The sequence below is a fragment of the Streptomyces sp. NPDC059957 genome, from assembly GCF_042730015.1.
Classification (GTDB): domain Bacteria; phylum Actinomycetota; class Actinomycetes; order Streptomycetales; family Streptomycetaceae; genus Streptomyces.
In genome coordinates this window covers 89,808-200,166 of record NZ_JBHWMB010000003.1, presented here as the reverse complement: position 1 = coordinate 200,166, position 110,359 = coordinate 89,808, and the positions used below count along the sequence as shown (strand labels likewise).

Annotated in this window: 103 protein-coding genes, 1 tRNA gene and 7 pseudogenes (1 of these 111 running past the window's edge); 55 read left to right on the top strand and 56 right to left on the bottom strand. The window is 69.9% G+C overall.

Annotated features, from left to right (window positions below; all coding sequences use genetic code 11):
• On the bottom strand, nt 1–720 hold the 5' portion of the coding sequence (locus ACFWBW_RS03720) for an extracellular solute-binding protein (protein ID WP_385368080.1). It extends 534 nt beyond the left edge of the window; 720 of the gene's 1,254 nt are visible here — the first part of the coding sequence; its start codon is at nt 718–720; the stop codon falls past the left edge of the window.
• A 329-nt stretch (nt 721–1,049) separates the two neighbouring features.
• Between ACFWBW_RS03720 and ACFWBW_RS03715 the strand changes: the two genes are divergently transcribed.
• Entirely contained in the window at nt 1,050–1,913 is an 864-nt protein-coding gene (locus ACFWBW_RS03715; protein ID WP_385368004.1) for a GntR family transcriptional regulator, read from the top strand.
• Between the two features lie 79 nt (nt 1,914–1,992).
• Here the strand turns inward: ACFWBW_RS03715 and ACFWBW_RS03710 are convergent, their stop codons facing one another.
• Nucleotides 1,993–3,333 carry a DUF2252 domain-containing protein gene (locus ACFWBW_RS03710; protein WP_385368002.1) on the bottom strand — a complete coding sequence of 447 codons (1,341 nt, stop codon included), beginning with the start codon at nt 3,331–3,333 and terminating at the stop codon, nt 1,993–1,995.
• Nucleotides 3,334–3,512: 179 nt separating this feature from the next.
• Between ACFWBW_RS03710 and ACFWBW_RS03705 the strand changes: the two genes are divergently transcribed.
• The 5 genes from ACFWBW_RS03705 (at nt 3,513) to ACFWBW_RS03685 (ending at nt 10,461) form a co-directional block, all read left to right on the top strand.
• Nucleotides 3,513–5,135 carry an MFS transporter gene (locus tag ACFWBW_RS03705; protein ID WP_385368000.1) on the top strand — a complete coding sequence of 541 codons (1,623 nt, stop codon included), beginning with the start codon at nt 3,513–3,515 and terminating at the stop codon, nt 5,133–5,135.
• Nucleotides 5,136–5,319: 184 nt separating this feature from the next.
• Nucleotides 5,320–5,943 (top strand): HdeD family acid-resistance protein, encoded by a 624-nt coding sequence (locus ACFWBW_RS03700; RefSeq protein ID WP_385367999.1) that lies wholly within the window; start codon nt 5,320–5,322, stop codon nt 5,941–5,943.
• Between the two features lie 153 nt (nt 5,944–6,096).
• A complete protein-coding gene (gene nhaC / locus ACFWBW_RS03695; RefSeq protein WP_385367997.1) occupies nt 6,097–7,629 on the top strand; it encodes a Na+/H+ antiporter NhaC in 1,533 nt (510 codons plus the stop codon).
• Between the two features lie 41 nt (nt 7,630–7,670).
• Nucleotides 7,671–9,131, top strand: coding sequence for a basic amino acid/polyamine antiporter (locus ACFWBW_RS03690; RefSeq protein WP_385367995.1), 1,461 nt, complete (start codon nt 7,671–7,673; stop codon nt 9,129–9,131).
• 70 nt (nt 9,132–9,201) lie between these two features.
• Nucleotides 9,202–10,461, top strand: a complete 1,260-nt coding sequence (locus ACFWBW_RS03685; RefSeq protein ID WP_385367993.1) for an arginine deiminase — start codon at nt 9,202–9,204, stop codon at nt 10,459–10,461.
• 99 nt (nt 10,462–10,560) lie between these two features.
• On the opposite strand, the gene ACFWBW_RS03680 is transcribed toward ACFWBW_RS03685, so the two are convergent.
• On the bottom strand, nt 10,561–11,007 hold the full coding sequence (locus ACFWBW_RS03680; protein WP_385367991.1) for a hypothetical protein: 447 nt from the start codon (nt 11,005–11,007) through the stop codon (nt 10,561–10,563).
• A gap of 251 nt (nt 11,008–11,258) precedes the next feature.
• Here ACFWBW_RS03680 and ACFWBW_RS03675 point away from each other — a divergent pair, with 251 nt between their 5' ends.
• From ACFWBW_RS03675 to ACFWBW_RS03665, 3 genes are all read left to right on the top strand, one after another.
• Nucleotides 11,259–11,750, top strand: a complete 492-nt coding sequence (locus ACFWBW_RS03675; RefSeq protein WP_385367989.1) for a DUF1269 domain-containing protein — start codon at nt 11,259–11,261, stop codon at nt 11,748–11,750.
• A 193-nt stretch (nt 11,751–11,943) separates the two neighbouring features.
• Nucleotides 11,944–12,567, top strand: coding sequence for a hypothetical protein (locus tag ACFWBW_RS03670; RefSeq protein WP_385367987.1), 624 nt, complete (start codon nt 11,944–11,946; stop codon nt 12,565–12,567).
• Between the two features lie 94 nt (nt 12,568–12,661).
• Nucleotides 12,662–12,862: a 4-oxalocrotonate tautomerase family protein gene (locus ACFWBW_RS03665; protein ID WP_385367985.1), complete on the top strand. Its 201-nt coding sequence runs from the start codon at nt 12,662–12,664 to the stop codon at nt 12,860–12,862.
• Between the two features lie 92 nt (nt 12,863–12,954).
• On the opposite strand, the gene ACFWBW_RS03660 is transcribed toward ACFWBW_RS03665, so the two are convergent.
• From ACFWBW_RS03660 to ACFWBW_RS03645, 4 genes are all read right to left on the bottom strand, one after another.
• Complete coding sequence (locus ACFWBW_RS03660) at nt 12,955–14,286, bottom strand: Dyp-type peroxidase (RefSeq protein ID WP_385367984.1); 1,332 nt, start codon at nt 14,284–14,286, stop codon at nt 12,955–12,957.
• Nucleotides 14,283–15,431, bottom strand: a complete 1,149-nt coding sequence (locus tag ACFWBW_RS03655; protein ID WP_385367982.1) for a DUF4331 family protein — start codon at nt 15,429–15,431, stop codon at nt 14,283–14,285. Before ACFWBW_RS03655 ends, ACFWBW_RS03660 begins: the two co-directional genes overlap by 4 nt.
• A gap of 7 nt (nt 15,432–15,438) precedes the next feature.
• Nucleotides 15,439–16,023, bottom strand: coding sequence for a hypothetical protein (locus ACFWBW_RS03650; protein ID WP_385367981.1), 585 nt, complete (start codon nt 16,021–16,023; stop codon nt 15,439–15,441).
• Between the two features lie 69 nt (nt 16,024–16,092).
• Nucleotides 16,093–16,905 carry an SDR family oxidoreductase gene (locus ACFWBW_RS03645; RefSeq protein ID WP_385367979.1) on the bottom strand — a complete coding sequence of 271 codons (813 nt, stop codon included), beginning with the start codon at nt 16,903–16,905 and terminating at the stop codon, nt 16,093–16,095.
• Between the two features lie 196 nt (nt 16,906–17,101).
• Here ACFWBW_RS03645 and ACFWBW_RS03640 point away from each other — a divergent pair, with 196 nt between their 5' ends.
• Genes ACFWBW_RS03640 through ACFWBW_RS03630 form a run of 3 tightly spaced genes read left to right on the top strand, consistent with a single transcriptional unit; the run spans nt 17,102 to nt 19,375 of the window.
• Entirely contained in the window at nt 17,102–17,548 is a 447-nt protein-coding gene (locus ACFWBW_RS03640; protein ID WP_385367977.1) for a heme-binding protein, read from the top strand.
• On the top strand, nt 17,488–18,945 hold the full coding sequence (locus ACFWBW_RS03635) for a dihydrolipoyl dehydrogenase family protein (protein WP_385367975.1): 1,458 nt from the start codon (nt 17,488–17,490) through the stop codon (nt 18,943–18,945). Before ACFWBW_RS03640 ends, ACFWBW_RS03635 begins: the two co-directional genes overlap by 61 nt.
• A 28-nt stretch (nt 18,946–18,973) precedes the next feature.
• A complete protein-coding gene (locus ACFWBW_RS03630; protein ID WP_385367973.1) occupies nt 18,974–19,375 on the top strand; it encodes a hypothetical protein in 402 nt (133 codons plus the stop codon).
• Here the strand turns inward: ACFWBW_RS03630 and ACFWBW_RS03625 are convergent.
• The 4 genes and pseudogenes from ACFWBW_RS03625 to ACFWBW_RS03610 all read right to left on the bottom strand — a co-directional run.
• Nucleotides 19,356–19,469, bottom strand: a pseudogene (locus ACFWBW_RS03625) (pirin family protein); the annotation flags it as partial. The gene ACFWBW_RS03630 and the pseudogene ACFWBW_RS03625 sit on opposite strands and share 20 nt — an antisense overlap.
• Nucleotides 19,470–19,869: 400 nt before the next feature.
• Nucleotides 19,870–20,445 (bottom strand): annotated as a pseudogene (locus ACFWBW_RS03620) (universal stress protein); the annotation flags it as partial.
• A gap of 134 nt (nt 20,446–20,579) precedes the next feature.
• On the bottom strand, nt 20,580–21,512 hold the full coding sequence (locus ACFWBW_RS03615) for a M56 family metallopeptidase (RefSeq protein WP_385367971.1): 933 nt from the start codon (nt 21,510–21,512) through the stop codon (nt 20,580–20,582).
• A gap of 6 nt (nt 21,513–21,518) precedes the next feature.
• Nucleotides 21,519–21,920 carry a BlaI/MecI/CopY family transcriptional regulator gene (locus ACFWBW_RS03610; RefSeq protein WP_385367970.1) on the bottom strand — a complete coding sequence of 134 codons (402 nt, stop codon included), beginning with the start codon at nt 21,918–21,920 and terminating at the stop codon, nt 21,519–21,521.
• An 872-nt stretch (nt 21,921–22,792) separates the two neighbouring features.
• Between ACFWBW_RS03610 and ACFWBW_RS03605 the strand changes: the two genes are divergently transcribed.
• The 4 genes from ACFWBW_RS03605 (at nt 22,793) to ACFWBW_RS03590 (ending at nt 28,512) form a co-directional block, all read left to right on the top strand.
• Nucleotides 22,793–23,368, top strand: a complete 576-nt coding sequence (locus ACFWBW_RS03605) for a TerD family protein (protein ID WP_385367968.1) — start codon at nt 22,793–22,795, stop codon at nt 23,366–23,368.
• Nucleotides 23,369–24,001: 633 nt separating this feature from the next.
• The gene (locus tag ACFWBW_RS03600) at nt 24,002–24,583 is read left to right on the top strand and encodes a TerD family protein (protein WP_385367966.1); all 582 of its coding nucleotides are present in this window, start codon (nt 24,002–24,004) and stop codon (nt 24,581–24,583) included.
• Between the two features lie 1,146 nt (nt 24,584–25,729).
• Complete coding sequence (locus tag ACFWBW_RS03595; protein WP_385367965.1) at nt 25,730–26,815, top strand: TerC family protein; 1,086 nt, start codon at nt 25,730–25,732, stop codon at nt 26,813–26,815.
• 1,151 nt (nt 26,816–27,966) lie between these two features.
• The gene (locus tag ACFWBW_RS03590; protein WP_385367963.1) at nt 27,967–28,512 is read left to right on the top strand and encodes an EF-hand domain-containing protein; all 546 of its coding nucleotides are present in this window, start codon (nt 27,967–27,969) and stop codon (nt 28,510–28,512) included.
• A 122-nt stretch (nt 28,513–28,634) separates the two neighbouring features.
• On the opposite strand, the pseudogene ACFWBW_RS03585 reads toward ACFWBW_RS03590, so the two are convergent.
• Nucleotides 28,635–28,880, bottom strand: a pseudogene (locus tag ACFWBW_RS03585) (transporter associated domain-containing protein); the annotation flags it as partial.
• Between the two features lies 1 nt (nt 28,881).
• Here ACFWBW_RS03585 and ACFWBW_RS03580 point away from each other — a divergent pair.
• Both ACFWBW_RS03580 and ACFWBW_RS03575 read left to right on the top strand, forming a co-directional pair.
• Nucleotides 28,882–29,348, top strand: a pseudogene (locus tag ACFWBW_RS03580) (diaminopimelate decarboxylase); the annotation flags it as partial.
• A 6-nt stretch (nt 29,349–29,354) separates the two neighbouring features.
• Nucleotides 29,355–30,002: pseudogene (locus tag ACFWBW_RS03575) on the top strand (transposase); the annotation flags it as partial.
• Between the two features lie 103 nt (nt 30,003–30,105).
• On the opposite strand, the gene ACFWBW_RS03570 reads toward ACFWBW_RS03575, so the two are convergent.
• Complete coding sequence (locus ACFWBW_RS03570) at nt 30,106–30,537, bottom strand: Fur family transcriptional regulator (RefSeq protein WP_385368078.1); 432 nt, start codon at nt 30,535–30,537, stop codon at nt 30,106–30,108.
• A 635-nt stretch (nt 30,538–31,172) separates the two neighbouring features.
• Between ACFWBW_RS03570 and rpmF the strand changes: the two genes are divergently transcribed.
• From rpmF to rpsR, 6 genes are all read left to right on the top strand, one after another.
• Nucleotides 31,173–31,343: a 50S ribosomal protein L32 gene (rpmF, locus tag ACFWBW_RS03565; protein WP_243338867.1), complete on the top strand. Its 171-nt coding sequence runs from the start codon at nt 31,173–31,175 to the stop codon at nt 31,341–31,343.
• Nucleotides 31,344–31,348: 5 nt separating this feature from the next.
• Entirely contained in the window at nt 31,349–32,527 is a 1,179-nt protein-coding gene (locus tag ACFWBW_RS03560) for a GTP-binding protein (protein ID WP_385367961.1), read from the top strand.
• A gap of 109 nt (nt 32,528–32,636) precedes the next feature.
• Nucleotides 32,637–32,801 (top strand): 50S ribosomal protein L33, encoded by a 165-nt coding sequence (gene rpmG, locus ACFWBW_RS03555; RefSeq protein ID WP_385367959.1) that lies wholly within the window; start codon nt 32,637–32,639, stop codon nt 32,799–32,801.
• 30 nt (nt 32,802–32,831) lie between these two features.
• Nucleotides 32,832–33,080 (top strand): type B 50S ribosomal protein L31, encoded by a 249-nt coding sequence (locus tag ACFWBW_RS03550; protein WP_031149134.1) that lies wholly within the window; start codon nt 32,832–32,834, stop codon nt 33,078–33,080.
• A gap of 26 nt (nt 33,081–33,106) precedes the next feature.
• Nucleotides 33,107–34,219, top strand: a complete 1,113-nt coding sequence (locus ACFWBW_RS03545; RefSeq protein WP_385368076.1) for a CobW family GTP-binding protein — start codon at nt 33,107–33,109, stop codon at nt 34,217–34,219.
• 41 nt (nt 34,220–34,260) lie between these two features.
• Complete coding sequence (gene rpsR / locus ACFWBW_RS03540) at nt 34,261–34,497, top strand: 30S ribosomal protein S18 (RefSeq protein ID WP_385367957.1); 237 nt, start codon at nt 34,261–34,263, stop codon at nt 34,495–34,497.
• Here the strand turns inward: rpsR and ACFWBW_RS03535 are convergent.
• The 15 genes from ACFWBW_RS03535 to ACFWBW_RS03465 all read right to left on the bottom strand — a co-directional run bounded on the left by ACFWBW_RS03535 (nt 34,494) and on the right by ACFWBW_RS03465 (nt 51,127).
• Nucleotides 34,494–36,728, bottom strand: coding sequence for a heavy metal translocating P-type ATPase (locus ACFWBW_RS03535; RefSeq protein ID WP_385367955.1), 2,235 nt, complete (start codon nt 36,726–36,728; stop codon nt 34,494–34,496). The two genes, rpsR and ACFWBW_RS03535, sit on opposite strands and share 4 nt — an antisense overlap.
• A gap of 2 nt (nt 36,729–36,730) precedes the next feature.
• Nucleotides 36,731–37,030, bottom strand: a complete 300-nt coding sequence (locus ACFWBW_RS03530) for a DUF1490 family protein (RefSeq protein ID WP_385367953.1) — start codon at nt 37,028–37,030, stop codon at nt 36,731–36,733.
• A gap of 46 nt (nt 37,031–37,076) precedes the next feature.
• Complete coding sequence (locus ACFWBW_RS03525) at nt 37,077–38,003, bottom strand: metal ABC transporter permease (protein WP_385367952.1); 927 nt, start codon at nt 38,001–38,003, stop codon at nt 37,077–37,079.
• Nucleotides 38,000–38,884 (bottom strand): metal ABC transporter ATP-binding protein, encoded by an 885-nt coding sequence (locus ACFWBW_RS03520; RefSeq protein ID WP_385367950.1) that lies wholly within the window; start codon nt 38,882–38,884, stop codon nt 38,000–38,002. Before ACFWBW_RS03520 ends, ACFWBW_RS03525 begins: the two co-directional genes overlap by 4 nt.
• Before the next feature lie 6 nt (nt 38,885–38,890).
• Nucleotides 38,891–39,832: a metal ABC transporter solute-binding protein, Zn/Mn family gene (locus tag ACFWBW_RS03515; RefSeq protein WP_385367948.1), complete on the bottom strand. Its 942-nt coding sequence runs from the start codon at nt 39,830–39,832 to the stop codon at nt 38,891–38,893.
• A 96-nt stretch (nt 39,833–39,928) separates the two neighbouring features.
• Nucleotides 39,929–41,428 (bottom strand): ABC transporter ATP-binding protein, encoded by a 1,500-nt coding sequence (locus tag ACFWBW_RS03510; RefSeq protein ID WP_385367946.1) that lies wholly within the window; start codon nt 41,426–41,428, stop codon nt 39,929–39,931.
• Nucleotides 41,425–42,234: an ABC transporter permease gene (locus tag ACFWBW_RS03505; protein ID WP_385367945.1), complete on the bottom strand. Its 810-nt coding sequence runs from the start codon at nt 42,232–42,234 to the stop codon at nt 41,425–41,427. The genes ACFWBW_RS03510 and ACFWBW_RS03505 overlap by 4 nt, the downstream gene beginning before the upstream one ends.
• On the bottom strand, nt 42,231–43,187 hold the full coding sequence (locus ACFWBW_RS03500; RefSeq protein WP_385368074.1) for an ABC transporter permease: 957 nt from the start codon (nt 43,185–43,187) through the stop codon (nt 42,231–42,233). The genes ACFWBW_RS03505 and ACFWBW_RS03500 overlap by 4 nt, the downstream gene beginning before the upstream one ends.
• A complete protein-coding gene (locus ACFWBW_RS03495; protein WP_385367943.1) occupies nt 43,175–44,740 on the bottom strand; it encodes an ABC transporter substrate-binding protein in 1,566 nt (521 codons plus the stop codon). Before ACFWBW_RS03495 ends, ACFWBW_RS03500 begins: the two co-directional genes overlap by 13 nt.
• Nucleotides 44,737–45,558, bottom strand: a complete 822-nt coding sequence (locus tag ACFWBW_RS03490; protein ID WP_385367941.1) for a class I SAM-dependent methyltransferase — start codon at nt 45,556–45,558, stop codon at nt 44,737–44,739. Before ACFWBW_RS03490 ends, ACFWBW_RS03495 begins: the two co-directional genes overlap by 4 nt.
• Nucleotides 45,555–46,811, bottom strand: coding sequence for an MFS transporter (locus ACFWBW_RS03485; protein ID WP_385367939.1), 1,257 nt, complete (start codon nt 46,809–46,811; stop codon nt 45,555–45,557). The genes ACFWBW_RS03490 and ACFWBW_RS03485 overlap by 4 nt, the downstream gene beginning before the upstream one ends.
• 14 nt (nt 46,812–46,825) lie before the next feature.
• On the bottom strand, nt 46,826–47,884 hold the full coding sequence (locus ACFWBW_RS03480) for a dipeptide epimerase (RefSeq protein ID WP_385367937.1): 1,059 nt from the start codon (nt 47,882–47,884) through the stop codon (nt 46,826–46,828).
• Nucleotides 47,881–49,002, bottom strand: coding sequence for a PLP-dependent cysteine synthase family protein (locus tag ACFWBW_RS03475; protein ID WP_385367935.1), 1,122 nt, complete (start codon nt 49,000–49,002; stop codon nt 47,881–47,883). The genes ACFWBW_RS03480 and ACFWBW_RS03475 overlap by 4 nt, the downstream gene beginning before the upstream one ends.
• Nucleotides 48,999–49,832 (bottom strand): Rossmann-like domain-containing protein, encoded by an 834-nt coding sequence (locus ACFWBW_RS03470; protein ID WP_385367933.1) that lies wholly within the window; start codon nt 49,830–49,832, stop codon nt 48,999–49,001. The genes ACFWBW_RS03475 and ACFWBW_RS03470 overlap by 4 nt, the downstream gene beginning before the upstream one ends.
• Complete coding sequence (locus ACFWBW_RS03465; RefSeq protein ID WP_385367931.1) at nt 49,829–51,127, bottom strand: ATP-grasp domain-containing protein; 1,299 nt, start codon at nt 51,125–51,127, stop codon at nt 49,829–49,831. Before ACFWBW_RS03465 ends, ACFWBW_RS03470 begins: the two co-directional genes overlap by 4 nt.
• A gap of 269 nt (nt 51,128–51,396) precedes the next feature.
• Here ACFWBW_RS03465 and ACFWBW_RS03460 point away from each other — a divergent pair, with 269 nt between their 5' ends.
• On the top strand, nt 51,397–51,897 hold the full coding sequence (locus ACFWBW_RS03460) for a GNAT family N-acetyltransferase (protein ID WP_385367929.1): 501 nt from the start codon (nt 51,397–51,399) through the stop codon (nt 51,895–51,897).
• 119 nt (nt 51,898–52,016) lie between these two features.
• Here the strand turns inward: ACFWBW_RS03460 and ACFWBW_RS03455 are convergent, their stop codons facing one another.
• The 6 genes from ACFWBW_RS03455 to ACFWBW_RS03430 form a co-directional block, all read right to left on the bottom strand.
• A complete protein-coding gene (locus tag ACFWBW_RS03455; protein WP_385367927.1) occupies nt 52,017–54,164 on the bottom strand; it encodes a xanthine dehydrogenase family protein molybdopterin-binding subunit in 2,148 nt (715 codons plus the stop codon).
• Nucleotides 54,164–55,138, bottom strand: coding sequence for an FAD binding domain-containing protein (locus tag ACFWBW_RS03450; RefSeq protein ID WP_385367925.1), 975 nt, complete (start codon nt 55,136–55,138; stop codon nt 54,164–54,166). The genes ACFWBW_RS03455 and ACFWBW_RS03450 overlap by 1 nt, the downstream gene beginning before the upstream one ends.
• Nucleotides 55,139–55,145: 7 nt before the next feature.
• Nucleotides 55,146–55,751 carry a (2Fe-2S)-binding protein gene (locus tag ACFWBW_RS03445; protein WP_385367923.1) on the bottom strand — a complete coding sequence of 202 codons (606 nt, stop codon included), beginning with the start codon at nt 55,749–55,751 and terminating at the stop codon, nt 55,146–55,148.
• Nucleotides 55,752–55,995: 244 nt separating this feature from the next.
• Complete coding sequence (locus ACFWBW_RS03440) at nt 55,996–56,664, bottom strand: zinc-binding dehydrogenase (RefSeq protein ID WP_385367921.1); 669 nt, start codon at nt 56,662–56,664, stop codon at nt 55,996–55,998.
• 111 nt (nt 56,665–56,775) lie between these two features.
• Entirely contained in the window at nt 56,776–57,204 is a 429-nt protein-coding gene (locus ACFWBW_RS03435; RefSeq protein WP_385367919.1) for a nitroreductase family deazaflavin-dependent oxidoreductase, read from the bottom strand.
• A 75-nt stretch (nt 57,205–57,279) separates the two neighbouring features.
• The gene (locus ACFWBW_RS03430) at nt 57,280–57,855 is read right to left on the bottom strand and encodes an NADPH-dependent FMN reductase (RefSeq protein ID WP_385367917.1); all 576 of its coding nucleotides are present in this window, start codon (nt 57,853–57,855) and stop codon (nt 57,280–57,282) included.
• Nucleotides 57,856–57,967: 112 nt separating this feature from the next.
• On the opposite strand from ACFWBW_RS03430, the gene ACFWBW_RS03425 reads away from it, so the two are divergent.
• Complete coding sequence (locus ACFWBW_RS03425; protein ID WP_385367915.1) at nt 57,968–58,495, top strand: MarR family winged helix-turn-helix transcriptional regulator; 528 nt, start codon at nt 57,968–57,970, stop codon at nt 58,493–58,495.
• A 236-nt stretch (nt 58,496–58,731) separates the two neighbouring features.
• Here ACFWBW_RS03425 and ACFWBW_RS03420 read toward each other — a convergent pair whose 3' ends face one another.
• The 3 genes from ACFWBW_RS03420 to ACFWBW_RS03410 form a co-directional block, all read right to left on the bottom strand.
• Nucleotides 58,732–58,851: a hypothetical protein gene (locus ACFWBW_RS03420; protein ID WP_385367913.1), complete on the bottom strand. Its 120-nt coding sequence runs from the start codon at nt 58,849–58,851 to the stop codon at nt 58,732–58,734.
• A 147-nt stretch (nt 58,852–58,998) separates the two neighbouring features.
• Nucleotides 58,999–60,834: a glycoside hydrolase family 15 protein gene (locus ACFWBW_RS03415; RefSeq protein WP_385367911.1), complete on the bottom strand. Its 1,836-nt coding sequence runs from the start codon at nt 60,832–60,834 to the stop codon at nt 58,999–59,001.
• 176 nt (nt 60,835–61,010) lie between these two features.
• Nucleotides 61,011–61,772: a DeoR/GlpR family DNA-binding transcription regulator gene (locus tag ACFWBW_RS03410; protein ID WP_385367909.1), complete on the bottom strand. Its 762-nt coding sequence runs from the start codon at nt 61,770–61,772 to the stop codon at nt 61,011–61,013.
• Nucleotides 61,773–61,849: 77 nt separating this feature from the next.
• Here ACFWBW_RS03410 and ACFWBW_RS03405 point away from each other — a divergent pair, with 77 nt between their 5' ends.
• Nucleotides 61,850–63,319 carry an MFS transporter gene (locus ACFWBW_RS03405; RefSeq protein WP_385367907.1) on the top strand — a complete coding sequence of 490 codons (1,470 nt, stop codon included), beginning with the start codon at nt 61,850–61,852 and terminating at the stop codon, nt 63,317–63,319.
• A gap of 97 nt (nt 63,320–63,416) precedes the next feature.
• Nucleotides 63,417–64,034, top strand: coding sequence for an HAD family hydrolase (locus ACFWBW_RS03400; RefSeq protein WP_385367905.1), 618 nt, complete (start codon nt 63,417–63,419; stop codon nt 64,032–64,034).
• Nucleotides 64,035–64,226: 192 nt separating this feature from the next.
• On the opposite strand, the gene ACFWBW_RS03395 is transcribed toward ACFWBW_RS03400, so the two are convergent.
• From ACFWBW_RS03395 to ACFWBW_RS03385, 3 genes and pseudogenes are all read right to left on the bottom strand, one after another.
• A tRNA-Met gene (locus tag ACFWBW_RS03395) sits at nt 64,227–64,300 on the bottom strand.
• A 133-nt stretch (nt 64,301–64,433) separates the two neighbouring features.
• A pseudogene (locus ACFWBW_RS03390) lies at nt 64,434–64,854 on the bottom strand (amino acid permease); the annotation flags it as partial.
• Nucleotides 64,855–64,955: 101 nt separating this feature from the next.
• Nucleotides 64,956–65,525, bottom strand: coding sequence for a low molecular weight phosphatase family protein (locus ACFWBW_RS03385; RefSeq protein WP_385367903.1), 570 nt, complete (start codon nt 65,523–65,525; stop codon nt 64,956–64,958).
• Nucleotides 65,526–65,822: 297 nt separating this feature from the next.
• Here ACFWBW_RS03385 and ACFWBW_RS03380 point away from each other — a divergent pair, with 297 nt between their 5' ends.
• From ACFWBW_RS03380 to ACFWBW_RS03365, 4 genes are all read left to right on the top strand, one after another.
• Nucleotides 65,823–66,584: a DeoR/GlpR family DNA-binding transcription regulator gene (locus ACFWBW_RS03380; RefSeq protein ID WP_385367901.1), complete on the top strand. Its 762-nt coding sequence runs from the start codon at nt 65,823–65,825 to the stop codon at nt 66,582–66,584.
• A gap of 103 nt (nt 66,585–66,687) precedes the next feature.
• A complete protein-coding gene (locus tag ACFWBW_RS03375) occupies nt 66,688–66,984 on the top strand; it encodes a WXG100 family type VII secretion target (RefSeq protein ID WP_385367899.1) in 297 nt (98 codons plus the stop codon).
• Between the two features lie 91 nt (nt 66,985–67,075).
• Nucleotides 67,076–67,366: a hypothetical protein gene (locus ACFWBW_RS03370; RefSeq protein WP_385367898.1), complete on the top strand. Its 291-nt coding sequence runs from the start codon at nt 67,076–67,078 to the stop codon at nt 67,364–67,366.
• A 13-nt stretch (nt 67,367–67,379) separates the two neighbouring features.
• Nucleotides 67,380–68,018: a hypothetical protein gene (locus tag ACFWBW_RS03365; RefSeq protein WP_385367896.1), complete on the top strand. Its 639-nt coding sequence runs from the start codon at nt 67,380–67,382 to the stop codon at nt 68,016–68,018.
• A gap of 1,468 nt (nt 68,019–69,486) precedes the next feature.
• Here the strand turns inward: ACFWBW_RS03365 and ACFWBW_RS03360 are convergent.
• A complete protein-coding gene (locus tag ACFWBW_RS03360; RefSeq protein ID WP_385367894.1) occupies nt 69,487–73,866 on the bottom strand; it encodes an FtsK/SpoIIIE domain-containing protein in 4,380 nt (1,459 codons plus the stop codon).
• 194 nt (nt 73,867–74,060) lie between these two features.
• On the opposite strand from ACFWBW_RS03360, the gene ACFWBW_RS03355 reads away from it, so the two are divergent.
• A complete protein-coding gene (locus ACFWBW_RS03355; RefSeq protein ID WP_385367892.1) occupies nt 74,061–75,020 on the top strand; it encodes a hypothetical protein in 960 nt (319 codons plus the stop codon).
• Nucleotides 75,021–75,025: 5 nt separating this feature from the next.
• Here ACFWBW_RS03355 and ACFWBW_RS03350 read toward each other — a convergent pair whose 3' ends face one another.
• Together ACFWBW_RS03350 and ACFWBW_RS03345 are read right to left on the bottom strand one after the other, a co-directional pair.
• On the bottom strand, nt 75,026–75,586 hold the full coding sequence (locus ACFWBW_RS03350) for a sigma-70 family RNA polymerase sigma factor (protein WP_385367890.1): 561 nt from the start codon (nt 75,584–75,586) through the stop codon (nt 75,026–75,028).
• 368 nt (nt 75,587–75,954) lie between these two features.
• A complete protein-coding gene (locus ACFWBW_RS03345; protein ID WP_385367888.1) occupies nt 75,955–76,755 on the bottom strand; it encodes a LamG domain-containing protein in 801 nt (266 codons plus the stop codon).
• A gap of 302 nt (nt 76,756–77,057) precedes the next feature.
• On the opposite strand from ACFWBW_RS03345, the gene ACFWBW_RS03340 reads away from it, so the two are divergent.
• The 6 genes from ACFWBW_RS03340 (at nt 77,058) to ACFWBW_RS03315 (ending at nt 83,026) form a co-directional block, all read left to right on the top strand.
• Nucleotides 77,058–77,819, top strand: coding sequence for a DeoR/GlpR family DNA-binding transcription regulator (locus ACFWBW_RS03340; RefSeq protein WP_385367886.1), 762 nt, complete (start codon nt 77,058–77,060; stop codon nt 77,817–77,819).
• Nucleotides 77,820–77,891: 72 nt separating this feature from the next.
• A complete protein-coding gene (locus ACFWBW_RS03335) occupies nt 77,892–79,262 on the top strand; it encodes an ABC transporter substrate-binding protein (protein WP_385367884.1) in 1,371 nt (456 codons plus the stop codon).
• Nucleotides 79,259–80,224, top strand: a complete 966-nt coding sequence (locus ACFWBW_RS03330) for a carbohydrate ABC transporter permease (protein ID WP_385367882.1) — start codon at nt 79,259–79,261, stop codon at nt 80,222–80,224. Before ACFWBW_RS03335 ends, ACFWBW_RS03330 begins: the two co-directional genes overlap by 4 nt.
• A complete protein-coding gene (locus tag ACFWBW_RS03325) occupies nt 80,221–81,126 on the top strand; it encodes a carbohydrate ABC transporter permease (RefSeq protein ID WP_385367880.1) in 906 nt (301 codons plus the stop codon). The genes ACFWBW_RS03330 and ACFWBW_RS03325 overlap by 4 nt, the downstream gene beginning before the upstream one ends.
• On the top strand, nt 81,123–82,115 hold the full coding sequence (locus ACFWBW_RS03320; protein ID WP_385367879.1) for a zinc-dependent alcohol dehydrogenase family protein: 993 nt from the start codon (nt 81,123–81,125) through the stop codon (nt 82,113–82,115). Before ACFWBW_RS03325 ends, ACFWBW_RS03320 begins: the two co-directional genes overlap by 4 nt.
• The gene (locus ACFWBW_RS03315; RefSeq protein ID WP_385367877.1) at nt 82,112–83,026 is read left to right on the top strand and encodes a PfkB family carbohydrate kinase; all 915 of its coding nucleotides are present in this window, start codon (nt 82,112–82,114) and stop codon (nt 83,024–83,026) included. Before ACFWBW_RS03320 ends, ACFWBW_RS03315 begins: the two co-directional genes overlap by 4 nt.
• Here ACFWBW_RS03315 and ACFWBW_RS03310 read toward each other — a convergent pair.
• Nucleotides 83,001–84,080, bottom strand: coding sequence for a hydroxyneurosporene dehydrogenase (locus ACFWBW_RS03310; RefSeq protein WP_385367875.1), 1,080 nt, complete (start codon nt 84,078–84,080; stop codon nt 83,001–83,003). The two genes, ACFWBW_RS03315 and ACFWBW_RS03310, sit on opposite strands and share 26 nt — an antisense overlap.
• Nucleotides 84,081–84,178: 98 nt before the next feature.
• On the opposite strand from ACFWBW_RS03310, the gene ACFWBW_RS03305 reads away from it, so the two are divergent.
• The gene (locus tag ACFWBW_RS03305) at nt 84,179–84,862 is read left to right on the top strand and encodes a TetR/AcrR family transcriptional regulator (protein ID WP_385367873.1); all 684 of its coding nucleotides are present in this window, start codon (nt 84,179–84,181) and stop codon (nt 84,860–84,862) included.
• A gap of 86 nt (nt 84,863–84,948) precedes the next feature.
• On the opposite strand, the gene ACFWBW_RS03300 is transcribed toward ACFWBW_RS03305, so the two are convergent.
• Both ACFWBW_RS03300 and ACFWBW_RS03295 read right to left on the bottom strand, forming a co-directional pair.
• Complete coding sequence (locus tag ACFWBW_RS03300) at nt 84,949–85,884, bottom strand: alpha/beta hydrolase (RefSeq protein WP_385367871.1); 936 nt, start codon at nt 85,882–85,884, stop codon at nt 84,949–84,951.
• A gap of 133 nt (nt 85,885–86,017) precedes the next feature.
• Nucleotides 86,018–87,028: a zinc-binding dehydrogenase gene (locus tag ACFWBW_RS03295; protein ID WP_385367869.1), complete on the bottom strand. Its 1,011-nt coding sequence runs from the start codon at nt 87,026–87,028 to the stop codon at nt 86,018–86,020.
• 288 nt (nt 87,029–87,316) lie between these two features.
• Between ACFWBW_RS03295 and ACFWBW_RS03290 the strand changes: the two genes are divergently transcribed.
• Together ACFWBW_RS03290 and ACFWBW_RS03285 are read left to right on the top strand one after the other, a co-directional pair.
• Nucleotides 87,317–87,850 (top strand): TetR/AcrR family transcriptional regulator C-terminal ligand-binding domain-containing protein, encoded by a 534-nt coding sequence (locus ACFWBW_RS03290; RefSeq protein ID WP_385367867.1) that lies wholly within the window; start codon nt 87,317–87,319, stop codon nt 87,848–87,850.
• Between the two features lie 245 nt (nt 87,851–88,095).
• Nucleotides 88,096–88,581 (top strand): hypothetical protein, encoded by a 486-nt coding sequence (locus ACFWBW_RS03285; protein ID WP_385367865.1) that lies wholly within the window; start codon nt 88,096–88,098, stop codon nt 88,579–88,581.
• Nucleotides 88,582–88,637: 56 nt separating this feature from the next.
• On the opposite strand, the gene paaK is transcribed toward ACFWBW_RS03285, so the two are convergent.
• From paaK to ACFWBW_RS03265, 4 genes and pseudogenes are all read right to left on the bottom strand, one after another.
• The gene (gene paaK, locus ACFWBW_RS03280) at nt 88,638–90,008 is read right to left on the bottom strand and encodes a phenylacetate--CoA ligase PaaK (RefSeq protein ID WP_385367863.1); all 1,371 of its coding nucleotides are present in this window, start codon (nt 90,006–90,008) and stop codon (nt 88,638–88,640) included.
• Nucleotides 90,005–90,217: pseudogene (locus tag ACFWBW_RS03275) on the bottom strand (hotdog domain-containing protein); the annotation flags it as partial. The gene paaK and the pseudogene ACFWBW_RS03275, both read right to left, overlap by 4 nt.
• Nucleotides 90,218–90,267: 50 nt before the next feature.
• On the bottom strand, nt 90,268–91,284 hold the full coding sequence (locus tag ACFWBW_RS03270; RefSeq protein ID WP_385367861.1) for a prolyl oligopeptidase family serine peptidase: 1,017 nt from the start codon (nt 91,282–91,284) through the stop codon (nt 90,268–90,270).
• Between the two features lie 183 nt (nt 91,285–91,467).
• Nucleotides 91,468–92,799 carry an MFS transporter gene (locus ACFWBW_RS03265; RefSeq protein WP_385367859.1) on the bottom strand — a complete coding sequence of 444 codons (1,332 nt, stop codon included), beginning with the start codon at nt 92,797–92,799 and terminating at the stop codon, nt 91,468–91,470.
• Between the two features lie 502 nt (nt 92,800–93,301).
• Here ACFWBW_RS03265 and ACFWBW_RS03260 point away from each other — a divergent pair.
• From ACFWBW_RS03260 to ACFWBW_RS03250, 3 genes are all read left to right on the top strand, one after another.
• Nucleotides 93,302–93,973 carry a DUF998 domain-containing protein gene (locus tag ACFWBW_RS03260; RefSeq protein ID WP_385367858.1) on the top strand — a complete coding sequence of 224 codons (672 nt, stop codon included), beginning with the start codon at nt 93,302–93,304 and terminating at the stop codon, nt 93,971–93,973.
• Nucleotides 93,974–94,023: 50 nt separating this feature from the next.
• Nucleotides 94,024–94,641, top strand: a complete 618-nt coding sequence (locus ACFWBW_RS03255; protein ID WP_385367856.1) for a TetR/AcrR family transcriptional regulator — start codon at nt 94,024–94,026, stop codon at nt 94,639–94,641.
• Nucleotides 94,642–94,842: 201 nt separating this feature from the next.
• A complete protein-coding gene (locus ACFWBW_RS03250) occupies nt 94,843–95,529 on the top strand; it encodes a TetR/AcrR family transcriptional regulator (protein WP_385367854.1) in 687 nt (228 codons plus the stop codon).
• A gap of 10 nt (nt 95,530–95,539) precedes the next feature.
• Here the strand turns inward: ACFWBW_RS03250 and ACFWBW_RS03245 are convergent, their stop codons facing one another.
• Nucleotides 95,540–95,971, bottom strand: coding sequence for an ester cyclase (locus ACFWBW_RS03245; protein WP_385367853.1), 432 nt, complete (start codon nt 95,969–95,971; stop codon nt 95,540–95,542).
• A gap of 237 nt (nt 95,972–96,208) precedes the next feature.
• Nucleotides 96,209–96,748: a MarR family winged helix-turn-helix transcriptional regulator gene (locus tag ACFWBW_RS03240; RefSeq protein ID WP_385367851.1), complete on the bottom strand. Its 540-nt coding sequence runs from the start codon at nt 96,746–96,748 to the stop codon at nt 96,209–96,211.
• Between the two features lie 148 nt (nt 96,749–96,896).
• Here ACFWBW_RS03240 and ACFWBW_RS03235 point away from each other — a divergent pair, with 148 nt between their 5' ends.
• The 4 genes from ACFWBW_RS03235 to ACFWBW_RS03220 all read left to right on the top strand — a co-directional run bounded on the left by ACFWBW_RS03235 (nt 96,897) and on the right by ACFWBW_RS03220 (nt 100,689).
• Entirely contained in the window at nt 96,897–97,313 is a 417-nt protein-coding gene (locus ACFWBW_RS03235; RefSeq protein WP_385367849.1) for a hypothetical protein, read from the top strand.
• 198 nt (nt 97,314–97,511) lie between these two features.
• Nucleotides 97,512–98,972 (top strand): MFS transporter, encoded by a 1,461-nt coding sequence (locus ACFWBW_RS03230; protein ID WP_385367847.1) that lies wholly within the window; start codon nt 97,512–97,514, stop codon nt 98,970–98,972.
• Between the two features lie 27 nt (nt 98,973–98,999).
• On the top strand, nt 99,000–100,226 hold the full coding sequence (locus tag ACFWBW_RS03225) for an FAD-dependent monooxygenase (RefSeq protein ID WP_385367845.1): 1,227 nt from the start codon (nt 99,000–99,002) through the stop codon (nt 100,224–100,226).
• A gap of 280 nt (nt 100,227–100,506) precedes the next feature.
• The gene (locus ACFWBW_RS03220) at nt 100,507–100,689 is read left to right on the top strand and encodes a VOC family protein (protein WP_385367843.1); all 183 of its coding nucleotides are present in this window, start codon (nt 100,507–100,509) and stop codon (nt 100,687–100,689) included.
• A gap of 200 nt (nt 100,690–100,889) precedes the next feature.
• Here ACFWBW_RS03220 and ACFWBW_RS03215 read toward each other — a convergent pair whose 3' ends face one another.
• The 3 genes from ACFWBW_RS03215 to ACFWBW_RS03205 all read right to left on the bottom strand — a co-directional run bounded on the left by ACFWBW_RS03215 (nt 100,890) and on the right by ACFWBW_RS03205 (nt 102,670).
• Nucleotides 100,890–101,090: a hypothetical protein gene (locus tag ACFWBW_RS03215; RefSeq protein WP_385367841.1), complete on the bottom strand. Its 201-nt coding sequence runs from the start codon at nt 101,088–101,090 to the stop codon at nt 100,890–100,892.
• 298 nt (nt 101,091–101,388) lie between these two features.
• The gene (locus tag ACFWBW_RS03210) at nt 101,389–102,081 is read right to left on the bottom strand and encodes an alpha/beta fold hydrolase (RefSeq protein WP_385367839.1); all 693 of its coding nucleotides are present in this window, start codon (nt 102,079–102,081) and stop codon (nt 101,389–101,391) included.
• Nucleotides 102,082–102,307: 226 nt separating this feature from the next.
• A complete protein-coding gene (locus ACFWBW_RS03205) occupies nt 102,308–102,670 on the bottom strand; it encodes a hypothetical protein (RefSeq protein ID WP_385367837.1) in 363 nt (120 codons plus the stop codon).
• 933 nt (nt 102,671–103,603) lie between these two features.
• Here ACFWBW_RS03205 and ACFWBW_RS03200 point away from each other — a divergent pair.
• On the top strand, nt 103,604–104,668 hold the full coding sequence (locus ACFWBW_RS03200; protein ID WP_385367835.1) for an aldo/keto reductase: 1,065 nt from the start codon (nt 103,604–103,606) through the stop codon (nt 104,666–104,668).
• On the opposite strand, the gene ACFWBW_RS03195 is transcribed toward ACFWBW_RS03200, so the two are convergent.
• A complete protein-coding gene (locus ACFWBW_RS03195; RefSeq protein ID WP_385367833.1) occupies nt 104,645–105,487 on the bottom strand; it encodes a helix-turn-helix domain-containing protein in 843 nt (280 codons plus the stop codon). The two genes, ACFWBW_RS03200 and ACFWBW_RS03195, sit on opposite strands and share 24 nt — an antisense overlap.
• 144 nt (nt 105,488–105,631) lie before the next feature.
• Between ACFWBW_RS03195 and ACFWBW_RS03190 the strand changes: the two genes are divergently transcribed.
• The 5 genes from ACFWBW_RS03190 to ACFWBW_RS03170 all read left to right on the top strand — a co-directional run bounded on the left by ACFWBW_RS03190 (nt 105,632) and on the right by ACFWBW_RS03170 (nt 110,261).
• Complete coding sequence (locus ACFWBW_RS03190) at nt 105,632–106,372, top strand: SDR family oxidoreductase (RefSeq protein ID WP_385367831.1); 741 nt, start codon at nt 105,632–105,634, stop codon at nt 106,370–106,372.
• 48 nt (nt 106,373–106,420) lie between these two features.
• On the top strand, nt 106,421–106,579 hold the full coding sequence (locus ACFWBW_RS03185) for a hypothetical protein (protein WP_385367829.1): 159 nt from the start codon (nt 106,421–106,423) through the stop codon (nt 106,577–106,579).
• A 375-nt stretch (nt 106,580–106,954) separates the two neighbouring features.
• Nucleotides 106,955–108,451: an FAD-dependent monooxygenase gene (locus ACFWBW_RS03180; RefSeq protein WP_385367827.1), complete on the top strand. Its 1,497-nt coding sequence runs from the start codon at nt 106,955–106,957 to the stop codon at nt 108,449–108,451.
• A 26-nt stretch (nt 108,452–108,477) separates the two neighbouring features.
• Nucleotides 108,478–109,749 (top strand): amidohydrolase family protein, encoded by a 1,272-nt coding sequence (locus tag ACFWBW_RS03175; protein WP_385367825.1) that lies wholly within the window; start codon nt 108,478–108,480, stop codon nt 109,747–109,749.
• Between the two features lie 2 nt (nt 109,750–109,751).
• Entirely contained in the window at nt 109,752–110,261 is a 510-nt protein-coding gene (locus ACFWBW_RS03170; protein WP_385367823.1) for a VOC family protein, read from the top strand.
• The last annotated feature ends 98 nt before the right edge of the window (nt 110,262–110,359 follow it).

The following is a 110,359-nucleotide window of genomic DNA, read 5'->3' as shown; positions in this document are numbered from 1 at the left end:
CGGCGGGACCGGTCCGGTGAGCCCCGGAGCGACCAGCTCGTTCTTCACCCAGTTCCACGTCTTGATGTTCTGGGCGGAGGCGAGGCTGTAGTTGCCGCTGCTGTCGGCGTATCCGCCACCGTTGCTGAGTTCCCAGATCATCGCCTCGGCGTGGGCCTCCTCCGGGCCGAGGGGCAGGGCGTACGGGTACTCCACCCCCTTGGTCTTGAGGGCTTTCGCGGCGGCCTTGAGTTCGCTCCAGGTCTTGGGGGCCTTGACGCCGGCCTTGGCGAAGAGCGTCTCGTTGTAGAAGAGGAGGCGGCTGCTCGCCACGAACGGCAGACCGTAGAGGGTGCTTCCGATGGAGCCGGAATCGGCGAGCGGCGCGAGGAAGTTCGCCTCGGCGCTGACCGAGAGCAGCTCGTCCGCGGAATAGAGCCTGCCCTGGGCGGCGAAGTCCGAGTAGGAGCCCATGAGGGCGATGTCCGGAGCCTTGCCGTCCTTCACCATTTCGGTGACCTCACGATCGATGTCGGCCCACGGAAGGAGCGTGACCTCGACCCTGATACCGGGGTTCGCGGCGGTGAAATCATCGGTCACCTTGGACCAGAAGGCCTCGGAACTGGTGGCCTGAGTGTCCCCGTACTCGGCGGCCACGAGGACCAGCGTCCCTGCGTCCCCCGCGCTGCCCGGGGAGGCACCACATCCGGACAGCGGAACCAGCAGACCGAGTACAACCATGGTGGCGGCCTGCCCGAAAGTTCTTCGTCGCACGGGTCTGTTCCCCTGATTTTCTTCCGCGTTCCGTTACTGATCATGCCGATCCGGGCGGAAGGGGTGACCGCTCAACGCCCGTTGGCCGGGATTCTCTCCACACGTTGGCCCGCTTGGCGTCACCGGACGAACATCTCTGGTAGATGACCCAAACCAGACCCCCTCCAATAGTGGGTTCCGACGGGGCGGCAGGGATTCTGACGCGCGTAGAACAACCGAACGCTCGGTTCCGGTAGCGGGAAGGGGCTTTGACTCACTGCGGGACGCTTTGCGCATGGGGACGGGTCCGGCAAGCAGTGAACCGACAGTTCGCAAGTCGCGTTCACCCCGCATACCCACTCCAGAAAGCGCTTTCTACGAGCCGCGGATCACGCCAGGCTGAACGCGGCCGAGGGGTCGAGGGTCTTCGCCGCCCCTCCCGCCGAAACCTCGCCACCACCGCCGCCGAGTTCGGCGTCAACCGTCAGACCGTCCGGGCCGCACTCCAGCAACTGCGCGAGCAGGGGCTGGTGTCCACCGACCGCCGCGGGACCCGCGCCGCGAGGGCCGACTCCCCTGCGGCACCCGCCCTTGCGGGACCCGCGACGGGCTACGGCGCCGGACTGCTCCTCCCCGCAATGGCCGTGGGGACCGGGCAGAGCTCCATGTTCGCCGCGCCGGTCTCCGCCACCCTGGCCCGCCTGCTGGGCGTCCCGGCCGGTCGCCCGGTCCTGGTGCACCGCCACCGCGTACTCACCGCGACGGGAGAACCGTACGGAGACGCCCTGACCTCTCACACCCGTCGCCGTACTGGAGGTCCGCGAACTCTCCCGCTACCTGCCCCGCCTGCCGGTGGAGGCCCCCGACCTACGGCTCGCGGATCAGTGGATCGACCGCGCGGGCCTGATCCCGACCGTGACCCGCAAGGGCCGCCGGCCCCGAAGAGGGCGCAGGCGCCGGTCCCGCTCAAGGACCGCGCGGGAAACGGGGTTTCAGCGCCCACCGCCCTGAAGGCGATACGTGAACGGAGAGACCCGCGCCACATCCCCACCGCTTCAGCACCGGTCTTGCCCTCGCCCGCCCTCGCGTTCCTCATGGCGCCGGCGCTGCGTCGCTCCGACTGCGCCGCACCGTGCCGACATTGGCCACGGACGGGCGTTCACGCCGCAACCGACTGGTGACCCCGGGACGGCCCGAGCCGCCACACGATTCCTCGCACCGAACCACTCCCAGCGCATAACCGACGATCGAAGGATTCGGTCAGATGCCGTGGGTGGCGGTGATGGTTCCTTCGGAGATGGCTGCGGTGAGCAGGGCGTGGTCCTGGACTGTCTGGTCCGCGTAATGAAGTGCGAAGTCGGCTATGGCGCGGTCGAAGGTGTCGCCTTTGCCGAGGTACCCGGCGATGGCGATGCGGTCGCCGGAGCGTGCGTGCGCACGGGCCAATGCCGTGCCGCACAGTTCCGCGTACTGACGGAGCATGTCCGGCGTCATGGTCTCCACGACGGCCGACCCCTTCATGTCGCGCAGTTGCCGGACGTAGAAGTCGCGCCCGGCCGGTCCGGTCGTCCAGCCGAGGAAGATGTCTCCGGCCGACTGGAGGAGTTTCTGTCCCGCGACCACCCGGTGACCGTGATGGCCGTGGCTGCCGGCAGGGAGATGGTCCTCCAGCACCGAACGTCCGGCCTCCTTGATCTGGAGGAAGAGCGGGTCCTCCTCGTCGCGGCCCATCAGCAGGACGATGAAACAGCGGGTGCCGACGCTACCGACGCCGACGGCCTTCCGTGCTGCTTCGACGAACCGGTAGCGGTCGAGCAGGAGGCGTCGCTCTTCGGGAAGTGTGCCGCGGTATTCGCTGAAGATCTCACCGACGCCCTGGCTCTCAGGCGAGGTCAGGGGCTCGAGCAGGGGCGGGTCGTGGATGATGCGCCGATGGCCGTCCCGGATCTCGGTGAGCTTGGCGAGTGCCTGAAGACTGGTACGCCGCCGGGCCCGAGCCAGGCTCGTCTCGACCCTGCTTCGCAGCTTGCTCTCGCGGATCAGTGGGATTACCTCGGCCGCGTCGAACCGCTGGTACCAGACGACGAGTTCGCCCTGTTCAGCCAGCCTTCGCATGGACAGCCGGTATGCCTGGGTGGCGGCGAGGGCGATCCGCCACGCGTGGTCGTCGCCGTGGCCGTTGTCGAGGGCGGCCACGGCCGTGCTGGCGGCGAGCCGTTTGACGTCCCATTCGAAGGGGCCGGGCAGGGTTTCGTCGAAGTCGTTGAGGTCGAACAGCAGGGCCCGCTCGGGTGAGGCGAAGAGGCCGAAGTTCAGCAGGTGGGCGTCGCCGCAGAGCTGGACGGTCAGGCCCGTGCCGGGTTTCGCCGCCAGGTCCGCGGCCATCACAGCGGCTGCGCCGCGCAGGAACGCGAACGGGGAGGCCGCCATCCGCCCGTATCGGATCGGCAGCAGCTCGACGACGCGGTCGGCGGCCTGCCGCTCCAGCACGTCGAGCGGGTCGGGACGGTCCTCCGCCGCCGTCCACCGCCCGTGCGAGGTCCGGGTCACCTGCTGTCTGGCTGACCTGCCACGTCGGGCCCTCTCAGCTGGACTGGTCATACCCATCTCCTTGCCACCCCCACCTCCCCAGCCTGAGCTCGCCGGGGCCCACACGCACGTCCACCACGCTGGACGCCGGCCCTCACGGGGCACACTGTCGGTGCTCGGCTGCCGCCAACCAGCTGACCCTTTCGGCGGGTCTGGGTCAGGCGGGCTCGAGCCACTGGGAGCGTGCTGCCATGGCACCCGAGGCAGGCACACCCGCGAAGACGGCAGGGGCGGGGGTCGTACTGCTGACCCTCGCTGCCGGCCAGTTCTTGATGGCGCTCGACAGCTCCGTCATGAATGTGTCGATCGCGACGGTGGCCGACGACGTGGGTACGACCGTGACCGGGGTCCAGGGCGCGATCACGGCCTACACCCTCGTGATGGCGATGTTCATGATCCCCGGCGGCAAGGTCGGCGCGCTCATCGGCCACAAGCGGGCATTCCTGATCGGCTGCGTGATCTACGGCTGCGGATCCCTGATCACCGCGCTGGCCCCGAACCTGCCCGTGCTCCTGCTGGGCTGGTCGTTCCTCGAGGGCATCGGAGCCGCGCTCATCCTGCCCGCGATCGTCGCGCTGGTCGCCGGCAACTTCACGGCGGAGCGCCGGCCGGGCGCGTACGGACTGGTGGCCGCCTCCGGAGCCGTGGCGATCGCGGTCGGGCCGATCATCGGGGGCATCGCCACGACGTACTTCTCCTGGCGCTGGGTCTTCGCCGGTGAAGTCGCCATCGTGCTCGCCATCCTGGTGCTCGCCCGCCGCACCGCCGACGCGCCGGTCGGCGAGCGCCGGCGCATCGACCTGGTCGGCGCCGTGCTGTCCGCCCTCGGGCTGGGAGTCTTCGTCTACGGGGTGCTCCGCTCGAGCGAGTGGGGCTGGTTCCTGCCGAAGCCCGGTGCGCCCGCCTGGTTCGGGATCTCCCTGGTCGTGTGGCTGATGCTGGTGGGCCTGTTCCTGGTGTGGCTCTTCCTCCGTTGGGAGGCCCGCCTCGTGGAGCGGCACCGAGAGCCTCTGGTCGACCCGGCCCTGCTCCGCAACCGGCAGCTCACCGGCGGGCTGACGATGTTCTTCTTCCAGTACCTCGTACAGATGGGCGTGTTCTTCGTCGTACCGCTCTACCTGTCGGTCGCGCTCGGACTGTCCGCGCTCATGACCGGCGCACGCATCCTGCCGCTCTCCCTGACCCTGCTGGCCGCCGCCGTCCTGATCCCGCGCTTCCTCCCGAACGCCTCACCGCGGCGGGTGGTGCGACTCGGCATCCTCGCACTGCTCGCGGGCGCGGTCGCCCTGCTCGCTGCACTGGACGCGCACGCGGGCGCGGAGATCGTCACCATCCCGCTCCTGCTGATCGGGCTCGGCATGGGAGCGCTGGCCTCCCAGCTCGGGGCGGTCACCGTGTCCGCGGTCCCGGACAAGCAGAGCGCGGAGGTCGGCGGCATCCAGAACGCCGTCACCAACCTCGGCGCCTCGATCGGAACGGCACTCGCCGGATCGATCCTGATCGCCACGCTCACCACCTCCTTCCTGACCACCATCGGTCAGAACCCGGCCATCCCGGACGACGTCAAGAGCCAGGCGTCGGTCCAGCTCGAGAGCGGCGTGCCCTTCATGTCGGACGCCCAGCTCAAGACCGCCCTCGAAAGGGCGGGCACGAGCCCGGAGGTCGCCTCTGCCGCGATCGATGCGAACACCGCAGCGAGGCTCGACGGTCTCCGTGCCGCACTCGCCATCCTCGCCCTCACCGCCCTCCTCGCCATGTTCTTCACCCAACGGATCCCCTCGACCCCCGCGAAGACGGCAGAACCCGACGGATGACACGTCCCACCCCGGAACGGTGAGCCGCTGGAGGCATGCTGGAAGGAGGGCCGAGGCCGGACGGGCAAACCGGGTGGATCGGCAAGCCGGGTCCGACCGGCCTAAAATGGGCCTGACAGGCGAGCAAGGCATGTCCGATGGCTTCGAAGGGCCTCTACAGGGACCTTCGGCCGGCCCGGGAGGCATGATGTCCCTTTCCGACGCGGCACCGCATCGCAGGCAGAACGATCCCGAGGACGTACTCAAGCAGCTCGGGGGTTCGTGGCACTGGGCGCTCGGTTTCGCCCTCGCGACCTTGATCCCCGGCATCCTCGTACTCGTCTGGCCCGACGAGACGCTGCACATCCTGGCCGTGATCATCGGCCTCCAGCTCCTGGTAGCCGGTGGCTTCCGTTTCGTGACGGCGTTCTCGCACAGCGGCGACGTGGGCGGCAGCAGACTGGCGGGAATCCTGATCGCCATGCTGGCGTTCCTGGCGGGGGTCCTGGTTCTGCGCCATCCGATGCAGACGATCGGCGCACTGTCCCTGATCGTGGGCGTGTTCTGGCTGCTGACCGGAGTGCTCACGGCCTACGTCGCGATCGCCGACCGCGCACTCGTGCACCGCGGGCTGCTCTTCGGCCTGGGCGCCCTCGGCGCCGTCGCCGGGATCGTCGTGCTCTGCTTCCCGGTGGACTCTGCGGTCGCTCTGACACGGCTGCTGGGGCTGTGGCTCGTCCTGCTCGGCGTCTTCGAAGTGGTGATGGCCTTCGCCCTGCGCTCCGCAACCCGACAGGGCTCCGGGGCAGGAATCGGAGCGCCGTCGTAGCCCTTGCCTTCGCCGTAGCGGGTGCCGTCAACACGGACGCCGTCACGTCGCGACACTCACTCAGCTACGAGATATCCACCGATATGAGGCTATATTCCACTTCTCGGAGGGCTACGGCGTCGCGGCCGATGCCCATGCGTGAACGGGGCTGGGATGCGGGACGAGGAAGAAGGCGAAGCGCCGGGCCCTCCGGTGCGCGAGCCGTCCCTGCTCGACTCGATCGTGCCCCTGGTGGTGCTGGCCGTACTGGTCGCCGGCTCGCTGGCCCTGTTCGGGCTCGACGCACTGGACGGGCCGATCCAGGTGGCCCTGGTGCTGTGTGCGATGGCTGCGGCGCTGGTGGCGATGAAGAACGGCCATCCGTGGAGTGCGGTGCAGCAGGCAGGCCAGCGCGCCCTTTCCTCGATCACCAGCGCGGTGTTCATCCTCCTGGCGGTGGGCGCCCTGATCGGGGTGTGGAACCTTTCCGGGACGATCCCGACCTTGGTGTACTACGGCATCCAGGCGCTCTCACCGAGTTGGTACTACGCCGCCACGGCCGTCATCTGCGGCGCCATCGCCCTGAGCATCGGGAGTTCCTGGACGACCGCGGGCACGATCGGCGTGGGGTTGGTCGGAGTCGCGGACATGCTCGGCGTGTCCACAGCGATCACAGCCGGCGCGGTGATCTCGGGCGCGTACCTCGGAGACAAACTCTCCCCGCTGTCGGAGACGACGGTTCTGACCGCCCAGATGGTGAAGGTCGATGTCCACGAGCACATCAAACGCCAGGCGTGGACGTCGTTGCCCGCGTTCTTCATCGCCTTCGCGGTCTTCCTGGTGATCGGCCTGGTCAAGAGTGCCGACGTGGTCAACCCGGTGGGAGAGGACATCGAGCTCGCCCGCCTCGGCGACATCTACCACATCACTCCCTTGAACCTTCTGCCTCTCGTCCTCCTGGCCTTCCTGTCGGTCAAGAAGGTGCCGGCTTCGCTCGCCCTCATCGGCTCGGCCATCTTCGCGGGCGTGCTCGGCGCGTTCCTGCAGCCCTCCGTGATGCGGGACTTCGTCGCCGGATCCGGAGACGTCGTGCTCGAGTCGCTGAAGGGCATCTGGCTCGCCATGGCGAACGGATTCTCCATCCAGTCCGGCATCCCGCTGATCGACCAACTGCTCTCACGTGGCGGCATGGACAGCATGCTCCTCACCCTCTGGCTGATCATCGGTGCGGTCACCTTCGGTGCCGTGCTGGAGGAGTTCGGCCTCATCGCCCGGCTCGTGGACCCGCTGATCCGCTCGGCGAAGAGCACCGGCCGCCTGTTCCTCACCGTGTTCGCCTGCGCCTTCGGCCTGAACGTCGTCGCCGGTGACCAGTACATCGCCCTCGTTCTGCCCTCGCGGGTGTTCCGTCTGGAGTTCGAGAAGCGCGGGCTCGCACCGACGAACCTGTCCCGTCTCTGCGCCGACAGCGGCACGGTCACCTCCGCGCTCGTCCCGTGGAACTCCTGCGGCGCGTTCATGGGAGCGGTGCTCGGCGTCCCCACTCTTACCTACGCCCCGTTCGCGATCTTCAACTACGCCAGCCCGGCCCTGAGCGTCCTCTACGGCATCACCGGGTTCAAGATCGAGAAAGTCGCACCGCCCGAGGCCGGGTCAGTGACCGGCTCCGAGGGCGGGTCCGGGTCCGGGGCCTCCATCGGCCAGTAGCCGGCCGCCCCCACCACCGAGAGTCGTAGACGAAGGAAGCCATGAGCAACGCCGAGACCAACGACGCGGCGGCGACCACCGCAGGCCGGCCGGCCGTCAAGTTGACGCTGCTGACACTGACCGCGATGGTGGTCGGCTCGATGGTCGGCGCCGGGGTGTTCTCCCTACCGCGCCGCTTCGCCCAGGAGACGGGGGTTGCGGGCGCCCTGATCGCCTGGGCGATCGCCGGTACGGGCATGCTGATGCTCGCGTTCGTGTTCCAGACCCTCGCGGTACGCAGGCCCGACCTCGACGCGGGCGTGTACGCCTACGCCAAGGCCGGATTCGGGGAGTACCTCGGGTTCTTCTCCGCCTTCGGCTACTGGGCGAGCGCGTGCGTCGGCAACGTCACCTACTGGGTGCTCATCATGTCGACGATCGGCGCGATCTGGCCCGCGCTCGGCGACGGGGACACCCTCCTCGCCGTCATCCTCTCCTCGGTCGGCTTGTGGGCGTTCTTCCTGCTGATCCGCCGCGGAGTGAAAGAGGCGGCCGCGATCAACAAGATCGTGACCGTGGCGAAGGTCGTGCCCATCCTCGTCTTCGTCGTCCTCGCCCTGTTCTGCCTCGACACGGACGTCTTCGCAGCCAACTGGGGCGGCGCCGACTACGCCGGTTCACTGTTCAACCAGGTCCGCGGGACGATGCTGGCCACCGTCTTCGTCTTCCTCGGTGTCGAGGGGGCGAGCGTCTACTCCCGGCACGCCAAGCGGCGCGAGGACGTCGGGCGCGCCACCGTCCTGGGATTCCTCAGCGTCTTCGCCGTCTTCGCCTCGGTCACCATCGTGTCCTACGGGATCATGCCGATGGCCGAGATCGCCGAGCTGCGCCAGCCCTCCATGGCCGGTGTCCTGGAGCACGCAGTCGGCACCTGGGGCAAGGTCTTCGTCAGCGTCGGACTGATCGTCTCCGTCCTCGGCGCCTATCTGGCCTGGACACTCATGGCCGCGGAAGTGCTCTTCGTCGCCGCGAAGGACAAGGACATGCCCCGTTTCCTGGGGCGGGCCACCTCTGAGGACGTGCCGGTTCCCGCGCTGTTGATGACCACGTCCCTGAGCCAGGTCGTCCTGGTCGTCACGATGTTCTCCGAGGACGCGTTCAACTTCGCGCTCGACCTGACCAGCGCACTGAGCCTGATCCCCTTCCTGCTCGCCGCGGCCTTCGCCGTGAAGGTCGCCTCCGGGCCGGGCCGCGAGGAGACCGTCGGGCGGAGCACGCGTGGGGAGCTGGCGATCGCGGTGGTCGCCACGCTGTACACGGCGTTCCTGCTCTTTGCCGCCGGGCTCAAGTTGGTCCTGGTCTCCTTCATCCTCTACGCCCCGGCGACGTTCCTGTTCGTCAAGGCGCGGCGGGAGCAGAACCGGCGCCTGTTCTCCCCCGGCGAGGCCGTCATCTGTGCCGTCTCCATCGCCGGCGCTCTCGTGGGAGTGCTCGCTCTGGCCGTGGGCTGGATCGAGCTGTGATCCGTACCTGACCCCCGATCCCCGATCGGGATACCTGATCCCCGATCCATCCAACGAAAGGCGCAACGCGTTGAGCACCGACAGCACCCCCCGGCCCGCCTTCGGCGTCCACTCCGAGGTCGGCAGGCTCCGCAAGGTCCTGGTCTGCGCACCCGGGCTCGCGCACCGCCGCTTGACCCCCACCAATGCGGACGACCTGCTCTTCGACGACGTCATGTGGGTGGAGAACGCCCAGCGCGATCACGCGGACTTCGTCAACAAGCTCACCCAGCGCGGAGTCGAGGTCGTCGAGCTGCACGACCTGCTCGCCGAGACCATGGCCATTGCCGAGGCCAGGACCTGGCTCCTCGACCGGAAGATCACCGCCAACGAGGTCGGCCTCGGCCTCCTCGACGGCACCAGGGCCTTCTTGGAAACCCTTGCCCCGCGTGAGCTGGCCGACTTCCTGATCGGAGGGTTGTCGACCGCCGACCTGCCGGACGACTTCCGGTCCGGCTACGTGGCGCTCGCTCGCGAGGCGACCGGTGCGCGGGAGTACCTGATGCCGCCCCTCCCCAACACCCTCTACACCCGCGACACCACCTGCTGGCTCTACGGCGGCGTCACGCTGAACCCGCTGTACTGGCCTGCCCGGCACGACGAAACCCTCCTGATGAAGGCGATCTACACCTTCCACCCCGACTTCAAGGCCTCCACCGTATGGTGGGGCGACCCCGAACAGAACTGGGGACAGGCCACGTTCGAGGGCGGCGACATCATGCCGGTCGGCAACGGCGTCGTGCTGATGGGCATGAGCGAACGCACCTCCCGCCAGGCCATCACTCAAGTCGCCGCCTCCCTGTTCAAGAACGGCGCCGCCCAGCACGTCATCGTCGCGGGCATGCCCAAGCTGCGGGCCGCCATGCACCTCGACACCGTCTTCACGTTTGCCGACCGCGACATCGTCACCCTCTATCCCAAGATCATGGATGCGGTGCACACCTTCTCCCTGCGCCCGAGCGACAAGCCCGTGGGCGTCGAGATCACAGACGAGGGATCGAGCCCGTTCGTCGACGTCGTGGCCAAGGGCCTCGGGCTGCCCCGGCTGACGGTCATCGAGACCGGCGGGGACGTGTACGCCTCCGAGCGCCAGCAGTGGGACAGCGGCAACAACGCGGTCGCCCTGGAGCCCGGCGTGGTCTTCACGTACGACCGCAACACGCAGACGAACACGCTGCTGCGCAAGGCCGGCGTCGAGGTCATCACCATCGTCGGCGGCGAACTCGGGCGCGGGCGCGGTGGCGGACACTGCATGACCTGCCCGCTCATCCGCGACGCCGTCTCCTTCTGACGGGCCGGGCACCGTCGCCGGGCGGCCCGTCGGATCCGCCGGGGCCGCCGGGGCCGCCCGGCGGTGGGGTGCGGGGGCTGGACGTCGTGTACGGCCGGGTCAGGCAGTCAGGCCCGCGTCCGCTTCCCGGTGCATACCCGTGCACAGCGCCCAGATGACGAGAATGTTGATGGCGATGAGCACCAGCGCCCACAAGGGGTAGTACGGGAGCCACAGGAAGTTGGCGATCGCGCCCAGCCCGGCGATGGAGACACCGAAGAAGCGCGCCCACAGGGCTCCGCTGATGACGGCACAGCCGGCGAAGACGAGGACGATGCCCAGGATGAGGTGGATCCAGCCCCAGCCCGCCAGGCTGAACTCGAAGATGTAGTGTCGCGTCGCGAGGAACACGGTGTCCTTGGTGATGGCCGCGATCCCTTCGAAGATCGCCATCGCTCCACCGAAGATCATGAAGGCTGCTGCCATGACGGTGGTGCCGGATACGGGCGCATGCCAGGGACTCGGGTGTGAGTTACCTGCTCGGGGTCTGCTGGCGTCACTGGCCATTTCGGTCTCCATGGGTCGCAGAGCCGGCCGATCTCGTATGCCGGGATCGGCGTGATCCCCTGTTTCAGCGTGTCACGGCGGCCATCCATCGGCATTCCGGACCACGACGTCTCCCCGTGTTCCCGCATTTCCGAGTGCCGGAGAGCCGGGGCTGAGCTCGTCGCCCGGCGCACGCCGTGGTGGCGGGATGCTGCAGCCCCCACGGGGGCATAGCGTGCGTTGAGGTCCTGTCGCCACACCGGGAGGCGTTCATGTCGGAGCTGATGGTGATCGGATACGAGGATCCCGAGACTGCCCGGCGGGCCTACGCCACCGTGCAGGAGCTTCACCGGGATCACGTCGTCAGCGTGAGCGGGCTGGCGGTGGTGTCGGTGGATGTGCAGGGCGAGACCCACGTGGACACGCCGAGCCGTCTCATCGGTCCGTCGGCTGCGGCCGGGGCGGTGTGGGGCATCGTCTTCGGCGTGCTGTTCCTTCTGCCCGGCGTCGGGTTCGTTGCCGGCGCAGCGGTCGGCGGACTGCTGGGGAAGCTCGGAAAATCAGGTGTCGACGAGGAATTCCGCCGACGCGTTCAAGATCTCCTCAATCCTGGGTCGGCGGCCGTGGCCATCATGGGCCTGATCGTGTCGGAGGACAGGTTCTCCGAGGCCATGCGGCAGCACGGCGGCACGGTTTTGAAGGCCTCGCTCGGCGCTGCGGAGGAGAGTGAACTGGCCGAGCAGCTCGCGGGCGCTCGACCGTAGGTGCGCCATGCCCCTTGCGGTCAGGCTTTGCAGGCGCGGAGGCGTGCGGCCGGGCCGAACGAGGCCCGGGCCTTGCGGCGCAGTGCTTGGCGGCAGCGCCCACCCGGTCGGTCCACCCCGGTCGCGGCAGGCGAGGACGGCATCGAACATGAGGTGATGCCGACATCGGCCCGTCAGCGTGGAAGGAAGCCCTATGACCGTGTCCGGGAAGCACTCACCGGCTGGGCGGGGTGTGACGGCTGTCGCATTGACGCTGGTCACCATGGTTTCGGGGGTGGCCGCGCTGGCGTCGTGCAGTACGGGTGCGGGAGATCAGTCGACCAGGACGTTCAGCCCCCGCCCGACCCCGCCTGACACGGCTTCCTTCTCCGGCATGCCACCAGCCCCGATGAGTTCGGCCGCGGCCTCCGCACTCGCGTCGGCGTCGGCTGCGGCCTCGTCCGCGTCTGCCGCCGCCTCCGCCTTCGAGGCCTCTGTATCGGCCGAGACGCTGCGGGCGAACGAGGCTGCTGCCAGGGAGCTGGAAAAGGTGTCGGGCGGTGGCAACGCGGGGGCAGATGTCTCACTGCGCGGCAAGCCGAGGGCCGAGACCGGGGGCCTTCTGGCACTCATCGTCAGCATCACCAACCGTACGGACAAGAAGGCGTCGTACGCCGTCCAAGTGGACTTCACGGATGCCACCGGCAAGGTCGTGGAGAGCAGGATCGTCGGAGCGGAGAACCTCGAGCCCGGCGAGCTGGCCCAGCCCCTCGCCATCAGCCGCAAGCCCGCCGACTTGAACCTGACACCACGGATCGCAAAAGCCCAGCGGTACTGATCGCCCGCTCGTGCGGGTGTGCGGCTCTCGCGCCGACCGGTCTGCGCACGCCTTCTGACGGGGGCGTAACGCGCCCCTTGAGAAGGAGCTGGACATGCCGTTCATCGAGGTCAAGCACATCGCGAGCTGCAGCACTGAGCAGAAGCGTGCGCTCGTCCGAGAGCTCACCGACGCATACGTCAGAGCCATCGGTACGGACGAGGGGAAGATCTGGGTCACCCTGCAGGAGTTCGATGCCCAGGACTGGTCGACCGGTGGTGAGCTGGTCAGTGATCGCGATGGCGCGTCCGGCTGAGCTCTTGGGGTCGGTTCGCCGCCGGTGCGGGGGTGGAGAGCCATCGAGCCACAGCAGGTGGTGTTCGGCGGACATTCGCTCCCGCCTCGTCGTCAGTCTGTCAGCCGGCTGAGCCAGCGCAGCGCGGTGAAGCTGGGCATGAAGAAGTAGTCGCCACCACGCGTGACGACGAAGGTCGGAAGTTCTGAGAGTCGGCGCCGGATGGGTCGCTCCGGGACGGTGAAGACGCCGTCGCCCTGGTTCGCGCCGCACAGCGGGTCCTTTTCCAGACCATGGCCGATGAAGATCCCGCTGTTCACCCACTCCTCCTGGACGAACTCGAACTGCCGCCGCAGCGAAGCGCCGACACACGCGAAGATCATTCCCCGGTCGACTGCGTCGTCCTCCACCACTCCCTCAGGCAGTGTCGGTCCGTAAACAACCTCCCGGCGCAGCAGCCGGTGCCGACGCGGGTTGCCGACGACGTCGGCGTCGCGGGGGTTCATCCGCCGCACATGGGAGCCGACCGGGCACTTGAGGCCTCGCTCGTCCGCGTCGGCTTTGTAGGCGAAATCGTTGTTGCGGGCCGGGTCGGATCCGAGGTCCGGGTCGTCCTGCTCCGGGGCGAGGGTGAGCGGTGCGCCGCTGGGCCACCTGCCCATGATCTTCGCGGCGACCAGCTCCTCGTCATCGGAGGCCGAGGCCTGTTCGCGTACGTACCGACGGAAGGCGGCCACCCGCTGGTGGAGCTTGCGGATGACGAGATAGCTGCCGTTGTGGCCGAGAACGGCCGGCTGGGGAACGGGAGGGATGCGGCCGCTCTCGTCGGGGTAGCCGAGGATGAACTCCCCTGCTTTGAGGGGTTCTTCCTTCGGGTTGGAGCCCGGGATGCCGCTTCCCTCGACGGCGGGGTGACTGATGTTGTCCTGGAAGCCGAAGGGTTCGCGGCCGTCCGAGGAACGGCAGTCCAGGCGGTAGAGGACGGTGATGCCCCCGACGCGGGACACCATGGCCTCGGCTCGCTCCAGCTGCGTGTCCAGCCGCTCCTGATCGGGAGCCATCGAGGTCAGGACCACATGGATGTCCGGAGAACGCAGCGGCTCCTCCCAATTGGCCGGTGCGCTCTCGCCGATGTCGTGCAGGCGGTCGGCCCGAGCTGCCATACCCGCCCGGAACTCGGGGTCGAAGCTGTCCAAGGATGCCGGGGGAACGCCCAGTGCTTGCAGGCCCTTGTACGTAAGGGCAACGCTCAGCCAGGCGTCGGCGTCGGGGCTGGCGGGTTCCTCAGCCGTGCGCAGGGAGGGGATCAGCTGGGCGAGCAGTTCCCGTCCGGCCGCGGCGTTGTCGATCCGCAGGAGCGTGAACACGCCGACGTAAGGGCAGGGCAGTGGGTGCAGGACCCCGCCTTGGATGTCCTCGAGTTGCAGTGGGGTGTACGTCGTCATGTGCGGCCTGCCTCTGCGACGGCGGGAGCGGGAGCCGGATTGGGCGGGGCCAGATAAGGGAAGTCGTCGGTCGCCGGTACCGTCGCCTGATCGACTCCGTCGCTGACGCGGGGCCCGTTCCCGGCGCTGATGAACAAGGTGTAGTAGGTGTCGAGGAAGTCGTCGTTGAGGGCCCGGCCGCCGCAATCGCGGTGCGGGCGGTCGGCGAGCATGTCCTGTTCGATGCCGAACCAGGTGTCCTCGGCGAACGGCTTGGTCACGTCCACGACGAGGAAGTCCTGGAGCAGCAGGTCGACGAGGGGGTGGTTGCCGTTCTCGTCCGGCGGCCAGTCGGTCTTGCCGTCCAAGCCGTCGTAGAAGCTCAGGTTGGCGCCCAGCCGGCTGCGGTAGGCATCCAGGTAGTCGTCCCTGAGGTGGAATGCGTCTTCCTGGTTGTAGAGCTCGCGCAGGTCGATGGTCCGGTTGAGCGGGTCGTATCCGGGCCACTGCATGCCGATGTTCTTGATCTCCGGGCGGCCTACGCGCTCCAGACGGACCGGCCGCTTGCCGGCTGCCAGTGTCTCGCCGACGACCGCGACCAGGGAGTGGTCCGGCAGCCAGCGGGCGCAGTCGACCTCCACAACGATGCCGAGCACGTTGGCACCGTCCATGGTGTTCGTGGTGACCTTCCCGAATGCCAGTTTTCCGGTGGTGACGGTCTCCATGATCGATTCGAGCTGGAAGATGAACGGGTCCGAAACGAGACCGGCGAACATCCGCAGCCCGTCACCGTCGCCACCGGAGCGGTCGTGCACGACCGCGCGCGCCTCGTGATGGGTGGGCGTCGTGCAGGTGCCGACCTGCACGGGCCGGCCACCGCCCGTCGGCGCGGAAGGCTCCGAGAAGGTGCATTCCAAGATCAGCTCGGTGTCATCGGCGCCGACGGCGAACCGCGCCTTCACCCCCGTGGCGGCGACCGACACGGGACGGAGCCTGAACCTGCACACCACATCGTCGGCAAAGAACGCTGTGTGGGCGGCCCGGGGGAAGACGGTCATCACCAGCGTCAGGTGGCCTTGGCGCCCTGGGCTGGGAAAGGCGTACAGGTCGCAGATGTCGGAGGCCGGATCCTCCAGGGCACGAGGCGACGACAGGTGATCGGACATGGTTCCTCTAGCCCGCCGCGTGCTCGAGGAGGGCCTGGAACTGCGGAGTGCCGAGCAGCTCCTGGTAAGCGGGGTCGCGAACGGCCCGCTGGAACTCCGGGCTGTCCAGAAGAGCCTCGAAGTCCTTCTTCAACGTCAGCGCCTGCTGGATCTCCGGCACGGTGCCGTCGTAGAAGCGCATGTACTCGACAGCGGTCTCCTGGTGGTCGATCAGGTAGTCCATGATGTCGGGATCGCGCATGCCGCCTGCGGGGAAGCCCTCGATGTGCTGGAAGATCATGTCGAAGGCGGGGGCGTTGTGCTCGGCGAACGCCTCGATGTAGGGATCCCACTCACCGTCGTAGTTCGTGGAGAACATCATGCGCGTGTCGTTGTCGAACAGGACCCACCGCCGGTCGTGCAGGGTGCCGATGAGGAGCCCGGCGTGCGCCTTCTGCTCGATCGGCCACTTGTCCAGCGTATCCAGCGCCTCTCTGAGCTGCTTCTCGTGGCCCTCCTTCACCTTCCAGAAGGTCGTCAGCTCGCCCGTGGCGCCCTGCTTCTTTCCAGGCCGTGTCCGCTGCGGCTGCGCCGCAGTCCTGTCGTCCGCCATGTTCCGATCCCTTCGTGAGTTCGCGCGCTTTTCGCGGGCTGGATTTCCGTTGGTGTCCTTTGCGCGGCCTCAGCCGGTGCCGTGGTTCCCCGGCTGTGGCTGCGTACGCGTCCACGCGTCGCGTTGACGTTGGCGCACCAGGTCCTCCGACTCCTGCGGATGCACGTTGCGATAGCGGCCGGAGTCGGCGGTGACCATGTCCACCATGGCTTTGACCAGGTCGGCAGGGTCGTACTGCGTCGCGAACCGTTCGTCGAGTCGGGCCATGTCCTGCGGCCGGGTGAAGTTGCGCGCCGGGTCGTACCAGCGGTCGCGGCTGCGCACCATCTCGTCGTTGAATCCGGTCCCGTAGGGCCCCGGGTTCAAGGTCGCCACCTGCACCCCGTGGGGGGCGAGCTCGTTGCTCATCGACTCCGCGATGCCCTCCAGCGCATGCTTGGAGGCGGCGTACGCACCCAGGTAGGAACCGGCGGTCAGTCCGGCGATCGAGGACACGAAGATCACCCGGCCGTGGCCTCTCTCCACCATCCGGCGCACGACGCCCTGGGTCAGCGCGAGGGTGCCGAAGACATTGACCTCGAAGACCCGCCGCACCAGATCGAGCGGGATCTCGGAGATCGGGCCGCCCTCACCGATGGCCGCGTTGTTGACCAGCACATCGATGTCCCAGCCTGCGGCCGCCTGGCGGTCTGCCTCTGACAGCAGATCGAGCTTCTCCACGCGCAGGGTTCCGCCACGCGCGGCCGCCGCGTTCTTCAACTCCGGGATCTGCTCGGCATGGTGCACGGCGGCGATGACCGACTGGCCGTTCGCCATGAGTTCCAGTGCGGCTTCGCGGCCGAAGCCTGATCCCGCGCCGGTAATGAGAACGCTCTTCGCCATTGCCTCAGCTCCGAGTCGTGTCCGGGCCCGCGACGGCAGTCGCGGGCCAAGGCCAAGCAGAGGAATGCCCACCCGCGGTGACCGAGTCCATCAATGCCGCAAATAGTGCAGATCCAAACGAGCCAGGATAAATATCATGCTAGGCGGAATGGTCACGGCGTCGCATACCGGCGCACACATCGTCATGGAGGCGCCGATGCCGCATGTCCTGTCGCTGCCGAGCAGCGCTCGCATGACCGACACCGGCATGAATGCGGCGCGGGAGCTGGGCATTCAGGTGTCCATCGCGATCGTCGACGCCGGCGGGCACCTCATCCACTTCATCAGGATGGACGACGCGATGCTCGGCTCCATCGACTTGGCGTGGCAGAAGGCCAGAGCCTCCCTGCTCTTCCGCCGGCCCAGCGCCGCCCTGGGTGAGATCACCCGGCCGGGCGGCCGCGCGTACGGGCTGCAGTGGAGCCACCAGGGACTGGTCTGTGTCGGCGGCGGCCTGCCCGTCACCGACGAGTCCGGCACCACCCTCGGCGCGGTCGGAGTCTCCGGCGGCAGCGCCGACCAGGACGTCGTCGTCGCCGAGGCGTGCCTGAACGCGCTCACCGGGAGAGCGGGCAACGATCCGGCACCGGAGCCACGACGGTGAGGGTGCTGGTCGTCGGCGGTGGCGCTGCGGGCGTGTCAGCGGCGATGCAGGCCCGTGAACTGGGAGCCGATGCCGTCCTGCTGGAAGCAGTCGAGGTGGGCGGCACCAGCCTCAACCACGGACCCGCCCCGGTCCGTACGCTGGCCCGCGCAGCCCGCCTGGCCAGGGACTGGAACTCCTGGGCCGACTTCGGCCTCGAAGGCAGCCGGCCCGTACCCAACCTCCCGGCGATCCTCGCCAACAGCGCCCGCGTCTCCCGCTACGCCCGCGACCGCAAACACATGGGCGCCCGCCTTCGCCACTTCGGCATCGAACTGACCGAGAACCTCGGTCCGGTCCACTTCCTCGACTCCACCACCCTGGCGGCCGAGGACGGCCGTACCTGGACTGCCGACCGGATCATCCTGGCGGTCGGCGGCCACGCGGCAGGCCTTCCCGTCCCCGGTGGAGAGCTGGCCATGACCTACGGCGACCTTCCCGCCCTCACGGCCCTGCCCGGCACGGCGGCCGTGATCGGGGGGGCCGACACCGGCTGCCAGATCGCCTCGATCCTGGCCGACCTCGGGTCACGTGTCAGCCTGTTCGAAGCGGGCCCCCACCTGCTGCCCCACGCTGATGCCAGTGTTTCCACGGGTATGCGCGACGCCTTCCGCGACCGAGGCATCGAGGTCTTCACCGCCACCCAGGTTCAGTCCCTGGAGCGCGCCGGCGGCGGCGTACGACTGCGCCACGGGGACACTGGGACGACGTTCGACGCGGTGTTCGCCGCCATCGGATGGCCGGCCGACATTCAGAATCTCGGCCTGCCACGAGCCGGTGTCACGGCGGAGCGGCACGCCATTCCCGTCGATGCCCACCTGCGGACCAACGTCGAGCACATCTACGCGGTAGGAGACGCCAACGGCCGCTCCAAACTGGTCCAGACGGCCAGGCTGGAAGGCCGCGTTGCGGCAAAGAACGCGGTCAACGGACCCACCGCCGTCGCCACGTACACGGTCGTACCCACGGGCAGCTTCACCGACCCCGAGTACGGCCAGGTCGGCCTCACCGAAGCACAAGCGGCCGGCCGTCACCGCGCGGTCACAGCGACCGCACTCTACGAGAACCTGCTGCGGCCCGTCACCGACGGACGCCCCGAGGGCTTCTGCAAACTCATCGCCGACGCCGACCACCACACCATCCTCGGAGCCCACGTACTCGGTGAGTACTCGGCCGAAATCGTGCAGGTCGTCGCCACCGCCATGGCATCCGGCATGAAAGTCGAACAGCTCGCCGACCTTCAGTTCGCCTTCCCCACCTTCACCGAGGCAGTCGCCATGGCAGCCCAGAAGATCTGCCGCGACATCGGGATCGGCTCCTTCCCAGCCGTATGGAGCGACCTGGAAACCGAGCGGTAGTCCTGAGCCACCCCGCAGGACAACGCCCGTGAGCGCCTCGGCCCCGTGCCTCCTCGTGCTCGCGGTCGTCATCGCGCCGTTCGTCTGCAGCCGACTGGCCGTGGAGATCGTCGCGCTCGGCTCCGCCCTGCTCGTGTACGCGGTCGGCCTGATCTCCGCCGACCAGGTCTTCGCGGGCTTCGAAGACCCCTCGGTCGTGTACGTCGCGGCGCTGTTCGCCGTCGGCGCGGCCCTCCGGGAAGTCGACCGGCCGCGCGGCTTCAACGCACATCCCTCACAGGCCAACACCCAATCGCGTGCAGACGCTGGACTTGCGGCCTGGCGACCAGCCGATCATGCGGACGGAGGGCGTGCTGGAGCGCGACGCCAAGAGCCTCGACTTGACGGACCCCTGGCGACATCATCGCAGTTCAGCGCACCCTTCCCCTAGGCTTCAAGCGAGTTGGGGGCAGCTCCGGGGCAGGAATCGGAGGGCCGTCGTAGCCCTTGACCTCGCCGTAGCGGGTGCCGTTCATCCAGTCCTGGCCGACACCGACGCGTACCGCCACGAAGCCGCCGCCCGCCCGCTGGTGGTCGCGTGGACTGCCCGCGCCGACGCCCTGACCACCTACCGCCGGACTCTGGCCGATCAGCGCGAAAGACCCCCTGGCCGTCCTCCGGTCGCTCCTCCACCTCCACCACGTTCGTGCCCTCGGCGGCGGGCCCGGCCCTGAGTTGCTCACCCTCCGTCTCGCCCGCACCGCCGCCCTCGCTCGCACCCACCGCACCGACCGTCGCAGGGGTCGCTCGTGAACGCCACCGTCCTAGCGGCCCGCTACGGCCGCCGCCTACAGACCCCCGACCCGGCCGCAGACCCCGTGCTGGGTCAGTCCCTCAGCCAGGGACCGGCCGGGATCGTGCTGTGGCACGTGGGCCGAGGCGGTGATCGCCGTGGTCGGCCCAGGTGGACCACGCGTGCAACGCCATGAGATCGGCGCCCCGCAGTGCGGCCTCGGCGAATGCGAACGCGATGGCGGCCTGCCCCTGTCTGGAGCCGTCCACCGCCACCACCACAGGCCCGGCCGGGTCCGGCCGGCCCCGTACGACCATCACCGGGCAACTGCTGTGCGCGCTCAAGTGAACCGCGGTCGATCCCAGCAGGAGCTTGAGGAAGCCCCCTGACCCGCGGTGGCCCACCACGATGAGCTGCGCCGTACGCGACTGGGCCTCCAAGACCATCAGCGGCTCACCCGCGACCACCGCGTGACTCATCTCAACCCCCGGCGCTACGATTCCGGCCCGCCCGACCGCCTGCCCCACCATGTCCTCAACCAGCTCCCGCAGGCCCCCCGTGGGCGGACCCAACGGCGAGCCGCCACGTGGTACGTGCATGGCAGGCCAGGTGAAGGCGTGAACCACTCGCAGTTCCACACCCCGCAACGACGCCTCGCGCGCCGCGGTGTCCACCGCGCTCAGCGCGGAAGGCGAGCCGTCCACGCCTACCACCACCGGCCCGGTCATCGCTTCGCCTCTCATGAAAGGCGGTCGCGCCGCTCAGCCCCCTGTCCTTCCAGCTTCTCCCGGAGTCAGGCCATCCGCCATGGAACGCCGTTGCGGCCCCGCCGCCGTGAGGCTGCGGGGCCTTCGCCCGCCCGCTACAGGGGGGTGGCCGCGTGGAGGATGAAGTACAGGGTGACGGCGGAGTTAGCCGAGGAAAGAGCGGAGGCTGCGGTGCCTGCCGCCGCGCCCCATAGGGCAAGGCCCACCGCGGTGAAGGCCGAAGGCCACTCACGCACTGCGGGCGGCGGTCCCAGGAGGGCGGCGACGCGGCGTGGTACCGGCCCGGCGGCGGCGATTCCGGCCAGGGTGGGTAGGGGTGTGCCTCGGCTGATCAGGGCGGCTTTCCCGATGGCCACGGCTACCGTGCGTCGGCTGCCGATCGTGGCGGCGGCGTCTTCGTCCGCCCACCGTTCGGCGGTGTAGGTGACGGCGGAACGCAAGGGTCGAAGGAAGGGGTTGGCTCGGGCGGCGAGCTGCACCGCGAGCAGAAAGCGGTGGTGGTGGCATGCCAGGTGGGCGCGCTCGTGCGCGAACAGGGCCCGGCGTTCACGTGAGGTCAGGGCGGCGAGCATGCCGGAGCTCACCACGACGCGGTCACGCCGCCCGCCGGGCAGTGCGTACGCGTACGGCACGTCGTCGGGCAGAACGGCCACCGAGGTGGAAGGCAGCCCGGACAGGGCGCGTCCGCTGCGCCGGCGCACCCGGTGAGGGCGCCATGCCGCGGCGATGCACGAGGCGATCACCGTCAAGAGGGCGGGGATGGCTGCCTTGCCGGCAACCTCGTCGTAGGGCACCGCTTCGCGCACCTCGGGGTCCGACCAGCCGTCCGGCAGCGGGTTGCCCGGCAGCTGTGCCGTGCCGACGACCATGAGCAGGGCCAGGCACAGGGTGCTGCATACCGCGAGGACGGCCGCGACTCCCGTCAGCAGCCAGGTCGCGGTACGCGGGTGAAGATGATGCTCGGCCAGGCGTGCGATCGGCCATGCCGTTAAGGGCAGGACCAGCGGCAGGACGACGAAGACCCCCATGACCCGTCAGTCTTCCCCTTCTTGGGGTGCCTGCGCCAGCAGATCGCGCAGCAGCCGCTCGTCCCGGGGCGACAGGGCGGTGACGAAGCTCGCGAGAACCGCTTCTCGGTCCGCCTCGCCGTCCAGGACCTTGCGCATCCGCAGCGCGGCGAGCCCCGATTCGTCGGCGACCGGCGTCCACTCAAAGGACCGGCCTACCCGCTCCCGGGCGACCGCACCCTTGATGTGGAGCCGGGTCAAGATGGTCATTACGGTGGTGTAAGCGAGATTCCCGCCCAGCCGCTCCTGCACCCAGCCCGCGGTCGCCGGACCCGGCGCCTGACCCAACACTGCCAACACCTCGGCCTCCAGCGCGCCCTGTCCGCGTCGACGGGGATGCTCGGCGCCGCCCGTATTCTGGTCCGTCATGCCGTCAACCTCCCGCCGTATGGCCCCAACCGTCGCGCCGGGGCGGTTCATCGTACAGACTGCGTGATCTGCTGATCGGCCTCTGCCTTCACCCTGTTCACCTCACCCGTAGCGCGGCACCGGCAGGCCAGCTCCAAGGCGCGCAGCCTCACCCGTGGTGAAGCGCGTGCGCAGCAACCGTTCCTCGTTTGGGCACAGGCGTGCGACGAAGGATCTCAGCACCGCTCGCCGGCCTCTCTCACCTAGGACCCGGCGCATCTGCCAGGCCGCAAGTCCTGCCCCGTCGGTCACGGCACTCCACAACACGGCGGCTCCCAAACGGCACCGGACCACGACGCTCGCCGCGTCCAGCCGGGTCAGCGTGGTCGCCACCGGCGAGAGCCGGGTCGACGTGCCGGCGCACCCAGTCGGCGGTGACCGGTCCCGGGGCGTTCTCAAGAGCGGCCAGGAACGCTCGCTTTCAGTTCACCCTGGCCCCGCCGGACACGCACCGCCGAATCCAGAACGTCCCGATCGTCATCCACTCACGCCTCCTCTCCACCCGCCATCTTCTACGGCATTGTAGATTTCCGCCTCTCACCAAGGGAAGCGGCCGCACAAGCAAGGCAGCCGCGAAAAGCTGGCACTGAGGCAGCGGCCAGGGCGCTGGACCGGGTACACCAAGGCGCCCCGGCTTCCTCGCCGCGCAGCGCGTATCCAGCCCGGCAGTGGACCCTCCTATGTGGTTGAAAGTGACCAGTGAGCGGAATGGCGTAAAACGCGGCTATGAGCGTCGGGCTTACGACCCAGATTTCTACAGTGTTGTAGATTTCGTAGTGGAGTCGACGGGTCGGTCGAAGGCCGTCCCGCGGACAATGTGAAAGGGATGTCGCATGGGTGTGAGCCTGTCCAAGGGTGGCAATGTTTCACTGAGCAAGGAGGCCCCGGGCCTGACGGCCGTCCTGGTCGGCCTGGGCTGGGACATTCGGACGACGACCGGGGTCGACTTCGACCTCGACGCCAGCGCGCTGCTGGTGAACGCGTCCGGGAAGGTCCCCTCCGACCAGCACTTCGTCTTCTACAACAACCTCAAGAGCCCCGACGGCTCCGTCGAGCACACCGGCGACAACCTCACGGGCGAGGGCGAAGGGGACGATGAGGTCGTCAAGGTCGACCTCGCCACCGTGCCCGCAGAGGTCGACAAGATCGTCTTCCCGGTCTCCATCCACGACGCCGAAACCCGCAACCAAAGCTTCGGCCAGGTCAGGGGTGCGTTCATCCGCGTCGTCAACCAGGCCGGCGGGACGGAAATCGCCCGCTACGACCTCTCCGAGGACGCCTCCACCGAGACCGCGATGGTCTTCGGTGAGCTCTACCGCAGTGGCGCCGAGTGGAAGTTCCGCGCAGTCGGCCAGGGCTACGCCTCGGGCCTCTCAGGGATCGCCGCTGACTTCGGCGTCGGCGTCTGACCGATCAAAGAGCGCCTGTGGGCGGGCCCCTCCGGACCCGCCCACAGGGCGTGACGCCGACGCCCATTCACTCATTCCGGTGACCTCTACAGACCGCCGCTCCCTCCCGACGGGATCGAGCCGGCCAGCATCGCGGACTCGCGGCGATCCGCGCACCGCAGGTTCCGGACCATCGTGCCGCCCTCGACAGCAACGGTCCGCGCGGGGTGGCGACTGGCAGGCTGCACGCCGGGGCGCCAGAGGGGCCTGTGTCATCGCCGCTGAAGCCCGGACCGAGCCCGTAACCTCTCGCGCGTACGCGGGACATGAGGCTGCCGAGCGCCCGCAACCGACGGAGCTGGACGGGAACCACACACAGCCGCAGCCTTGTTCACCCCGACACAGACGCCTCGCCCAGGACCTGACCCACGCCCTCTGGAGTGGCGTCGCCGCGCCCGTCGCCCGCCACCCAAGGCCGAACCGGCCGCACATGCGCCGCCAACCGGGCGCAGGCCGGCAGGGCCTGGCCCGGTCCGAGAGGCCAACGCCCCGAGCGCCCTGCCGTCATGTTCTACAGTGCTGTAGATTCGAAAGCGGTGCGCCAACGCGGCACCGGGCCATAGCCTTTCGGCCCCGAGAATCAGGAGGACATCGGTGGGAATCAATCTCAGCAAGGGCCAGCAGATCAGCCTGGAGAAGTCCGGCGGCGGCACACTCAGCGTGGTCCGGATGGGGCTGGGATGGCAGGCCGCCCCGCGCAAGGGCTTCCTCGCCCGCCTGACCGCCCGGGAGATCGACCTGGACGCATCCGCCGTGCTCTTCGCAGGCAAGGAGCCGGTCGACGTGGTCTTCTTCCAGCAGCTGGTCAGCAAGGACGGATCGGTGCGTCACACCGGCGACAACCTCGTGGGGGGCGCCGGGCAGGGTGGCGACGACGAGTCGATCCTCGTCGACCTGGCGCGCGTGCCAGTGCACGTCGACCAGATCGTCTTCACCGTCAACTCCTTCACCGGACAGACCTTCGCCGAGGTGGAGAACGCATTCTGCCGCCTCATCGACGAGAGCAACGGCCAGGAACTGGCCCGCTACACCCTCTCCGGCGGCGGCAAGTACACCGCACAGGTGATGGCCAAGGTCCACCGCTCCGGTTCGGGGTGGAACATGTCCGCGATCGGGGAGCCGGCCGCCGGTCGCACCTTCCAAGACCTCCTGCCCGCCATCGCCTCCCACCTCTGACCACGCTCCCGGCGCACGCCGAGGCAGGCTGTCCGCCGTTGCAAGTCGGCCCGCATCCTGAGGCCCGCGCGATGAAGAGCGAGAGCGGCGCCCAGGCAGCCGGTGGAACGCCTGCCGGAGCCCTTTCGGCAAGACCGTGGAGACCCACTTCTTCGACCTCACCACCTGGGGCGCGGCCATCGGCGGCGCCCTGGTACTGCTAGTCGGCTACCGCATCCTGTTCGGCCGATCCCGGAACTGAGCCGCAGGGGCACGGGCTTGCCCGCGACCGGGGCGGTGTTGCCCCGTACTGCTTCACTTTCTGCCGGTCCGGCCGGGCACCGGCTCCCGCGCCGCGTCCCTCGAAGCCCGCACCGCGTAGGCGCACGACCGGATCGGTATACGGTCCTCCGGTTGGCTTGGCGACGCGCTTGCGAGGGAGATCATGTCGGAGACTTGGATCGGCGCCGTCTTGGCGTCAGCCGGGGCGCTCACCACCATGGCGGGGACAGCCCTCTACGTCCTCCCCGGCCCCGGAATCCCAGTGGTAGCCGCGGGCATGGCCTTCCTCATCACGGGCGTGACCATGCTGGGTGCCGACGCCACCCGCCCGCCGATGAGGGCAGGACCCAGGCCCGACTGTCCCCGCATCCGGGCCCGGTATCGCCGGGGTGTCGCATCGCCCCAGTTCAAAAGGCACGTGGGGACATCATCGTTTCCGTTCCGTCTATCACAGCGGTACAGCGGGGCGTGCCAGGTCCGGGAGTGACGCGGACGGTGACGGACGCGGGAGGGTCTGTGGACAGTTCCCCGCTCACGAGCTGGGGACGGTTCCCATGCAAGGGGGAGCGGCCGGTCTCCTTGCCGTCGACGAGCAGCTCGACCAGTCCCGGATGGCCGCTGTGGACGTTCACGGTCACCGAGTGGCCCCTGGCGTCAAGGTGAAAGTGGTGGCTTCCCGTCATCAGGTGCCTCCCTGCGGAACCTCTACCCCACCCTCATCATGCCTGCGTCCGCCCCGGCCTGCCCCCTCGGGCCGGGGCGGACGCACACTGTGCGGAAGACACGGGTACCGAGACCGCTCCGCGTGCCCCAGCGGGCGCGAAGCCGCACACTGCGATAAGGAGGCCTGCGTATTTCGCGCGGGCCGAGGTGAGGGTGTTCGGCGTGCTTGAGGTCCCACTGTGGCTGTGGGGGGCGTTCGCCGCGACGGTGGTCGTGTCGCTGGCGGTGGACCTGCTGTCCCACCGCACCGCGCACGTCATCCACTTCAAGGAGGCCGCCGCCTGGAGCGGCCTGTGGGTGAGCCTCGCCCTGATCTTCGGCGCGGTCGTCTTCCTCGTCCTCGGCACGACCGCCGGCACCGAGTACACGACGGCCTGGCTGCTGGAGAAGAGCCTGTCGGTCGACAACCTGTTCGTCTTCGCCGTGATCTTCGCGTACTTCAAGGTGCCCCGGGCCTACCAGCACCGGGTGCTGTTCTTCGGCGTCATCGGCGCGCTCGTCTTCCGCGGGATCTTCCTCTCCCTCGGTGTGGCGGTGGTCAGCCGCTTCACCGCCGTGCTGTTCGCGTTCGCTGCGGTGCTCTTCTACAGCACCTACAAACTCCTCAAGGACGAGCAGGACAGCTTCGACCCGGGCAAGAGCTTCGCCGTACGGCTACTCCGCAAGATCATCCCGGTGCGCGACGAATACGCCGGGGCGAAGTTCTTCGTAAAGGAAGCCGGCAAACGGATGGCGACCCCGCTGCTCGCGGTGGTCGCCGCGATCGAGGCCGCCGACCTGATCTTCGCCGTCGACAGTGTTCCGGCCGTCCTCGCGGTCAGCGACGACGCATTCATCGTCTACACCAGCAACGCGTTCGCCATCCTGGGCCTGCGGGCCCTCTACTTCATGCTCGCCGGCCTCCTGGACCGCTTCCACTACCTGAGCAAAGGCCTGGCGATCATCCTCGCCTTCATCGGCGTCAAGCTCATCCTCCAGGCGTCCCACAAGCTGATCAGCCCCAGCATCCCGGAAATCCCCTCACCGATCAGCCTCGCCGTCATCGTCATCGTCCTGACAGGTTCCGTGGTGCTCAGCCTCAGAAGGCCGGCCCCGATACGCGTTCCGGAACAGGCTGACGAACAGAGGGACGCCTCCGAGGCCACCGATCAGGCCGAGGCGCGTAGCGCACCACCTGTGGTGGATGACCCCGAGCCGCCCACCGGTCCACCAGATCAAGACGGTGAAGCACCTCCACGCTCGGGATAGTCCGGAAGCCGACCACTTCCCGACCGAGCAAAACGGGCATATCGTAAAGAAATGGTCAAGATGAAGCGCAAGCCCGAAGCGTACATGTGCCCGACCTGCCAGCAGTCCGTGCCGGCCACACCCCACCGCCATAAGAGCCTCGGGGTATTCGTTCCCGTGTGGGGCCCGGGCCCATGTCAGAACCGCGACTGCCCCGACTACCGCCTGGATCCCAGGCGCAAGCCTGATTCCGGCGAGCACGCCACCCAACCGTAGCTCTCAAGAACAGGGCCGACATGGGCATTCCCGGCCCGGCTGACTGCCGGGCGCGATGGCTGCGTCCGGGCCCCGCCTGACGCTGACGTGGCCTGTCCTCTCCGACCTGTCTGGCCGCAGCCGTACGCGGCCCAACCGAACTCGCGGACCTCAACCCACTCGACGTCTTCGTCAGCGGCGAGGAGACGCAGGAGCAAACTCACCGCCGACCCGGGGACGGATCCGCCGCCGACCTCGGAGCAGCCACGGCCCCGCCCTCGGCGGGGAGAGGTGTGCGCGCCTGTCCGGCACGACCAAGCATCGGACACGAAAGTGCGCAGACCCACGAGAAGGTCACCCTTGACAGCTCCACACCGCTTTCAGCGTAGTGGAGCGAACAGTGCGCACCTGATCCGCTCACCTCGCCCCGAAGCCTGCTGCCTGACGGCGGCCCGGGACGAGGCATCGTGAACCGCAGCTGCTGTGCCCGGGCGGCCGGGCCCCACCACTCCACACCACCACCCTCGCGACGGCTCGCGCCTTCTCTGCACTTCGTGCGTCGCACCAGTGCGTCGAGCGGTCGAGGAGGTGCCCCTGTCGTAGGCAGGGTTTTGCTGCTGCGTTGGGCTGCTCCTGCTCCCGCTATGAGCGGTGGCCGGCTCCGTCAGAGGAGTTGCCACTGTGTGCCGTGCCGACGTTCAGGATGCGTCAGGGCCCCTTCGTCCGTACCTGTCACTCAAACCTGGCACCTTCCGGAAGTACCTGCCAAAAGAATCTGACACATCTCAGGGAGGGGTAGGGGGGTATATCAGGGATGACTCAGGGCAGCAGGGCCGCGTGCATCTTGCCGGTACGGTCACAATGAGGAGCGTCGGCGCCGCCCCCGGCCGGTCGCCCTTTCAGGAAGGACATGACGTATGGCCATCGCCGATCCGATCACCCGCAGGCTGCGGAGGTTGTTCGTGGCCTTGGACGCCGACGAGGACGGTTTCGTCGGGTGGGGTGACCATGAGCGGATCGTGGACAGGTACGCGACCGGCTACGAGCTGGCCAAGGATGACCCCAAGATCAGTTCTCTGGAACGGGCGTACTGGTCACAGTGGCTGGGGCTGCTGCAGCAGGCGTCGCCGGGGCAGGAGCGCTTGTCCCTCGACGAGTTCGTCGCGGCGAACCGAGCTGCGGGATTCGGCGCCAACGGATCCCATCTGCTGGATGACATCGCGCGGGCCGTGTTCGACGTCGTGGACGTCGACGGGGACAAGAAGATCAGCCGGGATGAGTTCGCCAGGTACCTGGGCCTCTGGGGGATCTCCCCCGAGGACGCTCCACTCGCCTTCCAGCGGCTGGACCTGGACCGCGACGCCTTCATTTCCCAGCAGGAAGTCACCAAGTCCATCCGTGCGTTCCACCTCTACAACGACGATCTGAGCACCCCGGGCGGCATCTTCCTCGGCGTCCATTGACACATGTGGCTCTGGAGCGGCGGTCATCTGGCTGCGGCTTACAGAGATCACGGCGAACTCGGCGCTGACGAAGAGCGTTGGCGATCAGGGTGAAGGCGCGCCGATCAGTAGCTGGATCGCGGTCATCGGCGCTTCTCCTCATCGGTGGGGGCGGAACCGGCCGGGGCGGTGATCGACACCCGGTCAGCGCGGTGGTGCTCCATGGCGAGGACCGTCAGCTCCCAGCCGTCCACGGTGGCCGTGTCGCCCTCGACGGGAAGGCGCTCGAGTCGCGCGGCGATCAGGCCGGCCAGGGTCTCGCACGGTCCATCGGGCGCCGTCAGTCCGATGGCTTCGAGCTCGTCGAGGCGGACGCCTCCGTCGGCCTCGCCGGACGGGTCGGCGCAGCACGCCCTCGCGCGCTTACTCGACCAGCCACAGCTCGAACTGACGGGCCTGCACTGCCACATCGGCTCGCAGATCACCGAGGTGAAGCCGTACCTGGTGGCGCTCCGCCGCATGGTGGGACTGATGGCCCGTATTCGTGACACGCCCGGGGTCGTACTGCCCGAGCTGGACATGGGCGGCGGCCACGGCATCGCCTACCGGCCCAGCGAACCCGCCCTCGACCTCACCGCGCTCGCCCGCCGGATCCGCGCCGAGCTCGGCGAGGCCTGCGCCGCCGCGGACCTGCCCGTGCCTCGGCTCGTCATCGAACCAGTGCGTGCCGTCGTCGGACCAGTGGGCGTCGCCTTGTACCGCGCACTGGCCGTCAAACACACGGGAGAGACCGTCTTCGTCGTGCCGTCGACGGAGGCATGAGCGACAACCCGCGCCCCGCCCTGTACGGGGTGCGCTGCTCGCTGGAGCTGACCGACGAGATCACCGCCGAGCTCACGGTGCTGACCGGCTTCGACCAGGACCTCGCCGCGGAAGCCACCCGCACCTCCAACCGGATCCGCGGGCTACTGACCCAGTTCCACCCCAGCCTCGAGCGAGTCCTGGGACCCCGGCTGGACCACCCCGCCATCACATGGCTCCTCGAGCGCTACGGATCCCCGGCCGCTCTACGCAAGGCCGGCCGTCGCAGACTCGTCGAGGTGATCCGGCCCAAGGCTCCGCCGATGGCCGCCCGGCTGATCGACGACGTCTTCGATGCCCTGGACGAGCAGACCGTCATCGTTCCCGGCACGGGCACCCTCGACATCGTGATCCCGTCCCTGGCCGCCTCACTCACCGCGGTCCACGACCAGCGCCGGGCCCTGGAAGCCCAGATCAGCACCCTGCTGGAGGCCCACCCTCTTCACCCGGTCCTGACCTCGATACCCGGAGTCGGAGTCAGGACCGCCGCCGTCCTGCTGGTCGCCGTCGGCGACGGCACAGGCTTCCCCAGTGCCGCCCACCTAGCCTCCTACGCCGGCCTCGCCCCCACCATGAAATCGTCGGGCACCTCGATCCACGGCGAACACGCACCACGAGGCGGAAACCGGCAGTTCAAACGCGCGATGTTCCGGACATAGAGACACCCCCCGGATGACATTCCGCTGGCGACGTACCCCGCCATGAGATCCGGTGGGGTACGTCGGCCTGTGCGGACGCCGGTTCAGCCGCCGTTCAAGCTGCGGCCGCTGTGCAGTCGGCGCAGGTGCCGAAGACTTCCACGGTATGGGCGATGCCGACGAAGTCATGTGTGGCCGCGATCGCCGCAGCCCACTTCTCGACGGCCGGACCGTCGACCTCCACCGCCTTGCCGCACGAGCGGCAGACCAGATGGTGATGATGATCGCCGCTGGAACAGCGCCGGTAGGCGGCCTCGCCGTCGCCGGTGCGGAGCACGTCCACTTCACCCGCTTCCGCCAGGTGCTGAAGGGTGCGGTAGACGGTCGTCAGACCCACGGAGTCGCCGCGACGCTTGAGCACATCATGCAGCTGCTGCGCACTCCGGAACCCGTCGACAGCGTCGAGCGCCGCCACTACGGCGGCCCGCTGCCGGGTCGACCGTTGCCGGACTGGCGCACCATTCGTCTCGCCAGGCACAGTCGCCACCGTCGCCACCGCTTCCTCCTCCTTGGGCACGCAGGCTGGTTGCGTCAGGCCACGGAACCTACGCCTCCACGCTTACGAACCATGACAGATGCCACGGTAATTCCCCTGGCTCAGCGGTCGGGAAGAGGAAGCCTCGCGAGGTCCGCCTCGTGCGCGAGTTCGGTCCCGCCGGGGGCCGAACCGACGCCGTTGACGACCGCAGCGTACTCCCAACCCGCGGCGCCCCCCGCTCCCCTCTCACGCTCGCCCCGCGGCCGGAAGCGCCGCGCCACTCCAGTGCGGCAAGGACGACCGCTGCATCCTCAGGTTGCCCGACCTTCCACCGTTGAAAACGATTCCCATAACTGATTAGGTGAACGCGGTCGCGCGCGACGCCCCCGCGGCGCCAAGGGGGGCTCCAACGGGCGTCGCGCGCGGCTACGTTGGGCCAGAGGTCCCGGTCGCGCACGCCGGCCACGGGGGCCCCGCCCCCAGCCGCTCCCCGTTGACAACGCCCCCGCCTCCCCCGCACGGGAGGCCGCGCCCCCGCAACGTCGCACGCCCACTCGCCTCGGTACTCCTACACCAGATTGAAAATGGTCGTCATTTTCATGTAGCTTTCCCGTCGAACGCCCTCGACACCTCAGGAGATCCCGATGGCAGTCCCCAAACGGAAGATGTCCCGCAGCAACACCCGCCACCGCCGGGCCCAGTGGAAGGCCACGACCCCGCAGCTCGTCCCGATCACGGTCGACGGCTCCGTGTACCAGGTCCCCCAGCGCCTGGCGAAGGCCTACGAGCGCGGCCTTCTGCGCCCCGAAGGCTGAGCCGGATGACTGGCACGAAGCCTGCCGCGCTGCCCGTCACCGTCCTGTCCGGCTTCCTCGGGGCCGGCAAGACCACGCTGCTCAACCACGTGCTCACCAACCGCGAGGGCCTGCGGGTCGCGGTCATCGTCAACGACATGAGCGAGGTCAACATCGACGCCGCACTCGTGCGCGGCGGCGAGGCGGCCCTGTCGCGCACCGAGGAGCGGCTGGTCGAGATGACCAACGGGTGCATCTGCTGCACCCTGCGCGACGATCTGCTGGAGGAGGTCGACCGGCTGGCCCGCGAGGGGCGCTTCGACTACCTGCTCATCGAGTCCAGCGGGATTTCCGAGCCGATGCCGGTGGCGGCCACGTTCTCGTTCCCGCGCGACGACGGCGCCACCCTGGGCGACCTGGCCCGTCTCGACACGATGGTCACCGTCGTGGACGCGGCGAACTTCCTGCCGGAGCTCGCCGGCGGCGATGAGCTCACCGCCCGCGGACTCGATCAGTACGAGGACGACGAACGCACCGTCAGCGATCTCCTCATGGACCAGATCGAGTTCGCGGACGTCATCGTCCTCAACAAGCTCGACCTGGTCGGGCCGACCGACGTCGCCCGGCTTCGCGCGACGCTCTCGCGGCTCAACCCGGAGGCGAGGATCGTTCCCGCCGTCCGCGGGCAGGTGGCTCTTGAGCAGGTGCTGGGCACGGGCCTGTTCGATGTCGAGCGGGCCCAGCAGGCCCCGGGCTGGGTCAAGGAACTGAACGGCGACCACGTCCCGGAGACCGAGGAGTACGGGATCTCCTCGCTCGTGTTCCGCTCCGACCTGCCGTTCCACCCCGGCCGACTGTGGACCTTCGTCACCAAGGGCCTCGACAGCGGGACGTTCGGACAGGTCCTGCGCTCCAAGGGCTTCTTCTGGCTGGCCAGCCGCCCCCGCGTGACCGGCCTCTGGTCCCAAGCCGGCGCCGTCGCCCGCTTCGAGCCCTCGGGCGCCCGCGGGCCGGACACCGCTCAGGGCCAGGAGCTCGTGTTCATCGGCACGGGCCTGCGCGCTGACTCACTGCGGGCGGCGCTCGAAGCCTGCCTGCTCTCCCCGGGCGAGGCCGTGCCCGCCGTGGACGACTTCCCGGACTGGGAGACGTACGGGATCGACGACGCCTGCGAGCACGAATCCGCCGCTCCTCAGGCGGCCTGAAACTCCGGGCCGGACGGTGGTCGCAGCCACGGCACCGTCCGGCCCGGCCTCCCAGGGACACACCACAGCCCATTATTGAAAACGATTTCCATTTCCGTATACTGTCTCCATGGCACGCGACGAAGTACGCCCGATCATCAAGCTCCGCTCCACCGCCGGCACCGGCTACACGTACGTCACCCGCAAGAACCGGCGCAACGACCCGGACCGCATGGTGCTGCGCAAGTTCGACCCTGTTGTCCGCCGGCACGTCGACTTCCGCGAAGAGCGCTGAGCAAGCCCCTCCTCCAGAGAGAGCGACCCCATGAAGCCTGGAATCCACCCCGCCTACGGCCCCGTCGTCTTCCGCGACAAGGCCGCCGACTTCGCGTTCCTCACGCGCTCGACCGCCTCCAGTGACAAGACGGTCGAGTGGGAGGACGGCAACACCTATCCCGTCATCGACGTCGAGATCTCCTCGCAGAGCCACCCCTTCTACACCGGCACCGCACGCGTCCTGGACACCGCCGGCCGCGTCGAGCGCTTCGAGCGCCGCTACGGAGGGCCCAAGTGACCCTCCCCGTCGTGATCGTCGGCGGCATGCACGCCGACGCACGCAAGGAGACCGTCGAGCACCTGCTGCGCTCCGTGCCGGGGAGCATCGCCCTGCACCACGACCTGTCCTCCGCTGCCGGCGGTACGGTGCTCCGCACGCTGCGCGATTCCGGGGGCGCCATCTCCGCCGACGAGACGCCGCTGGTCAACGATTGCGCCTGCTGCGCCCTGCGCGAGGACCTGGTCCCCGAGCTGGAGCGGCTGGCCGCCGGCGGGCTGACCCGGCTGGCGGTCGTGGAGCTCTGGGACTCGGTCGAGCCCAGGGCGATGGCCGAGGTCGTGGCCGCCCATGCCGGTGACGCGCTGGAACTCACCAACGTGATCACCGCCGTCGACCCCGCGCTCGTCCTGCCCTGCCTCGGCAACGGGGACGACCTCGCCGAAGCCGGACTCGCCGCCGCGGCCACCGACCAGCGGACCGTCGGGGACACCTGGGCCCGCCAGCTCGAATACGCGCCGGTCCTCGCCATCGCCGACAGCGAGGAGGCCGACGACGAGGACCGCGCCCTGCTCGCCCAACTGCACCCGACCGCCCACCAGGTGCCCACCGGTTCCAGCGCACTCACCCGCCTGGCGTTCGCCGGCTTCGACGTGGAGAGCGCCGCAGCCGCCCAGCATCCCGCGTGCGCGCTCCTCCCCCAGGAAGCCGACGAAGCCGGAGTCGCCACGCTCGTCTGGCAGCGCCGCCGGCCCTTCCACCCCGAGCGGCTCTACGAGGCCCTGGCGGACCTGACCTGCGCCGCTGCCCGCAGCCGCGGCCGGTTCTGGCTCGCGGACCGGCCCGACACCCTCTTGGCGTGGGACGCGGCAGGTGGCGCGCTGTGCGTGGAGAGCGCCGGCCCCTGGCTGGCCTCGCTCCCCGACGCCGCCTGGGACCTGGTCCCCGCCATGCGTCAGGCCGCGGCCGCACTCGACTGGGACCCCGAACACGGCGACTGCTGCCAGCACCTCGTCTTCACCTCACCGGGCCTCGACCGCGACGGGATCGAACAGCTTCTGGACTCGTGCCTCCTGACCGAAGCCGAGTACACAGCCGGGCGGGAAGGCTGGAAGCAACTCCCCGCCGCCTTCGGTCCGTTGCTCGACTCGGTCTCCTGACCGACCGCCCCCTTCACGCCCCACACCCCTGAGGAACACCGATGGCCCGCCGCCCCTCCCCCAGCAAGCCGCTGAAGTCCCGCCCCAACCCCCTGGATGCGGCAAAGATCACGTACATCGACTACAAGGACACCGACCTGCTCCGGAAGTTCATCTCCGACCGGGGCAAGATCCGCAGCCGCCGCGTCACCCGAGTCACCGCCCAGCAGCAGCGCCGACTCGCCCTGGCCATCAAGAACGCCCGCGAGATGGCCCTGCTCCCGTACGCGGGCCGCTAGCTACCCTCCGGCTCGGGCTCGTCATCGGCTCGCCCTGCCGGATCCCGGTGGGCTACGCGGCGCTCCTCCAGCGGGGCCCGCCGCAGGACGTCGTCACCCACCCGGGGCAGGTGCGGAGTGTGGTTGACCAGCCGGGCGGAGTTGCCCACCACGGCGATGCTGCTGGTGTTGTGCAGCAGGGCCGCGAGGACGGGATTCATGGAACCGCCGGCACCCGCGACCAGGCCGAGGAGATTGACTCCTATGGCGAGCCCGTAGTTCTGCCGTACGACGCGCAGGGTGTGGCGGCTCAGTTCCACGACGGCGGCGACCTGGCGCAGGTCGTTGCCCGCCAGGGCGATGTCGGCGGTCTCCAGGGCCACATGGGAGGAGTGCTCCCCCATGGTGATGCCGACATCGGCGAGGGCGAGGGCGGGAGCGTCGTTGGTGCCGTCACCCACCATGGCGACGGTGTGGCCTTCGGCCTGGAGGTCCCGGATCAGCTGGAGTTTGGCCTCCGGGAGCGCGTGGGCGTGGACTTCGGTGATTCCGAGGGTGTCGGCGACGACCTGGGCCGTCTCCTGCGCGTCGCCGGTGAGCAGGATCAGGCGGGAGACCCCGAGGTCACGCAGCTGCTGCACGACGGTTTCGGCGCCGGCCCGGACGGCGTCGGAGACGCCGAGCATGCCGATGAGGTCCTGGTCGTGGGCGAGGCAGATGACGGTCTCACCGCCGGCGCGCAGCCGGTCGGTCCAGCTCTGGGCGTCCTCGGTGAGGTCGACGCCGTGCTGGCGCAGGAGGGCGGGACTGCCGACGAGGAGTCGGGTTCCGTCGAGTTCGGCGCGCATGCCCATCCCGAGGACGACCTCGCACGCCTGGTGGATCGGTACGTGGAGGTGCTGCTCCTCGGTGCGGGCGACGATGGCCTGGGCGAGCGGGTGGCGTGCGTGCAGTTCGCCGGAGGCGGCCAGACTCAGCACCTCGTCGGCGGTGACCGTCTCGCTGAGGGTCACCACGCTCGTGACCAGGGGCTTGCCGAAGGTGAGGGTGCCGGTCTTGTCGAAGACGACCGCCGTGACCCGGCCGATGCCCTCCAGGTGGGTGCCGCCCTTGATGAGGGTGCCGCGGCGGGCACCGTTGCCGATGGCCGCGCTGATCGCGGTCGGGGTGGCCAGCCCGGCCGCGCAGGGGCAGGCGATGAGCAGCATGGTCATCGCGCGCCGGGCGTCACGGGTGACGACGTAGGTGACCGCGGCCAGGGCGAAGGAGACGGGGACGAAGCGCTGGGTGAAGCGGGTGGCCACGGTCTGGATCGGGGCCCGGTCCGACTGGGCCTCCTCGACCCGGCTGATGATCCTGCCGACCGTGGTGTCCCGGCCGACGGAGTCGGCGCGGATGGTGAGCGAGCCGGAGGTGACGATGGTGCCGGCGTAGACGTGGGCGCCTTCCCTGGAGTAGACGGGCAGCGCCTCGCCAGTGACGGCCGCTTGGTCCACCAGTGCCTCGCCGGTGAGCACGTGTCCGTCGACGGGGATGCGGTGGTGTTCGTACACGGCAACGGTGTCGCCGGGCTCCACGGTCTCCAGGTCGACCTCGAGCTCGACGCCTTCGCGTACGAGCCACACGCGCTCGTCGCCGATGGTGAGCAGTTCCTCGATGGCGCGGCGCGTGCGGCGCAGGGTGAGGGTCTGGAGGAACTCGCCGATGTTCAGGAGCCACAGGACGGTGAGGGCGACCACGTTCTCGCGGAGCACGAGGGAGATGACGGTCGCTGCCGTGACCAGCGTGTCCGTACCGGGGCTGCTGCGGCCGCGCAGCGTGCGCAGGGCACCCCGGAAGAACGGCAGACCGGTGAAGACGGTCACCACGCCTAGCCCGGAGGATCCGAAGGAGATCCGGGGCCGGCCCAGCAGGCGCCGCAGCGCCACGAAGGCCAGGACCGCTCCGCCGACGACCAGCCGGGCCACTTCTCCGGTGGAGGTGTCGGGCAGGGAGCGGGAGGGCTTGGCCGCCACCACGGACGTGGGCGGGGCCTCCTCAAGGGCTTCGACGAGTTGCTGGACGTTCAAGTCGTCAGGGGCCACCCAGATCACGACGCTGCCGGTACGCGGGAAGATCCGCAGCGCGCGGAAACCGCTGATGCCGGTCAGCCGGTCGTCGACGAGGCCGGCGCAGCCGGGCCGTGCTCTCAGCCAGGGCACTGACAGCCGGACGCGCCCCGTGGCCACCGAGCAGACCAGGACGGTCGACATGATCAGTGCTCGTGTCCGTGATCATCGTGATTGACGGTGACCGCGGACGGCGGGGGCACCTCTTCGCCGAGCGATGTACGGGCCTCGGCCAGCATGTCGCCGGCCTTCAACCGGGCCTCCTCGGCAGCCGAGGCCAGCCATCTGCTCGCCACGATCCCGCCCGCGAGACCGCTGACCAGCGCTTTGCGCGCGGCCGGAGCCGCGGCGGGTGCGTTCTTGATGATCAGGCCGCCCACCACGCCGGATATCGCGTAATGGGCCAGCTTGCCGCCTGTCGCAGCGGCGATCGCGAGGGGGTGCATGAGCAGCTCCTTCCGTACGCGCCGAACGGCACGACGGACCTCCCTCTCAGTGTGGACCCGCCGCACCCACCGGGTCGAGCCGAGCCCGGGCCAGAGCCCCCTGGGCGCCGCGCCGCCCGCCCGCCAGCCGGCATCCCAGGTAGATGAGGAACGAGATGGTCGTGACGTACGGGCTGATCGGGACGGTGCTGCCGAGGGCGAGCAGGATGCCCCCTTCCATCGCCACGAGCGCGAAGGCAACGCTCAGCACCGGCAGCAACACCGGGGAGGCCGTGAGCCGGGCGGCGGCGGCCGCCGGGGTGACGAGCAACGCGAGGACGAGCAGGGCTCCGACGATCTGGACGCACAGAGCCACCGCGAGCCCGAGAACCAGCATGAACGCCAGCGACAGGGCACGGACGGGCAGACCCCTGGCCTCGGCGACCTCCGGGTCCGCGCTGGCGAAGGTGAGCGGCCGCCAGAGGAACACGAGGGCAGCCAGCGCCACCGCTGACGTGCCGAGGAGCCATGCCATCTGCGGGGTGTCGACCGCGATGATCTGGCCGGTCAGGATCCCGAATTTGTTGGCCGCCCGCCCCTTGTAGAGGGACAGGAAGAGCACACCCAGGCCCAGACCGAACGGCATGAGGACGCCGATGATGGAGTTCCGGTCACGGGCGCGCACCCCCAGCACGCCGATGGCCGCCGCCGCGAGCAGGGAGCCCACGATGGATCCGGCGACGATGTTGACCCCCAGCAGCAGTGCCGCCGACGCGCCGGCGAACGACAGCTCGCTGATCCCGTGCACCGCGAACGGCAGGTCGCGCATGATCACGAACACGCCGACCAGCCCGCCCACCAGCCCCAGCAGGGCCCCGGCCAGCAGCGAGTTGTGGACCAGGGCCAGCAGGTCGCCGTAGTTCTCGAAGTTGAAGATCTGCCGCCAGACGCCGCCGTCCTCAGCGCCGTCGGCCAGCGGCCACGGTCCGGTCATGGCCGTCCACCGCCGTTGGTGGTGGAGGAGGGGTGGTGCGTGCCGGCGGTGTCGGGTGCCCCCACCACGACGATGCGGCCCCGTACGCGCAGGACGTCGACCTGGGTCCCGTACAGCTCTGACAGGGCGGCCGTGGTCATCACCTCGTCCGGCGGGCCGATCCGGAATCCGTGCGGGGCCAGGTACAGGACGCGGTCGACGAGACCGAGCACCGGGTTGATCTCGTGCGTCACGAAGACGACGGCGGTTTCGGCGCGGCGGCGCCGCTCGTCCACCAGCGCGGTGACCGTGTGCTGGTGCTGCAGGTCCAGGGAGAGCAGGGGCTCGTCGCACAGCAGGATCCGCGGGTCGGTAGCCAGGGCCTGCGCGATGCGGACACGCTGCTGTTCACCACCCGACAGCATGCCGACGGGCGCGTCCGCGTAGGGCAGGGCTCCTACGGAATCCAGGATCTCCTCCACGCGGCGGTGAACCGCGCCGGGGGCGAGCGGTAGCCCCCAGCGGTGCCCCTCCATGCCGAGCCGTACCAGGTCACGGGCTCGCAGCATCGTGTGGGCGGGAAGAGCCTTCTGCTGCGGCACGTACCCGACGTACCGGCTGCCGTGTCGGGGCGGCAGGCCCAGAACCTCCAATGTGCCCGCCGTCAGCGGCAGGCGCCCGAGGAGCACGCGCAGCAGGCTGGTCTTGCCCGAGCCGTTCGGCCCCAGCACCGCCAGGAACTCGCCGGGACGTACGTCGAGGTCCAGCTCGCGCCACATCACTCGGTCGCCATAGGCAAGGGCGGCCCCGCGCAGACTGATGACCGGTGCGGCGGAAGCGTCGTCCCCCCGGGGAGTGGGTCCGGGGTGGGTGAGCGGCGCGACGGCTTCCGTACGGTCCACAGCACCTCACCGGCTCAGGGCGCCGTTGAGCGCGTCGACGTTGGCGGTCATCCAGCCGATGTAGTCCTCGCCTGCGGGAAGCGTCTCGGTCACCGAGATCACGGGGATGCGGTTGTCCTCGGCGGCCTTCTTGACCTTCTCGGTCTGGGGCCCCGCCGTCTGCTCGTTGTAGACGAGCGCCTCGACCTTCCCGCCGGCGAACAGCGCGAGGGTCTCGCGCAGGGTCCGGGGCGAGACCTCTTCGCCTTCCTCTACGGCCTCGCTGAATGCGGCGGGAGTCCGGTTCACCAGGCCGGAGGCCTCGGTCAGGTACAGCGGCACCGGCTCGGTGACCGCTACCGGCGTGCCCGAGTGGTCCGCCTTGATGCGGTCCGTGCGGTCCTGGAGGGATGCCAGCTCGTCCTTGAATTCCTTGGCGTGCTCGCGGAACGTGCCCGCGTCGGCGGGTTCGACCCGGGCCAGGGCGGCCGCGATCCGGTCCGCGAGGCGGCCCACCGTCGGGAAGTCGTACCAGACGTGCTCGTTCAGCTCCCCACCTGCAGGAACGGTCTTCCCCGAGAGGGCCACCACGTTGATCACGTCAGCGGAGGAGTTGTCCGAGCTGCGGAGCATCCGGTCGACGAAATCGTCGTATCCGCCGCCGTTCTCGACGACGACCTTCGCCTTGGCCAGCTCCAGCTGGGTTCGCGTACTGGCCTCGTACGAGTGGGGGTCCTGCGCCGGGTCGCTGATGATCGAGACGACTTCGACCCGGTCGGCGCCGATCCGCTCGACGATGTCCCCGTACACGTTGGTGGAGGCGACCACGGGGATGGCGATCTGTGGGGCGGCTCGGCGCCCGTCGGCCGCTGAATCGGCGCTGGCCACGGCCGGGGGGCACCAGACGAGGGTCAGCGCGATGGCGACGCCGACGAGCGGGCCCATGCCACGGGCTGAAGAGACGCGCATGGCGTCCTCCCTGCCGGAGGGAAACCGAAACGGTCATCACTTCCACTATCTCCCCGTTTGGCCCAGCCCTCTACTTGCCGGCCAGGCACCGCGCCCTCAGCATTCCGGCGCGTGGCCTGTCAGCGCCGTCAGCGAGGCGGACAGCAGCTCCTTGGTGATCGCTTGCTGCGGCAGCTCGATCAGCTGACGGGCCGGGCCTGCCTCGACGATGCGCCCTGCGTCCAGGACCGCGATGCGGTCCGCGAAGGCTGCGGCGGCCGCGAGGTCGTGGGTGATGAACACCAGGCTGAGCTCGCGGTGTTCCCTGAGCCGGGCGAGGGCGTCGAGGATCGTGGTCCGCGTCCTCGTGTCGAGGCCGGAGGTGATCTCGTCGCAGATCAGGACGCTTGGCCCGGCCAGCAGAGCCCGGGCCAGCGCCGCCCGTTGGAGTTCGCCGCCGGAGAGCTCGCCGGGGCGGCGCCCGGCAAGCTTCTCGCTCAGGCCGAACTCGCCGAGGGTGCTCACGGCTGTACGGCGCGCTTCCGCCGGGGTGGCGCCTTGGAGCCGTACGGCACTGCGGGCGACCTGGTCGAGGACCGGCCGGTGTTCGTCGAAGGCGGCCTTCGCGTCCTGGAACACGTACTGCACGGCGGCCAGTTCGGGGCGAGTGCGGGAACGCAGGCTTCGCGGCAGCGGCTTCCCGTCGAGCAGGACCGTGCCCTCGTACGCACGGTGCAGGCCGGCCAGGCAGCGTCCCAGGGTGGTCTTGCCGCTGCCGGAACGGCCGACGAGCGCCAGGCACTCCCCTGCCGCGACCGAGACTCCGATGTCGCTCAGCACCTCGGGCACCCCGCGCGTGGTGCGGTGCCGTGCGGTCAGGTTCCGCGTTTCCACACGCATCGGACCGCGTGGTCGGGGCTGTCGCGCAGCGCGCAACTCCTCCCGTGCGAGACCCTCCAGGACCGACGGCGCGGGTCCGCGGTCCACGACCCGCCCGTCCCGCATCACCACGACCTCGTCGGCCAGTTCCCGTACGACGTCCAGGTCGTGGCTGAGCAGGATGACGGCGATGCCCTGTGCGGCCACGGCCGCCAGCTCCGCGACGATGCCCTGTTTGGTGAGGACGTCCTGCCCGGTGGTGGGTTCGTCGGCGACGATGACCCGGGCTCCCAGCAGCAACGCCTGCGCGAGTACGACCCGCTGCTGCTGTCCGCCGGAAAGCTGGTGGGGAAAGCGGCGCAGCACGGCCTCCGGATCCGGGAGCTGAGCCAGGCGCAAGGCCTCTTCGACACGGCGCCTGCGTTCGAGCCGGTCTCCTTGCTGTCGGGCGGCGATGTCCGCAAGGAGCGCGCCCACCCGGCGGGCAGGGTTGAGCACTGACGCCGGATGCTGGGGGATGTATCCGACCGAGCCCGCAGGTGTGTGCACCTCCCCCTCGACGACGGCGCCGGCCGGGTACTCGCCCAGGAGGGCGAGCCCGGTGGTGGTCTTGCCGCTGCCGGACGGGCCGATGACGGCGGTGATCCTGCCCGCGTGGGCGGCGAGGCTCACACCGTCCACGATCGCCCGGCCGCCGATGGCGACTCGTAGGTCCCGTACCTCTGCGACGAGGGTCATCGCGTCGCTCCCTTCCGGGGGGTGTGCCGTTGGAGGGCGGCGTCGAACAGCAGGTTGGTGCCCATAGAGAGGGCCGCGATGAGCAGGGCGGGCACGACCACGGCCCAGGGCTGGAGGAAGAGGCCGGTGCGGTTGCGGTCGACCATCACCGCCCAGTCGGCGGCGTCCGGCTGGACGCCCACGCCGAGGAAGGCGGCGGTCGCGACCAGGTAGAGGGCTCCGGTGAGCCGGATCCCGGCATCCGCGGCGAGAGTGCGGCGCATGGAGCGGGCCACGTAGCCGATGGCCGTGCGCCACCAGGACTCGCCCTGCATGCGCAGCGCTTCCACGGCTGGCCGGGAAGAGATCTCGACGGCCGCCGCGTGGACGACCCGGGCGGCGTCGGGTACGGCGGCCAGCCCGACCAGGACGGTCAGTCCGGCGGGTCCCGGGGTGAAGGTGGCCGCGACGAGCAGCACCAGCAGGAGGGAGGGGACCGCGATGACCACGTCCAGGGGCCGCATCAATGCCTCCTCCAGCCAGGTACGGCGGGTGAGGGCCGCGGCGAGGCCCAAGGGGATGGCGACGAGGTAGGCGAGGACAGTGGCCGCGATCGCCACGAGCACGACGGAGCGGCCGCCGAGGAGCACCTGGTGCCATACGTCGCGTCCGCTGAAGTCTGTGCCGAGCCAGTGCCCTTCGAGGGAGGCGAAGGAGACCGAGCGGGGGCCGGGCGGGCCCGCCACGAAGGGCCCGGCCAGCGCGAGGAGGACGGGAAGGACGATCAGCCCGAGTGCGAAGAGGGACCGTGCCGGCTTCTGCTTCATGCCACCACCTCGGACCGGGGTGCGAAGCGGCGGGCTGCCAGGTCGGCGGCGAGGTTGACCGCGACGGTGACGATGCCGAAGACGACGGCCATGCCCTGGACCACGGGGAGGTCGCGGGCGGCGACGGCTTCGATGAGCACGGTGCCGAGGCCTGGGATCACGAAGAGTGCCTCCACGACGATCACTCCGCTGAGGAGCCAGTCGCAGGTACGGGCCAGCTGCTGGGTGGCGGGGGCGAGGGCGTTGGGCAGGGCGTGGGTCCAGGTGATCCGGGCGCCGGAGACCCCGTAGCGGCGGGCCTGGGCCACGTAAGGGGAGGCCAGCGCGTCGATCACCCCGGCGCGCACGAGGCGGCTAATGGTGCACACGGGCCGGGACAGCAGGACGACGACGGGCAGGACCAGGACCGCGGGCTCCGTGAACGGGTCTACGCCGACGGCGGTGGGCGGCAGCCAGGCCAGCCACAGTCCGAAGAGCGTGGCGAGCAGGACCCCGACGGCGAATTCCGGTACGGCGTGCACCGCGAGGGTCAGCGCGCTGACGGTCTTGTCGAGCGGCCCGCCCTCGCGGCGGGCCGCCAGCACACCGAGCCCGACCGAGAGGGGGACGAGCAGGGCGAGGGTGGCGCCGGCGAGGAGGAGGGTGGGGCCGAGACCGTCGGTCAGATAGCCGGTGACGGGCCGACCGCTGACCAGGGAGGTACCGAGGTCGCCGTGCAGGAGGCCGGCAACCCAGTCCGCGAAGCGTTCGGGGGCGGGCCGGTCCAGGCCCATCGTCTCGCGGATGAGCGCGATGCGAGCCGGATCGGGCTGGTCCCCGGCGAGGGCGACCGCCGCGTCACCGGGCAGCGCCTCGGTGAGCGCGAAGATGAACAGGACGACGGCCGCCGTCTGCCCCAGACCGAGGAGCAGGCGGCGGCCGATCCATGACAGGTGCGGTGTCACGCGATCCAGATCTTGTCGAAGCGGGCCCAGTCGAGGGTGTTGGCGGGTGCCGTCTTCGACACCCCGTGCACCTTGGGGGCGGTGGCGATGATCCAGTCGGCGAAGCCCCAGATCAGGAAGCCGCCCTCGTCGTGCAGCCGGCGCTGCATCCGCTCGTAGAGAGCGCCGCGCTGCGTGACGTCGCGCGTCGACTGGGCCTGCTGGTACAGGTCGTCGAAGTCCTTGTGCTGCCACTTGGTGGCGTTGGTGGTGGAACCGGTCAGCAGCCGCTGCGAGATGTGGGACTCGATGGGCATGGCGCCGGACCGGTAGGAGGCGAAGGTGCCGTTGTTCAGGATGTCCTTCCAGTACGTGTCCTTGTTGCCGACCTTGACCTCGACGGTGACTCCGGCCTTCGCCGCCTGCTCCTTGAAGATGCCGGCGGCCTCGACGAAGCCCGTGGCGGCCGGGGCGGTGTCGAGGGTGACCTTGAGGCCCTCGGCACCGGCCTCCTTGAGCAGGGCGCGGGCCTTGTCGAGGTCCTGGGTGCGCTGCGGGAGACCGGCGGGGTAGTACTGGTAGCCCTTGCCGAAGAGGTCGTTGCCGATCTCTCCGGCGCCGGAGAGGGCTCCGTCGAGGAGTTCCTTGCGGTCGGCGATGAGGAAGAAGGCCTGACGGACCCGGGGGTCGTTGAAGGGCGGGCGGTCGGTCTTCATGACGAAGCCCTGCATCGCGCTGCCCGGCAGACGGACGACGTCGATCTTGCCCTTGCCCTCGTGGGTGCGGGCGGTGGCCGGGTTCAGTTCGTGGGCGTACTCGACCTGACCGCCGAGCAGGGCACTGACGCGTGCCGACTCCTCGCCGGCGACGACGAATTCGAGCTCGTCGAGGTGGGGTGCGCCCTCCCAGTAGGCGTCGTTGCGCTTGACGAGGAGGGAGCTGCCGGGCTTGAAGGAGACGAAGCTGAACGGGCCGGAGCCGACGGGCTTGGCGAAGGCGGTGGCGTCCTTGGGGACGATGTACGCGCCGAACGCGGCGAGGACGTTGGGGAATTCGGCATACGGGCGCTTGAGCTTGAACTCGACGGTGGAGGCGTCCACCGCCCGGCTCGCAGCGAGGTCGATCGGCTCCAGAGAGGCCTTGGCCCGGAAGGTGCCCTTGGGGTCGGCGATCCGGCGGTAGCTGTAGAGAACGTCCTCGGCGGTGACGGGCTTGCCGTCGTGGAAGGCGGCCTTGCGCAGGGTGATCGTCCAGGTGTCGAGAGCGTCGTTGGGCTCCCAACGCTCGGCGAGCCGGGGGACCGCGGCGAGGTCGGCGCCGAAGTCGGCGAGCTTGTCGAACAGGGCCTTGGCGCGGGCGGCGTCGACGAACAGGTTGGCGGCGTGCGGGTCGAGGGTCTCGTTGGCTCCGCCACCGGCGAAGGCGGCGCGCAGCTTGCCGCCCTGCTTGGGGGATCCCTCCGCGGCGTTCTTGGCGTCCGGGGTGGTGGATCCGGTGCCACAGGCGGCGGTGAAGGCGAGGGCGGTGGCGCCGGTGGCGATGAGGAAGCCCCTGCGGGCGAGGCTGGAGCGGGCGTCGTTCATGGGGTGGTGTCTCCGTTGCTGGGGTGGGGCTTGAGCCGGGCGATGAGGTGGAGGCGGTCGGAACTCGTGGTCCCGTGCGGCGCCTCGCCTTCGCTCCACGGCGGTTCGGTGCGGGGGCCGGGTCCGTCGTGCAGCGCGAGGACCTCGAACCCGGCGGTGGTGAGGAAGTACCGGAGTTCCTGCGGGAAGAGGAGCCTCCAGGCGGAGCGCTGCTCTTCCTGCGGGCAGCCGTCTTCGGCGGTCCAGATTCTCCGGCGGCGCAGGAGTTGCGCGCCGTGATCGATCCACAGGGTGGTGTGGGAGGTGTACGTGGTGCCGCGCCAGGCAAAAGTGTTCGTGCGCGGGCCGTCGAGGAGCTCGGTGTTGCCGAGGAAGAAGGCCCCGTTGCGCATCTCCGCGACGAGGAGTCCGCCCGGGGTGAGGTGGGCGCGGCAGCGGGCGAGGAAGGCGGCGAGGTCCTCGTTGGTGTGGCAGTAGAGCAGGGCGCTGTCCAGGCAGACGATCGCGTCGAAGGTCGCTCCGAGGTCGAAGTCGCGCATGTCGGCCCGGTGGTACGCGGGGCCGGGGTGGTGCGTGCCCGCGTGGGCCAGCATGGCCTGCGAGGTGTCGATGCCGGTGACCTCGCGCCCGGACCGGTGGTGCAGCCAGGCGGCGTCACGGCCCGTGCCGCACCCGACATCGAGGACGCGGGGGCCGGCGCCGTGGCGGGTCAGCACGTCCTCGGTCCAGCGGGCGGCGAGCCGTTCGGGGTCGGGGAAGCGTTCCTCGTAGAGCTCGGGGTGGTCGGTGAGCAGGTTGCTGCTTGTCGTCACTGTCATCGCGTCTCACTTCGGAGCCGGTCGGGGAGAGCGGGGGCCGTCGGATCGTGTGCCTGCCCTACTGGCAGCACGCCTCTGCGCTGGAGGTGTGCGACGCCCGCTGCGGATGCCAGGCCCAGGGCGAGGCAGCAGCCGTAGGGCAGCCAGGTCAGGCCGGTGTGGCCCGCTGTGTCCATGGACCAGCCGATGGCCGCGCTGCCGGCGGCGGCCGCGACCCCGGAGACCGCGTAGAAGAGGCCGTAGAACGTGCCGGTCAGGCTGTCGCGGCCGAAGGCCGGTATCAGCTCCATCACGAAGGGCGAGGCGATCATCACGCCGAGGTGCAGCAGCAGGGCCCCAATGAGCACTGGCAGCAGACGCAGGGGGTGCGCGGTGGTGGCGCCCGCGACGAGCATCGGGGGCAGGAATCCGAGGCCCATGACGCCCAGGCCGGTGGCGATCCAACGGCCCCTGCTCCCCCGGGCCTTCAGGGCGCGGGTGATGCGCAGCTGGAACAGCAGGTTGGCGACGGTCCCGGCGAGGAACAGCAGGCCGACCGAGCCGCCCCAGCCGGAGGCGTCGGTCGCCGCCCGGGGCAGCAGTAGGTAGAGCTGGTTCTCCAGGCTGTACATCCCGACCATGGCGAGGGAGAAGAGCAGGAACCGGCGGTTGCCCGCCGCCTCTCGCCAGTCGGCGAGGAAACCCGAGTCGGGAGCCGGTACCTCACGTGCCGGCAGCACCAGGAACTGCGCGAGCGTGAGTACGGCGAATACGCCGGCCGCGGTGACAGCGGCGGCCCGGAAGTCCACGAGCAGCAGCAGGGTCCCCAGCAGCGGGCCGAGCAGCGCCCCAGCCGTGGCGAACACGTTGAACAGCGCGAACGCCTCCGCCTTGCGCTCCCCGGCCTCCTGGGCGACGTACGTCCGCACGGCGGGGTTGAACAGGGCCCCCGCCAGGCCACTGAGTATGGACGCGGCGATCAGCAACGGCAGGCTGTCGCCGAGGGCGAACAGGCCGAATCCCACCGTGCGCAGGGCGCAGCCCGCGATGATCACGCCGCGGGCGCCGAGCCGGTCGGCGGCCGAGCCGCCGATCAGGAACAGGCCCTGCTGGCTGAGGTTGCGCAGGCCGAGGACGACGCCGACGACGGCAGCCGAGAGCCCCAGGTCGTCGGAGAGGTGGGTGGCGAGGTACGGGATGAGCAGGTAAAAGCCGGTGTTGACGCCGAGTTGGTTGACCAGGAGCAGTCGTACGGCGAGGGGGAAGCCTCGCATCGGTCTGAGGATCTTCACCTGACGACCGCCATGTGCGTGCGCCGGACGCCGAGTCCTGCGCGGTCGGCGGTCCGTACGGTGCCGTCCCTGCCGCCGATACCGGTCCAGGGGTCGTCGGCGAGCAGCAGGTGCCCGTCGAGGTCCACCCAGCGGGCCCGGTCGGCTATGTGCACGGCTGGTGCGATGCCGAGCGAGCTGGCGGTGAGGCAGCCGAGCATGAGGTCGGTTCCGCTGCCGCGCAGTGCGTCGTGGATCCGCAGGGCGGCCCGTACCCCGCCGCACTTGGCGAGCTTGACGTTGACTCCGTGCACCAGTCCGGCGAGGGCGACGGCGTCCTCGTACGAGACCGCGTCCTCGTCGGCGATGACGGGCACCGGGGACTCCTTGGCCACGCGGGCGAGCGCGTCGGGGCTGCCCGGTGCGATGGGCTGTTCCACGGCGGTGACGCCGAGCTCGGCGAAGAGCGGCAGCAGGTCGATCGCCTGGCGTTCGGTCCATGCACCGTTGGGGTCGAGCAGCAGACCCACCCCTGGAGCTCCGACCTGCACCGCCCTCACCCGGGCCAGGTCCTCCTCCGGATCGGGGGATCCGGCCTTGATCTTGATGACGGTGAATCCGCTCAGTGCGAGGCGGGCGGCCTGCGCGGCCGCAGGTACGGGCGGGACGATGCCGATCGTGCGGGCCGTCTGCACGGCCGGTGCGGTGTGCGTACCCAGGAGCTGGTGGGCGGGCCGGCCGGCCCGCTTGCCGACCAGGTCGAGCAGGGCCGCCTCCGTCCCGGCGAGCACACCGGCCGGCAGCTCCGGCAATCCGGGCAGCAAGTCGGCTACGTGTGCGTCCCACGCGGTCTCTGGGTCGGGAAGGCGTTCGATGGTGGGGCGCACCGTGGTGAGGTGCCGGACGATGCGAGCGGTGGGCAGGCCTAGGTAGTCGCTGCTGACCACCTCTCCCCAGCCGGTCAGGCCGCCGTGTTCGATCGCGACCCAGACCGCGTCGCGGCGGGCCATCACCGAGCGGGAGATGCGCAGCGGCTCGGCCAGTTCCAGCTCGGTGGTGTGCCAGGTGAGTCTCATGCGGCGCCTCCCCACATCGGCGCGGGCAGGTGCGGCCGAGTGGCCGCGCGGGGGTCGAGGATGGTGCGGCAGCGGGTCCAGCCGACGGCCTCAGTCGCGTGCGGGTGTGCGATCTCCAGGGGGCGGAGGGCGAGTTCGGCCCGGTCGAGGCCGTGGGCGTGGCAGAAGTCGTCGTCGTAGACGGTGCCGAGGTAGCGGTGCGGGCCGTCGGGGAAGACGGTCGCCACGACTGCTCCGGCCTCGACCCGGGCGGCCCAGGCGGAGACCAGGGCGACGGCGCCGGTGCTCCAGCCGCCGCTGACGAAGCTGGTACGGGCGAGCCTGCGGCAGGCGTCGACGGCTTCGGCGGGGCCCACCCAGTGCACCTCGTCGAAGGCGTGGTGGGCAACGTTGCGCGGGTGGATGCTGCTGCCGAGCCCGCGCATCAGGCGGGGGCGTGCGGGCTGGCCGAAGATGGCGGAGCCGATGGAGTCGACGCCGATCACCTGCAAGCGCGGCCAGCGGCGACGCAGCGGGCCGATGAGCCCGGCGCTGTGGCCGCCGGTACCGACGCTGCACACCAGGACGTCCAAGTGGTCGAGCTGCCCGCAGAGTTCGGCGGCCATGGAGACATATCCGGCTGCGTTGTCGGGGTTGTTGTACTGGTCGGGCCAGTAGGCGTCCGGGATCCGGGCCAGGACCTCGTGGAGCCGGGAGATCCTGGCGGCCTGCCAGCCACCCTCGGGGGCGGGCCGCTCCACCAGCTCCAGCTGTGCCCCATACGCACGGAGCAACTGCCGCATGGACGGCTCGAGTTCGCGGTCGCCGACGAGGACGACGGGATGGCCGAGGGCCTGTCCGGCGAAGGCGAGACCGATCCCCAGGGTTCCGGAGGTGGATTCGACCACGGTGGCGCCCGGGCGGAGTTCGCCGCGCTGTCGGGCACCGCGCAGCATGGACACGGCGGACCGCGCCTTCATCCCACCCGCGCCGAGGCATTCGAGCTTGGCCCAGAAGCCCGGGTGCGCGATGGGCAGTTCCGTACGGATCCGCGCGAGCGGGGTGCCTCCGACCAGCGTCAGCAGCTCCGGATTCGTGCTGCGGGCCGGCGGGCGGAACAGCGGGGGTGCGACGGTCAACGGATGCCTCCGTAGCGGTGGATGACTCCGGGGCCGCCGTCGAGCCAGAAGAAGGGGTAGGGCTCGGCGGACACGGCGCTGACCCCGGCGCCCATGAAGCGCGGGAGAACTGCGCTGCCGGTCTGCGCGAACATGACCAGGGGCTTCCCGGTGGCTGCGGCATGGTCGAGCAGCGGCTGGAAGGTGCCGTTCCCGAGGGTCATGCCGGAGGCGAGGATCGCGTCGCAGTGTGCCAACTCCGCGAGGGCGTCGGCCCGTACGGGCTCGCCCCACTCGCTGGTGCCGCCCTTGAGGTCGCAGGGCACGTAGCCGGCACCGCGCTCGCGCAGCTGCTCCAGTAGGGAGTTGACCACGCCGATGACGAGGACCCGGCGGATCCCGGTCGCGGGCAGCAAATCGACCACGGCGCGAGCGCGGGCTCTGGACCGCTGCAGGGAACTGCCGGCCGACAGGGTGTAAGGGCGGGCGCCGTGATCGGGAGTGTGGGGGCGTACCCGGCCCAGGTACGCGTCGAGCGCGGCGATGCGGACGGGAAGCATCGGGTGGACGAGGAGCTCGGCCACCGAGGCTCCGACGCAGTCGTCGAGTGCCGCCGCCGGCAGCGCTCCTGGCTCCACGGCGCAGGATCCGACGGCTGCGTCCAGGCGCAGGCTGAGCACCTCGTTGCGGTATCCGCTGCTGCGGCCGGCGTGCCGGACCGCCTGGGCGGTGGTGAAGGCGAGCGCGATGCGTTCCTGGGCGGGGTCTGGTCCGTAACTCCCGGTGCGGACCGCCTCGATGAGCTGATCGACGGTGCGTACGGCGGGTTCGTGCAGGGTGGACGCGGTCATGCGGGCACCGCCGACGGCTCGGCCGAACACTCTTCAGCCGAACCCTCTTCATACGTGGGGTGCAGGTACGCGATCAGCCGCTCGGCAGCCTCGCGGGCCCCGCCGCCCTGGGTGTCGGCGGTCATGATGTGGCCCAGGTACTCGTTGTTGCTGGTCGCGGCACGTACGGCGCGGCCGGGCTCGGCGAGGGTGAGCTCCAGCACCCCGGGCTGCACCCGGACCTCGTCGGCGCCCTCAATGCCGACGAGGGTGCCGGTGGTGTCGGGGAGCAGGAAGGCGATGGCGGCGCTGTGCACGCCGGTCGGGCGCGGCGTGAGGTCAGGCATGCGGCCGAGCGCGACGTCGACGCAGGCTGCGGCAAGGTCGATGCCCGTCACGTGCCGGACGAGTTCGGTGATCCGGTTACCGGCGGGCCGGGGGTTGACCTCGACCACCTTGGGCCCCTCGGGCGTCAGTTTGATCTCGGTGTGGCAGACCACGTGATCCAGACCGAGGGCTTTCACCGCGGCCACAGCCGTGTCGACCGCTTCCCGCTCCGACTCAGGTGCGATGCCCGCCGGGAACATATGACCGGTCTCGATGAAAGCGGGCGCACCTCCGACGCTCTTGTCCGTGACACCGACCACGCCCGTGACACCACCGAAGGAGACGGTCTCGACGCTTACCTCGGGGCCGTTGAGCAGCTCTTCGAGCAGGGCGGAGGGCGTACGGTCCTGCCCGCGAGCGTTGACTGGGAACTCGGCCAGCGCCCGGCACGCGAGTTCCAGTTCCCGCTCGTCGCGGACCTCGCGGACCAGCATCCCGCCGCACAGGTCGACGGGCTTGACCACGAGGGGATAGCCGATCTCCCGGGCGGCGGCCGCGGCCTGCGCCGCATCGGCACAGAGCACGAAGCGGGGGCCCGGCACCCCGGCCTCGGCCAGTACCCGGCGGGTCAGATCCTTGCGACAGGCACCCTCGACGGCTTCGACAGCCGGGCCGGGCAGCCCCAGCCGCTCGGCGATCCGGGCCACGGCTGGCAGGTAGTAATCGCAGGAGGAGACCACCCCGTCGAAGGCGAGCACCGCGTGCAGGCGCTCCAGGTGGGGCAGCAGCCCATCCATGTCATTGGTGTCCGCGGTGATGATGTTGCGCGCGGCCAGCAACGGGTGCGGGCCGCCGGACGCAGCGCCCCGCAGGTAGTGGTGCAGGTCCCGCGTGACGAAGGTGAACTCGTGCCCGCCTTCCCCGATCGCCCTGGGCAGCAGCCTGCTCATCGACCCCACCCAGCTCTCGACAACCAGCAGATGCGCCAATGGACTTCCTCTCAAAATGCCGCCACGACCGTGGGGCATACCTGCGAAGCGGGCTGCCTGACGGGAGGCGTCCGCATCGAACGAGGAGGAAGCTACCTGAAATCGTTTTCATTTCCAATAGAGCGGATTTCCGGTAGCCTGCCGCTCACGAGACCGGAGCGCCGGAAGGGAACTACCGAGCCATGAGGGACCTGACACAGGGGCAAGAGATCGGGCCGTACGTGGTTCGGCACGCCAGGCCGGGGGACGCGCCCGGCGCACGGAGCGTCATGCTCGACACGTTCTACCGGGAGTTCGACTACGGGTACGTGCCCCAATGGCACGACGACGTCGTCGACATCGACAGCACCTATCTCACGCACCCGCGCCACACCCTCGTCGTGGCCGTCCTGGGCGAAGAAGTGGTCGGCACTACCGCCCTGAACTCCCGGGGCCCTGCACACCCCCCGCACCCCCGCTGGCTCACCGAGCGCTACCCCTCCGGGCGCACGGCGCAGCTCCTGCGGGTGTACGTACGGCCGGACCACCGCAGGCACGGACTGGCGCGCGCCATGGTCAGGACAGCCTGCGAGTTCGCCGCCGGCGTCCCCGGCTACGACACGATCTACCTGCACACGAACGTCGACATCCCGGGCGCGGAAGCCTTCTGGCGCAGCATGGCCGACGAAGTCTGCGACGCCCGCACGACCGGCGAGCACGGCGGCTACGGGACGGTCCACTTCGAGATCCCGATCCCCGTCGCGGCCACCACCGGCCGACTCAGCGGCTGACCAGACCAAGCAGACGCCGCACACCGGCCCGAGATTCTCCCGGCTTACGGACCAGATCCGGGGCATTGATGGGCCAGCCGCTGCCGGGCAAGCGCCGCCGGCAGGCCTCCGGCCGCCGCTCAGAGCAGCGCCTGCAGCCTGATGGGCAGGTCCGTCAGGCGTTTGCCGGTGGCGTTGAACACCGCGTTCCCGATGGCGGCCGGGACTCCCACGATGGTGATCTCTCCCAGTCCCTTGACCCCGATGGGGTCCGCCAGGGGGTCCTCGGTGTCGATGAACGCGGCGTCCAGTTCGGGGACGTCGGCGTTGACCGGGACCAGGTAGTCGGCCAGGCTCGCGTTGACGATCCGGCCGTCGCGGTGGTCCGTGAGCGTGCCTTCCAGCAGGGCCATCCCGATCCCGCCCACCATGCCCCCGATGGCCTGGCTGTGGGCCAGCTTGGGGCTGACCACACGGCCCACGTCGTACGCCGCGAACATCCGGCGGATCCGGACCAGCCCGAGGAGCGGATCGACCGACACCTCGGCGAAGACAGCCCCGTAGCCGTAGGTGGAGATCCTCTGGTCGGCGTCGCCGGGACTCCACGTGGCGGTTGCCTCCAGACCGGACAGGCCGGTTCGGCGCAGGATCTCGCGGTAGCTGTCCGCGGCGCCGCTCTCCCCGGAGCCGAGCCGGCCGTCACGGACCGCCACCTTGGCGGGGTCGGCCCGGTACAGGGGCGAGGCAGGGTCCGCTACGGCCATGCCGATGAACTTGTTCCGCAGGGCCGTGCACGAGGTGTGGGCGGCGGACCCCACGCTCGCCATGGTGGTGGCGCCGGCGTGCGGCGGCGCGAGGGGGTAGGCCGAGTCCCCCAGCCGGAAGGTGACCTGCCGCGCGGGCAGGCCGAGCGCGTCCGCGGCGACCTGCATGACCGAGGTCGTCGTACCCGGTCCCATGTCGCTGGTCGCCGTATCGACCGTCGCTGTCCCGTCGGCGTCGACCCGGGCGCGCGAGCCGACCACGCGGCGGTTGTTGTGGTATGAAGCTGTGGCCATGCCCACGCCGATCAGCAGATCGCCTTCCGTGCGGCCGCCAGGGGCGGATCCGCGCCGCGACCACCCGAAACGGCGGGCTCCGAGGTCGTAGCACTCGCGTAGCTTGCGAGTGGAGAAGGGCAGGCGTGTCGCCTCGTCGCGGGTGGGTTCGTTGCGGAGCCTCAGCTCGATGGGATCGATTCCCAGGTCGTGCGCCAGTTGGTCCATGGCGGTTTCGAGGGCGAAGGCGCTGCTGACGACGCCCGGGCCGCGCATGGACGCCGGGGACTGGGTGTCGATGGCGGTGAGTTGGTACCGGGTCCTTGTGTGAGGGACGCCGTAGAGGAACTTCGGCAGGTCGGTGAGACCCTCCTCGTACTGCTCGTAGCGCGAAGTCTCCGTGCGGACCTCGTAGATGAGACTGTCGATGCGTCCCGTCGTGGCGGCCCCGAGCGCGAGGCGCTGTCGGCTGGCGGGCCGGTAGCCGGTGCCGTAGTAGAACTGGCGCCTCGACAGCACGACCTTGACGGGCCGTCCCGCCTGGCGCGCAGCAAACGCGGCCAGGATGACGTGGTCGTAGGCGCGGATCGCGCTGCCGAATCCGCCGCCGACGTACTCGCAGTGCACCCGGACGTCCTGCTCGGGGACGCCGAGCGCGGCGGCCACGGTGCGGGCCGCGCCCTGGACCCACTGGGACTTGTCCCAGAGCGTGAGCTTGCCGGCTTCCCAGCGGGCGATGGTCGAGGGCAGCTCGATCGGGTTGTGATTCTCCCTGCTGATGGTGAACTCGAGGTCCACCGTGGCGTGTGCCGATCCGAAGGCACCGTCTGGGTCGCCGCGGCTGTAGTCCGGGTTCGACGGCGCCGTGACCGACGCCGCGCCGGAGTCCTCGAAGTCGGTGAGGGTCGGCCTCCGGTCGTAGACGGCCTCCACGAGGGACGCGCCGTGGGCCGCGGCCTCCGCCGTCGTGGCCACCACGACGGCGATCGGCTGGCCGTAGAACGCGAGCTCTGTCACCGGGTGGGCGAGCCGCAAGGAGCTGAAGTCAGTGAGGACGTCCAGGACGCCGGAATGGGCGCGGGCCGCGTCCGTGGCGATGGCGGAGACCCTGCCGCGGGCCGCTGTGGCGTTGACGATGGCGCCGTACAGCAAACCTTCCATGCGGTGCTCGGCTGCGTACGTGGCAGCACCCGTCACCTTGAGCCGCGCGTCGACGCGTGACAGCGCCCGCCCCACGACCTCGTCGGCCATCACCGGCCTCCGATCGTCGTCAACTGCCGTCGCACGGTCCGCTCCAGGAGCTCGATCTTGAACGCGTTGCCAGACAGCGCACTCGCGCCGTCGGCGGCACGGGAGGCTGCCTCCGTCCACGTCGCGCGGCCGGGACGCCGGCCCACCAGGGCCTGCTCCACCCCCGGCAGCCGCCACGGCACAGTGGCGACGCCACCGACGGCCACACGGGCGCCCAGGATCACTCCGCCCCTGATGTCGAGTGCGACCGCCGCCGAAGCGAGGGCGAATTCGTAGGACTGACGGTCCCTGACCTTGAGGTATCCCGAGCGCCGGGCATGGGGGCCGGCGGGGACGTGTACGGCGGTGATGAGCTCGCCCGGCCGCATATCCTGTTCACGGTGCGGGGTGTTCCCCGGCCGTAGGAAGAATTCCACGATAGGGACCGCGCGGGCGCCCTCTGTGCTTCGCACATGGACGACGGCGTCCAGGGCCACCAGCGCCACGGCGAGGTCCGATGGGTGCGTGGCCACGCAGTGCGCGCTGCCGCCCAGGACCGCTTGCATCCGGTTGTCGCCGTCGACGGCGTCGCACCCCGTGCCGGGGGACCGCCTGTTGCACGCCGAGTGCACGTCCCGGAAGTAGGGGCACCGGGGGCGCTGCATGAGGTTCCCGCCGATGGAGGCCATGTTGCGCAGCTGTGCAGAGGCGCCCAGTTCCAGTGACTGCGCGATGACGGGGTACTGGGACCTGACGCCCCGGTGCGCGGCGAGTTCGCTCATCCGGACCAGGGCACCCACCCGCAGGCCTTCGGAGGTCACGACGATGTCCCGGTACGGGAGAGCGTTGATGTCGACCACGTGGGAAGGGCGTTCGACGGTCTCGCGCATCAGGTCGACCAGTGTGGTGCCGCCCGCGATGTAGCGGCCGCCGTCGGCCCCGGCGGCCAGTGCGGCACTCTCGGTCGCTGGTTTGGTGAAGACGAAGGGGTACACGCCGGATTCACACGCCCTTCGCGGTCTGCTCGATGGCCGTGACGATGTTCGTGTAGGCGCCGCAGCGGCAGAGGTTGCCGCTCATCCACTCGCGGATCTCTTCCCGGGAGCGGGCGTGCCCTTCCGCGATGCAGGCCACCCCCGAGACGATCTGGCCCGGCGTGCAGTACCCGCACTGCAGACCGTCGTGGTCGATGAACGCCTGCTGGAGGGGATGCAGGCCGGCGCCGCGCGCGAGTCCCTCGATCGTGGTGACGCGGGCGCCTTCGTGCATGACGGCGAAGGTGAGGCAGGAGTTCACCCTGCGGTCCTCCACCAGGACCGTGCACGCCCCGCAGGCTCCCTGGTCACAGCCCTTCTTCGTGCCGGGCAGCCCCAGGTGCTCCCGCAGGAGGTCGAGGAGCGACGTCCTGTTGTCCACCACCGCGGACCGCCGCTCCCCGTTGACGGTCAGCCCGACCGCCGACGTCGTGCCGGCGCCCGCCGGAACCAGGCCTGGGGGACGGCCCGACGCATACCCGGAAATCGGCAGGGGCAGCCCCACAGCTGCCGTTGACATCACCAGGAACCGCCGTCGGCCCACGGCGGCCGCGCCGCCGAACTCACCTGGCATGACCCACGCCTTCCGATGACCGGGACCTCAAGGTCCGCGACGCCGACCGCGCACCTCGAGCAGGGCACGAGACGACGCACTCGACCACACGAACGAACACTCACAGCGAGTGATCAGCTACGCACTGTAGCAGTGGGATCGGAGGTTGTTCCGCTCGATCGCTCCGAATCACGCGTCAGACACCGGACAGGGCGTCATCATCGCAATCCGAGCCAGCGACGCCGCGCAGAGCGCGACGTCATGGTCACAACGAGGGCCTGAGGACGATCTTGCCGTGGGTGTGGCGGCGTTCGAGCTCGGTGTAAGCCTCGCGGACTTGCGCCAGTGGGTAGACCTTCGCGATCGGCACCTCGAGGAGCCCATCGGCGATCAGACCGGCAAGCTCGGCGAGCACCTTGGCACCCGGTCCGGCCGCGAGCCCACCGTCAGTCTTCACCCCGTGCTTCTCGGCGGCCGCGAAATCGGCGATGGGGTCGATCCGATCGGTCGCTACACCGAGGGCCAGGGCCAGATCGACGTACCCGTCGCCGAAGGTGTCGATGAAAGCGTCCACGCCACCGCGCGCCGCGACCCTGACGCGGTCCGCGACGCCCTCGCCGTACGCGACCGGGATCACGTCGTGGCTCTTCAGCCACTCATGGTTGCCCTCGCCCGCCAGGCCGATGACCGTGGCCCCGGTCCGGCGCGCGAGCTGGACCGCGAGCGAGCCGACTCCCCCGGCGGCTCCGAAGATGACGACGGTCTCGCCGGCCTTGGGCTGGACGGCGTGTACCGCCCCCCATGCGGTGACTCCGACGACGTACAGGCTGCGGGCCACCTCCCATGAGACCTTCTCTGGCTTGCGCCTGAGGTCACCGGCCTCGACCAGGACCAGCTCGGCCTGAGAGACCCGCTTCTGGTTGAATCCGATCACCGCGTCGCCGGGCGGGAATCCGACGACCCCGACGCCGACCTCCTCGATGACCCCGGCGAGGTCGCTGCCCTACCCGGACGGGAACGTCGACCGGAACACGTCGGGTGTGCGCTACGCCCGCCGGAGTTCGAGCACGGGAATGGTTCGGATACCGGCCGTCTTGCGTGCGTACTCGGCAAAGCCGGGGTAACGCCGCGCTTGCTCGGCGTAGACGCGGTCGCGTTCGGCACCGGTCAGTTCGCGGACGATCACCTCGTAGCTCGCAGTGCCGCGTTCGATGCTGCCCTCACCGGCGGCAGTCAAGTTGCGGTACCAATCCGGGTTGGTGGGTGCTCCGCCCTTGCTCGCGAAGACGTAGACGATGTCCGGTGCGGTGTCGTGCGGGAGGTACATCATCGGGCTGACATGCTCCTGCCCGCTCTTGCGGCCGCGGTGATGGACGAGGACCAGCGGAGCCCCCTCGAAGACTCCGCCGACCCTGCCCTCGTTCGCTCGGAATTCAGTGATGATCTTCGCGTTTCGGTCGAGCGCTTCGCTCATATCGATCTCCTGTCGTTCACGATCCGGGTTGTGCGCTGGGAGGATGAGCTGGAGGGACAGGGCTCTGCAGGCGGCTCAGGCGGCGACGGCCGGGGCCGTGCGCAGCGGTACGAGCGCGGCGCTCCAGGCGATGACCTGGTCGAGCATCGCGTCCAGGGCGGTCAGGTTGTAGTCGCCGGGCTTGAAGACGCTGAAGTTCTCGAATTCGGTGATCATCGAGAGTGCGACCTGCTGGCGCACGTCGGCCATCTGGAGCTCGGCGGCAACGGCGCGTAGGTGCTCGACGGCCCGGACGCCGCCCACCCCGCCGTAGGACACGAAGCCGACCGCTTTGTTGTTCCACTCGGCGTAGAGGAAGTCGATGGCGTTCTTGAGTACGCCGGGGATGCCGTGGTTGTACTCGGGTGTCACGATGACGAACCCGTCGTACGAGGCGATCTTGGCGGCCCATTGCCTGGTGTGCTCGTTCTGGTACCGGCCGAGCGACGGCGGGAGCGGCTCGTCGAGGTGCGGCAGGGGGTGGTCGCGGAGGTCGATGAGCTCGAACGTGGCGTCGTCGCGGCTCGAGGCGGTGTCGAGCACCCACTTCGCGACCTGTTCGCCGTTGCGGTTGGGGCGGGTGCTGCCGAGGATGATCCCGATCTTGAGCATGGCTGTTGCCTTCTCATCTGCGGCGCTTCTCGAAGGGAAGTGCGTTGTCTGATAGATCGCATGCCGTACAGATGATCTGTCCAACAACGGGTGGGCGCGTATCATTCCTGTTATGAGCGCCGAGACGCCGTTCACGCCGGTCGCCGGCGGTGTCGACGTGGCGGGGGACTTCGGTCTCTCCCTCCTCGTCCTGATGCGCGCGTACCGGACCGTCGTCGCGTCGGTCCTCGATGATGTCCCGCAGGGTGCCCGCGGCTACCAGACGCTCGCCGTCGTCGTCCGAGGTGACCAGCAGAATCAGCTCGCCCTGGCCCGATACCTGGGGATCGACCGCACGGTGATGACCTACCTGATCGACGACCTCGTCGCGGCCGGCCTGGTCAAGCGCCGACGCACCCCTGCCGATCGACGCCAGCGCAAGATCGTCGCCACCGCGCGAGGTGTCAGCACTCTCCAGGACCTGCAGCGGCAGGTACGGGAAGCCGAAGACCGGCTCCTCGAGGCGCTCGACGAGGACGAGCGCCAAGCGTTCCGGACCTTGCTCAGCCGGATCGCCTGCGACGTCCGGGAGATGGACTTGGCCGCTGCTCCCTGCGACGTCGCATCCGACGCGGGCGACGTCGCGGAACCCGGATCCTGAACCTGGTTGCAGGTGGCTGGGCTACGACAGTGATCGGCCGGAATCAAACCTTGCTCAGTGGGCCCCGGACTGGCTCGCCAACTGGTCTACGGTGAGCGGCTGGTGCCGGTTGCGCAGGGCCCACTCGTACACCGGCGCCGGTCCGCCATCCGGGTCGGGGGGCACCGACAGATCTATGAACTGGGCCTGACCGCCCGTGCGGTGTGGTGCAGCGACCAGCAGATGTGCTCTCTGGTTCACCAGACGTCCGGCTGCACCCTCACCTGCGGGTACTGCTTCGCCAGTGTTGCCGCGTACTGCCAGTGCGTGGTGGCCCGTCGGCCGTCGAGAAGGCCGGCGCCGGCAAGGGCGATCACGCCCGAGCAGATGGACACCAGGCCCCGAGCCGGTCGTCTCCACCACCACGGGGATCCTCCGGCGGCAGCCGGACGGCGGCTGGGCCCACGTGGTGGACGACCCCTTCTTCGGCCAGAGCGTGCCTCCATCCCGGCGGTGATGCCGCGTCAGCCCAGTGCACGGTCGAGGTTGAAGGCGGCGCTGATCAGCGAGAGGTGGGTGAAGGCCTGGGGGAAGTTGCCCAGTTGTTCTCCGGTCGGGCCGATCTCCTCTGCGTACAGGCCGAGGTGGTTGGCGTAGGTGAGCATCTTCTCGAAGGCGAGTCTTGCCTCCTCCAGCCGGCCTGCGCGGGCCAGGGCCTCCACGTACCAGAAGGAGCAGATCGAGAAGGTGCCCTCGGGGCCGTGCAGGCCGTCCGGGCTGGCGGTCGGGTCGTACCGGTACACGAGCGAGTCGGAGACCAGGTCCGTGGTGAGCGCGTCCAGGGTGGAGAGCCATTTGGGGTCGGTGGGCGAGATGAACTTGGCCATCGGCATCATCAGCAGCGAGGCGTCCAGCACGTGGTCGTCCAGCCCCTGGACGAAGGCCCCCCGCTCGGCCGACCAGCCGCGCCGCATGATCTGCCGGTAGATCGCGTCCCGGGACTCCCGCCAGCGGCGCAGGTCGGCCGGCAGGCCGCGGTGGTTCGCGATGCGCATCGCACGCTCCAGCGCCACCCAGCACATCAGCCGCGAGTACACGAAGTTCCGCCGGCCGGCCCTGGTCTCCCACACGCCCTCGTCGGGCTGGTCCCAGTGCTCGCACAGCCAGTCCACCACGGCACCGACCTCGTCCCAGCGGTCGCTGCTGATCGGCTGCCCCCACTTGTCGTAGAGGTAGATCGAGTCGATCAGCGCACCGTAGATGTCCAGTTGGAGCTGGCCGGTGGCGGCGTTGCCCACCCGGACCGGTGCGGAGCCGAGGTATCCCTCCAGGTGCGGAAGCTCGTATTCGGGCAATTCGGTGCGCCCGTCGATGCCGTACATGATCTGCAGCGGACCGCTCTCCCCCTTGCCCCGCAGGATGCCCCGCTCGGAGATGAACCCCATGAACGCCTCGGCCTCCGAGGTGAACCCCAGGCGCAGCATCGCGTAGACGCAGAAGGCGGCGTCGCGGACCCAGACGTAGCGGTAGTCCCAGTTGCGCTCGCCGCCGATCTGCTCGGGCAGGCTGGTGGTCGGTGCGGCGACGATCGCCCCGGTCGGCGCGTAGGTGAGCAGCTTCAGCACCAGCGCGGAGCGGTTCACCATCTCCCGCCACCGCCCGTGGTAACGGGAACCGGCAAGCCAGTGGCGCCAGAACCGGACGGTCGCGTCGGCCTGCTCCTGGGCCTCGGCGCGCGGACACGACCGAGGCGGGACGTCGTCGCCGATCTGGTCGAGGGCGAACACGTGGGACTCGCCCTCGAGGAGCTTGAAGTGCGACCACACGTCCGGGCCGTCGATTTCCAGGGGCGCCGTGGCGGTCAGCGCGAGTGCCAGTGACGGGGAACGGAACACCGCCGTGTGGCCTTCGAGGTGCGTGGTGTGCGTTTCGGCGCCGTAGCCGAAGCGTGGGGCGATCCGCGCCCTGAACGGGAGGGTCCCGCGGACGCAGAGCACCCGCCGGATGAGCCGGTGCCGGGCCGCCTCGCGCGAGTCGTCGACCACGGGCATGAAGTCCTGGATCTCCGCCACCCCGTCCGCGGCGAAGAACCGCGTGATCAGCACGTTCGTGTCGGGGAAGTAGAACTGCCTGGTACGGGTCGGGACCTCGGCGGCCAGCTCGAAGGACCCGCCCCGGTCGGCGTCGAGGATCGAGCCGAAGACGCTGGGCGCGTCGAAGCGCGGGCAGCAGTACCAGTCGATGGTGCCGTTCGTCCCCACCAGGGCGGCCGTACGCAGATCGCCGATCAGGCCGTGCTCGGAGATCGGGATGTAACGGCCGCCGTCCGCCTGCTCGAAACCAGCCGTGCCGAACGCCATACCGGCCTCCCTGCCACTGCGGCCCGGGCCTGGAGATGAAACCTCGCCTTTCATGCTAAACCGCTACTCGAGGCGCCGGCCTGGAGCCGTGCGGACAGAACCCGGCGGCCGACTCGTTTCCGTCCCTGGCGCTGAGCGTCGCGTGCCGGTGCGGTGCGTCCGCGCAGTGGAGTGTTTCAGGCGGTTTTGACGATGGTGCCCGCGCCCTCTAGGGCGGCCACCTCGTCGCCGGGTGCGGTGGTGTCGGTGACGAGGGTGTGCAGCAGCGTGGAGGGGCCGACGTAGGCGTAGGCGGTGCGGCCGAGCTTGCCGCCGTCCGTGGCGACGAGGGTGCGGCGGGCTACGGCGATGCTCGCCTTCTTCACCGCGGCGTCGTCGAGGTCGTAGGCGGTCAGGCCGTCGGCGGCGCTCAGCCCGCAGCAGCCGATGACGGCCGTGTCGAAGCGCAGGGCTGCCAGCGAAGCGAGGGTGAGCGGGCCGGTGAGGGCTCCCTCGGCGGCGCGGGGTTCCCCACCGGGCAGCACCAGCTTGGCCCGGCCGGGTGTCTCGCCGAGCAGGTGGATGGCCTGCAGGGACAGGGGCATCACGGTGACGGGCCGCTCGCGCAGGAGGCGGGCGACCTCCAGGCAGGTGGTGCCGCTGTCCAGTACGACGCTTTCGCCGTCCGCGATGAGCGCGGAGATCTCGGCTGCGATCCGCCGCTTGGCGTCGACCGCCTCGCGTGCGCGCAGCGCGAAGGGCGGCTCCTCGCCCCTGAGCAGCAGAGTGCGGGCTCCGCCGCGGACGCGTTCGAGGACGCCCTGGGCCGCCAGGGCGTCGAGGTCGCGCCGGATGGTCATCTCCGAGGTCCCCGTCAGCTCTGCGAGCTCTTGGACCGTGGCACCACCCGAGTCCCTGACCGCCTTGGCGATCAGCCCGTGCCTGTCTGTGTTGCTCATACCGCGATTGAACACCACCAGACAATGAACATTCAAGATGTTCATTACGGCTGTTTCGCACATCAATAGTGTTCGTTATGGTGGGTGGCATGGAACGTTCACTCCGAGCCGCCCGCGTGGCGACCTATGTCTACTTCGTCCTGTGCGGCACCCTGATGGGCGCCTGGGTGGTGCACATTCCCGCCATCGAGGAGCGCGTGGGCATCAGCCACGCGGCCCTGGGCGGCCTGCTGGTGCTGCTCGGGCTCGGGGCCTTCAGCGGGATGCGGGTGGCCGGCCCTCTGACCGACCGGCTCGGCGCACGCGTCGTGATCCCCGCCGGCGGCGTGCTGTGCGGCGCGGCGCTGGTGCTGCCCGGTCTTGCCCGGGACCCGTGGACGCTGGCGGGCGCCCTGCTGGTCTTCGGCTTCTGCAACGGCTGCCTGGACGTGGGCATGAACGCCCATGCCGTGCACGTGGAGAAGGCGTACGGCCGGCCCGTCATGTCCGGATTCCACGCCACGTTCTCGGTCGGCGGCGTCCTGGCCGCGCTCGTCGGAGCGGGTGCCGCGAGCGCCGGCGTGAACCCGGCCGCGGGTATGGCCGCCCTCGGAGCCGCGGGCATCGTGATCGCCCTCGCTTCGGCACGCGCCCTGCTGCCGACTGGCCCCGCCGCTGCCGACGCCGGGTCAGCGGAGGAGACCGAGGCGTCACCGGCCGGCACGCGCCGCAGCGCCGCAGGGCGGGTTCGGCTCCTCGCCGTCCTGGCGCTGATGGTCATGCTGTGCGAGGGCGCCGCCAACGACTGGAGCGCCCTGCACCTGAAGGACGTCCTCGGCGCGTCCACCAGCACGGCCGCCTTCGCGTACGGCACGTTCGCGGCGGCAATGACGGTGGGCCGACTGCTCGCCGACCGCTTCGTCTCCCGGTTCGGCTCCGTGGCGATCCTGCGCTACGGCGCCGCCACGGCCGCCGTCGGCATCACGCTCGTGGCCCTCGTCCCGTGGATGTGGACCGCGTTCGCCGGCTGGGCACTGTTCGGCCTGGGCCTGTCGGGCTCCGTCCCGCAGCTGTTCAGCGCGGCCGGGCACGCCGACCCCGCCGCCGCCGGCGCCAATGTTTCACGGGTCGCCGGGCTCGGGTACGTCGGCATGCTCGTCGGCCCCGCCGCCATCGGCTGGCTGGCCCACCTCGTCGCCCTCAACCACGCCTTCATCCTGCTGACCCTGCTGTGCGTGACCACCGCCGTGGCCGCCGGGGTACTGCGCACCGCATCCGACCGCACACGCCGAAGTGAGGCCGCACAACTCCCGACCACCGCCGGCCCCCCATCCGCTCACACCCTCTTCAGGAGCTCCGGAATGAGTACGTCACCCCGCACCCCACTGCTGCGGCGCATCCAGACCACCGCCCAGGTCATGTCCTCGGCATTCTTTGCCACCAGCCTGGCTCTGGCCCCGCGCGATCTCCTCCAGAGCGAGACCGACACCGGCTCCTGCCCGTGCGTGTGCTCCGCTCGGAGCAGCCAAGCCACCGGCACCACCCGCCCCTGGTACCAGGCACCTTGACCCCTTGGCGCACAGGTATCCCATCCGCCCGGCCCCCAGGACGGGGGACGAAGAGACCGCCACCGACCCGCCGGCACCGGCACAAGGAACCCTCGCCATGCCCACAGACCGCCCCATCGTGCTGTTCGACCTCTTCGGCGTCATCGCACGCCACCAGCGCCCCGGAGCCATGGACGGGATGGCCACACTGATCAGCGCGTCCACGGACGCCTTCATCGCCGCCTACTGGGACTGCCGCCAGCCCTACGACGCCGGACAGCTCGACGCGTCCCAGTACTGGACGGCCGTCCTTCATCGACTCTCGGTCCCCGCCCACCCCGACGTCATCGAGAAGCTGCGGCTCGCCGACATCGACAGCTGGTCACGCGTCGACGACCGCATGGTCGCCTACGTGCAGTCCCTGCGGAACGTCGCCGAGGTCGCCCTGCTGTCCAACATCCCCACCGATCACGCGGACGCATTCCTCGCCGCCCAGCCCTGGCTGCACCACCTCGACCATGTCGCCTTTTCCGGAAAGATCCACGCGGCCAAACCGGACGCGACGGCGTTCCACCACTGCATCGCAGCTCTCCACGCCGCCCCCGCCGACTTCCTCTTCGTCGACGACCGCAGCGAGAACGTGCGCGCAGCCCAGGCCGTCGGCATGAACGGACACCTCTTCACCGGGTACGACGAGCTGACAACAGCCCTCGACACCTGGCTGCCAACCCGATGACCATCGCCGTCCGATGGAGATCGGCCCGACTCGCGCCACGCACCTCCCCCGTTCCGCGCCGGCCCTCCAGCCGGCATCGCCCCAGCTCACAGGCCACTTCTGCTTGCGGGTGGCCTCCAAAGGCCAACTCGGCCGTCGTCCGACGGACACAGAAGAGGCCCGGATCCATGGGATCCGGGCCTCTTCCAGCAGTAGCGGGGACAGGATTTGAACCTGCGACCTCTGGGTTATGAGCCCAGCGAGCTACCGAGCTGCTCCACCCCGCGTCGGTAGCGCCACTCTACGGCACCCCGGCCCAGTCGATGACCGTGCCGCTCACCTGCGGGAAACGCCTGGGGCGGTGACCCCGTGGCGGATCCCGTACGCGGCAGCACCTGCGGCCAAGACGACGGCCCCCCAGAGGATCAGCGCCAGCAAGGATCCGAGCACCGCGACGGCGGCGCCGACGCGCACGACCGGGGCCAGCCGGCCCGCGCCCGCCGCCCGTACGGCATCCGACAACGGTGCTGCGGCATCTGCCAACCGCTCAGGGCCCAGTACGGTCAGGACGGCCACGGCGACGAGCGCGCAGACGACCAGGGGGATGCCGAGGGCAATCGGGATGGCTCGGGGGATCGTGGCTGCGGGTCGCGGACCTCCTCGCCCAGGGTGGCGATCCGGGCGTACCCGGCGAACCGGAGGCGGTTAGCGGGCGGCCAGCCGGGCGGAGGAGATGGCGTTGCAGTACGCCACGACACCCGCGACCGCAGGGAAAGAGCAGGCCCGAGCCCGCAGCGGCAGCCGCGGGAGCGAGCGCGGCGAAGATGCCCGCGCCGATCATCGACCCGAGGCCGATCACCACCGCATCACCCACGCCCAGACTCCGCTGCAGCACGGCCTCCACGGGTGCGCCGGCCGACTTGGTCGTGCTGGTGCAGGGGCTCACTCCCCGGTGGGCTTCGAGAGGGGCCGCAGGTCCGCCGCCAGGGCCTCGACGCGGGCCCGGATGTCGTCCCGGATGGCCCGCACCGTGTCCAAGTCCTTGCCCTCGACGTCCTCCACGGGCCAGTCCTCGTGCCGCTGCCCTGCGGCCACCGACACCGCATCCGGCCCGCTGGTGGTTACCACCACGGCACTGCCGCGCACCGTGGCGTCCGTCAGCTGCAGCGGGGCGCGCTGGGAAAGGTCGATCCCGACTTCCGCCATCGCCTGCACCACCAGCGGGTTGACCCGCTCACCCGGCGCGGGACCCGCCGACCGCACGTTCACGTCCTCACCCGCCAGCTGCTCGAAAAACGCCGCGGCGATCTGGGATCGCCCCGCATTGTGCGCGCACACGAACAGCACGCTCGGCTTGTCGTCCGACCCGGACATGCGCACGGCCTCCCCGCCTGCACCCAGACGCCCCAGCGGCAGCCCGGCGGCTTCATCCGGCAAGCTACCGGCCCCCTCCACGCCCCAGGACGAGCCGACCGGCTTGCGCCACAAGCTGTTCACGAACGCTTCGCGCATCGACGCATCACCTCGGATCTGCCGGCCTTCGACTCGGAGAGACAGCAGATCCCCCTCCGTGGGACTGGTGGGATCATCCACTGGGAACCCGGACCCCGGCCGGACAGAATGACGGTCGCAACCGAGACGTTACCGCTCACCGATGCTGCCCCGAGCAGGGCGGACAACCCACTCCGGACGTAAGGGGAATCGGCACCACCAGCCTCCCGCTGGACTGTTCACGCAGGTGGACACCAGGGAGAATCCCGACCGGACGCAACCGGGACCCGTACGTCCGCTGCTGAGGAGGCCGCCCCCGTGGACGCCGATGAACGCCGCCGCTCGATCCTCGCGATGACCCGTACCAGTGGCTCCGCCGAAGTCTCCTCGCTCGCCGTGGAGTTGAACGTCTCGCTGGAAACCGTACGGCGTGACTTACGGACGCTCGAGGAGCACGGCCTCATACGCCGCACCCATGGCGGGGCCTATCCCGTGGAGAGCGCCGGGTTCGAGACCACGCTGGCCGAGCGCTCCACGCGCTATCTGCCGCAGAAGACCCGGATCGCAGCGACTTCGGCCGGCCTGCTGGGGGAAGCCGAGACCGTCTTCATCGACGAGGGCTTCACCCCCCAGCTGATCGCGGAGGCACTCCCCCGCGACCGGCCGATGACGGTGGTCACCGCCTCCCTGGCCACCGCGGGCGCGCTGGCCGGACGGCCGTATCTCCACACGCTGCTCCTGGGCGGCCGCGTGCGGGGCAGCACGCTGGCCACTGTGGACCAGTGGGCGATCAGGATGCTCGCCGAGATGGTGATCGACCTCGCCTACGTGGGGGCCAACGGCATCTCCCGGGAGCACGGGCTCACCACTCCCGACACCGCGGTCGGCCACGTCAAGGCCCAGGCCATCCGCTCGGCCCGGCGGCGGGTCTTCTCGGGAATCCACACGAAGTTCGGCGCGGTGAGCTTCCACCGCTTCGCCGAGGTGCGGGACTTTGAGGCGATCGTCACCGATGCCTCGCTGCCCGCCTCGGAAGCCCAGCGGTACGCGGCCATGGGACCACAGGTCCACCGGGTCTGAAGCCAACGCACCACACATCGTGAACCGTTTCGCCGGATGCCCCGTAGAGCCGGTGCCGGTGGCACGCCAGCCACCGCGCTCCCGAGCCCACGGAGGAGACGGCATGGCCGGCAGGATCAATATCGAGCCCGAGGAGATCGAGGCCGCGGCGGCCTGGCTGCGCAATCAGAAGGAGATGATGCAGCAGAGCCTGCAGGAGGCGAACAGCAAGATGGAGGAGGTCGTCGCGGCGGCCTACGCCACTCCCGGTTCGGAGACGAAGTTCAAGCCCTTCTGGGAGGAGTACAAGAAGGGCACCGGCGACGCCATCGAGGGACTCCAGGGCGTCGGCGACTTCCTCGACAAGGTCGCGGCCGCGTTCGTCGACACCGACGACCAGACGGCCGGCGCGATCGGCTGATCCCTGTGCCGACGGCCGGGTCACGGGCTGCTGCTGCGGCCCGTGACCCGGCCGCGCGCCGTTGTACCGACGACGAGAAGGGCAGGCGGGGATGGCGAGCATCAGCATTCCCATGGAGGACCTCAAAGACACCCTGAGGATGCTCCAGGACATCAAGGACCGGATCTCCGGCACGGCCAGTCTGGCGAAGGTGGGCTCCGAGAGCGACGTCGGCGATCCCTCGCTGATCGACGCGGTGCAGGCGTTCGACAGTGCGTGGACCGGAGGGCACGAACGGGTGCAGGAGAACGTCGACACGTTCGCCAAGGCCGCCCAGGGGATCATCGACAGCTTCCAGCAGACGGACGACGAGATCGGGCAGCAGCTCGAAGAGAACAACTGACAGGAGCGGCTCCATGACACAACCCGTGACGGACAAACCCCCCGGAGCTCCAGCACAGTTCAGCCTGTCCTTCCCCAACTCCTGGTGGCACCTCGACCTCGACCCCCGCGGCAGGGACAACGCGATCCGCCGCCGCATCGAGGAACAGACCCGTGGCCTGGACTACGTCTCCAAGGACGACGTGGACGCCATGGTCCGTACGACCCGCAAGATTGCCCGCGAGGCGTACGGGCAGGGCGCGCTCCAGGCCGCGGGCATGTTCCGGTTCATCGAGGACGGATCCACGCTGATGGCGGCCACGGTGGTGCTTCGGGTGCGCGCCCCGGAGGACGGCTCGGCGGACCTGGCCGAACTGCTCATGCCGGTGGCGATGAAGAACTCCGGGAACCCGCTCGGCCGCGGCACTCCCGCCAACAGCGTGGACATGATCGATCTGCCCGAGGTGGGGCCGGCCGGGCGGATCACGGCGATCGAGGACGTGGACTACTTCGGGAAGGGCACCGTACGCACCGCCATGATGCACACCATCGCGGCCGTGCCGAACAGCCGGGACTTCCTGGTGATTTCGTGCACCACGCCCAACATCAGTCTGGTGACCGAGTTCTTCGAGGTCTTCGAGGCGATCGTTTCCACCCTCCGGTTCCAGGACTGAAACAGAGAGTGAGGTGAAGTCATGGCACGGCCGTCATTGGCCGATTGGGAGATTCTCGATCTGAGTGAGGATCCGACTCCCGGGGAGCCGGAGATCATCGAAAGACTCGCCGGCGCTTACCAGACCGTCTCCGACGACGCGGAATCCGCCTTCTCCGTGATCTCCCGGGTCCAGGCCCAGGAACTGGGGGCGGGGAAGTCCATGGAGCAGCTCAAGACGACCCTGGAGGAACTGCCCAACCAGGTCGGCGCCCTGCGCGACTCGTACGAGAAGGCGGCGCAGGCCCTCAAGGACTACGCGGCACGCCTGCGGGACCACCAGGTGAGGGCGGGTGAGGCACTGGAGAAGGGGCGCGAGGCCCGGAGCCGGCTCGACTCCGCCATCGCCACGGCGAGCGCGGCCACCTCCCTCGTCACCAACCTGGACAACGCGGCGCCGCCGCCGCCCGACGACGAGAGCGCCAAGGCCGCGGCCCGCCGGGCTCTGGAGAACGCCCGGAACGAGGCCAGTTCGGCGCAGGGCGCGGTGGACTCGGCCCAGGCCGACCTGGACGCTGCGCGCCAGCTGGCGCTCGACGCCCAGAGCGTGCGCGAGGCGGACGCCCGGACCGCGGTCACCAGACTGGAGGAGGCCGAGGACGAGGCGGTCAAGAAGAAGAACTTCTGGGACAAGCTCTGGGACAGCATCGGTTCGGCCTTCGGCATCATCAGCGCGATCCTGGGTGTCATCTCCTTCCTGATCCCCGGCCTTCAGGGACTCTCCATCGCCCTGGGCCTGATGAGCCTGGTCACTGGCCTGGTCCCGCTGGGCATCAACATCGCCCGGGGCGCGGTCACCGGCAACTGGGATGTGGTCGGCATCGTGCTCGGCACCGTCGGCGCCGCCTTCGGCGGGATCGCGCTGAGCGGCGCCATCGTCGCGGTCGGCAAGGGTCTCCAGACGCTCGTGACCACCGGCCGGGTGCCGAAGGTCAACTGGTTCGGGAAGGGCGGGGGCGGGGGCGGGGGCGCGCCGGTCAACACCGGCATTCCGCTCAGGAACCTCCCGCCCGTCGCCAACAACCCGCCCGTGCTGCCCCCTCTGAACCTGCCGGGCGCCGGCCTCCTCGACGACATACCGCACATCGGGGCCGGGGTTCGCCCCGGCAACTTTCCACCGATGCCGACCCGGCTGCCACCGCCGCCGCCGGTGCCGATCCCGCCGGCCATCGTCAACAATCCGGGGGCGATCGCGGCGTACCTGCAGAGCATGAAGGGCCATTCGATACCCGGCATGATCGGTGCCAGTACCGCCTTCCTGGGCTCGATCTACGGGCCGCTCGCCACCGCCGGCCACGGCGGCTGGGCGGTTGCCCACGGCGCCCCGCTCACCGGCAACAGGAGCACCGACGGCACCGAAACGAAAGAACGGGGCGGAGGGAGGGGGGCTCCCGCGCCGTGGTTGGCGGGGGAGCCCCCTTCGTTCGGTCTCAGGCCCTGGCCTCCGGGACCTGCACCGTGCGCAGCACCCCGTCGGCCAGGTGCAGCAGCCCCCGGCCGGCCCGCCCGCCGCCGAGGCGGCTGCGCGGCACCTTGGCTCCGATCAGCTCGCCGTCGCCGACGCTCTGCGGGCTCAGCAGGATCCCCTGCCGGTTGCGCCGCGCGTCGGTGTGCCAGCCCGAGTAGCCGGCTGCCAGCCGTTCGGTCTGCCCGGCCAGCACCAGACCCTGCCCGGTCTCCGCGCCGGTGCGGGCGATCCGGTTGAGCACCGTCTCGGCCTTGGTCTTCAGCAGCAGGTCCGCGTCGTCCAGCACCACCACCGCCCCGCCCGGGGCCTCGGCCAGCGCCGCCTCCAACTCCTCCGGCTCGATGTCGGGCCCTGCGAAAACGGCCAGTACACCCGGTTGCCCCGCGAGGTCGCGCAGCGGTGAACGCACCGGGGCTCCGACCACGACCGACGTACCGGCGTCCAGCAGCGACCGGACCATGGCCAGCAGGACGGTGCTGCGCCCGGAGCGGGCCGGACCCGCCACGATGAAGGTCGGGGTGAGCGACAGGTCCGGGCCCGTGGCGGCGAGCTCGTCACCGCCGACGCCGACCATCGCCCACAGCGGGCCGGCCTGCCTCTGCGCTGCGTACCCGATGGCCTGCTCGTAGCCGAGCCGGTCGGGCAGCAGATCCACCCGGAACGGCCTTGCCGAGGCCGGGACCTCGGCGTCGCGCTCCCGGCACTCGGCCGCGATCGACTGGAGGGCCGCCGCCTGCCCCTGGCCGGTGGCGTCCGGGCCGAGCAGGGCGATCTGCACCTCCGCTTTGTCTGCCGCGCGCAGTGCCCGGCCGGACGGAATCTCGTCGGGTACGGACTTCTGCGGCACGCCGATCATGCTGTACTCGGCCTTCTCGTTGAGCCGCAGCACGAGCTTGTCCTCAGTGGTGGAGGCGACCCGCGAGGAGAACAGCGTGCGGTCACCGGCCAGCACCATGTGCACGCCGACGCTCGCCCCGTCGCGCAGCAGGGTCAGGACGTTGGTCAGCAGGCTGCCACTGTCGTACTCGGACAGCGTCTTGTCGAAGACCTCCCAGCGGTCCAGCATCACCACGATGTGCGGCGGCCGGTCCTGCGGCTCCAGGGCCTTGCGGAGCTCCGGCAGGTCGGCGGCGCCCCGCGCGGCCAGCAGCTCCTGGCGTCGGGTCACCTCCGCGACGAGCCGGTTCAGCAGCCGGGCGACGCGTTCGGGCTGCGTGCGCTGCACCACCGCCCCGCAGTGCGGGAGTCCCTCCAGGGCCAGCAGTGCGCCGTTGCCGCAGTCGATCCCGTACAGGTGCACGTCGGCCGAGGAGTGGGCGCGGGCCAGTACCCCGGCGAGGGTGCGCAGGGTCTGCGAGCGGCCGCTGCGAGGGGAGCCGACGACGTGCAGGTGCCCGAAGGTCTCCGGGTCCAGCGTCAGCGCCTCCCTGGCCTGTTCCGCGGGCAGGTCGACCATCCCGTAGACCACCGGGGCGAGGTCGTACGAGCCGCTCCGGCCGGTGCCGGGCAGTTCGTGCGGGACCAGGGTGGTGGGCAACGGTGGCAGCCAGGGGCTGTGCTGGGGCGGGATGTTCAGGTCGCGGTCGGCGTCGCGGATGGCGCCCACGAGGTCCGCGAGGTCGGTGACGACGTCATCCTGCTGCCGGGAGGCTGCGCGCGGCCGGGCGGGCAGCGGCCGGCCGATCTGGTCCCAGCCGATGGGCACGACCCAGGGTTCCGGAGCCGAGTCGGCCGTCGTTCCGGGCCGACGCCCGCCGACGCGGCCCGCCTGGAAGGGCACCAGCGAGGTCTGACCGAGGCGGACGTAAGCGCGGCCGGGTGTGTTCTTCGAAATACCCGCTGCTTCCGGGGCGTTGATGACGTCCTGGCTCTCGCTCTGGTCGGTCACGCGCAGGGCGATCCGCAGGTTGGTGTTGGCCCGGATCTCGGGCGAGACGACACCGCTGGGGCGCTGGGTGGCCAGGATGAGGTGGATGCCCAGGCTGCGTCCGCGCTGGGCGATGTTGACGAGTCCCTTCACGAAGTCGGGGAGGTCTCGCACCATCGAGGCGAACTCGTCGATGACGATGAGGAGTCGTGGCATCGGAGTGCGGGAGGGTTCGCGGCGCAGCAGGTCGATGTAGTCCTCGATGTCCTTGGCGTTAGCCTGCGCGAGGATGTGTTCGCGCCGCTTGAGCTCGGCCGACAGCGAGGTCAGGGCGCGCTCGACGAGGTGGGCGTCGAGGTCGGTGACCATGCCGACGGTGTGGGGTAGGTCGACGCAGTCCTTGAAGGCGGAGCCGCCCTTGTAGTCGACCAGCACGAAGGTCATCGCGTCGGGGCGGTTGGCCACGGCCAGGGCGGCGACGATCGTCTGGAGGAGCTCGGACTTGCCGGATCCGGTGGTCCCGGCGACCAGTCCGTGCGGGCCGTCGCGCCTGAGGTCCAGGGCGAAGGGGCCGTCGAGGGATATGCCCACGACGGCCTGGGTGGACCGTCCGCCCGCCCGCCAGCGGGCCGCGACGCCCTCGGCCGTCGGCGGATCGAGGGAGAGTACGTCGAGGAGCCGGGCGGCCGGCGGCAGTACGGCCGCCTCCTCGGACGCGCCGCCCGGGTCCCGCAGCGGTGCGAGGGCGCGGGCGACGGAGCGGCACCAGTCGAGGGACACGGCGTCCGGCCGGACTCCGGTGCGTACGGCGGCGCCGGACAGTCCGACCCGGAGCGTGCCGTCCGGCTCCTCGGCGACGACGGCCAGGCACTCCTCGGGCAGCAGCCGCTCCTCGTCGTCCAGGCACAGGGCGTGGACGCCGACGGCGGGTCCGTCGCGGAGGATCTGTACGACGCCGGGGAGCGAGCGCAGTCGGCGCGCTCCGTCGAGCACGACGAGAACGTCCGGTTCGCGGGGGGCGTTCCGGTCGGCCAGGGCGGCGTGCCGGGCCGTGATCATGGAACTGAGCTCGGCGACTCGGCGTGCCGAGGTCTCGGTGTCCGTGCCTATGCCGGCGACCGTGTCGCCGCTGCGCCGGCGGACGTGGGGCAGCCAGCGGATCCAGGTCCAGGTGTCCTCGGCGCCGGTTCCGGTGGTGAGGAGGTAGATGTGGAGGTCCCGGGGGCTGTGCAGGACGGCGGCCTGGGCAACGGCCCAGCGGGCGACGGCCGCCGCGGCGGCTCCGCGGCCCGCGATGCCGAACACCTTGTGTGTGCGCAGCGCCACGGTGACGGGCACGTCGTAGGCCGCGCGGGCGACCTTGCGCCGGTGCTCGTCCTGGGTGGGGTCCTGGAGGACCACGTCGGAGGCCTGGTCAGCGGTGCCGACGCGCAGTTCGAGGAAGTCGTCGTCCGAGGTGCGGCGCTCCCAGAGCCTGCGGCGCGGCCCGACAGCGGTGAGGAGGACGGCGGCGGGGTCGGGGAAGCCGTGGCGGCGGGCGGTCCGCTCGGCGATGAGCGCGGCCTCCGCGTCGGCCTCGATGCGGGCCTTCTTCTCCTCGTAGTTGGCGACGGAGGTGGCGTGCGTCTCGCGTCCGCTGCGCTTGTTCGTCCAGTAGTTCCCGACGATGGCGAGCGGAGAGAGCAGGCCGAAGAGCAGCATCGAGAGCCGGCCGAAGATCAGTACACCGGCGCCGGCCATGACCAGGGGCAGGATCGCGGCGATGTAGGGCAGCGGGCGTTTGGCGGGTGGGGTCGGCGGGCTCGGCAGGGCGAAGCGGGTCTCGGGTTTGGGCGGCAGCAGCCGCGGCGGACGGTTGTAGTCCCAGCCGGCACCGTCCTCGGAGGGCTGCAGGGCGGCGTCGGCCCGTTCGGGGGCGAGGAGTTCGAGGAGGCAGTCACCGATGCGCAGCTGCGCCCCGATGGGCCAGTCCTGTTCGCCGTCCACGTCCTCCCGGTCGATCTGGAGCATGGTGGAGCTGTCCGTGGGGGATGCCTGGACGAGGCGGCAGCGGCCGCCGGGGCCGACGCGGAGCGCCAGGGCAGGCCTGCCGGGTCCGGGGCGGGCGATCAGCGGGGTGCCGTCGGCGGCCAGGCCGATCCGGTACTCGCCGATGTCGAGGCGGTGCACGGCTCCGGCTCCGGGGCCACCGACGGCACGGACCTCCACCAGACCGCGGGGTTCCACGGCCCGCGGGCTGACGGATCGGCCGAGCCCGACGACGGCCCCGTCGCGCAGGGGCGACTCCCGCAGGGACATCTCCGGTGGCAGCTCGACTCCCTCGAAGTGGAGGCCGGAGCCGTCCATCGGGAGCGCCGTGCCGTCCATCGCGGCGAGCGCCTCCGCGATGGCCGCCACCGGCGTTTCGGGGTCGGCGTCCAGGTGGACGTCGAAGGCATGGCCGAACGCGTCGACCACGGTGAGTAGCAACGGCACGAGGCTCTCCAGGCAGCAGGGACGGGTGGGGCGCGGAGCCGGAGGGAGGGGGGAGGGGTCCGGCCCCGCGTGCCCGGCCCTACGGACGGGGAGGCCAGGCGGTTCACGAGGGGGTGGCGTGAACCATCCGGAAGCCCGCCCCGTAGGGGTCCGTTGACCCGTCCCGGGCCCCGGGACCCGACAGAGGTGGTCGTATGGAACTGTCCCTCGTGCTGGCCGTCGTACTCGGTCTGGCGCTGATCGGCACCGTCTTCGAACTGATCCGCAGCGAACGCAAGCGGGCGCCTGCGGGCGCCCCGGCGCGGCCCGCCCCCGCGAACGTCACCGGTCGGGAGGCACTGGACGTCATCGATCTGGGTCTTCGCAGGCTGGCCGCCGCGTGTGTCCGGGCCGGGCGGGCGCTGCCCGACGCCTACGCGGTGGTGTACTCCGGAGACCGTCTCGCGCTACGGCTCGCCGGCTCCGACTCCCATGCCCCCGCTCCGTGGAGCGCGGACTCCTCGGGCGAGCAGTGGAGCACGGGCACGGCGCCGCTGGAGGGGGTCGGCCTGGGGGAAGAGGAGGCCGCCGCCGAGCAGCCCTACGCGCTGGCGGTGACCCTCGGGACAGCCGGCGGCGAGCGGGTGCTGGTCGATCTGTCCCGGGCAGCCACGGCGATCGCCGTGACCGGCGGCGGACGTGAGGCGCGGCAGCTGGTACGGGCCTTCGTGGCCGAGCTGGTCACGGGCCCTGTCGGGCGGCGCGCGGAGGTGACCCTGGTGGGGTCGACGGCCGGCGCCGATCTGACCGTGGGTCTGGGCTCGGCTCGCCTCCACACGGTTGCCACGCTGGAGGAAGCCCTGGCCAGGGGTGCGGACGCGGCCACGAGGTACGGTGCGTCCGGCTCCGCTGCGGCGGTCACGCAGGTCTTCCGGATGATCGAGGGCGGCGGCCCCGTGGCGGTTCAGGGCCGCGCACCCCGGCTGTTCGTGCTGGATGCCGCGCAGTACGCCGACGAGCAAGAGACCACGGCCCTGTTGGAGGCTTCGGACGCTCTGCTCGTCCTGGGTGACGCCTCGGACGCGGGCTGGCGGTTCGGTGTGGGTGAGGACGGCTCCCTCGACACCGGTCCCCTGGACCTGAGGATCGACGTCCATGCGGGCCGCCTGAACTGACCCGGTCAGGCTGCGGCGAGGCCCCTGCTCTGCAGGGCCTCGCGCAGCGCCCGGGCAGCGTAGTGCGTCCGGGATTTGACCGTGCCGGGCGGCACGCCCAGGACCTGCGCGGTCTGGTTCACGCTGCGACCCATGTAGTGGACGTGCAGCAGCACTTCGCGCTGGAAGTGCGGGAGGTCCCGGAGGGCGTCCACGACCACCTGGGTGGTGAGCGCGAGGTCGACGCCGTCCCCGACCGGCAGGAAGGCCATGTCCGGGTCCTCGGCCTCCGGCGGGCGGGCCTGCCGGGCGCGGTGGCCGTCGATGACCAGGTTGCGCACGACCGTGAAGAGCCAGGGACGGACGCCTTCCGCGTGGTGGCCGAGAGCGCCGGCGTGCTGCCAGGCCCGGATCACCACTTCCTGGACCACGTCCTCCGCCCGGTGCCAGTCCCCGCCCAGCAGCCGGGCGGCGAAGCGGAGCAGTACGGCACCGTGCTGATCGTAGACGGCTCTCAGGAATTCCTCGGCCGTCCCCGTGGAATCGGCCTTCGTTTCCCAGTCTGCGGGCAGGAGAAAGTACGGCAAGGAGTTCCCTCCTCGATGTGTGAGAAATACGTGGATTCGGCGGCGCGGGGTAGCGCGGGTGAGCCTGCGTTCCGCCGGGGCGGAATTGCTTTTTCGGGCCGCAGAAATGTTGTACCTGCATTCGGGCATCGGACATACGTCCGTCACCGCCCGCTTCACGACCGAGTGAGTCTGTTTCGCTGGTGTTAAAAGGCCAGTTCAGCGCGGTACTGATGGCTTCGACATCGGGGCCGGCTGCCCGATCCGGGCCAGGCGCTGCCCGATCCGTCTCCGCCCGCTCGGTTCCGCCCCCGTCCGTTCGGGGTCCGATCGGTCGCGGGCGGTTCCGCGCAGGGGCGGCCGGGCCGTCGGCCGCCCCTGCGCGCCGCTCACTTGCTCGGGGCGGGCTCCTTCGCCGCCAGGGCGGCCGCCTCGGCCGCGGTCAGCGTCCGGCCGAAGAGGTGCACGTCCGCGATGGCACCGCTCCAGAAGTCGACCTCCTTGCCCTCGTACTTGCCCCGCCCGATCACCAGCGGGCCGGTGGCCCGCTCGGGGTTGCGCGCCTGGGCAGTGCCCATGAGCTTGCCGTTCACGTAGATGCTGAGCGTCCCGGACTGCTGGTCGTAGGTGCCCAGCAGGTGGTACCAGCGACCCGCCACGGGCTCCCCCATCTTGATCCCGACGGCCCGGGCGTTGGCGAAGGCGAACGCGAACCGCCTGTCGATGTCCTCGTACTGGAGGAAGAAGATGCTGTGCTGGTCCCCGTCCATGGAGACGGCTGCCCGGAAGCCCTTGTTCTCGATCCGGACCCGGGCGGCCACCGAGTAGTCGCTCTTGGAGGTGTCGATCAAGGGCGTCTCGACGATGGCGTGCCCGCTGGCGCCGTCCAACTTCAGGGCTCCGCCGTTGGGGCCCTTGGTACGCGCGACCGTGCCGCGCACCTGGGCGTGGTGGTCTGCGACTGCGTCCGCCACCGCCGGGCCCGACTTCTCGTGGGCCGGCCACCAGGCGAGTCCCTGGAGCTTGCTGCTGTCCACTTGCTTCACCGAGGGACCCTTGGCGGTCTGGGCCTTCTTGTCCGGGGCGGCCTTGGCGCTGCTGTCCGCGTCGAACCCCATACCGAAGACGACGAATGACAGGGCCGCCGCGAGTGCGACGATCAAGCCGACCAGTGACCATCTGCGCGTCATGTGTGCTCCAGGCTTTCGTAGGCGAGTGCGTGCGCGTCCTGCGGTGGACGGACGCGAGACGAAAGCGGTTCACGGCCGAACGGGCAGGGAACGGGCCGCGATCGGACGCAGACGGGCAGCCGGACCGGGCCGGGCAACAGCCGCAGCCCCGCCTGCCTGCGGAATCCGGTCCGCCGAACGGGCACAGACGGGCGCGATCGTGTCCGCAACCGCCCTGTTCAGCGACTCCCCCGCGCTTGTACAAACGACGCAGCAGCCCGAACGGGCAGCACAGCGCACCACTGCGGACAGGGAGGTGAATCGTGGACACAGAGGAACGCCGCCGGGAAATCCTCCGGCTCGTCCGGCGTACCGGATCCGTGGAAGTCGCCACCCTTGCCACGGACTTCCAAGTCGCCAAGGAAACCATCCGGCGCGATCTGCACGTATTGGAAGAACACGGAATGGTCCGCCGGACCCACGGCGGCGCCTATCCGGTGGAAAGCTCCGGATTCGAGACGACGCTCGCCGTCCGCACCACTCGGCATTTGCCGCAGAAGACCCGGATCGCCGCTGCCGCCGCCCGGCTGCTCGGCGACGCGGAGACCGTGTTCATCGACGAGGGATTCACCCCGCAACTGATCGCCGAGGCACTCCCCCAGGACCGGCAGCTCACCGTGGTCACGGCCTCCCTGTCCGTCGCCCACGTCCTGGCCGAGGCCCAGCGGGCCACCGTCCTGCTGCTCGGCGGCAGGCTGCGGGGCGGCACCATGGCGACCGTCGACCACTGGGCCACCCAGATGCTCGCCGGATTCGTCATCGACCTGGCGTACATCGGGGCCAACGGCATCTCCCGGGAGCACGGGCTCACCACCCCCGATCCCGCCGTGAGCGCCGTCAAGGCGCAGGCAGTGTCCGGGGCCCGGCGCCGGGTGTTCGCCGGGGTCCACAGCAAGTTCGGCGCCGTCAGCTTCTGCCGCTTCGCGGACGTGCGCGACGTCGAGGCCATCGTGACCGACACCGCCCTGCCACCCGCCGAGGCCCACCGCTACACCCTGCTCGGCCCGCAGGTCATCCGGGTGTGACCCGGATCCGCATTCCCCTCCCCCGCGTACCCGCACCCTCCCCGCCCCCGCACTCGAACTCCTGGAGATGCCATGCCCGTTCAGCGGAGACGACGTACCCTCGCCACCCGCTTCGGCGCCGCCGCGGCCACAGCGGCACTGTTCACCACCGGGGTCGCGTGCAGCGGGGCCGGTGGCAGCGGCGGCTCGCCCGGCAGCGCCACCCTCAACGTCCTCATGGTGAACAACCCGCAGATGATCGAGCTCCAGAAGCTGACGGCCGATCACTTCACCAAGGAGACCGGCATCAAGGTGAACTTCACCGTGCTGCCGGAGAACGACGTACGCGACAAGATCAGCCAGGACTTCTCCAACCAGGCCGGACAGTACGACGTAGCCACCATCAGCAACTACGAGGTGCCGATCTACGCGAAGAACGACTGGTTGCACGCCCTCGACGAGCAGGTGGCCAAGGACCCGGCCTTCGACCAGGACGACATCCTCGAACCCCTGCGCAAGTCCCTCACCGCTGCCGACGGAAAGCTCTACGCGGAGCCGTTCTACGGCGAGTCGTCCTTCCTCATGTACCGCAAGGACGTCTTCGCGGAGAAGGGCCTGACGATGCCCGAGCGCCCGACCTGGCAGCAGGTCGCCGACCTCGCCGCCAAGGCCGACGGGGCCCGCGCCGGCATGAAGGGGATCTGTCTGCGCGGACTGCCCGGCTGGGGTGAGGTGATGGCTCCGCTCACCACCGTCGTCAACACCATGGGCGGCACCTGGTTCACCAAGGACTGGCAGGCGCAGCTCACGGCGCCCGAGTTCAAGCAGGCCACCTCCTTCTACGTCGGCCTCCTGCGCGACCACGGCCAGGCAGGCGCCCCGCAGTCCGGCTACGCCGAGTGCCTGGGCAGCCTCACCCAGGGCAAGACGGCCATGTGGTACGACGCAACGGCCGCGGCGGGCTCGCTGGAAGCGGCCAACTCGCCGGTCAAGGGGAAGATCGGCTACGTACAGGCGCCCGTCGACAAGACCGAGAGCTCGGGCTGGCTCTACACCTGGGCGTTCGGCGTACAGAAGGCGTCCAAGAACGCGGACAACGCCTGGAAGTTCATCTCCTGGGCCTCGAGCAAGAAGTACGAGGAACTGGTCGGCGAGCAGATCGGCTGGGCCAACGTACCGGCGGGCAAGCGCGCCTCGACCTACGCCAACGCGCAGTACCTGAAGGAGTCCGGGGCCTTCTCCGCCGTCACCCTGGACGCCATCAAGGGCGCCCGGCCCGACAGCCCCGGGGTCCAGCCGCGACCCGCGCCCGGCATCCAGTTCGTCGGCATCCCCGAGTTCACCGATCTCGGCACGAAGGTCTCACAGGAGATCAGTGCCGCCATCGCCGGCCGCCAGTCGGTCGACGAGGCACTGAGCAAGTCGCAGGCCCTGGCCGAGAAGGTCGGAGAGGAGTACCGGTGACGCTCACTGTGAGTACGGCGGCACGGCCGGCCTCCTCACCGCCCCGAGCAGCCCGCGCGCGGCGCGGGGGCCCGCGGGCCTGGGCCACCCGCGCCCCGCTGCTGCCGGCGCTGGTCTTCCTGATCGCGGTCACCCAATTGCCCTTCGTGGCCACCCTGGTGATCTCGCTCTTCGACTGGAACTCGCTGGACCCGGACGCCCGCCACCTCGCCTGGTTCGAGAACTACGCCACGGTCGTCACGGATGCCGATATGCGCGCCTCCGTGTTCACCACCGCGCTGCTCACCACCACCGTGGTGCTCGCCTCCGTATTCCTGGGGCTGTTGCTGGCGCTGCTGCTGGACCGGAGCTTCCGCGGCCGGGGACTCGTACGGACCCTGCTGATCACCCCGTTCCTGCTGGTCCCGGTGTCGGCCGCGCTGCTGTGGAAGCACGCGCTCTACAACCCCGAGTACGGGCTCCTCAACGGGGCCTGGAGCTGGATCGCGGGGCTGTTCGGCGACGACACCCCCGCCCAGCCGGAGTGGATCTCCGACACCCCGCTGCTGGCGGTGGAGGCCGCGCTGATCTGGCAGTGGACCCCGTTCATGATGCTGATCCTGCTCGCCGGGCTGCAGAGCCGGTCACCCGAGATCATGGAGGCGGCAAAGCTGGACGGCGCGGGCCCCTGGCAGACGTTCCGCTACCTGACCCTGCCCCACCTGCGCCGGTACCTCGAACTCGGCATCCTGCTGGGCTCGATCTACATCGTGCAGAACTTCGACGCGGTCTTCACGATCACCTCCGGCGGGCTGGGTACCGCCAACCTCCCGTACACGATCTACCAGACCTTCTACCAGGCCCACGAATACGGTCTGGCCTCGGCGGCCGGGGTGGTCGTCGTGATCGGCACGATCGCGCTCGCGACCTTCGCGCTGCGCGTGGTCTCCTCGCTCTTCACGGAGGAGGTGGGCCGCGCATGACCACCACCACTGCCGTCAGCACGCTCGGCGCACCGGACCGCCGGGACGGTCAAGCCCGCCAGATCCGTCAAGCCCGTCAGGCCCGTCGGCGATCCACCGGACTCGGCCTGCTGGCCTGGCTCGCCGGCATCACGTTCGCCCTGCCCGTCGCCTGGATGGCGCTCACCTCGCTGCACTCCGAGCCGGACGCGGCGACCAACCCACCCTCCCTCACCGCCGCGCTCACCCTCGACGGCTACCGGGCGTTCTTCGACTCCGGCGGCGGGACCGGCCCCTGGCCCGCGCTGATCAATTCGGCCACGGCGAGCCTGGTGTCCACGCTGCTCGTGCTGTGCCTGGCCCTGCCGGCCGCGTACGCCCTGTCCATCCGTCCGGTCCGCAAGTGGACCGATGTCATGTTCTTCTTCCTGTCCACCAAGATGCTGCCCGTCGTGGCGGGTCTGCTGCCGATCTACCTCTTCGCCAAGAACGCCGGTCTGCTGGACAACATCTGGCTGCTCGTCATCCTCTACACCTCGATGAACCTGCCGATCGCGGTGTGGATGCTCCAGTCGTTCCTCGCCGACGTGCCCGCCTCCATCATCGAGGCGGCCCAGGTGGACGGGGCCGGCCTGCCGACGGTGCTCACGCGCATCGTCGCACCCATCGCGGGGCCCGGCATCGCCGCCACTGCGCTGATCTGCTTCATCTTCAGCTGGAACGAAATGCTCTTCGCGCGGGTCCTCACCGGCGTGACCGCGCAAACGGCCCCCGTGTTCCTCACCGGATTCGTCACCAGCCAGGGCCTCTTCCTCGCCCAGCTGTGCGCCGCGTCCGTCGTCGTGTCCCTGCCGGTGCTCGCCGCCGGCTTCGCCGCCCAGGACAAGCTCGTCCAGGGCCTCTCCCTTGGAGCCGTCAAATGAGGGCTGCGCTCATCGAGGCGCCCGGCAAGGTCGTCTTCACCACCGTGCCCGACCCGGCACCGGGACCGCGCGATGTGGTGGTCGCCGTCGCGGCCTGCGGACTGTGCGGTACCGATCTGCACATCCTGCAGGGTGAGTTCGCACCGAAGCTGCCGATCGTTCCCGGTCACGAGTTCGCGGGCGTGATCGTGGAGACCGGCAAGGACGTCACTGAGTTCGCAGTCGGCAACCGGGTCGCAGTGGACCCCTCGCTGTACTGCCACGAGTGCCGCTACTGCCGCGCCGGGCGCGGCAACCTGTGCGACCGGTGGAACGCGATCGGCGTCTCGGTTCCGGGCGGGGCCGCCGAGTACGCGGTCGCGCCCGCGGCCAACTGCGTACGGCTGCCCGACCACGTCGACGTCCGGGACGCCGCCCTCATCGAGCCGCTGTCCTGCGCCGTACGCGGCTACGACGTCCTCAGCAACAGCACGCTCGGTGCGCAGGTGCTCATCTATGGTTCCGGCACCATGGGCCTGATCATGCTCGAGCTGGCCAAGCGCACCGGCGCCGCCGGCGTCGACATCCTCGACGTCAACCCCGAACGGCTCAGCACGGCACGAACGTTGGGGGTTTCAGGCGCCGCCGCGCACGCCGATGAGTTCGACCGGCCGGAGGGGTGGGAGTTCGTCATCGACGCCACCGGCAACGCCGCCGCCATCCAGGACGGGCTCGGCCGCGTGGCCAAGGGCGGCACTTTCCTTCAGTTCGGGGTGGCCGACTACGCGACCACAGCGATCATCGAGCCGTACCGCATTTACAACCAGGAGATCACCATCACCGGTTCGATGGCGGTCCTGCACAGCTTCGAGCGGGCCGCCGCGCTCTTCGCCTCCGGCGTGCTCGATCCGTCCGTCTTCATCAGCGACCGACTGCCGCTGGCGGACTATCCGCACGCCCTGGAACGCTTCCAGGCGGGCCAGGGACGCAAGATCGTGGTCGAGCCGTGACGACCCACCCGGATCCGCGGGTGCTGGTGGTGGGCGAGGCCCTGATCGACCTGATCCCGGCCCAGGACGGCTCGCTCACCCCGTCCCCGGGCGGCGCCCCCGCGAACGTCGCGGCCGGCGTCTCCCGGCTCGGTACCGGGGCGGCCTTCGCGGGAACCCTGAGCACCGACGCCCTCGGCAGCCTCCTGAGGCGGCGGATGGCGGACGCGGGCGTCGATCTCTCCCTCTGCGGGGAATCGGATGCCCCCACCGCGCTCGCGGTGGCGAGCCCCCAGCCCCACGGCACCCGCTACGACTTCCACCACCACGACACGGCCACGTTCCGGCTGGCCCCGCACACCGGCGGGCTGGACGGCTTCGGCGCCGTGTACGTCGGCGGCCTGGCCGCCGTCGTACACCCGGCGGCCGGTGCGGTGCTCGCCACCGCCCGGGCCGCCGCACGGGAGACCGTACTGGCCGTGGACCCCAATGTCCGTGAGGACAGATCCCTCGACCCGAAGGAGGCCCTGCATCAGCTACGGGAACTGATCTCGCTCGCACATCTGGTCAAGGCCAGTGACGAGGACGCCTCCCAGTTGTGGCCGGACGAATCCCCCACCGCCGCCTGCCGGAGGCTCGCGGCCGAAGGCCGGCTGGTCGTCCTCACCCTCGGCGCGCGCGGCAGTATGGCCTTCCTTCCCGACAGCGCCCCTATCCGGGTACCCGCGGTACCAGTCGCCGTCGTCGACACCATCGGCGCGGGCGACGCCTTCATGGCGGCCCTGCTCGCCGGACTCACCGGGCTCGACCGCCGTCCGGTGGACCTGGCCCCGCCCTCGGTAGTGGAACTGCTGCACCGTGCGGCGATGGCGGCGGCCGTGGTGTGCGGTCGAACAGGAGCGGCCCTTATCGGGCCTTGCCGAAGTACATGAGCTCCCACAGGGCGTCGTCGGTGTGGCGTTCCGCGAGGCGCCCGCCCTCGTGGCGTTCGATCTCGAGTCGGCCGGTGAAGCGCAGGTACGCGCCGTCGAACCCGGCCAGCTTCGCGGCGGCCTTCTTCGGGCCCCTGAGGCTGTCGATGAACTTCGTCGCGGCCAGGTCTTCGTGACGGGTGTAGGTGATGACGTAGCGCTCGTCCCCGTCCGTGTACGTGTAGCGGGTGACGTTGCCGACCGGCTTGCCGGTTGCGGCGTCGGTGTAACGGCCGAGGACCTCGAAGGCCACCTTCGTGTCGTCGTCGGCGATGATCCGTCCATCCCGGGCGAGCATGAATACGGGCAGGTCCGCGTACCCGTACGGCTTCTCAGCGGTGATGTAGGAGGAGATGACGGAGTACGGGCCGGCGGCGCCGCGCGCCCAGTACCAGTGGTGCATCAGCTTGAGCATGGGCGCGTTGCCCCAATTGTGGTCGTGGTAGCCGACCCCGGCGCTGTTTCCGGACACCGCCCCGGACCGGTAGGAGGCCTGTACGGCGCCCTGAGGGACGGCGGGGAGCCAGGCGAAGTGGTGTTCGTCGTGCGCGCCGAAGAGGAAGTGGCCGGTCCCGGGCCGCCAGGCGGGGACCTGGCCGGTCAGGGCGATGTCGACCTCGGTGTCCTCGATGCGGGCGCGGATCGTGTAGGTGTGCAGGTCGCCGGCGAAGACGTTGCCGTCGCCGATCCGTACGTCGCAGGCCTCCGTCGAGGCGCTGAAGAGGGCCGGGTCGAAGTCGGCGAGCCTCTCCACGGTGGTCCCGTCGGGCAGGGTCAGATCGATGCGGATCATGGGGGCGAGCGGACGGCTGATGTCGGTGAACTCCTTGGTGAGGAACACGACCACCAGCTTCGCCCCGTCCTCCAGGTGTGCGTCGAAGTACCACCACTCGTACGTACCGGGCGAGCCGTCGGTGCGCATGCCGTCCTCCCGGACCTTGATCGCACCGGGTTCGAGCCCGAGGCGTTCGTAGTCCTGCGGGGACGAGCCGAGCCGTGCCGTGAGTGTCGCCATCGTGATCACCTCATTTAATTGCCACCTGGTTATTTATGAGTCCAGAATGGGCCTTGTGTCCGATTTCCGCAAGTTCGGCAGGGGTAAGATCGGCTTCCGTGGCCGCCCTCGCGGCCGAGCGGGGAGGCACAGTGGAGACGGGGCAACGAGGCCGTGGCAGGCCACGCACCGGCGACGAAGTAACTGATGCGCGTCTCCTGGAGGGCGCGCTGGCCGCGTTCGCCGAGCACGGCTACGAGGGCACCTCGATCCGCGACATCGCCCGTCGCCTCGGCGTCAGCCACACCCTGCTCACAGCGCGGTTCGGGCCCAAGGAAGGCCTGTGGTTCGCGGCCATGGAGCACACCCTGACCGAAGCCGAAGGCAGCTGGCGCACCGCGACCGCCGACCCCGGGGGCGACGACCTGTCCGCCTTGCGCCACGGCATCGTCGAGCAGATCCTCTTCGCGGCCGCCCACCCCGAGGTGCTGCGGATCATGACCCACGAAGGCGCCATCGACAGCCCCCGCATCCGCTTCGTCGTCGAGCGGTTCATCGCCCCGCTCCGCCCGCTCGTCGAAACCCGACTGGGCCGCCTCGTCGCCGCCGGGCAACTGCGCGACGTCCCGTACGCGACCCTGCACTACCTCGTCACCCACGGCGCGGGGGCCCTCTTCGCCAACCCTGTCGAAGCCGCCCTTCTCGGGAGCCCGCCCCTAAGCGACGACGCCGCCCTGCGCGCACACGCAGAGGTGGTGGCCGACCTCCTGATCACCGGCCTCACGAACCCTCAGGACGGGTGACCGGGGCCCACCCGACCGGCCGGCACCCCTTGTCATCACGGGTCGCGGTGTTCTCCTCCGGAGACCTCCTTGAGTCCTGCGGCGATTCAGGCAAGCCGGCTCTTGAGCTGGGCATACAGCTCAGTGACGGCCGCGTCTGCTGCCGGGGAGACGCGGAAGAGGTGCAGGAAGGCGTGGATCAGGCCGTCGTACGTGCGGGCGAAGACGTCCACCCCCGCTTGGGTGAGGGCTGCTGCGTAGGCATTGCCCTCGTCGCGCAGGGGGTCGTACTGGGCGGTGCCGATGACCGCGGGGGCGAGGCCGGCGAGGGTGTCCGCGCGCAGCGGGGAGACGGAGGCCGAGGCACGCACGGCGGGATCGTCGCCCGCGTAGAGGTGTTGCAGGTCGAGTACGTCCTGGTGGCGCAGGAGGTATCCGGTGGCGTTCTGGGTGCGGGAGGGGTAGTCGCCGTCGAAGTCGGTGGCGGGGTAGGCGAGGAGTTGGGCTGCCAGTGGCCGGTGTTCGTCGCGGAAGGCGAGGGCGACGGCGGCGGCCAGGTTTCCGCCGGCGCTGTCTCCGGCCAGGGCGATGCGGTCGGGGCGGGCGCCGTAGTCGTCGATGTGGTCGGCGATGTAGCGGGCCGCGGCGAGGCAGTCGTCGTAGGCGGCCGGGAAGGGGTGTTCGGGGGCCAGGCGGTAGTCGACGGCGACGACCACGGCCTCCACGTCGCGGCACAGCCGGCGGGTGACGTCGTCGTGCGTGTCGAGGTCGCCGGTGATCCAGCCGCCGCCGTGGAAGAACACCACCGTGGGCATGGGGCCGTCTGCCGCCGGCCGGTAGACGCGAACGGGGATGGTCCCGGCGGGGCCGGGGACGGTGGTGTCCTCCACCGAGCCGACCGTGATCGGTTCCGGCGCGGTGATGCCGGCGTCCTGCTGTCGGTTCGCCTCGCGCAGCACAGCGGGGTCGGTGTCGAGGATGCGGGGGGCGGGTTGGGCGTTGAGCTGGTCGAGCAGGGCGGCGAGGGACGGGTCCACAGGCATGGAGGGGGCCTTTCGTGTGGGGCAGGGGCAGCCCGGTGGGGGGTGGTTCTTGCGGGGCACGTCGTCCCCCCTTACGAGCATCGCTCGGTCGGGGTGCGCGTGCCGTGATGGGCGACGCGGGTGGGGAACGGGGTCATGGGCGCAGGACGAGGCGGACGGGATCGCCTTCCCTGGTGCGCAGGCTGTCGACGGCCTTGGTCGCGTCGGAGAGCAGGAGTACATCGGTTATGGAGCGCGAGAGGTCGAGTCGGCCGCCTTCGGCCAGGGCTGTCAGCTGTGCCACTGCATCCTCCGCGGATCCGTAGTGGCCGAGGATCTGGTGCTGGAGGTAGCTGAAGAGTGTGCCGTCGGTGACGGTCAGCGGCTGGTCGGTGAGGCCGATCAGGACCAGGCGTCCCTTCGGCCCGAGCACGCCCAGGGCCTGCTCCCGCACCGCGGCGACTCCGGCGAAGTCGAATGCCGCCTCCAGTGCGCGGCCGCCGGTGGCGGCCAGGATCCGGTCGCGCAGGCCGGGGTCGGCCGGGTCCAGCGCCAGGTCGGCGCCGAAGTCGAGTGCTCGCCGGCGGGCGGCCGGGGCGGGGTCCACAGCAATGATCGGATAGGCGCCGATGGCGCGCAGCAGCTGCACGGCGTGCACGCCGAGACCGCCGATGCCCCACACGCCGACGGCCTGGGCGGGGCGTATGTCCGCGGTCGTGGTGATGGCTCCCCAGGGGGTGGAGACCGCGTCCGGGATGATCGCGCCCTGCTCGAAGGGGATCGACTCGGGCAAGGCGACGAGGGTGTCCGCGGTGGCGAGTGCGTACCCGGCCCAGCCGCCGTCGTAGTCGACGCCACGATTCAGGACCCGGCCGTCGCGCACCTCGCCGGCCTGCAGGACGACCCGCCGCCCGGCAGTCCAGCCGGTCACGTCCGGTCCGCACTCGGCGATGGTGCCGGAGACCTCGTGGCCCAGGGTGACGGTGTCCCTCTGCAGGTGGACGGGGGTGAGGGTGCCGTCGATGAGGTGCACGTCGGACAGGCACACGCCCGCGGCCTCCACCTTGACCAGCACCTGTCCGGGGCCGGGGGCGGGAACGGGGACCTCCTCGACGGTCAGGGTGCGCGAGGGGATGTGCAGGCGCGCGGCTTGCATGAGTTGCATTGCGGGTGATCCATTCCGGTCTGTGGCGGGGCCGACCCGGGGCAGGTGAGGCGGTCGGAAGGCCTGGCGGGCTGCGGGGTCAGTCCCGGCGCGGTCCGCCCCGATGGGGTCCGCCCCGGTGGGCTGCCATGAGGACGAACCCCCGAGCTAACGCAAGTCGACTTGCTTTCCAACGTACGCCGCCTCGTTTCGTATCGCAAGAGAACTTGCGATAACGTGGGATGGATGACGAGCGGCGAGGCGCCAGGCGGGCAGGAGGCGCCGCCACTGAGGCGGCGTGGGGAACGGATGCGGCAGGCCGTCCTGGCCACCACTGTCGACCTGCTCACCTCTCAGGGGCTGCCCGCCACCACGGTCGGCTCCGTCGCCCGCGCGGCAGGCGTCCACGAGACCTCCGTGTACCGCCGCTGGAAGACCCGCGAGAACCTCATCTTCGACGCGCTCGCCACGCACACTGAGCAGGCCCTGCCCACGCCCGACACCGGGGCGGTCCGCGAGGACCTGTGCGAGCTGTTCACGGCACTGACCCGCTTCCTGGCCACACCCGTCGGCACCACGCTGCTCCTCCTGGGAACGATCCGCGAGGAAGGCGCCCTGGAAGAGGGACGGCGCGCGTACTGGCAGGCCCGCTTGGAACGCGCCGAAGTCCTCGTCCAGCGCGGCATCGACCGCGGCGAACTGGCCGCCGACACCGACCCGCACCTGCTCGTGGAAGCCATCACAGGCCCCCTCTTCGCCAGAGTCCTCCTCACCGGTGAACCAGTCGAAGAAGCCCTGGCGCCACGCCTGGTCGACCTCATCCTGAACAGCTCCCACGCCTGAGCACCCCACGCGGCCACCCAGAGCCGGGCGACCCGCCGGCAGCAACCGCTCATGCGTCAGGCGGCGGCGAGAACAGGGACTACCGCCTCGTCGGCGGCGCCGTTCCATGGTCCGGAGCTCAGCGCCTGGGAGCGTGGGGGCGGTCGACCCGGTGGGTCAGAGCCAGACTCCCTCCCCCGGACGGGGGAGGGAGTCGGTACGAGCGGAGGAGGTGGCCCGGCCGCTGCTCACCGCAGGATGAACCCATGCCCCGATCCCCCAAGAAGCACCTGGCCGCAGCCCTCACCGCCTGCCTCGGCGCCCTCGCCTACACCGTCAGCAAGGTGGACCTCGCGAGGGAGGGCGAGCTGGGCATGCCGGGTTTCCCCGCGCCGACTGAGGCCTACGCCGCCGTCGCCAACGTCGAGACCGCCCAACTGGCCAACGCGGCCCTCGGCCTGCTGATGGCCGTCGTTGCGCTGCTCCTCATCCGCCTGCCGGGGACCCCGCTGGTCCGCTGGCCGGCGCTCGTCGCCTCCTGGGCGGGCATCGCGATGGTGGGAGCGGGCGTCCTCGGCTTCGGCGCCCGCGCGGCAGGCCTGGCACCGAGCCTGGGCGCCACCCCTCCCCACATGCCCACCGCGCTCGCGGCACTGCTTGTCGGAGCCGTGTGGGTGACGGCCTGGACCATCGCCACGCTCGCCGCCACGCGCAGCAGCCGCAGGCGGCGCGCCGCCGGCGCCAATCCGTGAGGCTCAGAGTCACCAGTCGGCGCAACGGGGTTGGCAGCGGACCATCAACTGCGGAACTACAACGGCACCGTTGACCCTGGTCCCTGCTCGCGGGAGTCGACCAGGCGGCGCAGTTTGCCGACCGAGCGTGCGAGCGTTTCCGGGTCGGCGATGTCGACGGTGACCGAGACCCCGACGCCGTCCTTGACCTCCTTGGCGAGGATGCCCGCGGCGGTGGCGCGTTCGTCCGGCGTCGCGTCCGGCCGCGCCTCGACACGGACGGTCAGGTGATCCATGCGGCCGCGCCGGGTCAGTTCCAGCTGGAAGTGCGGGGACAGGGAGGGGATGCGCAGGACGATTTCCTCGATCTGGGTGGGGAAGACGTTGACTCCGCGCAGGATGATCATGTCGTCGCAGCGGCCGGTGACCTTCTCCATCCGCCGGAAGGCGGGCCTGGCCGTGCCGGGCAGCAGGCGGGTGAGGTCGCGGGTGCGGTAGCGGATGATGGGCATGGCTTCCTTGGTCAGCGAGGTGAAGGCGAGTTCTCCGCTTTCGCCGTCGGGCAGGACCTCGTCCGAGAGTGGGTCGAGCACCTCGGGATAGAAGTGGTCTTCCCAGATGTGCAGTCCGTCCTTGGTCTCGACGCATTCGCCGGCGACGCCGGGGCCGATGACTTCGGACAGGCCGTAGATGTCGACGGCGTGGATGTCGAGGCGTTCCTCGATCTCGGAGCGCATCTGCTCGGTCCAGGGTTCCGCGCCGAAGATGCCGATCTCCAGCGAGGTGGTGCGGGGGTCCACGCCTTGGCGTTCGAACTCGTCGAGGAGGGCCAGCATGTAGGAGGGGGTGACCATGATGATTCTCGGCTTGAAATCCTGGATGATCTGGACCTGTCGGGCCGTCATGCCACCGGAGGCCGGAATGACCGTGCAGCCGGCGCGTTCGGCTCCGTAGTGGGCGCCGAGTCCGCCGGTGAACAGGCCGTATCCGAAGGCGTTGTGCAGGATGTCGCCGGGTCGGCCGCCTGCGGCGCGGATGCAGCGGGCCACGACGTCGGCCCACATCGAAAGGTCCTGCTCGGTGTAGCCGACCACGGTAGGGCGGCCGGTGGTGCCGCTGGAGGCGTGGATGCGACGGACATCGGACGGCGGGACGGCGAACATGCCGAACGGGTAGCTGTCGCGCAGGTCGGCCTTGGTGGTGAACGGGAATCGGGCCAGGTCCGCGAGGGTGCGGCAGTCTGCCGGTGTGACGCCGGCCTGGTCAAACTTGCGGCGGTAGAGCTCAACGTTCTGGTAAGCGTGCTTGAGGGTGCCTTGCAGGCGTGCGAGCTGTACGGTCCTCAGCTCTTCGGGAGTCATCCGTTCCGCGGCGTCCAGCAGACCGGAAGGGGGCGTCTCACCGAGTCGGCGCGGCGGGCCGTCCGGGTATGTCGTGTTGCTGCTCATGGCTTCTCCTTGGCAGGCCAGAGGGTGCGACTCCGGCCGCGGAACTCCGCGATCACCTCGTTGCCGCGCTGGATGGTGACGTCGTAGATGCCGCTGCGCCCGCAACGGGTGCGTTCTTGCACGGTCGCCACCAGCAGGTCGCCCTGGCGGGCCGGGGCGACGAAGGTGATGTCCGCCTCTGCGGCCACGGCTACGGGGCCGTGGGCGTGGCCGCAGGTCGGAACGCGAATAGGGGGTCGGGCCTGGGCCTGTCAGGGCTTCACAACTGCCAGTCGAGGAACGTCGTGACCCGGTTCATGACCTGGGTCGTGGTCCACATGGGAGCGCTGGTGTCCCCGTCCGGCACGAGGCTGCCGTGACCGGCGTCCTTGACGACGAAGCGTGTGCTCGGGACGCCCTTTCTGAGCAGCGCGTCGTGGAGGATCAGCGTCTGGCTCGGGGATACCACGCGGTCCTGGGTGCCGTGGAAGTGGACGAACGGCGGATCGGTGCGGTCGATGTAGGTGACCGGGTTGGCAGCGGCGACTGCTGTGGGCACGTCCAGCAGTCGAGCCTGGTGGTTGGGGCCCAGGACGTACTTGACCAGGGGGCTGTCGACGGAGTTCTCGAAGTAGCCGCGGGTCGCGGAGTCGAAGTCGGCCGCGAACTTGGAGAGGTCGGAGGCCCCGAACAGGTCGACCACGGCCTGGACGCGGCTGCTCTGGTTCGGGTTCTCGCCCTGGTCGAACTTCTGGACTCCGCCGGTGGTCCCGACCATGGAAGCCAGGTATCCGCCGGCGGACTCGCCGTAGACCGCGACTTGGCGGGAGTCGATGCCGAACTCGGCGGCATGGGCCCGCAGGTACCGGATCGCGGCCTTGACGTCCGCGACCCCGTCGACGTAGGTCGCCCCGTCGAGGATGGTGCGGTACTCGACGGACGCCACCACGTACCCCTGCTCGGCGATGTGGGTTCGCTTGTCGAGGGACTGGGACTTGTCGGCGGTGACGAATCCGCCGCCGGGGACGTACACGACGAGCGGCTTGAGGCCCCCGGTCGTCGGGGACTGCACATCGAGTTTCAGTCCGCGCAGTTGTCCGCCGACGCTCTGGCCCGTTCCGTAGGTGACGTCGGTCCGGAGCGTCAGGGCCCTCGCTCCGCACTGCATCTGCGGGTCGGTCGCCCGGGGGGCGATGAGCACGCTCGTGCGCATGTCGCCGGCCGCCACGGTGGCGGCGAAGGGAACTCCGGCGCTGAACGGCGGGAGTGATCCGCAGCCGGTCAGCGGTGCAGCCATTGCACTCCCCTGCGTCATGGCCATGGCCGCCCCTGGAGCGCCTACCACCAGCGCCAGTCCGCACATGGCCGCGCCTACGAGCATGCTCCTCGAGCTGAAAGTCATGATCTTCCTTCGGATCGTTGCGGGATGAGGCAAGCAGCCGCTCTTCGGCCGGCCTCACGGGGAAGGCCGTGCGGGCTGTTACAGCCCGCCGGGGTCGGTGCTGACCGCAGGGCGGCCGCTCATTCCACGCGTCACGAGCCATACGCAGCCGAGGCTGACGAGGGTGACGGCCGTCAGGTAGATGCTGATCGGGGTGGTTGAGCCCCAGCTCGTGTAGAGGGCGGTTGCGACGGTGGGGGCGATACCGCCTCCCAGGACCGATCCGAGCTGGTAGCCGAGGGAGGCGCCGCTGTAGCGGACCTCTGCCTTGAACAGCCCGGAGAACAGTGCCGCGATCGGGCCGTAGACGATGCCCATGAACACCGCGGTCACGAGCAGGGCGATCAGGATGAGTGCCGGGGTCGCGGTGTTGATCAGCGGGAACAGGATCGCGGCACAGACGGCCAGACCGACCGATCCGACGGTAAGGACTCCGCGCTTGCCGCGCCGGTCCGACAGTGCCGACGCCCAGGGGATGACCGCGAGCCACACCAGGGACGCGATCAAGGTGAAGGTGAGGATGAGGTTCCTACTCAAACCCAGTACCGCGGTCGTGTAGGACAGCAGGTAACTCATGAAGATGTAGCCCACCGCATTGATGCCGATGAACGCGCCGGCAGAAAGGGCGACCTCCTTCCAGTTCTCGCGCAGTACGGCGATAATCGGAAGACGCTGCTCGGATCCGGCATTCTTGACCGATTCGAATTCCGGGCTCTCCGTCACCGTGAATCGAATGATGAGACCGGCGATGATCAGAACAGAACTGGCCAGGAACGGTACCCGCCAGCCCCACTCCATGAATTCCGCCTTGCTGAGATTTGTGGTCAGCCCCAGAAAGACCAGGTTCGCGATGATCAGCCCGCCCGGAACGCCCATTTGCGGGAAACTCCCGTAGAAGGATTTCCTGCGCTCGGGAGCGTGCTCGACGGCCATGAGGACCGCGCCGCCCCATTCGCCGCCGACTCCGATTCCCTGGATGAACCGCAAGGTCACCAGGAGGATCGGCGCCCAGACGCCCGCCGTCTCGTAGGTGGGCAGCAACCCGATGCCGACGGTCGCTAGCCCCATGGTCAGCAGGGAGATGAGCAGCATGGATCGACGGCCGACCCGGTCTCCGAAGTGACCCATGACGATGCCGCCGAGCGGCCGGGCCGCGAAGCCCACGGAGTAGGTGGCGAACGCCGCCAGGGTGCCCGCGGCCGGGGAAACCGTGGGAAAGAAGAGCGGCCCGAAAACGACGGCCGCAGCCATCCCGTAGATGAAGTAGTCGTACCACTCGATAGCGGTTCCGACGAAGCTCGCTGCTGCCACACGAAGCGGGTTTATCCCTCGCGAGGCCGCTCTTTCACTCAACTCCTGATTGATGGCCATTTCTCTCCAGACGGGATGGCTTGCGCCGGGGAACGGAGTCTGCCGAATGCGCGACGGGCAGGCCTTTGTGAGGCGGGTCCGCCACTGTCGCAGATCACTGCGGGCTTGGTGGCCGATAGCCACCATGACACCGACCGAACGATTGGTCGTCTCGTGTTTGGCCAGTAAAGGTAGCCGTGCAACCACTGTCAAGGAGTTGAACCGAGTGGATATCCAGGTGCCGGAGTGTCGGATTTGCGGGATTTCTCGCACGCTCCGCCGAGATGTTCCAGCCAAGTGCTCGCGGCACGGTCACCCACGTCGACACACGGACACCGAGGGGCATCGCGACCGCTTACGCGAGGGGTGGTCGCAGATGAACCCGCATGCTAGCGTGCGCCGAAATGGAGCGATGATCTCCATTTACTTGAGTCCCGCGCGGGCCTCGAGTCACCACTAAGTGGATGAGAGTATCCACTTACTGGTAGGGTGACGACCTGCTCAGATCCTGAGAGGAATCCCCATGTCGCGCAGAGTCCGGCTCCTGCTGGGAGCGGTCATCCTCGTGGTGAACGCGTTGCAATGGGTGATCATCGAGGCGGTCGCCTCGGCAGCCTGGACCGCGCCCCCGTACAGCTACGCCGCGAACTACATCAGCGACCTCGGCGTGCCGGAGTGCGGCACGCAGTTCCAGGGCCGCGACATCTGCTCGCCCCTGCACGCGGCGATGAACGCGTCGTTCATGCTCGAAGGAATCCTCTTCGCGACCGGCGTCCTCCTACTGGCCCACTTGGCCACCGGACGTATCCGCCGTGTCGTCATCGCGCTGGCGATCACTCATGGTGTGGGGATGGTGCTGGTAGGGCTGTTCCACGGCTCCCCCGACGGCCCCAGCCTCGGTCTCGTCATCCACGCCACGGCTGCCGGGATCGGCATTCTGTGCGCGAACACCCTGGTGATCATGGCCGGTGCGCTGCGGAGCCTCGGCCTGCCCGCCGCGTATCGGGTATTCAGCATCGCGGTCGGCTCCCTGGGCCTGCTGAGCGAGGCCTTCGTGGGCCTGTCTCCGAGCACGGCCGGGGTCTTCGAACGCGGCGGCGTCTACTCCTGGCTGCTGTGGAGCGTCGTGACGGGCACACTCCTCCTGGTCAAAGACCGGCGCAACCACACGGTGGTGGAGAATGTCGTGGCATGAGCCGGGACAGCCAACGCCCACTGCGAGCGGATGCGGAACGAAATCGTCGAGTGATCATCGATACAGCCGACCGCATGTTCGCGCAGCGGGGCACCACCGTCACCCTCAACGAGATCGCGGCCGAGGCCGGTGTCGGGGTCGCGACGGTCTACCGGCGGTTCCCGGACCTGCAGTCACTGATCGACGACCTCTTTACCGAGCGGTTCACGATCTTCCTGCGGCTGGCAGCGGAGGCCGCTCGGGAACCGACACCGGGTGGAGCGCTGTACCGCTACCTCCTCGACGCGGCGCAGCTCCGGGCCGTGGACCGCGCACTGGAGATCATCCTCGCCCACGCGAGCATCGACGTCCCATCGATCGCCCGGATGCGCGAGGAACTCGCCCTTCTCGTGGACGGCATCGTCGAACGGGCGGTCACGGCCGGCGCGGTCCGCGCGGACTTCGCCAGCCCCGACGTGTACGCCTTCCTCTACATGATCGGTGCCGTCGCCGACCGCACCCACGAGATCGCGCCCGACGCCTGGCGCCGCTACGTCGACGTCCTACTGACGGGCTTCGGGCTGGAGCAGCCCACGGGAACACGCACGTCCGCCATGACCGAAGACGAGCTGCGGCACACCTGGCCGAAGCCTCCGGCTCCGCAGCCGGACAGCACCGAGCACCCGTAACCGGACTCTGGATCGCGGTGGCTGAAGGGACCGCGATCGTCGCCTGCCATCCGCCGGGGGGCTCTGGGTGAGGTGGAGCGTGCCCTGATGGAGACGAGCCTGCTGTTCGACGAGGGCGGGGCCGAAGCCCGATCCGGTGGCACGCGTAGAGCCCGACTGCGGCAAAGGCCGGGTCGTGATCAGCACGGTTACCATGTGGCCATGACCCAGGGTTTCCGGATCGGCGCTCGGGAGGACGGCGACCGGCCGCTGAGGCGAGATGCCGCCCTCAACCGGGAACGCATTCTGCGCGCCGCGCGCGAGGTCTTCGGGCAGCGCGGACTGGGGGTCACCCTCGACGACATAGCCCACCACGCCGGTGTCGGCGTCGGCACGGTCTACCGCCGCTTCCCCACGAAGGAAGCGCTCGTACGCGCCCTGTTCGAGCAGGACCTCGCCATCCGCCAGGCATCCGCGGAGAGGGCCCTGGCCCATCCGGATCCTTGGGAGGGCTTGGTCGGCTTCCTGGTCGAGATGTCGGCCGACCTCGCGGAGAACCGCGGCCTCCACGAAGTGGTCATGCTGGGCAGCCACAGCTCGGGCCCCATCGAATCCGCACGTCAGGGCATGCTGCCGCTCCTCGAGTCCTTGATCAGCCGGGCCCAGGACAGCGGGCAGCTCCGCACGGAGATCACTCCCTCCGACATCCCCGTCATCCAGCACATGCTCAGCGCGGCCTCCCAGTTCGCACAGGGCGCGCAGCCGGATATCTGGCGCCGTTACCTCGAGATCCTCCTGAACGGCCTCAAGCGGCGCCCCGACAACGCCCCCCTGAGCACACCGAGTCTGGGCAACCCGACCGTCGAGCACCTGATGGGGCTCACCAGGCCCGTGCCGCCGCAGGCATAGGGGGCCGGCGTCAGTGGGCGGGGGCGGGTGAGATCTGCTGCATGAGGCTGAGCAGGTCCGGAGCGACCCATTCCTCGGCGATCCGGTCCCCCTCGAAGCGGTAGACCTCGACGCTGCGGTAGCTGACCTGGCGGCCGGTCGCCTCGAACTGCTGGAACGCACCCTGGTGCGTGGCCTGGAAGTTGACCAGCACCGTCACCTTGTCGCCGACGCCGAACATGTCCTGGACGTCGATCTTCAGATCGGGGAAGGCGTCCTTCATCATCAGAGTGCCCATCCGCCAGATCTCCCGGCCGTGCAGCGGGTCCGGGCATCCGGGGACGTTGGCGATGAAGTCCTCGCTCAGCAGTTGCTCGGCCGCATCGATGTCGCCGCTCTCCACCAGCTGGTACGCGGTGCGCAGCAGGGCCATGTTCTTCTCGACAGCGGTGGTCGTGGTCATCTGAGAGTCCTCTCGGGTGGCCGTCCCGCGAGCTCGGTTCGCCCCGGGCCGGATGCCACCTAGTACAAACCGTGACGTCGCGGCAAGGTCAAACCCACCTCGGGCGGCTCCTCGCACCCCTGGCCGACGGCGCCCTGCGCATCCGGCAGGCTGCCCACGTCAACGTCCACGTACCGCTCAACCAGATCGCCTCCGTACTGCGCGAGAAGACACGGTTCACGCATGCGGTGGCCCGGGTCACCGGCTCCCGGTGGCTCCGGTCCGGCGGGGGCCGGGGGCCTGGCGGCCGCCGCTGCGGGCGGGGCCGGGTGCGGGCATCGCGCGCAGGCGCTGGACGTGCTGCTGCTGGATGCCCTGGCTGAAGGTGAGGAAGTCGGCGACGAGTGCAAGCTGTTCGGCGGTGTAGCGCTCCATGACCTGCTGGGTGGAGTCCTCGATGAACGGGGCGATCAGGGCGTACGTCCGTTCGGAGGCTTCGGGGGTAACGCGTACCAGGGTGCGGCGCCGGTCGGTGGGGTGCGGGCTGCGGGTGAGGTAGCCGGCCTTCTCCAGCCGGTCGAGCATGGTGGTCACGCTGCCGGTGGTCAGCCCGAGCTGTGCGCTGAGCGTGCTGGGAGCGGTCTCCTCGGTAGACATGAGGATCTCCATGCACCGCAGATCGGTCTCGTTGACGCCCAGCAGACGGGCCGTCTCGCGGTCGTAGTCATCGACCGCCGACTGATAGTCCTGGACGGCCTTACCCAGCTTCGCCCCGACCTCATCCCGTTCGCTTGACATTCAAGCCATCTCCGCTCATGGTGGATATTAGTTGCTCGACATCCAAGATACCTGAGATTCGAGGCAATACGGGAGGCGCACCAGCGCCCGGGCCGGCACTTCACTCCCACCCCGCTCACACCCCCACACCCCGGAGAAGAGCACCGCCATGTCTGAAATCACCTTCACCGCCGACGAGCAGCTCATCCTGCAGACCGCCGCCCACGGCGTGGTCAGCCTGATGGCCGCCGCGGACCCCGGCGTCATCTCCTCCACCCGTTCCGGCATGGCCGGCGGCAAGGCCCTGTCCTCCGCGACCGGCGCCGTCGGCCGGGTCCTGGCGGAGCGCCCGAAGGGAATGGAGCTCGGCGGCAAGTCCACCGCCGATGTCGCGGACCGGGTGTTCACCGCCCTGAGCGCCTCGGTCGTGCTGCTCAAGGCCAAGGCCCCGCAGGAGGTCGACACCTTCCGCGACACCATCGCCGTCGTGATGGACGCCGCCTCCCGTGCCCACCGGGGCGAGGCCGGTCCCGCCGAAGCGTCCATGATCCGCAAGATCACCGCGACCCTCGACACCGCCGCCTGACACGGAGCGCCACCCGGTGCGAGGCCGTACCGCTCTCGCACCTGAAGCAGGAACCGCCGGGCGGAGCGGACCGTACAGGTCCGCCTTCCCGCCCCGCTCGCGCCCGGAGGGACCGCATCCCCGGGCCCCGCCGCACGGCACACACCGCACACCCGCGCTCCGCGCCTTCGGCCGCGAGCCCTCCCAACGGAGATCACCATGGTCACCGCCGCCCCGCCCGATGACGCGACCGGGTTCGTACCGGCCGCCACCGGTCGCCGTCGCTCGATAGCCCTGTTCGTCGTCCTCCTGGCGATGTTCATGGACCTGCTCGACACCACGATCATCAACGTCGCACTGCCCTCCATCCACCAGGACCTCGGCGGCACCTACGCCGCCGTGCAGTGGATCGCCGCCGGCTACACCCTGGCCTTCGCCCTCGCCCTGATCACCGGCAGCCGTCTCGGTGACATCTTCGGCAGGCGCCGCCTCTTCCTCACCGGCGCCGCCGGCTTCACGATCGCCTCCGCGCTGTGCGGGATCTCCCAGGAGCCCTGGCAGCTGATCGCCGCCCGCGCCGTGCAGGGCGTGATGGCCGCGCTGATGATCCCGCAGGTCCTGGCGATCATCCAGACCATGTACGCGCCCAAGGACCGCGGCAAGGCGATCGGCATGTTCGGCGCACTCGCCGGCCTGGCCACCGTCGGCGGCCCCATCCTCGGCGCCGTGCTTACCAGCGGCGACATCGCCGGCCTCGGCTGGCGCTCCATCTTCCTGGTCAACGTGCCCGTCGGCGTCATCGCCATCGCGCTCGCGCTCAAGCACCTGCCCGAGTCCAGGGCCCCTCACGGGACCCGCCTGGACATCCCCGGCGTGCTCCTGTCCTCCCTCGCTCTGCTCATGCTGATCTACCCGCTGATCAAGGGCCAGGATCTGGGCTGGCCCGCCTGGACCTTCGTTTCCATGGCCGGCTCGCTGCTCGTTCTCGCCGCGTTCACCGCCCACCAGAAGCGCCGTACCCGTACGACCGGATCCCCGCTCATCGAGCTCAGCCTGTTCCGCTACAAGTCCTTCTCCGGCGGCCTGCTGGTCAACCTCCTCTTCATGGGCGGCGTCGTCGGCTACTTCCTGGTCTTCACCCTCTACCTGCAGACCGGACTCGGCTTCTCCGTCATGCGCTCGGGCCTGACCAACCTGCCCTGGGGCCTCATGGTCCCCGTCTTCGCCGGCGTCTCCGCCGGACTGCTCGCACCCAAACTGGGCCGCCCGGTCCTCCAGATCGGACTGACCCTCGACATCATCGCGATGCTCACCCTGATGTGGACGACCAACTCCGGCGACGTGACCAGCGTCAAGCTCATCCCGGCCCTGCTCATCGGCGGCATCGGCATGGGCCTGGTGGTCGCCCCACTCCTTGACTTCACGCTCGCCGACGTCCCCGTGGCCGACGCGGGCTCCGCCTCCGGCCTCTACAACACCATCCAGCAGGTCGGCAGTGCCATCGGCATCGCCGGACTCTGCGCCTTCTTCTTCAGCCGCACCGGTCACCACCTCCCCGGCCCTGCCACCTACAACCCCGCCCTCCAGCACACCCTGTGGCTACCCGTCGCCGCCTTCACCGCCGCACTCGCCGCCACCTTCTTGATGCCCAAGCGCGCCGCCCACCACGACGCCACATAACGAAAATCGACGAGAGGGACACTCACCATGAAGGCACTGATCATCGGTAGCGGCATAGCCGGACCCGCCACCGCCATGGCACTGCAGAAAGCCGGCATCGACTCGGTCGTCTACGAGGCCCACCCCGGCGGCGCCGACAACGTCGGCGTCTTCCTGACCCTGGGCTCGAACGGCATCGATGCCCTGCGCACCATCGACGCCGACGCCCCGGCCATCGCCGCCGGCTTCGCCACCCCGGCGATGGACATGGTCTCCACCACCGGAAAGGCACTCGGCCAGGTCCGCACCAGCCGCCCGGACGGGGACATCACCAGCCGGACCCTCAAGCGCGCCGACCTCTACCGTGCGATCCGCGACGAGGCACTGCGCCGCGGCATCCGTATCGAGCACGACAAGCGCCTGGTCGACGCGCAGGACACCGGAGACGGCGTCCGCGCAGTCTTCGCCGACGGAAGCGAGGAGCACGGCGACCTGCTCATCGGCTGCGACGGAATCCACTCCACGGTCCGGGGCCTGATCGATCCCTCGGCCCCCGCACCCTCGTACTCCGGGCTCATCGGCCTCGGCGGCTACACCCGCGGAGTGCCCGTGGACACGCAGACGGGCAGCTACCAGATGATGTTCGGCAAGCACGCCTTCTTCGGCTACGTGCCCGCCCCCGACGGCGAGGTCTGGTGGTTCGCCAACCTGCCCCGCCCCACCGAGCCCGCCCCCGGCGAGCTGGAGAACATCAGCTCCGGGCAGTGGCGCCGCCTACTCACCGACCTCTTTGCCGACGACACCGGACCCGCCGCCGCGCTGATCCGCGCCAGTCGGGAGATCACCCCGGCCGGCCCCATGCACGCCCTCCTCACCCTCCCCGCCTGGCACCGCGGCCGGATGATCGCCATCGGCGATGCCGCACACGCCCCCTCACCGACATCGGGGCAAGGCGCCTCGCTGTCCATCGAGGATGCCGTCGAGCTGGCCAAGGCGCTGCGCGACCAGCCCACGATCGAGGATGCCTTCACCACGTACGAGGCACTGCGCCGCCCGCGCGTCGAACGGATCGTGAAGCAGGCGGCCCGCATCAACAACAACAAAGCCGCGGGCCCGGCCGGCCGGATCATCCGCGACCTGCTGATGCCCCTGGTCCTGCCACGCCTGGCCAACGGCGAGCAGAGCCGCCAGACCTACGGCCACCACATCGACTGGGACACCGCGTCGGCCACGACCGCAACCGTGCCTCGTCCTAGCAGGCGAACACGCCTTTGAAGTCGGCATAGTTTCCTTCCACGCGACGCCAACGTCTCCCCACCGCCTGCACCAACTTGCCGAAGCGGACGGACCTGGTTCAAGCCGTCGGCGGCTCCGAGCAAGGCCTCGAGCACGCCCTGTCGCTCGTTCAGCGCATCGAACGCGGAAGTGCGAGGCAAAGAGGTCAACCGCCTCCGCCCAGTGGAATCGGTCAGCACCACCCCCGGACTTCGGGCGATGCGACGTACAGCTGCCGAACACATCGCGGCCCGGCCGCTCGTCCCGGGGGTTCCAGCGCGTGCCCGAGGAGAAACCGGGCAAGAACCGTGTCCACATCGACTTCGACTCTCCGGACCGCAGGGGCGAGGTCGACCGGCTCGTGAAGATGGGGGCAAAGGTCGTCGGCGAGCGCACTGCGCCGGGCTTTGAGTGGACCACCCTGCAGGACCCTGACGGCAACGAGTTCTGCGTCTCCGGCTGAACCGTCCTGGGTGGGTTGTGGCGCCTCTCAACTTCCTGCCGGCCCTCTCCCTCGGCACCATCGCCGACGGACTCGTGTAGGAGGCGCGGCCGTGGTCCTTGAGGCCGCTGCCGGAAGCGTGACCTTGACCTCGAACCCGACGCCCGAAGCGCCGGGTTCGAGGCTTTCACCCGCCGTTTCCACGAGGTCCTGGTACATGCTCAGGGTAGGCCGTGAACCGTGCGGGCCCTGTGCGTCCCCGGCGCGATGTCCCCGGCTCCGCCCGTCAGACGGATCTCCACGACGCCGGGCGGCCGGGCCTCGGCCGTCAGCCACCCGCTCCGGTCCGGCGGGCTGTGCCGCTGGGCCCCGGCCGCCAAAGCGGCGAGCACGCAGGTGAGGACGGCCGCGTCGGTGATCACGTAGGGCCTACTTACCGTAACGGAGCTCCGACCGCGGCCTCACGCCGACCATTCGCAGCGGACCCCGCGGTCCGGAGTCAAGGGCCGGGACGCCTTCATCCAGAAGAGACTTCAGACAGAAGACGGCAGTGAGTCCAACTACCGTGGAATCCGGACGGGGGCGCACCAGTCGGAGACCCCCTGCCCTTGGTGGGTGACGGCCCCGAACCGTAACCCGCTCACGTGGCCCCGGCAGCTAGCCGGGGCCATATGGCAGTGTCCACTCAACCCACGCGGCCGCGGACGAATGGCGTCGGGTTCAGCTGCGCGCCGCCTCCCGGATCAGGTCGGCGACGGAGTCCGGCTGTGAGAGGTAGACCGCGTGACTGGCGGCAACCTCGACGGTCCGAGCACCGATCCGCTCGGACATCGCGTGCTGGGCCGGGGGCGGGATCATGCGGTCGTCGGTCGCGATCAGGTACCAGGACCGCTTGGTGCGCCAAGCGGGCTGAGATATGGCGCCGCCCAGGGCGTCGACGCCCCAGGGGACCTGCGAGTCCGCCATGAACTCGGCCTGGGCGCGCGGCAGGTCACCGGCGAACGAGTCGGCGAACTTGTCGCGGTCCAGGAACAGGAAGCCCTGGTCGGGCGGCAGGATCGGCGGGACCGGAGCCTTGGGGGGCGGGTCGGCGATCAAGCTGCTCACCGACTCGCCCTTATCGGGGGCGAAAGCGGCGATGTAGACGAGCGCGTTCACCTTCGGGTGGTTACCGGCCTCGGTGATCACGACGCCACCGTAGGAGTGACCAACCAGGGTCACCGGTCCCGGAAGGCGGTCGATCACCTGCTGGGTAGCGGCCACGTCACCTTCGAGGGAGAGCGTGGGGTTCTGCACGACGGCCACGTCGTAGCCGTCGGCCTTGAGGGCGTCATAGACGCCCTGCCAGCCGGAGCCGTCCACGAAGCCACCGTGGACGAGCACGATGTTCCCGGCATGTGTGTCGTCGGTCATCTTTCCTCCGGTGCTCTGCAGGCCCGGTCTGCCCGGGCCGTGGGGCGAAAGGTGCGAGTGCGGCCAATTTCGCCGCTTCCGTCATTTGACGTGGTTCCTGGCGCCGGATACCCACGGCACCACCGCTGCTCCAGGCACATCAGCGCGTCGCGTAGCCCTCCCGGCGGGGCCTCATCCGGGGTCTGCCCCACGACCGGAGTCAAAACCCTGAGCAGATGACTTTCGGTCAGCAGGGCCGATAGGACGAGATCTTGTTGTCGATCCACGAAGGGATCGTGGCCCACCACTCGCCGGGGCCGATCCTGAACTCGAGACCGCCGTAGTTCTTGTGCTCGTAGAAGCACATCGAGAGGTTCGTACTGTTGCCTATGGAGGACGTGGTGTCCTTCGCCGGCCCCGTGAGCTCCGCGATCTGCACCGGCGCGCCGCCGGGGTACACCGGGATCGAGTAGTTGGGGTTGGCGTAGATGAAGACACCGCCGAGCGCGGCAGCCGAAGTGGCCGTCGCCACCACGCCTGCCGTTGCGGCGAGCGCGCCTAAGACGCCGGCCACGGCCAGGCGCTGGTTGGTCTTCCCCAGGAACGACATGGACTCTTCCTTCTCTTCAAGGAGGAACCCGACCCCGTGGAGCGACTCGAGTCGGGCCGGATGAGGGCCGCACTGTGACGCTACGCAAGAGCTTGCTGCAAACACTGAAAGGGTTTCATGAGAGTGAGGGGCAGGCAACTCCCTTGCACTGACGAATAGTTCATGGGAGTTGTCTGCGACTCAACGGCCTGACGGCGTGATCGTCGACGCCGACAGCAGCCTCCCGCATGGATGCCGGCTCCACCCGAAGACGCTGGGCCGTCCCGGCTCGCCGCGGCGACCCACGGAAATCGACTCCCTCCACCACGACCTCTACTCGCCCTCCAAGGAGGAATCCGCTGCTGACCCGCACAACTTCCTCCTGATCCTCCAGCGCACGGACGGGGCGGCTCACGACGACACCCGCGCCAGCGTGCTCGGCATGCTGCACACACGCATCACGCTTCCGCAGCCTCGAAAGCGAACTGCGCACCCCCGACGGCACGGCCCCGAACCGCCACCTCCGGGACGCCCTGCACACGGTCATGCGCGGCCCCTACAACTGGGCGCCCGTCTGCCTTCCTGGACGCCTACCGCCTCGGCATCTACGCGGAGAACCCCGTCCTGAGGGTGAAACCTCCGCAGTACGACCCCAAGCGCGGTCATCCCCTCCCCCGCCCAGCTCCGCCGCATTCTCACAGTCGGCGACGACCGGTTCCTCCTCATCGGCGGTTGCGATCATGTCATCGCGTCAGGGGTCAGGCTGCCGGGAATGCAACCCGGCTTCCGTGATTGCCTCCGGAGTGAGCGAGGGCGCGGCGGTGGGTCGGGGGCCTGTTCCCAGGAGTGCCCTACCCCCTCTGGTACGGCCTTCCACGGGCGCGGTGCGGGGGCGAGTCTCCTGGTGAGGATCGTCGACCGGGCCGGTCGACAAGACGAGGAGGTGGCACGGTCATGGCGTTGTTGGGTTCGTACGTCACGCTCGGCCGTTCGGGGCTGCGGGTGAGTCCGCTAGCGCTGGGCGCGATGACGTTCGACGACGGGAGCTGGGGCTCGGCGCAGGAGGAGTCCTTCGCGATCATCGACCGCTATCTGGAGGAGGGCGGGAACTTCATCGACACCGCGAACCAGTACAACGGCGGGGCGTCGGAGGAGACGCTCGGCTCGTACTTCGCGGGGCGGCCCGGGGTCCGCGACCGCGTGGTGCTGGCCACCAAGTTCGGCGGCACCATGGACCCTCCCGATCCGAACGCGGGCGGTGCCGGGCGCAAGGCCGTACTCGCGCAACTGGACGCGTCGCTGCGGCGTCTGGGCACCGACTACGTGGACGTGTACTGGATGCACATGTGGGACCGGCACACTCCCCTGGAGGAGACGCTGTCGACCCTGAACGACCTGGTCCGCGCGGGCAAGGTCCGTGCCATCGGGCTGTCGAACACGCCCGCCTGGTGGGTGGCCCAGGCCGCGACGACCGCCCGGCTGCGGGGCTGGGAAGCCGTGGCCGCGCTCCAGGTGGAGTACTCGCTGCTGGCCCGTACGGCGGAGGGCGAACAGTTCGGAGCCGCCCGCGCGTTCGGGCTGGGCATCACCCCCTGGAGCCCGCTCGCCTCCGGAGTCCTGTCGGGGAAGTACTCCCGCACCCGCACCACCGACCCGGGCTCCGGGCGCGCCGGCTACGCGGCCCCGCTGCTGACCGAGGACACGTTCGTGCTCCTGGACGTGCTGGAACGCATCGCACAGGACCTGGGTACGACGGTCGCGGCCGTCGCCCTGGCCTGGGTGCGCCAGCAGGACCCCGTCACCTCGGTGCTGGTCGGAGCTCGGACCCTCGACCAGTTGGAGAACAACCTTGCATCGGCGGCCGTGACCCTGGACCCTTCCCAACTCGCCGAGTTGAGCGCACTGACCACGCCGGAACTCAACTATCCACACCCGTTCACCGAAGGGGTCGGGATCGGCTTCCTGCAAGGTGACGCCACGGTCAACGGCGTCACGTCAGTGGCGTTCCGCCGGTCCTGATGCGAGCACCGCCATCGAGGAGCCGAGGAGGGCGAGGACGTCTGCGTCCGCGCTGCCCGGCTCGGCAGTGCCGATCAAGAGGTGCTGACCGGGCGTGCTCTGGACGTCGAAGGACTGGTACGTGAGGGTGAACCGGCCCACCGCGGGGTGGTTGAAGGTCTTGGGCCTGAGGCCGAATGAACTGACGCCGTGACTGCGCCACATCTGCTCGAACTCGTCGCTGCTGCTGCGCAGTTCCCTGATCGTGGCGGTCATCCGGGAATCGTCCGGATGGTGTCCGGCAGCCAGGCGCAGGGCTTCGACCGAGGACTCCGCCACGCTCTGCCAGTCCGCGTAGAGCTCGCGGGCCGCGGGGTCCAGGAAGAGAGAACGCAGAACTTGGCGGCGGTCGGCGAGTGGCGAGAGGAGGGCATCGGCCAGGGCATTGGCCGCGAGCACTTCGAGGCGGCGGTTGATGACGTACGCGACCGCGGTGGGGAAGGACTCCATGAGCTGGAGCAGAGCCGGGTCCACTTCGTCCGACTCGTCGGCGGCCTCGGCCGCCGGCAGGAGGCCGGCGAGGCGGTAGGCGTGCCAGTGGGCGTCGGCGTTCAGGCGCAGTGCCCGGGAGATGGCGTCGATGACCTGGCCGGAGGGGTTGCGTTCGCGCCCCTGCTCGAGCCGCGTGTAGTAGTCGGCGCTGACGCCGGCCAGCACGGCGACTTCCTCGCGCCGGAGTCCCGCGACCCTGCGGTGCCCGTAGGTCGGAAGGCCCACTTCTGCGGGCTTCAGACGGGAGCGCCGCGCTTGCAGGAATTCGCCGAGTTCGTACCCGCTCATGCCTCGATCGTACGCGGCTCGTTCCTGGGAGTGGCGCACCCAGGAAGCTCCGCCCTGCCTGCCCCGGGCAATCACCTCCAGGATCAGAGTCTGGGTGGACGAGCACCCGGTCCGGCGTCCGCCGGCTTCATCGAAGGGGTTCTCATGACCGTCCCGTCCATTTCCGCAGGCAAGGTCGTACTGATCAGCGGGGCGAGCAGCGGTATCGGTGAGGCGACGGCCCGGCGGCTGGCCGCGTCGGGGCACCGGGTGATGCTGGGAGCCCGACGTAGGGACCGTATCGCCGCCCTCGCCGAGGACATCCGCAACAGCGGCGGGCAGGCCGACCACCAGGAACTGGACGTGACCAGCCTGGACAGCATGCGGGCCTTCGTCCAGGCCGCGCACAGCCGGTACGGCCACATCGACGTCCTAGTGAACAACGCCGGCGTGATGCCGCTCTCTCCGCTGGCCGCCCTGAAGGTCGACGAGTGGAACCGCATGATCGACGTGAACGTACGCGGCGTGCTGCACGGCATCGCCTCGGTGCTTCCTCTCATGCGCGCGCAGGGCTCCGGGCACATCGTGAACATCGCCTCCGTCTCGGGGCACCGCGTCGACCCGACCGCCGCCGTCTACAGCGCGACCAAGTTCGCGGTCCGGGCCCTGTCCGAGGGTCTGCGACAGGAGAGCCGAGACCTGCGGGTGACCGTGATCAGCCCTGGACTGACCAGGAGCGAGCTGGCCGAGGGCATCACCGACACGGCGGTGCGCGAGGCCACCCAGGACATGCTGAAGATCGCGATGCCCGCTGACGCCATCGGCGCGGCGATCGACTACGCGATCAGCCAGCCCGTCGAGGTCGACGTCAGCGAGATCGTCGTGCGACCCACCGCCCAGGGCTGAGCCGACTGAGCCGACGGACCACGGAAACACATCGTACGGAGACACGCCATGGTGACGAAACAGCAGGTCGAAGCGTGGGTCGAGGGCTACGTGCGGGCCTGGACCTCCAACAGCCGCAAAGACATCGCAGCCCTCTTCACCCCGGAGGCCGAGTATCACGAGTGGCCGTACGAGACGGACTGGATCGGCCGCGAGGCGATCGTCTAGGGGTGGCGCGGCCGGGCCGGGTGGCAGGAAGGAGGCTGGGAATTCGAGTGGTCCCTCCTCACGATCAACGGAGATACCGCAGCCATCGAAGGCACCGGGCGCTACACGGAGCTCGGGACCTTCTCCAACCTGTGGACCGTCACCTTCGACAGCCACGGAAGGTGCGCGTTGTTCCGCATGTGGAACAACGAGGTCTGACGCCCACCCGCGCCCCAGGTGGCGACTACCACGCCGCGCCACGCCAAACGGAAACGTACGTTTGCATTAAGCCCCCTCCAGTGCTAGCTTCACAGTGAAACGAAAACGCTCGTTTCTCTTTGATGTGGCGGGTCTCCTGCGGATTGCGCGGGGAATCCCGCACGACGAGGAGGCGTCATGCCTGCGTCGCCCATCACCACTCCCACCCCCCTCCCACCGCACACGGACGTTCTGATCGTCGGCGCCGGTCCCGTAGGGCTGACCCTGGCCGCGAGCCTGCGGCAGCTGGGCGTGGACCACGTTCTCATCGACCGAGACACCGGCGTGCAGACCGGCAGCAGAGCGGCAGCGCTCCAGCCCCGCTCCCTCGAATACCTGGACCGGATCGGCGTCGCCGAACACCTCGTCGCGGCCGGTGAGCGGGGGCGTGCGTTCCGCGTCCACGACCGGGAGCACACGCTGCTGCAAGCCCCCTACGGCGATCTGGACACGCCCTACCCATACGTCCTGCTCGCCTCCCAGCAGACGACGGAGGACCACCTGCTCCGACGTCTGGGGAAACTGGGCGGCCAGGTACACCGCGGTCACAGGTTCCTCGGCTTCACGCCCGACTTTCCCGGGGTCACCGCCGTGATCGCCGATCCGGAAGGCTCGTTACGCTCGGTCTCCGCCCGCTACCTGGTGGGCTGCGACGGTCTGCACAGCGCCGTGCGGACAGCTGCCGCGATCGACTTTTCCGGGGAGGCGCCGGAGCAGTTGTTCGCCCTGGCCGACGTCCGCCTGAACGCCGGTGCGAGCGGCCTCGGGGAGGACGACACCACCTTCTTCCTCTCCTCCGCCGGGATGCTGCTCCTCTCTCCGCTCGCCGACGGGCAGCACCGCATCGTGACTCCCGCCGCGCCGGGGGCGGCCGCACCCCGCGCCGTAGACATCGAGCGGCTGATCTCCGAACGCGGTCCGACGGAAGCACAGATCCGGGTGACTGCGGTGATGAACGCCTCCACGTACCGCGTCCAGGAACGGGTCGCCGAGCGGTTCCGGGCCGGTCCGGTCTTCCTAGCCGGGGACGCCGCGCACACCCACAGCCCGGCCGGCGGCCAGGGCATGAACACCGGTATCCAGGACGCCGGGAACCTGGCCTGGAAGCTGCACGCCGTCCTCACCGGTGCGGCCCCCGCCGAGCTGCTGGACAGCTACCACGAAGAGCGGCACCCGGTCGCAGCCGAACTGGTCGCCTTCACCAGCCAGTTCGCCAAGATGGCCACCCTTCGCGACCCGGCCGCCGGGCAGCGCCGCAACGACCTCCTCGCCGCGGCCTCGGCCACGCCGGGGATCGTCGACTGGATCGCCGCCAAGCTCGCCCAGCTCGACATCAGTTACGCACGGGAACCCGACCGCGACTCCCCGCGCGTGGGAGACCGGATCTCGCCCCTGACCGTCCCGCAAGCGGACCTGCGCTGGACGCTGGCCCTGCCCGGCCGGAGCGAACCGATTGACGGGCTGCAGTGGGGCAACCGCCTGTCCGTGTGCCACGTACCGGGACTGCGAACTCCCCTGCTGGTGCGCCCCGACGGCTACCTGGCCGCGCACGGAGTACCGGCCGAACCAGCCGAGGTACTCAGCCAACTGGCCCAGCACCTGCCACTGCCCCTGCCCGTTCCGTCCACCCGATGACCCGGCTGTTCAAAGGAGACAAGGACATGTCGACTTCTGCTTCCGCCCCCACCCTCATCCGCAACGTCGCCGTCTTCGACGGCACCGAGCTCCACGCCCCGCAGGACGCCCTCATCGACGGTCCGGTGATTGTCGCCGTCGGCCCCGCCCTCGGCACGCCGGCCGGGGCAACCGTCGTCGACGGCAGCGGCCGCACCCTGCTGCCCGGACTGATCGATGCCCACACCCACACGAGCGACACCGAACAGCTGCGGCGGGCGCTCCTCTTCGGGATCACCACCGAGCTCGACATGGGCGGTACGCCCGCGGTCGCCCGCGTGGTACGGGAGGCCGCGCGCGAGCGCGATGACCTGGCCGACCTGCGCATCGCGACCACCGGAGCCACCGCACCCGGCGGCCACCCGAGCCAGTTGGCCGAACTCGGCCTGATGGAACCCTTCCCCACGGTCACCGGCCCCGAGGACGCCGACGCCTTCGTCGCGGCACGCGTGGCCGACGGGGCGGACCACCTCAAGATCTTCATCGAGGACGGCTCCGCGATCGGGACACCGATGCCCGTGCTGTCCCCCGAGACGATCCGCGCGTTGGTCCGGGCCGCGCATGAGCGCGGGCTGCGCACCGCCGCCCACACCCTCACCCTCCGGGCAGCCCGCCTGGCGATCGACTGCGGCGTCGACGGCCTCGCCCACGCCCCCGCCGACGGGCCCTCCGACGACGCCCTCGTGGAAGACGCCGCTGCCCGGGGCATGTTCGTCGTCCCTACGCTGACCTCGTTGACCGGTACCACCGACAGCCCGGCCGAGTACGCCCTCATCGACGACCCGCGGTTGCGGCCCTACGCCGACCCGCAGTGGCTCAAGGAGATCGAGCGCATGCGGACCGACGGCCCGGGTGAGGGCGAGGTGCGGGTGGGGCCTGTCTCGGTCGACGCCCGGTACGCGGCCGACGTCGCACTGCGGATGTTCCGGGCCGGGGTGCCGCTGCTGGCCGGGACCGACGGCACGGGCGGCGCGGGCCACCCCACCACGCACGGCATCAGCTACCACGGCGAGCTGGCCCTCCTCGTCGCGGCCGGACTCACTCCGGCCCAGGCCCTCACGGCCGCGACCGCCGCCCCCGCCGACGCTTTCGGCCTGCACGACCGGGGGCGCGTCGCCGCCGGGCTGCGCGCCGACCTCCTGCTGGTCGAGGGCAACCCCCTCACCGACATCACGGCGGTACGGGACATCGCCGGCCTGTGGCGGCGCGGCGTCCCCGTCGACCGCAAGGCCGCGCTCCTCGCAGACGGGCTGGTCTGACCATGAGCACCCTGACGACCACGTCGAAGGCACCGGCCCATCAGGGCCTCCATCACCTCAAGCTGTGCGTCAGCGACCTGGAGCGCAGCGTCCGCTGGTACGGCGCCGTGCTGGGCGCACACCGCGTGAGTGAACTGGACCACCGCCGCCCTGACGGGGGCCTGTTCTCCGTCGCCCTCGACGTCCCCCACCTGCCCTGCCAGTTGGAGCTGCGCCTGGACCCGGCAACGGCCCGTGCCCTGGACGGGAACGAGCTCCTCACCCTGGCCGTCGAGGACCGCGCCGCCGTGGACGAATGGATCGCGTACCTGGACGGCCTGGGGGTCCGTCACTCACCGCCGGTCGTCGCGATGGTGGGGTGGGTGCTGGTCGTACCCGATCCGGACGGGCTGCGCCTGCGGCTCTACACGACCGAGCCGCACGGGCTCGACCGCTCGCGCGTCGAGTACGACTCCCCCTGGCTGAGCACCGGACCCTCCGACGGCGCGGCCACGGAAGGGCCGAACCCCTAGCTGGGCACGGCACGTGCTGGGGAGAAGGAAAGGAAGAGGGGGGGCACAAAAAGAAGGACAAAGGTAGGAGAGGGAAGAAGAAAGAGGGGGGCGAAACA

What these genes read in the sequence shown, in the direction of transcription:
- ACFWBW_RS03265 (WP_385367859.1), bottom strand. Translation starts at nt 92,799, where the DNA reads ATGGCCATCAATCAGGAGTTGAGTGAAAGAGCGGCCTCGCGAGGGATA.
- ACFWBW_RS03430 (WP_385367917.1), bottom strand. Translation starts at nt 57,855, where the DNA reads ATGCTCAAGATCGGGATCATCCTCGGCAGCACCCGCCCCAACCGCAAC.
- ACFWBW_RS03515 (WP_385367948.1), bottom strand. Translation starts at nt 39,832, where the DNA reads ATGCGCGTCTCTTCAGCCCGTGGCATGGGCCCGCTCGTCGGCGTCGCC.
- ACFWBW_RS03200 (WP_385367835.1), top strand. Translation starts at nt 103,604, where the DNA reads ATGGCGTTGTTGGGTTCGTACGTCACGCTCGGCCGTTCGGGGCTGCGG.
- ACFWBW_RS03290 (WP_385367867.1), top strand. Translation starts at nt 87,317, where the DNA reads ATGCGGCAGGCCGTCCTGGCCACCACTGTCGACCTGCTCACCTCTCAG.
- ACFWBW_RS03485 (WP_385367939.1), bottom strand. Translation starts at nt 46,811, where the DNA reads ATGCGAGGCTTCCCCCTCGCCGTACGACTGCTCCTGGTCAACCAACTC.
- ACFWBW_RS03295 (WP_385367869.1), bottom strand. Translation starts at nt 87,028, where the DNA reads ATGCAACTCATGCAAGCCGCGCGCCTGCACATCCCCTCGCGCACCCTG.
- ACFWBW_RS03490 (WP_385367941.1), bottom strand. Translation starts at nt 45,558, where the DNA reads ATGACAGTGACGACAAGCAGCAACCTGCTCACCGACCACCCCGAGCTC.
- ACFWBW_RS03250 (WP_385367854.1), top strand. Translation starts at nt 94,843, where the DNA reads ATGACCCAGGGTTTCCGGATCGGCGCTCGGGAGGACGGCGACCGGCCG.
- ACFWBW_RS03375 (WP_385367899.1), top strand. Translation starts at nt 66,688, where the DNA reads ATGGCCGGCAGGATCAATATCGAGCCCGAGGAGATCGAGGCCGCGGCG.
- ACFWBW_RS03415 (WP_385367911.1), bottom strand. Translation starts at nt 60,834, where the DNA reads ATGGCGTTCGGCACGGCTGGTTTCGAGCAGGCGGACGGCGGCCGTTAC.
- ACFWBW_RS03645 (WP_385367979.1), bottom strand. Translation starts at nt 16,905, where the DNA reads ATGGCGAAGAGCGTTCTCATTACCGGCGCGGGATCAGGCTTCGGCCGC.
- ACFWBW_RS03240 (WP_385367851.1), bottom strand. Translation starts at nt 96,748, where the DNA reads ATGTCAAGCGAACGGGATGAGGTCGGGGCGAAGCTGGGTAAGGCCGTC.
- ACFWBW_RS03460 (WP_385367929.1), top strand. Translation starts at nt 51,397, where the DNA reads ATGCTCGACACGTTCTACCGGGAGTTCGACTACGGGTACGTGCCCCAA.
- ACFWBW_RS03335 (WP_385367884.1), top strand. Translation starts at nt 77,892, where the DNA reads ATGCCCGTTCAGCGGAGACGACGTACCCTCGCCACCCGCTTCGGCGCC.
- ACFWBW_RS03170 (WP_385367823.1), top strand. Translation starts at nt 109,752, where the DNA reads ATGAGCACCCTGACGACCACGTCGAAGGCACCGGCCCATCAGGGCCTC.
- ACFWBW_RS03285 (WP_385367865.1), top strand. Translation starts at nt 88,096, where the DNA reads ATGCCCCGATCCCCCAAGAAGCACCTGGCCGCAGCCCTCACCGCCTGC.
- ACFWBW_RS03445 (WP_385367923.1), bottom strand. Translation starts at nt 55,751, where the DNA reads ATGCCAGGTGAGTTCGGCGGCGCGGCCGCCGTGGGCCGACGGCGGTTC.
- ACFWBW_RS03300 (WP_385367871.1), bottom strand. Translation starts at nt 85,884, where the DNA reads ATGCCTGTGGACCCGTCCCTCGCCGCCCTGCTCGACCAGCTCAACGCC.
- ACFWBW_RS03370 (WP_385367898.1), top strand. Translation starts at nt 67,076, where the DNA reads ATGGCGAGCATCAGCATTCCCATGGAGGACCTCAAAGACACCCTGAGG.
- ACFWBW_RS03455 (WP_385367927.1), bottom strand. Translation starts at nt 54,164, where the DNA reads ATGGCCGACGAGGTCGTGGGGCGGGCGCTGTCACGCGTCGACGCGCGG.
- ACFWBW_RS03245 (WP_385367853.1), bottom strand. Translation starts at nt 95,971, where the DNA reads ATGACCACGACCACCGCTGTCGAGAAGAACATGGCCCTGCTGCGCACC.
- ACFWBW_RS03590 (WP_385367963.1), top strand. Translation starts at nt 27,967, where the DNA reads ATGGCCATCGCCGATCCGATCACCCGCAGGCTGCGGAGGTTGTTCGTG.
- paaK (WP_385367863.1), bottom strand. Translation starts at nt 90,008, where the DNA reads ATGAGCAGCAACACGACATACCCGGACGGCCCGCCGCGCCGACTCGGT.
- ACFWBW_RS03365 (WP_385367896.1), top strand. Translation starts at nt 67,380, where the DNA reads ATGACACAACCCGTGACGGACAAACCCCCCGGAGCTCCAGCACAGTTC.
- ACFWBW_RS03510 (WP_385367946.1), bottom strand. Translation starts at nt 41,428, where the DNA reads ATGACCCTCGTCGCAGAGGTACGGGACCTACGAGTCGCCATCGGCGGC.
- ACFWBW_RS03640 (WP_385367977.1), top strand. Translation starts at nt 17,102, where the DNA reads ATGCCGCATGTCCTGTCGCTGCCGAGCAGCGCTCGCATGACCGACACC.
- ACFWBW_RS03505 (WP_385367945.1), bottom strand. Translation starts at nt 42,234, where the DNA reads ATGAAGCAGAAGCCGGCACGGTCCCTCTTCGCACTCGGGCTGATCGTC.
- rpmG (WP_385367959.1), top strand. Translation starts at nt 32,637, where the DNA reads ATGGCACGCGACGAAGTACGCCCGATCATCAAGCTCCGCTCCACCGCC.
- ACFWBW_RS03665 (WP_385367985.1), top strand. Translation starts at nt 12,662, where the DNA reads ATGCCGTTCATCGAGGTCAAGCACATCGCGAGCTGCAGCACTGAGCAG.
- ACFWBW_RS03670 (WP_385367987.1), top strand. Translation starts at nt 11,944, where the DNA reads ATGACCGTGTCCGGGAAGCACTCACCGGCTGGGCGGGGTGTGACGGCT.
- ACFWBW_RS03680 (WP_385367991.1), bottom strand. Translation starts at nt 11,007, where the DNA reads ATGGCCAGTGACGCCAGCAGACCCCGAGCAGGTAACTCACACCCGAGT.
- ACFWBW_RS03535 (WP_385367955.1), bottom strand. Translation starts at nt 36,728, where the DNA reads ATGTCGACCGTCCTGGTCTGCTCGGTGGCCACGGGGCGCGTCCGGCTG.
- ACFWBW_RS03400 (WP_385367905.1), top strand. Translation starts at nt 63,417, where the DNA reads ATGCCCACAGACCGCCCCATCGTGCTGTTCGACCTCTTCGGCGTCATC.
- ACFWBW_RS03655 (WP_385367982.1), bottom strand. Translation starts at nt 15,431, where the DNA reads ATGTCCGATCACCTGTCGTCGCCTCGTGCCCTGGAGGATCCGGCCTCC.
- ACFWBW_RS03195 (WP_385367833.1), bottom strand. Translation starts at nt 105,487, where the DNA reads ATGAGCGGGTACGAACTCGGCGAATTCCTGCAAGCGCGGCGCTCCCGT.
- ACFWBW_RS03405 (WP_385367907.1), top strand. Translation starts at nt 61,850, where the DNA reads ATGGTGGGTGGCATGGAACGTTCACTCCGAGCCGCCCGCGTGGCGACC.
- rpmF (WP_243338867.1), top strand. Translation starts at nt 31,173, where the DNA reads ATGGCAGTCCCCAAACGGAAGATGTCCCGCAGCAACACCCGCCACCGC.
- ACFWBW_RS03615 (WP_385367971.1), bottom strand. Translation starts at nt 21,512, where the DNA reads ATGGGGGTCTTCGTCGTCCTGCCGCTGGTCCTGCCCTTAACGGCATGG.
- ACFWBW_RS03185 (WP_385367829.1), top strand. Translation starts at nt 106,421, where the DNA reads ATGGTGACGAAACAGCAGGTCGAAGCGTGGGTCGAGGGCTACGTGCGG.
- ACFWBW_RS03385 (WP_385367903.1), bottom strand. Translation starts at nt 65,525, where the DNA reads ATGCGCGAAGCGTTCGTGAACAGCTTGTGGCGCAAGCCGGTCGGCTCG.
- ACFWBW_RS03345 (WP_385367888.1), bottom strand. Translation starts at nt 76,755, where the DNA reads ATGACGCGCAGATGGTCACTGGTCGGCTTGATCGTCGCACTCGCGGCG.
- ACFWBW_RS03310 (WP_385367875.1), bottom strand. Translation starts at nt 84,080, where the DNA reads ATGGCGACACTCACGGCACGGCTCGGCTCGTCCCCGCAGGACTACGAA.
- ACFWBW_RS03435 (WP_385367919.1), bottom strand. Translation starts at nt 57,204, where the DNA reads ATGAGCGAAGCGCTCGACCGAAACGCGAAGATCATCACTGAATTCCGA.
- ACFWBW_RS03560 (WP_385367961.1), top strand. Translation starts at nt 31,349, where the DNA reads ATGACTGGCACGAAGCCTGCCGCGCTGCCCGTCACCGTCCTGTCCGGC.
- ACFWBW_RS03700 (WP_385367999.1), top strand. Translation starts at nt 5,320, where the DNA reads ATGATGTCCCTTTCCGACGCGGCACCGCATCGCAGGCAGAACGATCCC.
- ACFWBW_RS03610 (WP_385367970.1), bottom strand. Translation starts at nt 21,920, where the DNA reads ATGACGGACCAGAATACGGGCGGCGCCGAGCATCCCCGTCGACGCGGA.
- ACFWBW_RS03225 (WP_385367845.1), top strand. Translation starts at nt 99,000, where the DNA reads ATGAAGGCACTGATCATCGGTAGCGGCATAGCCGGACCCGCCACCGCC.
- ACFWBW_RS03530 (WP_385367953.1), bottom strand. Translation starts at nt 37,030, where the DNA reads ATGCACCCCCTCGCGATCGCCGCTGCGACAGGCGGCAAGCTGGCCCAT.
- ACFWBW_RS03495 (WP_385367943.1), bottom strand. Translation starts at nt 44,740, where the DNA reads ATGAACGACGCCCGCTCCAGCCTCGCCCGCAGGGGCTTCCTCATCGCC.
- ACFWBW_RS03470 (WP_385367933.1), bottom strand. Translation starts at nt 49,832, where the DNA reads ATGACCGCGTCCACCCTGCACGAACCCGCCGTACGCACCGTCGATCAG.
- ACFWBW_RS03175 (WP_385367825.1), top strand. Translation starts at nt 108,478, where the DNA reads ATGTCGACTTCTGCTTCCGCCCCCACCCTCATCCGCAACGTCGCCGTC.
- ACFWBW_RS03650 (WP_385367981.1), bottom strand. Translation starts at nt 16,023, where the DNA reads ATGGCGGACGACAGGACTGCGGCGCAGCCGCAGCGGACACGGCCTGGA.
- ACFWBW_RS03550 (WP_031149134.1), top strand. Translation starts at nt 32,832, where the DNA reads ATGAAGCCTGGAATCCACCCCGCCTACGGCCCCGTCGTCTTCCGCGAC.
- ACFWBW_RS03410 (WP_385367909.1), bottom strand. Translation starts at nt 61,772, where the DNA reads ATGAGCAACACAGACAGGCACGGGCTGATCGCCAAGGCGGTCAGGGAC.
- rpsR (WP_385367957.1), top strand. Translation starts at nt 34,261, where the DNA reads ATGGCCCGCCGCCCCTCCCCCAGCAAGCCGCTGAAGTCCCGCCCCAAC.
- ACFWBW_RS03205 (WP_385367837.1), bottom strand. Translation starts at nt 102,670, where the DNA reads ATGTCGTTCCTGGGGAAGACCAACCAGCGCCTGGCCGTGGCCGGCGTC.
- ACFWBW_RS03425 (WP_385367915.1), top strand. Translation starts at nt 57,968, where the DNA reads ATGAGCGCCGAGACGCCGTTCACGCCGGTCGCCGGCGGTGTCGACGTG.
- nhaC (WP_385367997.1), top strand. Translation starts at nt 6,097, where the DNA reads ATGCGGGACGAGGAAGAAGGCGAAGCGCCGGGCCCTCCGGTGCGCGAG.
- ACFWBW_RS03260 (WP_385367858.1), top strand. Translation starts at nt 93,302, where the DNA reads ATGTCGCGCAGAGTCCGGCTCCTGCTGGGAGCGGTCATCCTCGTGGTG.
- ACFWBW_RS03180 (WP_385367827.1), top strand. Translation starts at nt 106,955, where the DNA reads ATGCCTGCGTCGCCCATCACCACTCCCACCCCCCTCCCACCGCACACG.
- ACFWBW_RS03480 (WP_385367937.1), bottom strand. Translation starts at nt 47,884, where the DNA reads ATGAGACTCACCTGGCACACCACCGAGCTGGAACTGGCCGAGCCGCTG.
- ACFWBW_RS03710 (WP_385368002.1), bottom strand. Translation starts at nt 3,333, where the DNA reads ATGACCAGTCCAGCTGAGAGGGCCCGACGTGGCAGGTCAGCCAGACAG.
- ACFWBW_RS03190 (WP_385367831.1), top strand. Translation starts at nt 105,632, where the DNA reads ATGACCGTCCCGTCCATTTCCGCAGGCAAGGTCGTACTGATCAGCGGG.
- ACFWBW_RS03675 (WP_385367989.1), top strand. Translation starts at nt 11,259, where the DNA reads ATGTCGGAGCTGATGGTGATCGGATACGAGGATCCCGAGACTGCCCGG.
- ACFWBW_RS03660 (WP_385367984.1), bottom strand. Translation starts at nt 14,286, where the DNA reads ATGACGACGTACACCCCACTGCAACTCGAGGACATCCAAGGCGGGGTC.
- ACFWBW_RS03320 (WP_385367879.1), top strand. Translation starts at nt 81,123, where the DNA reads ATGAGGGCTGCGCTCATCGAGGCGCCCGGCAAGGTCGTCTTCACCACC.
- ACFWBW_RS03545 (WP_385368076.1), top strand. Translation starts at nt 33,107, where the DNA reads ATGCACGCCGACGCACGCAAGGAGACCGTCGAGCACCTGCTGCGCTCC.
- ACFWBW_RS03325 (WP_385367880.1), top strand. Translation starts at nt 80,221, where the DNA reads ATGACCACCACCACTGCCGTCAGCACGCTCGGCGCACCGGACCGCCGG.
- ACFWBW_RS03355 (WP_385367892.1), top strand. Translation starts at nt 74,061, where the DNA reads ATGGAACTGTCCCTCGTGCTGGCCGTCGTACTCGGTCTGGCGCTGATC.
- ACFWBW_RS03690 (WP_385367995.1), top strand. Translation starts at nt 7,671, where the DNA reads ATGAGCAACGCCGAGACCAACGACGCGGCGGCGACCACCGCAGGCCGG.
- ACFWBW_RS03230 (WP_385367847.1), top strand. Translation starts at nt 97,512, where the DNA reads ATGGTCACCGCCGCCCCGCCCGATGACGCGACCGGGTTCGTACCGGCC.
- ACFWBW_RS03210 (WP_385367839.1), bottom strand. Translation starts at nt 102,081, where the DNA reads ATGACCGACGACACACATGCCGGGAACATCGTGCTCGTCCACGGTGGC.
- ACFWBW_RS03525 (WP_385367952.1), bottom strand. Translation starts at nt 38,003, where the DNA reads ATGACCGGACCGTGGCCGCTGGCCGACGGCGCTGAGGACGGCGGCGTC.
- ACFWBW_RS03235 (WP_385367849.1), top strand. Translation starts at nt 96,897, where the DNA reads ATGTCTGAAATCACCTTCACCGCCGACGAGCAGCTCATCCTGCAGACC.
- ACFWBW_RS03605 (WP_385367968.1), top strand. Translation starts at nt 22,793, where the DNA reads ATGGGTGTGAGCCTGTCCAAGGGTGGCAATGTTTCACTGAGCAAGGAG.
- ACFWBW_RS03705 (WP_385368000.1), top strand. Translation starts at nt 3,513, where the DNA reads ATGGCACCCGAGGCAGGCACACCCGCGAAGACGGCAGGGGCGGGGGTC.
- ACFWBW_RS03270 (WP_385367861.1), bottom strand. Translation starts at nt 91,284, where the DNA reads ATGGCTGCACCGCTGACCGGCTGCGGATCACTCCCGCCGTTCAGCGCC.